Origin of the sequence: Polaribacter sp. Z014 (genome assembly GCF_023555435.1) — a bacterium.
Taxonomy (GTDB): domain Bacteria; phylum Bacteroidota; class Bacteroidia; order Flavobacteriales; family Flavobacteriaceae; genus Polaribacter.
Genome location: NZ_JALCZP010000002.1, coordinates 403700 through 497414, shown reverse-complemented (window position 1 = coordinate 497414; position 93715 = coordinate 403700). Strand labels below are relative to the sequence as shown.

The 93715-nt window shown below is 31.0% G+C and carries 83 protein-coding genes and 1 pseudogene (1 of these 84 only partly in view); 25 read left to right on the top strand and 59 right to left on the bottom strand.

Translation table 11 applies throughout. The features are described from left to right. Positions 1 to 300 precede the first annotated feature (300 nt). Positions 301 to 684, top strand: a complete 384-nt coding sequence (locus MPF19_RS05360) for a winged helix-turn-helix transcriptional regulator (RefSeq protein WP_203395081.1) — start codon at positions 301 to 303, stop codon at positions 682 to 684. 46 nt (positions 685 to 730) lie between these two features. Here MPF19_RS05360 and MPF19_RS05355 read toward each other — a convergent pair whose 3' ends face one another. From MPF19_RS05355 to MPF19_RS05325, 7 genes are all read right to left on the bottom strand, one after another. Beyond that, entirely contained in the window at positions 731 to 1525 is a 795-nt protein-coding gene (locus MPF19_RS05355; RefSeq protein ID WP_203395080.1) for a cation efflux transmembrane domain-containing protein, read from the bottom strand. A 12-nt stretch (positions 1526 to 1537) separates the two neighbouring features. Beyond that, positions 1538 to 2434 carry a flavin monoamine oxidase family protein gene (locus tag MPF19_RS05350; protein ID WP_349666063.1) on the bottom strand — a complete coding sequence of 299 codons (897 nt, stop codon included), beginning with the start codon at positions 2432 to 2434 and terminating at the stop codon, positions 1538 to 1540. A 138-nt stretch (positions 2435 to 2572) separates the two neighbouring features. Next, complete coding sequence (locus tag MPF19_RS05345) at positions 2573 to 3016, bottom strand: hypothetical protein (protein ID WP_203395079.1); 444 nt, start codon at positions 3014 to 3016, stop codon at positions 2573 to 2575. Between the two features lie 256 nt (positions 3017 to 3272). Further along, positions 3273 to 3989, bottom strand: a complete 717-nt coding sequence (locus MPF19_RS05340) for a DUF1349 domain-containing protein (protein WP_249987092.1) — start codon at positions 3987 to 3989, stop codon at positions 3273 to 3275. A 52-nt stretch (positions 3990 to 4041) separates the two neighbouring features. Further along, positions 4042 to 4653, bottom strand: a complete 612-nt coding sequence (locus MPF19_RS05335) for a short chain dehydrogenase (RefSeq protein ID WP_203395078.1) — start codon at positions 4651 to 4653, stop codon at positions 4042 to 4044. A gap of 67 nt (positions 4654 to 4720) precedes the next feature. Next, positions 4721 to 5284 (bottom strand): Crp/Fnr family transcriptional regulator, encoded by a 564-nt coding sequence (locus tag MPF19_RS05330; RefSeq protein ID WP_249987091.1) that lies wholly within the window; start codon positions 5282 to 5284, stop codon positions 4721 to 4723. Between the two features lie 170 nt (positions 5285 to 5454). Further along, positions 5455 to 6357: a LysR family transcriptional regulator gene (locus tag MPF19_RS05325; RefSeq protein ID WP_249987090.1), complete on the bottom strand. Its 903-nt coding sequence runs from the start codon at positions 6355 to 6357 to the stop codon at positions 5455 to 5457. A gap of 93 nt (positions 6358 to 6450) precedes the next feature. On the opposite strand from MPF19_RS05325, the gene MPF19_RS05320 reads away from it, so the two are divergent. Next, positions 6451 to 7047: an NAD(P)H-dependent oxidoreductase gene (locus tag MPF19_RS05320; RefSeq protein ID WP_249987089.1), complete on the top strand. Its 597-nt coding sequence runs from the start codon at positions 6451 to 6453 to the stop codon at positions 7045 to 7047. 460 nt (positions 7048 to 7507) lie between these two features. Here MPF19_RS05320 and MPF19_RS05315 read toward each other — a convergent pair whose 3' ends face one another. The 13 genes from MPF19_RS05315 to MPF19_RS05255 form a co-directional block, all read right to left on the bottom strand. Further along, a complete protein-coding gene (locus MPF19_RS05315; protein ID WP_249987088.1) occupies positions 7508 to 9631 on the bottom strand; it encodes an AAA family ATPase in 2124 nt (707 codons plus the stop codon). Between the two features lie 6 nt (positions 9632 to 9637). Continuing rightward, entirely contained in the window at positions 9638 to 10093 is a 456-nt protein-coding gene (locus tag MPF19_RS05310) for a hypothetical protein (protein WP_249987087.1), read from the bottom strand. Next, complete coding sequence (locus MPF19_RS05305; protein WP_249987086.1) at positions 10086 to 11183, bottom strand: trypsin-like serine protease; 1098 nt, start codon at positions 11181 to 11183, stop codon at positions 10086 to 10088. The genes MPF19_RS05310 and MPF19_RS05305 overlap by 8 nt, the downstream gene beginning before the upstream one ends. Continuing rightward, on the bottom strand, positions 11173 to 12243 hold the full coding sequence (locus MPF19_RS05300) for a ComEC/Rec2 family competence protein (protein WP_249987085.1): 1071 nt from the start codon (positions 12241 to 12243) through the stop codon (positions 11173 to 11175). Before MPF19_RS05300 ends, MPF19_RS05305 begins: the two co-directional genes overlap by 11 nt. A gap of 376 nt (positions 12244 to 12619) precedes the next feature. Further along, positions 12620 to 12910, bottom strand: a complete 291-nt coding sequence (locus tag MPF19_RS05295; protein ID WP_249987084.1) for a putative quinol monooxygenase — start codon at positions 12908 to 12910, stop codon at positions 12620 to 12622. Between the two features lie 120 nt (positions 12911 to 13030). Continuing rightward, positions 13031 to 13507, bottom strand: a complete 477-nt coding sequence (locus MPF19_RS05290) for a cupin domain-containing protein (RefSeq protein WP_249987083.1) — start codon at positions 13505 to 13507, stop codon at positions 13031 to 13033. Positions 13508 to 13537: 30 nt separating this feature from the next. Next, complete coding sequence (locus MPF19_RS05285) at positions 13538 to 14545, bottom strand: zinc-binding alcohol dehydrogenase family protein (RefSeq protein ID WP_249987082.1); 1008 nt, start codon at positions 14543 to 14545, stop codon at positions 13538 to 13540. A 20-nt stretch (positions 14546 to 14565) separates the two neighbouring features. Next, positions 14566 to 15231: an oxygen-insensitive NAD(P)H nitroreductase gene (gene nfsB / locus MPF19_RS05280; RefSeq protein ID WP_249987081.1), complete on the bottom strand. Its 666-nt coding sequence runs from the start codon at positions 15229 to 15231 to the stop codon at positions 14566 to 14568. 256 nt (positions 15232 to 15487) lie between these two features. Beyond that, positions 15488 to 16117: an alpha-ketoglutarate-dependent dioxygenase AlkB family protein gene (locus tag MPF19_RS05275; protein WP_249987080.1), complete on the bottom strand. Its 630-nt coding sequence runs from the start codon at positions 16115 to 16117 to the stop codon at positions 15488 to 15490. A gap of 13 nt (positions 16118 to 16130) precedes the next feature. Then, the gene (locus MPF19_RS05270) at positions 16131 to 17630 is read right to left on the bottom strand and encodes a BCCT family transporter (RefSeq protein WP_249987079.1); all 1500 of its coding nucleotides are present in this window, start codon (positions 17628 to 17630) and stop codon (positions 16131 to 16133) included. An 88-nt stretch (positions 17631 to 17718) separates the two neighbouring features. Next, a complete protein-coding gene (locus tag MPF19_RS05265; protein ID WP_249987078.1) occupies positions 17719 to 18663 on the bottom strand; it encodes an aldo/keto reductase in 945 nt (314 codons plus the stop codon). Positions 18664 to 18681: 18 nt separating this feature from the next. Continuing rightward, a complete protein-coding gene (locus MPF19_RS05260; RefSeq protein ID WP_249987077.1) occupies positions 18682 to 20049 on the bottom strand; it encodes an NAD-dependent succinate-semialdehyde dehydrogenase in 1368 nt (455 codons plus the stop codon). Between the two features lie 4 nt (positions 20050 to 20053). Further along, positions 20054 to 21712, bottom strand: a complete 1659-nt coding sequence (locus tag MPF19_RS05255) for an acetolactate synthase large subunit (RefSeq protein ID WP_249987076.1) — start codon at positions 21710 to 21712, stop codon at positions 20054 to 20056. Between the two features lie 233 nt (positions 21713 to 21945). Here MPF19_RS05255 and MPF19_RS05250 point away from each other — a divergent pair, with 233 nt between their 5' ends. Beyond that, entirely contained in the window at positions 21946 to 22842 is an 897-nt protein-coding gene (locus MPF19_RS05250; protein WP_249987075.1) for an AraC family transcriptional regulator, read from the top strand. Between the two features lie 119 nt (positions 22843 to 22961). Here MPF19_RS05250 and MPF19_RS19320 read toward each other — a convergent pair whose 3' ends face one another. From MPF19_RS19320 to MPF19_RS05225, 6 genes are all read right to left on the bottom strand, one after another. Then, positions 22962 to 23096, bottom strand: a complete 135-nt coding sequence (locus tag MPF19_RS19320; RefSeq protein ID WP_284041390.1) for a hypothetical protein — start codon at positions 23094 to 23096, stop codon at positions 22962 to 22964. Between the two features lie 210 nt (positions 23097 to 23306). Further along, a complete protein-coding gene (locus tag MPF19_RS05245) occupies positions 23307 to 23714 on the bottom strand; it encodes a hypothetical protein (protein ID WP_249987074.1) in 408 nt (135 codons plus the stop codon). A gap of 23 nt (positions 23715 to 23737) precedes the next feature. Next, complete coding sequence (locus MPF19_RS05240; protein ID WP_203395063.1) at positions 23738 to 24046, bottom strand: phage tail-like protein; 309 nt, start codon at positions 24044 to 24046, stop codon at positions 23738 to 23740. A gap of 69 nt (positions 24047 to 24115) precedes the next feature. Further along, positions 24116 to 25513, bottom strand: coding sequence for a TPM domain-containing protein (locus tag MPF19_RS05235; protein WP_249987073.1), 1398 nt, complete (start codon positions 25511 to 25513; stop codon positions 24116 to 24118). Positions 25514 to 25598: 85 nt separating this feature from the next. After that, on the bottom strand, positions 25599 to 28091 hold the full coding sequence (locus MPF19_RS05230) for an ABC transporter permease (RefSeq protein ID WP_249987096.1): 2493 nt from the start codon (positions 28089 to 28091) through the stop codon (positions 25599 to 25601). 44 nt (positions 28092 to 28135) lie between these two features. Further along, a complete protein-coding gene (locus MPF19_RS05225; RefSeq protein ID WP_203395061.1) occupies positions 28136 to 28825 on the bottom strand; it encodes an ABC transporter ATP-binding protein in 690 nt (229 codons plus the stop codon). Positions 28826 to 28858: 33 nt separating this feature from the next. On the opposite strand from MPF19_RS05225, the gene MPF19_RS05220 reads away from it, so the two are divergent. Genes MPF19_RS05220 through pepT form a run of 3 tightly spaced genes read left to right on the top strand, consistent with a single transcriptional unit; the run spans position 28859 to position 31439 of the window. Further along, positions 28859 to 29596 (top strand): arylesterase, encoded by a 738-nt coding sequence (locus MPF19_RS05220; protein WP_203395060.1) that lies wholly within the window; start codon positions 28859 to 28861, stop codon positions 29594 to 29596. Positions 29597 to 29638: 42 nt separating this feature from the next. Further along, positions 29639 to 30196 (top strand): hypothetical protein, encoded by a 558-nt coding sequence (locus tag MPF19_RS05215; RefSeq protein ID WP_249987072.1) that lies wholly within the window; start codon positions 29639 to 29641, stop codon positions 30194 to 30196. Position 30197: 1 nt separating this feature from the next. Further along, positions 30198 to 31439: a peptidase T gene (gene pepT, locus MPF19_RS05210; protein WP_249987071.1), complete on the top strand. Its 1242-nt coding sequence runs from the start codon at positions 30198 to 30200 to the stop codon at positions 31437 to 31439. 151 nt (positions 31440 to 31590) lie between these two features. Here the strand turns inward: pepT and MPF19_RS05205 are convergent, their stop codons facing one another. Beyond that, positions 31591 to 32130 (bottom strand): 1-acyl-sn-glycerol-3-phosphate acyltransferase, encoded by a 540-nt coding sequence (locus MPF19_RS05205; RefSeq protein WP_249987070.1) that lies wholly within the window; start codon positions 32128 to 32130, stop codon positions 31591 to 31593. 89 nt (positions 32131 to 32219) lie between these two features. Between MPF19_RS05205 and MPF19_RS05200 the strand changes: the two genes are divergently transcribed. The 3 genes from MPF19_RS05200 (at position 32220) to MPF19_RS05190 (ending at position 34164) form a co-directional block, all read left to right on the top strand. Further along, the gene (locus MPF19_RS05200; protein WP_249987069.1) at positions 32220 to 33566 is read left to right on the top strand and encodes a DNA recombination protein RmuC; all 1347 of its coding nucleotides are present in this window, start codon (positions 32220 to 32222) and stop codon (positions 33564 to 33566) included. Between the two features lie 92 nt (positions 33567 to 33658). Beyond that, complete coding sequence (locus tag MPF19_RS05195; RefSeq protein ID WP_249987068.1) at positions 33659 to 33865, top strand: hypothetical protein; 207 nt, start codon at positions 33659 to 33661, stop codon at positions 33863 to 33865. 113 nt (positions 33866 to 33978) lie between these two features. Further along, positions 33979 to 34164 carry a CsbD family protein gene (locus MPF19_RS05190; protein ID WP_249987067.1) on the top strand — a complete coding sequence of 62 codons (186 nt, stop codon included), beginning with the start codon at positions 33979 to 33981 and terminating at the stop codon, positions 34162 to 34164. Positions 34165 to 34271: 107 nt separating this feature from the next. Here MPF19_RS05190 and glyA read toward each other — a convergent pair whose 3' ends face one another. Continuing rightward, the gene (glyA, locus tag MPF19_RS05185) at positions 34272 to 35546 is read right to left on the bottom strand and encodes a serine hydroxymethyltransferase (RefSeq protein ID WP_249987066.1); all 1275 of its coding nucleotides are present in this window, start codon (positions 35544 to 35546) and stop codon (positions 34272 to 34274) included. Positions 35547 to 35745: 199 nt separating this feature from the next. On the opposite strand from glyA, the gene fahA reads away from it, so the two are divergent. The 3 genes from fahA (at position 35746) to MPF19_RS05170 (ending at position 39913) form a co-directional block, all read left to right on the top strand. After that, positions 35746 to 37023: a fumarylacetoacetase gene (fahA, locus tag MPF19_RS05180; RefSeq protein WP_249987065.1), complete on the top strand. Its 1278-nt coding sequence runs from the start codon at positions 35746 to 35748 to the stop codon at positions 37021 to 37023. A 187-nt stretch (positions 37024 to 37210) separates the two neighbouring features. Then, the gene (locus tag MPF19_RS05175; RefSeq protein WP_249987064.1) at positions 37211 to 38602 is read left to right on the top strand and encodes a glycoside hydrolase family protein; all 1392 of its coding nucleotides are present in this window, start codon (positions 37211 to 37213) and stop codon (positions 38600 to 38602) included. Positions 38603 to 38722: 120 nt separating this feature from the next. Continuing rightward, complete coding sequence (locus MPF19_RS05170; RefSeq protein ID WP_249987063.1) at positions 38723 to 39913, top strand: TlpA family protein disulfide reductase; 1191 nt, start codon at positions 38723 to 38725, stop codon at positions 39911 to 39913. A 46-nt stretch (positions 39914 to 39959) separates the two neighbouring features. On the opposite strand, the gene MPF19_RS05165 is transcribed toward MPF19_RS05170, so the two are convergent. The 3 genes from MPF19_RS05165 to MPF19_RS05155 are packed head-to-tail and all read right to left on the bottom strand — an operon-like array spanning position 39960 to position 42534. Further along, on the bottom strand, positions 39960 to 40286 hold the full coding sequence (locus MPF19_RS05165; RefSeq protein ID WP_203392912.1) for a hypothetical protein: 327 nt from the start codon (positions 40284 to 40286) through the stop codon (positions 39960 to 39962). Between the two features lie 11 nt (positions 40287 to 40297). Beyond that, on the bottom strand, positions 40298 to 41149 hold the full coding sequence (locus MPF19_RS05160) for a sulfurtransferase (RefSeq protein WP_249987062.1): 852 nt from the start codon (positions 41147 to 41149) through the stop codon (positions 40298 to 40300). 59 nt (positions 41150 to 41208) lie between these two features. Next, positions 41209 to 42534, bottom strand: coding sequence for a dicarboxylate/amino acid:cation symporter (locus tag MPF19_RS05155; protein ID WP_249987061.1), 1326 nt, complete (start codon positions 42532 to 42534; stop codon positions 41209 to 41211). 121 nt (positions 42535 to 42655) lie between these two features. Between MPF19_RS05155 and MPF19_RS05150 the strand changes: the two genes are divergently transcribed. Further along, positions 42656 to 43294 carry a DUF937 domain-containing protein gene (locus MPF19_RS05150; RefSeq protein WP_249987060.1) on the top strand — a complete coding sequence of 213 codons (639 nt, stop codon included), beginning with the start codon at positions 42656 to 42658 and terminating at the stop codon, positions 43292 to 43294. Between the two features lie 115 nt (positions 43295 to 43409). Here MPF19_RS05150 and bshA read toward each other — a convergent pair whose 3' ends face one another. The 6 genes from bshA to dnaB form a co-directional block, all read right to left on the bottom strand. Continuing rightward, positions 43410 to 44546: an N-acetyl-alpha-D-glucosaminyl L-malate synthase BshA gene (gene bshA / locus MPF19_RS05145; protein ID WP_203392915.1), complete on the bottom strand. Its 1137-nt coding sequence runs from the start codon at positions 44544 to 44546 to the stop codon at positions 43410 to 43412. Positions 44547 to 44727: 181 nt separating this feature from the next. Beyond that, positions 44728 to 45573: a transketolase gene (locus MPF19_RS05140; protein ID WP_203392916.1), complete on the bottom strand. Its 846-nt coding sequence runs from the start codon at positions 45571 to 45573 to the stop codon at positions 44728 to 44730. Positions 45574 to 45703: 130 nt separating this feature from the next. Next, on the bottom strand, positions 45704 to 46888 hold the full coding sequence (locus MPF19_RS05135) for an asparagine synthetase B (protein ID WP_203393149.1): 1185 nt from the start codon (positions 46886 to 46888) through the stop codon (positions 45704 to 45706). Positions 46889 to 46968: 80 nt separating this feature from the next. After that, a complete protein-coding gene (locus tag MPF19_RS05130) occupies positions 46969 to 47277 on the bottom strand; it encodes a type II toxin-antitoxin system RelE/ParE family toxin (protein ID WP_203392917.1) in 309 nt (102 codons plus the stop codon). A gap of 1 nt (position 47278) precedes the next feature. Continuing rightward, a complete protein-coding gene (locus MPF19_RS05125) occupies positions 47279 to 47506 on the bottom strand; it encodes a hypothetical protein (protein ID WP_203392918.1) in 228 nt (75 codons plus the stop codon). A 203-nt stretch (positions 47507 to 47709) separates the two neighbouring features. Next, entirely contained in the window at positions 47710 to 49224 is a 1515-nt protein-coding gene (dnaB, locus tag MPF19_RS05120) for a replicative DNA helicase (RefSeq protein WP_203392919.1), read from the bottom strand. A gap of 214 nt (positions 49225 to 49438) precedes the next feature. Here dnaB and MPF19_RS05115 point away from each other — a divergent pair, with 214 nt between their 5' ends. From MPF19_RS05115 to MPF19_RS05105, 3 genes are all read left to right on the top strand, one after another. Then, positions 49439 to 50515 carry a DUF3810 domain-containing protein gene (locus tag MPF19_RS05115; protein ID WP_249987059.1) on the top strand — a complete coding sequence of 359 codons (1077 nt, stop codon included), beginning with the start codon at positions 49439 to 49441 and terminating at the stop codon, positions 50513 to 50515. Between the two features lie 97 nt (positions 50516 to 50612). Continuing rightward, positions 50613 to 53564 (top strand): amidohydrolase family protein, encoded by a 2952-nt coding sequence (locus MPF19_RS05110; protein ID WP_249987058.1) that lies wholly within the window; start codon positions 50613 to 50615, stop codon positions 53562 to 53564. A 20-nt stretch (positions 53565 to 53584) separates the two neighbouring features. After that, entirely contained in the window at positions 53585 to 54886 is a 1302-nt protein-coding gene (locus MPF19_RS05105) for an amidohydrolase family protein (protein ID WP_249987057.1), read from the top strand. Between the two features lie 252 nt (positions 54887 to 55138). Here the strand turns inward: MPF19_RS05105 and MPF19_RS05100 are convergent, their stop codons facing one another. The 5 genes from MPF19_RS05100 to MPF19_RS05080 all read right to left on the bottom strand — a co-directional run bounded on the left by MPF19_RS05100 (position 55139) and on the right by MPF19_RS05080 (position 60327). Continuing rightward, on the bottom strand, positions 55139 to 55330 hold the full coding sequence (locus tag MPF19_RS05100) for a cold-shock protein (protein WP_087519757.1): 192 nt from the start codon (positions 55328 to 55330) through the stop codon (positions 55139 to 55141). Between the two features lie 157 nt (positions 55331 to 55487). Continuing rightward, positions 55488 to 55754 (bottom strand): hypothetical protein, encoded by a 267-nt coding sequence (locus MPF19_RS05095; RefSeq protein WP_203392923.1) that lies wholly within the window; start codon positions 55752 to 55754, stop codon positions 55488 to 55490. 189 nt (positions 55755 to 55943) lie between these two features. Beyond that, entirely contained in the window at positions 55944 to 57479 is a 1536-nt protein-coding gene (locus tag MPF19_RS05090) for an SDR family NAD(P)-dependent oxidoreductase (RefSeq protein ID WP_203392924.1), read from the bottom strand. A gap of 4 nt (positions 57480 to 57483) precedes the next feature. Next, on the bottom strand, positions 57484 to 58791 hold the full coding sequence (locus MPF19_RS05085; protein ID WP_249987056.1) for a DEAD/DEAH box helicase: 1308 nt from the start codon (positions 58789 to 58791) through the stop codon (positions 57484 to 57486). A 195-nt stretch (positions 58792 to 58986) separates the two neighbouring features. Next, a complete protein-coding gene (locus MPF19_RS05080; RefSeq protein ID WP_249987055.1) occupies positions 58987 to 60327 on the bottom strand; it encodes a DEAD/DEAH box helicase in 1341 nt (446 codons plus the stop codon). A gap of 172 nt (positions 60328 to 60499) precedes the next feature. Here MPF19_RS05080 and MPF19_RS05075 point away from each other — a divergent pair, with 172 nt between their 5' ends. From MPF19_RS05075 to MPF19_RS05060, 4 genes are all read left to right on the top strand, one after another. After that, on the top strand, positions 60500 to 61069 hold the full coding sequence (locus tag MPF19_RS05075) for a Crp/Fnr family transcriptional regulator (RefSeq protein WP_249987054.1): 570 nt from the start codon (positions 60500 to 60502) through the stop codon (positions 61067 to 61069). 127 nt (positions 61070 to 61196) lie between these two features. Beyond that, positions 61197 to 61937: an acyl-CoA desaturase gene (locus tag MPF19_RS05070; RefSeq protein WP_249987053.1), complete on the top strand. Its 741-nt coding sequence runs from the start codon at positions 61197 to 61199 to the stop codon at positions 61935 to 61937. Positions 61938 to 62136: 199 nt separating this feature from the next. Further along, positions 62137 to 63150: a methylmalonyl Co-A mutase-associated GTPase MeaB gene (meaB, locus tag MPF19_RS05065; RefSeq protein ID WP_203392929.1), complete on the top strand. Its 1014-nt coding sequence runs from the start codon at positions 62137 to 62139 to the stop codon at positions 63148 to 63150. Between the two features lie 28 nt (positions 63151 to 63178). Continuing rightward, positions 63179 to 63931, top strand: coding sequence for an acyl-[acyl-carrier-protein] thioesterase (locus MPF19_RS05060; RefSeq protein WP_249987052.1), 753 nt, complete (start codon positions 63179 to 63181; stop codon positions 63929 to 63931). 341 nt (positions 63932 to 64272) lie between these two features. Here the strand turns inward: MPF19_RS05060 and MPF19_RS05055 are convergent, their stop codons facing one another. Then, a complete protein-coding gene (locus tag MPF19_RS05055) occupies positions 64273 to 65841 on the bottom strand; it encodes a sulfatase family protein (RefSeq protein ID WP_249987051.1) in 1569 nt (522 codons plus the stop codon). A 282-nt stretch (positions 65842 to 66123) separates the two neighbouring features. Here MPF19_RS05055 and MPF19_RS05050 point away from each other — a divergent pair, with 282 nt between their 5' ends. Continuing rightward, the gene (locus MPF19_RS05050) at positions 66124 to 66969 is read left to right on the top strand and encodes a fibronectin type III-like domain-contianing protein (RefSeq protein WP_249987050.1); all 846 of its coding nucleotides are present in this window, start codon (positions 66124 to 66126) and stop codon (positions 66967 to 66969) included. Between the two features lie 183 nt (positions 66970 to 67152). Here the strand turns inward: MPF19_RS05050 and MPF19_RS05045 are convergent. The 13 genes and pseudogenes from MPF19_RS05045 to mce form a co-directional block, all read right to left on the bottom strand. Continuing rightward, positions 67153 to 67281: pseudogene (locus tag MPF19_RS05045) on the bottom strand (IS3 family transposase); the annotation flags it as partial. A 71-nt stretch (positions 67282 to 67352) separates the two neighbouring features. After that, a complete protein-coding gene (locus MPF19_RS05040) occupies positions 67353 to 68624 on the bottom strand; it encodes an OsmC family protein (protein ID WP_249987049.1) in 1272 nt (423 codons plus the stop codon). A 280-nt stretch (positions 68625 to 68904) separates the two neighbouring features. Beyond that, complete coding sequence (locus MPF19_RS05035) at positions 68905 to 70254, bottom strand: MATE family efflux transporter (RefSeq protein WP_249987048.1); 1350 nt, start codon at positions 70252 to 70254, stop codon at positions 68905 to 68907. A 36-nt stretch (positions 70255 to 70290) separates the two neighbouring features. Continuing rightward, positions 70291 to 70935, bottom strand: coding sequence for an NAD(P)H-binding protein (locus tag MPF19_RS05030; protein WP_249987047.1), 645 nt, complete (start codon positions 70933 to 70935; stop codon positions 70291 to 70293). Positions 70936 to 71028: 93 nt separating this feature from the next. Further along, positions 71029 to 71898 (bottom strand): AraC family transcriptional regulator, encoded by an 870-nt coding sequence (locus MPF19_RS05025; RefSeq protein ID WP_249987046.1) that lies wholly within the window; start codon positions 71896 to 71898, stop codon positions 71029 to 71031. Positions 71899 to 72015: 117 nt separating this feature from the next. Next, entirely contained in the window at positions 72016 to 74148 is a 2133-nt protein-coding gene (scpA, locus tag MPF19_RS05020) for a methylmalonyl-CoA mutase (RefSeq protein WP_203392952.1), read from the bottom strand. 5 nt (positions 74149 to 74153) lie between these two features. Continuing rightward, on the bottom strand, positions 74154 to 75944 hold the full coding sequence (locus tag MPF19_RS05015) for a methylmalonyl-CoA mutase family protein (RefSeq protein WP_249987045.1): 1791 nt from the start codon (positions 75942 to 75944) through the stop codon (positions 74154 to 74156). 75 nt (positions 75945 to 76019) lie between these two features. Continuing rightward, positions 76020 to 77309: an acetyl-CoA hydrolase/transferase family protein gene (locus MPF19_RS05010; RefSeq protein ID WP_249987044.1), complete on the bottom strand. Its 1290-nt coding sequence runs from the start codon at positions 77307 to 77309 to the stop codon at positions 76020 to 76022. Positions 77310 to 77368: 59 nt separating this feature from the next. Continuing rightward, positions 77369 to 78703: a sodium ion-translocating decarboxylase subunit beta gene (locus MPF19_RS05005; RefSeq protein WP_249987043.1), complete on the bottom strand. Its 1335-nt coding sequence runs from the start codon at positions 78701 to 78703 to the stop codon at positions 77369 to 77371. Positions 78704 to 78713: 10 nt separating this feature from the next. After that, on the bottom strand, positions 78714 to 79133 hold the full coding sequence (locus tag MPF19_RS05000; RefSeq protein WP_203392956.1) for a biotin/lipoyl-containing protein: 420 nt from the start codon (positions 79131 to 79133) through the stop codon (positions 78714 to 78716). A 3-nt stretch (positions 79134 to 79136) separates the two neighbouring features. Continuing rightward, positions 79137 to 79496, bottom strand: coding sequence for an OadG family protein (locus MPF19_RS04995; RefSeq protein ID WP_203392957.1), 360 nt, complete (start codon positions 79494 to 79496; stop codon positions 79137 to 79139). Beyond that, positions 79496 to 81055, bottom strand: a complete 1560-nt coding sequence (locus MPF19_RS04990) for an acyl-CoA carboxylase subunit beta (RefSeq protein WP_203392958.1) — start codon at positions 81053 to 81055, stop codon at positions 79496 to 79498. Before MPF19_RS04990 ends, MPF19_RS04995 begins: the two co-directional genes overlap by 1 nt. A gap of 26 nt (positions 81056 to 81081) precedes the next feature. Further along, positions 81082 to 81486, bottom strand: a complete 405-nt coding sequence (mce, locus tag MPF19_RS04985; protein WP_203392959.1) for a methylmalonyl-CoA epimerase — start codon at positions 81484 to 81486, stop codon at positions 81082 to 81084. A 750-nt stretch (positions 81487 to 82236) separates the two neighbouring features. Here mce and MPF19_RS04980 point away from each other — a divergent pair. Genes MPF19_RS04980 through MPF19_RS04970 form a run of 3 tightly spaced genes read left to right on the top strand, consistent with a single transcriptional unit; the run spans position 82237 to position 89104 of the window. Next, complete coding sequence (locus MPF19_RS04980; RefSeq protein ID WP_249987042.1) at positions 82237 to 85569, top strand: transglutaminase family protein; 3333 nt, start codon at positions 82237 to 82239, stop codon at positions 85567 to 85569. Positions 85570 to 85599: 30 nt separating this feature from the next. Continuing rightward, positions 85600 to 88170, top strand: coding sequence for a circularly permuted type 2 ATP-grasp protein (locus tag MPF19_RS04975; RefSeq protein ID WP_249987041.1), 2571 nt, complete (start codon positions 85600 to 85602; stop codon positions 88168 to 88170). 1 nt (position 88171) lies between these two features. Next, entirely contained in the window at positions 88172 to 89104 is a 933-nt protein-coding gene (locus tag MPF19_RS04970) for a transglutaminase family protein (protein WP_249987040.1), read from the top strand. 139 nt (positions 89105 to 89243) lie between these two features. On the opposite strand, the gene MPF19_RS04965 is transcribed toward MPF19_RS04970, so the two are convergent. Together MPF19_RS04965 and MPF19_RS04960 are read right to left on the bottom strand one after the other, a co-directional pair. Continuing rightward, complete coding sequence (locus MPF19_RS04965; protein WP_203392962.1) at positions 89244 to 90263, bottom strand: alpha-E domain-containing protein; 1020 nt, start codon at positions 90261 to 90263, stop codon at positions 89244 to 89246. Positions 90264 to 90269: 6 nt separating this feature from the next. Continuing rightward, the gene (locus tag MPF19_RS04960; protein WP_249987039.1) at positions 90270 to 91736 is read right to left on the bottom strand and encodes a circularly permuted type 2 ATP-grasp protein; all 1467 of its coding nucleotides are present in this window, start codon (positions 91734 to 91736) and stop codon (positions 90270 to 90272) included. Between the two features lie 472 nt (positions 91737 to 92208). On the opposite strand from MPF19_RS04960, the gene MPF19_RS04955 reads away from it, so the two are divergent. Beyond that, entirely contained in the window at positions 92209 to 93108 is a 900-nt protein-coding gene (locus MPF19_RS04955) for an EamA family transporter (protein ID WP_249987038.1), read from the top strand. Positions 93109 to 93172: 64 nt separating this feature from the next. Here the strand turns inward: MPF19_RS04955 and MPF19_RS04950 are convergent, their stop codons facing one another. Then, positions 93173 to 93715 carry the 3' portion of a carbohydrate kinase family protein gene (locus tag MPF19_RS04950; RefSeq protein WP_249987037.1) on the bottom strand. 348 nt of this gene lie beyond the right edge of the window, so only the last 543 of its 891 coding nucleotides appear in the window; its start codon lies off the right edge, out of view — the gene reads right to left on this strand; the stop codon is at positions 93173 to 93175.

Genomic DNA, 93715 nt, shown 5'->3' with positions numbered 1-93715 from the left:
CGGAATAGCGGTTGTTTAAAATTTCAGTTAAATTCATTTTTGTTATATTTATATGTTGATTCGTTATACTATCATTTTTATAGTGACAAAAGTATGTATAGTATTATTGTCTTGCAATAACGGTCAAGAAGTATAGTATAAAATAATTTTATAGTTAATTATAAATCAATATTTTAAGTATTATTTTTTTTACTATACAAAATATAGTTGCATACTAAATTAAAGTCCATTAAATTTGCAAAAGAATCTATTAAAAAGAGCGTACATATTCGTATGCTGCTTTCATAAATATATATCATTATGGACAGAAAAGAACTGTTTGAAAAAAAGCCAAAGATTAAGATCAACGATAAAATATCGTTTTGCCCAACCAGTGCAGCAATGGAACTTATAGGCGGAAAATGGAAAAGTGTAATTCTTACTCATTTAATTGGTGATAAAAAACGCTATAACGAATTGCGAAAGGAAATTCCGGGAATTACTGAGCGTACTTTAAGTTTACAATTGAAGCAATTAGAAGCGGATGGCATCGTAAGTAGAAAAGTGTTCACTAAAAAACCACCTTTAAAAGTAGAATACAAGCTTACCGAATTTGGTGAAACCCTTACCCCTATCTTAAACCTAATTGTAGAATGGGGTTTACACGCAGCAGAAACAAAAGGTGAGTTTATTTTTGAAGAATAAATGGTTGCAACCTAATTATTGATATAGCAAGTGTTATAAAATCCGTTTACTTGCTCAATTTCAAAATTCTAATGGCTCCTTGAACTACCAAAATAAAAACAATTGTACCAATAATTAAATCGGGTTTACTAGAGTGCAAGCAGTTAACGAGAACTCCAGCTATTATAACGCCCAAATTAATAATCACATCATTGGAGGTGAAAATCATACTCTCTTTCATATGGGCTTCTTCTTTACTTTTTGATTTTTGCAAAATATAAAGACAAATTCCGTTTGCGATAAGGGCAAAAATAGAAACAATAATCATAGTCGAAAAATTGGGTAGGTTCTCGTCTCCAAAAAACCTTCTTAAAACTTCTACAAAACCAATAACAGCAAGTGTAATTTGAAAATATCCTGCAAGTTTTGCAATCCGTTTTTTCTTAATTACAGTTCCGCCAACCGCAAACAAACTAATTCCGTAAACAAAACTGTCGGCAAGCATATCTAAACTATCCGCTACAAGTCCCATTGATTTTGAGAAAATTCCTGTTGTCATTTCGATAATAAAAAAGACGAAATTGATAATCAATACAGACCAAAGTCGCTTTTTCTGATTTGCATTTTCTTTAAATTCCGTTTGATTGGTTTGTTCAGTTGCTATTTTTTTTCCTCCTAAATTCAGTTCGCTAATAGACTTTTCGATTTGGTCCATTTCTCCGTTATGAAAAACGGTTAATTTTCGATTTGGAATATCAAAGTCTAAATTTGCAATGCTTGCAATTCCGTCTAATTTCATACGGATTAGATTTTCCTCTGAAGGACAATCCATTTTGGTTATTTCAAATATTGTTTTATTCATTCTGTTTATGACTTAATTAGATGATAACTTTTCTGCTATTTTTAAAGCAGAAATAACCGCACCTTCCATATATCCTCCAAATTCTGTAGCTGTTTCTGTTCCTGAAAACAATAATTTTCCATTCATATAACTATCTTGTAATGATGAATGTCCATTGTTTTGATGTGGTCTTTGTATCATTTGATTTTCACATAATACAAATTCCTTTCTTACTTCTTGAAGATAAGATACAGCTCCTCCATTTAAAAAGCCTGTAAAGCCAAATTTGTTTTGTTCAAAATTCGTATGATCGTACATTTCTGTAACAATTCCTGAGTGGCTATACAACATTCCAGAAAAGCCTTTATTTCTCCAAAAAGGTTCTTCATGTTCTAACACAAATTTTATAGCACCTGCCATCCAAGTTTGAACACTTGGCAATAGTTCAGAAATAGAATCAGGTAATTCTGGTGAAAACTTCATTTTTAAACCTACTAATTGTGGTGGTAAACAGAGTATAACTTTATCTGCATAAAGTTTTTCTCCATTGGAAGTTAGAACTATTAGATCACTATTAAATTCAGTAATACCAACAACTTTTGTATTCAGACGTATATTTTTAGAAGGTAATTTTTGAGCTAATGTATTGATAAGTTTTTGTGTTCCGCTTTTTAAACGATAGGAAGGGTTTTCAGATTCGGGAACAAAAAACTGTTGCGGTGGTTTAAATGATTTGGTTTGAAATAACGAAGTCCCTTTTGAATACTGTGGGTATTTTTCTAAGCCCAATTCATCTATAAGCGACAATAAATTCTGGTGCATATCCGAAAACCAAGTTGCTCCCAACTCTAAAGGTGTTTCTAATGCTCCTTTTATGGTTTTAATTCTTCCATCTACTCTTGAAGATGCTTCTAAAATTTTTGATTCTATTCCTCTTTTTTATAATAAATAAGCTAACGTTAATCCGCTTAACCCACCTCCTATAATTATAATTTTTTCTTTCATTAATACATTTTAAGCAAAAAAAGCTATCGTAAAAATACAATAGCTTTTATAATTAACGTTAAATTATTGTTGGCTGCTAGAAAATACCAACCTATTTACACAGGCTAGTATACACGTATTTGCAATTCCTAAATATACAATTGGCCAGCTAAAACCAAACCAATAAAGTATCGGTATCCAAAAGGTAAATATGCTCCATATAGAAGACATACAAATTGGACATTGTATAATTGGTTTTCGTAAGTATTTATTGACTTTGTAATGTGTGTATTCTTTATGAAACTGCACGCCAGAATTAGTTAGCGTTATAATAATTTTTGGGTCTATCCGTTTTATGCGCTCGTTTAACAGGTTTATAAAGGCTACAAAATCGCTGTCGTTTCTAGTTAATAAAATTTCATTATCTGAACTATTAATGTCGAACTCGGGAATTTGTACTCGTAATTTTTCAATAAGTGCTTTAAAATAATCCCCTTCAAAAACTACAATTTCTTGTCGTGATTTCATTACCATTTTTTTGAATGGAAATAATATCATTTCGCTGTCGTTGTTTGTATTAACCACAACGTGTTTTTATATGGTTGTTTTGTGTTTTAAACAACTAATTTAGTAAATAATAACTAAATAAAAAGTCCTCACAAACTTTCGAAAGTTTGTGAGGACTTAGCAATAAATTATATACGGCTTAAGTTTGTAATTCATTATAGATTCATAAGTCCAAATGCGTTTTTCAGTATCAACATTTATTTTATATATAGTTGTCTCAAATACCCATTCTAAAATCAGCAATACTACTTTGTAACAAAGAAGATTCTTCAAATATCACACTGGTTCCTTTACCAATAGGAGATTGAGCGCCGAATCCTGCCCACAATTCAGCCGGATAATCGTTTTTAAAGAGTCTAACAAGCTGCCATTTTTTGTTATCTAGTGAATAATAAAAACCAATTGTCTTTACGTCCGAAGAAATTTTCATATAAGCACTTGTAGTATCAATCACATCGTGATTATTATCGTCCGACGTTTCGATGGTTCTAACAGTTACAATACGAGCTTTTTTTCGTTCATCTAACTCAAAAGCAAATTTAAACCATAATTTAGGATTTAAATATATATACATAGTACCTGCATCATAGGTGTCTATAAATGTTGGAGTAACTTTAGAGGTGAATGTAAAAGGTTTCGTATTGTCTATTTTTGTTAGTAAAACTGGAGCTGAATTGTTAGACAGTTTTCCATCTGGATCATTAAAATTATCACATTTAGCATTACTTTTAAGTGTTAATTTATCTCCTTCAATAGAGGTTGTCGCTTTTGCATTGTTAATCGATTTGGTAAACTCAATTCCCGATACTTTTATATTACACTCTTCCCCTTTAGAAATTTCAGGGGTATTTTTATTACTTGTTGTTGGTTTGCTATTACAACTACTCAGTATTGCAATTACAAATAGCATGTTCATCCATATTTTTTTCATCATTTATTATTTATTTATCATTAATTATAAGGGGTACTATTGTTGATAGTGGTTTTTAATAAGCATCAACAAAAAGCACTTGACCAGTAATAAACCCATCAACCGAACGTTCAAAAGCTTTACCAACTAATCTACCAGGAACTGGTTCAAAACCAGGCATCATTTCACCATAAACATCCCAAGCCTCTTCTAAAACAGTTGGGTTTATTGAGTTTACTCGGATTCCTCTTGGCATTTCAAAAGCAACACATTTAACAAATGTATCAATAGCTCCACTAGTAGTAGCATCTGCAATTGCAAAAGGTATAGGCTTCGTATTTAAAATTCCTGTTATTAAAGTAAATGACCCCTTATCTGCAATATATTCTTGACCAATACGTACAATGTTTATTTGTCCCATCATTTTACTTAAAATGGTACTCATCCATTGTTCTTCGGTCATTTCAGTAAAATTTGCATATTCACAAACACCAACAGTGTTTACAACAGCATCAAAATGACCAACATCTTCGTATAATTTCCTTAATGATGCTTCGCTTGTAATATCTACTTGAAAGTCATAGCTATCAGCAGAACGTCCAGCGGTTATAATTTTATGTTTTCCAAGACCAGTTAAAGCTGCTTGTCCCATTTTTCCGTTTGCTCCAATTAAAATTATTGTTTTCATATAATATCTGTTTTTAAATTATATGCAAATTTATGAAGCACTAAAGGTTTATGAAGAGGACATTTGTCTAATACGTAATATTAGCCCTTATTCGACTTAGGTGACGTTGTGTAACGCCTAGGTAAGAAGCTATATAATGTAGTGGAATCTCTTTGATATATTCAGGTTGCGTTGTAATTAAATCTAAATAGCGTTGTTGAGCCTTATCTTTTTGATGATTAAATATCCATTTTTCTAATTCCACATATTCTTTTTCAGCAATAATTTTCAAAAAACGCAACCAATTACTATTTGATTTGGCTAAATTTTCTAAAGTAGCTTTTGGTATTGAAATTATTTCAGCATCTGTCAGAGCTTGAATATTTTCTTCAGATTTTTTTTGTGAAATAAATGAAGAATAAGCCATTAATAATTTATTTGGAAAAGTGAAACAATAGGTAATTTCATCGTCATTATTTGAAAAATAATAAGAACGAAAAATTCCACTTTTAACAAAAGCTATAGAGTCGCAAATTTCATTATTATTAATATATAAATCTCCTTTTTTTAATAAAATAGTTTGAGATAAATTCAAGAAATCATTAATCTCTATGTCGGTAAATAAATTAAATGATTTTAAATATTCTTTCATTTCTTTCTTTGATGTTTGGTATGCTCAAATTACCGCCAACTCGTTTATATGTATCACAAAACCATACAAAGCTAACCAATTATGGGGGCATATATATCACTACTATGATACTTTATTTAGTATGCTAATGTAAGATAAAACAATGAAAATCTTTAAATATATTATTGTGTTTACTTCATCTTTGCTGTAAATATATTTCGAAGCACCTCTAGTTCTTTCTTGTATTTCAAATCTGTTCTTGAGGCAAAATACAAGGTGTTTTCGGTTTTTACTTTTCCTTCCCAAACTAAATTGATCTCTTTATTCGAAATCTCCTTTTGACATAGAAAATCAGGCACTAATGCCAATCCGTTTTCATTAGATAAACATCGAATGATAGAAGTAATATTAGGCAAAATATAGTTGGGTTTAAAAGAAGGTTTTTTATTGAAATTCTCAAACCAAAAACGCCTAAAATGCTCCATTTCGTTGGAGGAACTATACCAACTATTTTTCAATAATTCCGCTTCTAAGGCATTCAAATTATTAGCTTCGATGTGCTTTTTTATCTCGGTTATATCCGTTTTATTTCCTGCAATGAGAATAATTCTTTCTTTCGAAAAAGGGACATACTCCACCAGCGATTTTTTATCATTTTGTTTTCTGGGCGTAATTACTAAATCTAAAATGCCATTATTCAAGTCTTTTATTAAATCGGTATGAGCACCAAATCGTGCCACTAAGTCAAAATCCAACTTCGGAATTTCGGGTTCAATAATGAGTTGGAACATCTCAGAACACATGCCAATATTTATAGAAGGATTTGTTTCTTGCGTTGTTCTTTTAAAATGCTGTTCGGCAATTTCCAACTTGTTCAGCGATTCTATAATGTATTCGTATAAAAATTTTCCATCCTCCGTAGGAATCATTTTTCTCGAAGTGCGTTCAAATAATTTTTTCCCAATATAGACTTCTAAGGCATTCAAGTGCACGCTAACACCAGGTTGAGATGAATATAAAGCAATTGACGCTTTAGTTAAAGTGCCGTTTTCATATACTTCTTTAAACGTTCTATACCATTCTAAATTGACCATAACTATTAATATTATAATACAGAGGTATGATTTGTATTATTTTTACAATACAAAAAATCAACTTAATTTTGTCCCATAATTAAACAAAGAAAGATGAAAAATATATTTATAATAAATGGAAGTCATCCATTTGCACATTCTGGAGGTCGATTTAACGAAACACTTTTCAATAATACAATGGGTTACTTTGATTCAAATGAGAATTTTGCTGTAAAATCTACTCAGGTTGGTGACAATTATGATGCAAAGGAAGAAGTAGAAAAATTTAAATGGGCAGATATCGTTATTTACTACACCCCTATTTGGTGGTTTCAGATTCCATTTGGTTTCAAAAAATATATTGATGAAGTTTTTACAGAAGGTCACCAAAACGGAATTTATAAAAGCGACGGAAGAAGCAGAACAAATCCAGATATCAACTACGGAACTGGTGGATTGATGCACGGAAAAAAATACATACTCACCACTAGTTGGAACGCACCCAAAACAGCTTTTACCTTAGAAAATGAGTTTTTCGATCAAAAAAGTGTTGATGAAGGGGTTATGTTTGGGTTTCACAGAATGAATGCTTTTACAGGTATGGAATTGATAGGTACACACCATTTTCACGATATGGAAAAAAATGCAGATGTACCGCTGGAGTTAGAAAATTATAGTGGCTTTTTAAACAAAATTACTTTGAAGATGTAATTACTTTGACTTTCTAAAAGTTGATTTTTAGATTTATAAAACAACTTTTAGTATGCAATCGAGCGAAGCCGAAATCTATTATTGATTATTTGCTTCGCTCGATTTTGCAATTGTACTATTTTATAAATCGGATGGATTTTAAATCTACCTAGTTTGTCATTCTGCAAGAATGGCACACACGCATACACAACGAGCATCCACAATCAAGGTCATTGCGAGGAACGTGGCAATCAAGTGCAATGAGTCACTTTTTTATTGAGTTTTGGATTTGATTTTAAACTATTATTACTGGTGCTTTGTATTATCTAATAACGGAATTAGTTTGCGGGCACAGAATGCAATTCTGCGCTAACGAAGCGTTGAAACTGCGGTAATATTCGATTGGACGGATGCCAAAACCCTTATATTTAGTAGTACTTCGCTTGTATTTTTATGTACAGTGTAATATGTAGCTTTTTTTCTAATTAAGAGACTTGATTACTTTATGTTTACCAAGTTTAATTAGGTGGTATGAATCTTTTTCTAAATCTTTAATTATTTCATCCAAATCTAGTTTTTCTTTTTCATCATTATTCAAAGGTTTATCAATAGAAGTAAAAATAATTGTTTGTTTATTTTTCTCTTTTGAAACTTTTTCAAACAGTGCTTTTAAACTACTTAACTTTGTTCTGTGTTGCCCTGGTTCATCAAATAAAATTAATCCAGGATGGTTTTTGCCATTATTGCGTAAGGCTAATGTGTAAGCCCAAATATTTCTTACAAAATCTGAGGCAGAAGAATTAATTCTTATTGATTGAGGTTGCTTATCATCAGCACTTCTTTTATAAACTGAAAAATATTTAAATGGTTCTTTTCTATTAATTGAAACTTGGTTTTTAAAATTACTATCATAACCAAATGAAAAAAGTAAATCTTTATAGTTTCTCTCAAAGTTTTTCAGTTTTTCTCCATCATCAGATTGTTCAAGACCATCTAATTTTATAAGAATATTATGATGCTTATTAGATAAACTAATTAGCTCTTCCTTAAGTTCATTTAATTGTAAATCAAATTGATTCAAATTTTCGACTTCTTGTTGTAATTGAATTTTTTGAACAACTTCAGATTCAGACAAAGCTCTATCATCTGCGATTAAATCTTTAGAAAGTGATTTTAACAAAATTTCTTTATTTCTTAAAGTATTTTTAAAATATAATAACAAACTATTTTTTTCTTCAATAGTATTAGTTAGACTTGTAAGAGTTGAATCTATTATTAATTTTTGACTGTTTAAAAAGCTTTTATTTTCCTCTAAAGATAATTGAGGAATTGTAATGTCATTGTTGGAAATAATGTCCTCGGTTATAATTTGTGTACAAGTTGGACACTTACTTTCTTTTTTATTATCAAATAGATTGTTATTGAATACTTTAATTAGGTTTGTATGTTCCTTAATTTCTTTTTTAATATCAATTAGTTGAAAATTAATATTCTTAATTTGTAATTTTTCAATATCTAGTTTGCTGTCAAACTCTTCAATATACCTATTTAAATCTATGTATTGAGTTTTAGCTACTTCGTATTTAATAAGTACTTCTTCCTTTTTACTTTCTATTGTAGCCAACGGTTTATTCTCTAAAATAAAAATTAAATCTTTTGTATTCTTTAAATATTCATTATATCCAATGATTTCATCCTCACCAATTAGAAAATTTGATGATATTCTTTGGATTTCTTTTTTTTCACTAGTAATAGTTTCAGGAAGTGAAGTTATTATAGCATTATTTTGTTTTTCTAAATAAGAAAATGCTTTAATGGTTTTATTCCAATTATCTACAATGCTATTTTTTTCTTTATTATAAGTATCTCTTTTAGTAGAAATATTAATTTCATCTAGATTTAGAAGAAATTCGATAACCTTTTCTTTAGGTTTAGTAACTCCAAAATAAGGCATTGTCGCGAAAAAATCTGACCATCCTTTAGTTTGTTCAATAAATATTGATGAAAATATCATTTGTAAGTATAAGGGGCTATAGTCTGACTTAGCATTACTATTACTTACTTCTGGGACAGTTAAATTTATAAAATCTTTAAACCATTCGTAAAACCCATTGGGATCATCATTATTCCCTCTACCATTAACGAAGAAAACTCCTTTTACAGTATCTTCATCAATATTGTCTAATTTTGATTTATAGATTGTTATATTAGATTGCTTATCGTTTTTTTTAGAGGCTATAATAGCGCGCTCTAAACATACAATTTCATTTTTTTCATTTTCTATTTCTAGAAAAACTTTAGAATTCTTAACCTTATAATTTACACCTGTTTCTTCTCCTTCTTTTTCTTCTCCAATTACATCTGTTTTTATAACAAATGTATCTTTTAAAGCTTTGTCAAGTGCTTTATTATTGTACCCACCCAATAACTCTTCCATTCCAAGAGCGTAAAATATACAAGAGTTTATAGTTGTTTTACCTCTTGAGTTTTCACCTGCAATTATATTTAAGCCTTGATTAAAAGAAAATTCAAAACCATATAAATCATCTATAGTTTCACTTTTGTAAGTTAAGATTTCAACTCTTAATTTATTTATTTTAAACATATTTATTTATATTAATTTCCAATTATTATTAGCTCTATTTAATTTTGCCTTAGGTATGCTACCTATCTTTTTTATTTTACCTATTTCCTCTTGAAATAATTCATAATCAGTAATCGATTTCAATAAATCTATGCCTTTTTCGGTGATTTCAATTTCTAGAGTATTACTCACTATTTTCTTTTGAATGTATTCCTCTATATAACCTAAAGCTAAAACCTTTTCAATACCAAATTCAAATGACCAAGGAGTTAACGTAGTTCTAGTTCCCTTTTTTAAATCATAGAGTACTTGATAGTTTTTATCATTTCGTAAACTCCAAAAGACTAAATGAATTAATTGTAAACTAGCTTTATTGCTTCTGCCACAATAGTTAATGATGGAGAGTAACATAACAAGCTTGTAATATGCATTGTATTTTATAGAAACTGAGGTTTTTTTTTCGTCTAATATTATGTTAATCATTTTTCGTAAAGTTTAAAGTGCACATACCTAACCATTCTATTATTTGAAAATCAGCAAAATCTATATCCATTTTTATTGGTAAAAAATCTAATTCATCTTTAAGTCTATTTTGTAAAGTTTGTTTTAAATCTAAAGCTTCATTATTTTTGTTAACCGATCTTGTATAATCTTCTTCTACTAAATTCACATACTTCGCTACAATTGATTTAAATTTTATATATAAATGCGGAGCTTCATTTTCTAATAATCTAATATTTTGAAGCATTGATAAATATCTTTTTATTTGTCTAGTAGTAATAGAATTTGCTTTTTCAATATCTGAGTATATAACTTTGTTTTTTCTATTTAGTTTTTCAAAAAAATCACTTTTACTATCCTTAAAAGCTATTATTTCTTTTTCTATATATGTTTTTTCTAAATTTTCTGTCCAACTTCTTAATTCATTCAAATCAGATAAATCGATATAAGATTTGAAATAGTTTTCTATGTGATGAACAGAACAACAATTTATATCATTATTCCATGCCTGCTCTTCAACTACAGAGTTTAAAATCCCTATCAAAAACGGTGTGTTATGTCTAATTGTAAATAATCCACTACCAGATAATCCACTTGCTATATGTCTACCAAATTCACCACCTTGGTGAAAAGTTTCTCCTTCAGTTAATTTTATTTTAAAGCAATTACTTGAATCACTTATTGTTATGATTTTACTTGGGAAAGGTCTGTATTCACCATTGTTTACTCCTTGATAACCACAGAATTTAACATCCGTTTGCGCAATGAATTGGTGAGCTAAATTATATTGATAAAACAGCCTATCTTCTCTTTGGAAATCAATTTCAATTAGTGCATAATCCTTATCGTAATCAAATTCTTTAACTGCAACAATCTTAATGTTTTCAAAGACTGATTTATAATCGTTTTGTTTTTCAATTAAAATATCTTCAATTTCTGGTTCTTTTTTTCCTAAACAATGAGCAGCAGTAAATACATAAAAGGTGGTTTCTCCAGCTATTAAAACACCACTTCCTATATTGCCATTACATTTTACACGTACACAATATTTTTCTGGGTCATTATATGTCATTTTTTGTAAAAGTATTTTTATGTTCAATATTCCAATTACCTTCTTCTAAATCATTCTCATTTACGAATTCGCCAATCCTAATTTTTATGTCTGTAATTTTATAATTTGTGTAAATATTTAATAGTTTCTCGTCTCTATTTGTTTTATGCACAATTCTCGCTATAGTTTCTCTTGCTGGATGTTTATGGCTTGCTGTTCCTCCATTAGTTGATATTAAATAATTACTTGATTTTATTAATGATAATAATTCTTGAGATGTATTATTTAAGCTTCCGTGATGTGAAATTTTCACATAATCTACTTCCAATGGAGATTCTATATTATGACCTAATTCTTTTAACCTTTTGGTAATTATTTCAGCTCTAGAATCTGCTAATAATAAAAGATTAACATCTGGACATTTTAATACGAAAGCAATAGACGAAGAGTTGTATATATCCTTATTAATTGAAGAGTCAGGTTTAAAATCTATTTTATTTAATTCTTTTAATGATTTTGAATACTCTGCTATACTTAAAGATATATTAACTTCTAAATTTTCTTGATTTAATGATACCTTTTCTTTTTCGTAGACCTCATAAAACTTATCTTTTATTTCAACAGTTGGAGAGAGTATGGTAAATTCAAGTCCTTTTATATTTATTACATTATCAGCAATAGTAATTTCACGTATCTTAGAATATGGTTTCTTTTCTATAATTAAAGCCTTTAAGTTTTCGGCTTGACGAACACTAATTAACGCTTTTTCATTTGCGTTTTTATTCAAATCACTATTAGGTTGGTTTATCCAAACTTCATCAATTTCAATTTTATTGATTAAGCTGTTTTTAAAAAATTTGATTAGTCCTCCAACGTGATCGGAATCTATATGAGTTAATACAAGAAGGTTAATTTTACTAATTCCATTTAGATTTTTTTTAAGAGAATAATCAAATGTAGACGGAGTTCCACCATCTACAAGAATTATAAAATCATCTTTATTTTCATCAAATGTCTTTATTAGAATTGAATCCCCATTATATGCAGCGAGAATAGTAAATTCAGTTTGAATTCTTGACATATTTTTAAAATTAGACATAACTTGTATAGATGTATCACAAAACCTTACAAAGCCACACGATTTTGGGTGTACATGTGTCACAAGTATGACACTTTATTCATTACGCTAATGTAAGATAAAACAATGAAAATTATTACGTATATCAGAGCAAAACAAACATATGTTAAAATAGTATTCCTACAACCCCAAAATCCCTAGCCCAGATAGAAGTGAAAATCCTTTTGAGAAGGCGTTTTTTAGCCTTGCCAAAAGATTGTAACGGATAGCTGGAAATAGCTCCAAAAACCAACTAACATTAACCAAAAAAAAAGAGCTTTTGGACCATGTATTCACATTGGTCGCAAAAGCTCCGTTTTCAAATTAAATTTTGTTTTAATTATGCAAGCATAGTCATTTTATTCACTGCAAATCCGGCAATAGCATCTTTGGTCGCAGTTTGGAACGCTACATAATGAGGCGTTGCAGCGTGTAAAGTAAGTGCCTCTGCATCTTTCCAGTTCTCATACATTGTAAATGTATTAGCGTCGTCATTGTCTTGAAGGCAGTTGTAGTTGATACAACCCGCTTCTTTAACACTACTGGCAACTAATTTTAGTAATTCGGTTTTAACCAATTCTCTATTTTCTTCTTTGGCTACAATTTTAGCAACAACAGTTATTTTACTCATGATTTGTCTATTTTTATGGTAACAAAATTACAGCATTTAGATGGCTTTACTGCCTAATTTAACGTTCTCTTCTCAGTTAATTTGGATTGAAAAGCCAACCAATCTGCTGAAATATGATCTCTATTTTTTAGTTTTCTTTAAATAGTCAGGAAGCTCTTTAGACAACCAATCTTGACGTACAGGAACGTGTACATCTAAATCTACAGTTTCTTCTAAAGCCCAAAATTCGTGTGGTACATTTTCAGGAAAAACAATTACTTCTCCTGCTCCAACTTCTACAAATATTTCTTTACCATCAATAATAGTTTTGATTTTTACTTTACCAGACATTATATAAGTAATCTGTTCATTTGGATGCTGATGCCAAGGAATATGCGCATCTTTCTCTAAATTGAAAATAGTCATTTGTCCTTTTTCTCCGTGAAACCACTTACGTTTGATTCCTTCTCCAATAGTTTTCGATACCATATCATCAAAATTGAAATGTTGCACTTTTGATGTTGCTACAGAATCTATGGTGTTTACTTGTGCATTTGCTGTGTTGCTTGCAAATAATGCAGTTACAGCTACTGCTGTTATAATTGATTTGAAATTCATTTTATGTATATATAATTTGACTCATTGAGTCTAAAATCCTTCTAAAACTATTTTACCTTTTGCTTTACCTGTTTCTAAGAAAGCGTGTGCTTTACGCAAATTTTCAGCATTAATAATTCCGAAGTTTTCACCTAAAGTGGTTCTAATTGTTCCGTTGTCTATTAATTGGGAAACTTTGTTTAAAATGTTGTGTTGTTCTATCATATCTTCCGTTTGAAACATAGAACGTGTAAACATTAACTCAATGTGAGTAGAAACTGCTTTCCCTTTAAAAGGCATCACATTCATCACTTTAGGATCATCAATAAAGCCGAATTTACCTTGTGGTTTAATCAGCTTTACAATTTCATCTACATGTTGTTCAGTCGCATTTAAACTTACCACATATTCTGGCGCAGGAAGGCTATACTTTTCAAACTCTTCGCTCAATTTATTTCTATGATTGATAACTGTATCTGCACCCAATTCTTTTAACCAATCGGTAGTTTCCTCACGAGAAGCAGTCGCAATAATGTTCAGTTTTGTTAGCTTTTTAGCTAATTGCACCATTATAGAACCAACGCCTCCAGCTGCTCCTATTATTAAAATAGATTTATTTGCATCATCTTTAGAAACCTCTAATCTATCAAACAACATTTCGTAAGCAGTAAGAGATGTTAATGGTAAGGCAGCAGCTTCAGCATACGATAAACTTGTTGGTTTTTTCCCAACAATGCGTTCATCTACGACCTGAAATTGCGCATAACTACCCTGACGTGTAAAATCGCCAGCATACCAAACTTCATCACCAACTTTAAATAAAGTGACATCTTCTCCAACTTCCTTTACAATACCTGTTGCATCCCAACCTATAATTTTCCAATCGTCACCCGGTACAGGCATATTTGCGCGTACTTTGTAATCTGCAGGATTTACCGAAATGGCTTTAATCTCTACTAAAATATCTCTTCCTGTTGCTTTTGGAGTCGCTATTTCTATGTCTTCTAGTGAATTTACATTGTCTATTGGTAAATTCTCTTTGTATCCTATTGCTTTCATCTGAATTAAAATTTTTGCAATTATATTACAGTGATAATTTCACTTTGTGGTAATCTAGATTTTGGAGTTTTGTCCGTCGAATTAAAATCTGATGCTGCTCTATATCCTAAAGAAACAACTACTAAAGACGTAAATCCTTTTTCTCTTAATCCGAATTCTTCATCTAAAGCTTTTACATCAATACCCTCCATTGGTGTTGCATCGATACCTAAACTAGCTACACCTAATAAAAAGTTACCAATGTTAAGATATACTTGCTTTTCCATCCAATGTTGATAGTCTTTTAAATCATATTTATGAATGTCTCCAAAAGCGTTCATTCCACCGTACATTCCGTTTTTTATATCTTCATTAGGGAATCTTCCGTCTTTATCCTGTACTTCTAAAAGGTGTTTAAAAAAAGTGTCATCTGCACCTTCGCTTGTTTTTGAACAAAACAATACTACAGCTGATGCGTTCGTTATTTTTGGTTCATTAAAATGAAAAAAGCCTTGTGTTCCTTTTGTCATACGTGCTTTACCTTCTGTAGTTTCAGCAACGATAAAATGCCAAGGTTGCAGGTTTATACTTGAAGGACTCATTCTTAATAAATTTTTAACTTGTGCCATATCTGCATCAGATATTTTCTTGGTTGTGTCGTATTCCTTCGTAGTGTATCTCCAGTTTAATGTGTCTTGTAAATTCATTTTTATATGTTTTTTTAATTAACTATCATTTTTATAGTGACAAAAGTAAGTATAGTATTAAAACCTCGCAATAACGGTCATAAATGATAGTACAAAAATAACCAGAAAATCAATCCAATTTAATGTATAAAAACAGGGAATAGCGGTATAATTAAAGGTAATTCCTAAAGTTTTCATAAAAAAGATAATAAGCAATTTCCAAACTGCACAACGTACATTTAACTTTAGTTAATCTTTTTTTAATACCATTTTAGTTTTATCCAACCCATCTAAAAGTTAGGTTTATTCGTTGTCTTATTTTTTTTGTTGTTTTCGGAATTTTATGCCTCCAATTATTTTGAGTAGCACCTTGCATTAGTAACAAACTACCGTGTTTTAAAGGAATGTCTAACCGTTTTAAATCTTTACGAGTTACGTGTTTTAGTTGAAAAGGTCTCGTTTCTCCAAAAGTAACTGAGCCGATAACCGTATTTTTGCGTTGGTTTGCATCATAATCCTGATGCCAATCTACGCTGTCTTTTCCATCTCTATAATAATTAAGTAAACAGCGTGTAAATTTGATGTCTACCTCCTGCTCTAAGCGTTGTTTGATTTTTAATAGCTCCGAAGTCCAAGGACGTAGTTTTGTTGTTTTTCCAACATAGGCCACTTCTAAATCCGTATCGCCATACCAAGCTGTAAGTCTGGGTAAGTCTATTTGTTTACCGTATATAGCCATTTGGTCTTGCTCCCAATTGGTGTTTTTTAAAAGGCTATTATACAATCTATCGCTTTCTTCTATTGAAAAGAAATTCTCAAATAAAGTTACAGCAGCACCAGGTAAATCAAATTCAGTTTTTAGAACTTCATTAGTCGAAAACAAATTTATTTGATTGAATGATTCCATAATAATCCATTTCTTAATTATTGACTTTTAGTCGGTTTTTTCTAAGATCTTTTACAAAAAAGCCAAACATAATAATGATGAAAAATGAAAACGGTAAAGACGTTATAATTAACAAGCGTTGCACAGCCTCCAATACATTGACATTTGCCTTAATATTCCCTAAAAGGATTAAAGCAATGGTTGCTAATAGGATAAAAACAGACCAGATTACACGATGCGTTTTATTTGGGTTTTTAGACCCTTTATCAGTAAACATACTTAGTACGAATACAGCAGAATCGACAGAAGTTATTAAAAAACTGATTAATAAAAATATAGAGGTTATATTTAAAAATGTTGCGAATGGATAGTGTTCAAAAAACACAAAAATAGATGAGAATACATTCCCGAATTGGTTATCGTAACTGCCCCAAGCTTCAATTAAATGAAAAGCTGACGTTCCAAAAACCGAAAACCAAAAGAAAGTTCCTAAACTTGGAATAATTAAAACGCCTAATAACAACTGTCTTATCGTCCTTCCTTTAGAAATACGCGCAATAAATATACCTGTAAAAGGTGCCCAAGCTAACCAAAACGCCCAATAATAGAAGGTCCATCCTGTTAAAAACTCTAATCCTGGATTATAGTTTCCAATGGCCAAACTAATTGGTATAAAGTCGATAATGTAATGATATAAAGCAGTAAAAAAAGAAACCACAATGCTTTGCATATCGCTGGTAAAAAAAACGAATAACAAAATAACCAAAGTGACAATAATGTTTAGTTTAGAAAATATTTTAATCCCTTTATTAACGCCTTGCCAAGCAGAATAACATGCTATTGTAGAAATAAAAACACACAAAATTATAGTTGTTATTAGTCCAAAATCTGCACTAAAAACGTGATTTAATCCACCATTAATTTGAGTCGTACCCAAACCAATAGCAGCAATTAATCCAAAAATAGTGGTGATAATAGTTATAATATCTACACTTGCTCTTATCGGTTTGCTTTTAATACGATCTTCAATAGTGGCACTAATTCTGACTTTCTTTTTTTTGACATGTAAGGCATAACCAACAATAACGGCAAATAATCCGTAAAATGCCCAAGCTGTAATTCCCCATTGGTAAAACGTGAATTCTAACGCAACAGTTTCATTGGATACACCAGATGCAAAAGGTGGGTTTTGTTGCATGAAAACCGGCTCTTGCACGGCTCTTAGCAAAATACCAGATCCCATTCCTGCGCTATACAACATAGCAATCCAAGACCATAATGAGTATTCTGGTTTAGAAGATGCTTTACCTAATTTTATGTTTCCGTATTTAGAAAATGCAACTAATAACAATGCTACAACACAACCAAAACCTAAGTACAAATAAAAGTATCCAAAATAATTCCGAACCCATAATGAGACACTTTCAATAGCATTATAACTTGCTTCGGTTGCAAAAAACACAACTAAAGTGCATAGAAAAATAATACCTACAGAAATAGATAAAATGGAATGTTTTTGAATGTATTTGAGCATTAAAGATTTTTAATAACAAAAGTAAGGATTAGCATATAAAATCTAATCCTTAGTATTTGTTCTCTGTAGATATTTAAAATTTAGAAACTTATTTACTAGCAGTTTCTAAAAGCTCTAAATCTTCTGAATCTAAATTTAGTTTTGGTGCATCAAACAACGTTTGTAGTTGATGCTCACTTGTAGCACTAACAATTGGAGCAGCAATGTTTGGTTTTGCTAGTAACCAAGCCAAAGATACCGTTGCAGGTTTACTATTGTGTTTTTCAGATATAGTGTCTAAAGCTTTAATTATACCTAAACCTTTTGCATTTAAATATTGTCTTACACCTTCACCTCGTACACTTTTCTTTAAATCATCTTCAGAACGGTATTTACCCGTTAAAAAACCACTTGCTAAAGAATAATAAGTCATTACACTTAAACCATATTCCTCAACAATATTAGCATATTGAGTTTCATAATTTTTGCGCTCCACTAAATTATAATGCGGTTGTAAAGCAACATATTTGGGTAAATTATTTTCTTCTGAAACTTTAAAAGACTCTAACAAGCGTTCTGGTGATAAATTAGAAGCAGCAATATGCCTAACTTTACCTGCTTTTATAACTTCGTCATAAGCAGATAACGTTTCTTCTACAGGTGTTACATGATCATCAAAATGGGTATAATATAAATCTATATAATCTGTTTTAAGACGTTTTAAAGATTCATCAACCGATTTTAAAATGTGTTTTCTACTAATATCATTCGGATGTTCCTTTGTTTCAGATCCTACTTTAGTAGCAATAACTATTTGGTCTCTGTTACCACGAGCTTTCATCCATTTACCAATAATTGTTTCAGATTGTCCTCCAACTCCATTTACCCACCAACTATAAGTATCGGCAGTATCTATAAAATTGAATCCAGCTCCTACAAAAGTATCTAGAATTTTAAAAGATTGTTTTTCATCTAATGTCCAACCAAAAACATTTCCACCAAAATTAATACGAGATACTTCTAAATCTGTATTTCCTATTTTTATTTTTTTCATATTTAAAATATTATAACTTTAATCAATCCAAATAGATTTTGTGTTTACAAATTCTCTAATTCCGTAGCCAGAAAGCTCTCTACCGTAACCACTATTTTTTATTCCTCCAAAAGGTAATCTAGGGTCAGATGCCACTAATTTATTTACAAAACTACTTCCAGCTTCTAGTTGTAAAGCAACTTTTTCTCCTCTTTCAGGATTACTCGTAATCACTCCTGAACCTAATCCGAATTGAGAATTATTAGCTAATGCTATTGCCTCTTGTTCATCTTTTGCTTTAATTACAGAAGCAACAGGTCCGAATAATTCGTTGTCAAAACCTTCCATTCCTGGTTTTAAATCTGCTAAAATAGTAGCAGGATAATAAGCACCTATTCTATCTGGAATAACACCTCCCAAAACTAATTTACCTCCTTGAGCTATTGTTTTTTGAACCTGCTCGTGCAATTCATCTCTAAGATCTTTTCTTGCCATTGGTCCGTAATAAGAAGTTTCGTCTGTAGGTTCTCCCATTTTTGCAGCTTTCATTTTCTTTATATAAGACGCTAAGAATTCATCATAAATAGCTTCCAACACCACAAAACGTTTTGCGGCAATACAAGTTTGACCGTTATTTTGTAAACGCCCTAAAGTTGCTAAATCTGTAGCCTTATCAATATCAGCATCATCTAAAATAACATAAGCATCACTTCCACCTAACTCCATAACACTTTTCTTTAAATTCTGACCAGCAATGGAAGCTACAGAACGACCAGCAGGATCACTTCCTGTTAGTGTAACAGCCACAATATTTTTATCTTCTATAACATCTTTTACATATTTAGCACTTAGGTTTAAATTTGTAAAAGCACCTTCTGGGAAACCTGCTTTTCTAAAAGCATCTTCAATTGCGAATGCACAACCCTGAACATTAGAAGCGTGTTTTAAAACACCTGTATTTCCAGCCATTAAAGCTGGTGCAGCAAAACGAATGACTTGATAAAATGGGAAGTTCCATGGCATAACAGCCAAAACAACCCCAATTGGTTGAAACGTAACGTAACTTTTTGAAGCCTCCGTTTTAACGGTTTCATTGGCTAATAAATCTTTGGTATTATCAGCATAGTAACGACAAATCCAAGCACATTTTTCAATTTCCTTTCTAGACTGACCAATGGTTTTACCCATTTCTCTCGTAGCTAATTGCGCGTACTCCTCTTTATTTTTATCTAAAACATCTGCTAATTTGTGCATTAATTTAGCACGGTTAACCATGGGTTCTTTTTTCCAAATTTGGAAAGCATTATTAGCAGTTGCAATTTTATCTTTTGCTGTTTCTACTGATATTCTATTGTACTCAGCAACTTTTTCATCTGTTGCAGGATTTATGATTATTGTAGTATCCATAATTTTATTTTTTAGTGTTTTCTGAATATTCTTTTAACAGAACATTTAATATTTTATGATTTAAAGAGTAATCTACAGGAAGTTCTATAACCTGAATTCCTTTAGCATTTAATGCTGTTTGTAATATGTTTTTAAAATCGTCTACAGAGGTTGGTCTATATCCTTTTGCGCCATAACTTTCGGCATATTTTACAAAATCTGGATTCCCATAATCTAGACCATATTTTGTAAATCCGTCGCCTTCTTGTTTCCATTCTATCATTCCATAAGCGTCATCTCTAAGGATAATAACTACCAAATCTAATTGTAAACGTGTTGCAGTTTCGAGTTCTTGCGAATTCATCATAAAACCACCATCACCATTTACAGAGATTACTTTTTTATTTGGAAACAATTCTTTCACCATTATTGCCGATGATAAACCAGCACCCATTGTAGCCAAAGCATTATCTAATAATAAACTATTTTGTTGATAAGCAGGATAATTTCTTGCAAACCATATTTTATAAACACCATTATCCAACGTAACAACTCCATCTTTTGGTAGAATATCTCGTGTTATTTTAACCATGCGTTGCGGTAAAATAGGAAAACGATCATCATTCTCATATTTAGCTAAATGCGACGATACATTTTCTTTAATACTCATAAAGCAATCTGTATCCCAACTATTTGCATTCGATTTTAATTGCTCTGTAAAAGCTTCAATGCTATACGCTATATCGCCAATAACGTTTAAATGCGGAAAGTAAACTTCATCAATTTCCGCAGGAAAAAAGTTAACATGAATTACTTTTCGTTTATCCGAAGGATGCATAAAAAATGGTGGTTTTTCTATGGTATCATGCCCTACGTTTATAATTAAATCTGCTTTATTAATAGCTTCATGTAAAAAATCGTTCGCTGATAAAGCGGCAGTACCAAGGTATAGCGGATTTTCTTCATTAATAATTCCTTTTCCCATTTGTGTATTAAAAAAAGGAATACCAATAGTATCAACAAATTTGGTTAATGCTACACTTGCTCGTTTTCTATTTGCTCCTGCTCCTATTAAAATTAAAGGTTGTTTTGCTTCCTTAATTAAAGAAACTGCCTGATTAACTACCCCTGAATTCACATTCGGAATTTTAGAATCTACAACATCAAAAATAGTAGGGTTGTCTACTTCTTCTTTGGCAATATCTTCTGGTAATTCTATATGTACCGCACCTGGTCTTTCTTCTTGAGCAAGCCTAAAAGCTTCGCGAACCATAGAGGGAATATGAGCGCCATGGGTTACTTGTTTTGTAAACTTGGTTAATGGTCGCATCATTTCTACAACATCAATAATTTGAAACTTCCCTTGCTTACTAGTTTTAATTGGTTTTTGACCAGTAATAACAACCATAGGCATTGCCCCCAATTGCGCATAAGCAGTTGGTGTCACTAAATTTGTAGCGCCAGGACCTAATGTAGATAAACAAACACCTGGTTTACCCGTAAGTCGTCCGTAAGTTGCCGCCATAAAACCTGCTCCTTGCTCGTGCCTTGTTAAAACAAATTTTATCTTTTTCGATTGTCTTAAAGACTCTAAAAAATCTAAATTTTCTTCACCCGGAAGTCCAAAAATGTACTCTACACCTTCATTTTCTAATGCTTTAATAAATAAGTCTGTTGTTTTCATTTTGTGGATTTATGTTTGGTTTTACAATCCCTTTAAAGTATTTAATTTGCTTTTTAAGCCTGTTTTATTTTTTGATATGTCTAACAATATTCAAAAATAATAGTACAGCTACACTTTGTTAAGGTACAAAAAACGGATAATCATGTACTTTTAAAGGTTTGAAAGACAAAATTAAAGTTTAGCAAGCCTTTTTTATCTAAATTCGCCTTAAAGTTTTATTAAAACATACCAAAATGCAAGTATTAGAAGCCTATAAACCATTTGAAATACAAGAAATAAAATTAACCGATTGGAAGCAACGACCGGTTAAAAATAACTTTTTTGAATTGGTTTTAATTAAAACTGGTGAAGGCACGCAATGCATAAATTACAATGACTATGCCTACGAAAAGAACAGTATGTTTTTATTACCACCTTTAAAATGTCATTCTTTTAATATTGAAAAACCTACAAAATTTGTCTTTTTAAAGTTTACAGATTCATTTTTTAAAAACGTAAATAGAATTACCATTGATAGAAATGAATGGTTTAAAGAAGCATCTTACATATTATCAAACTACAACCAATTACCGGGAGATATTATAAAAAATGATATTGATAGAAATCATTTAGAAAGCTTAATTAATATGATTTTACAAGAATCTAGAAATTATGGCAAAGAATCGATTAATCTTGTAACTAGCTTAATGACTAGTGTTTTAGAGCTTTTAATTCGGAATATTAAAAAAAGTAATTATTTTAAAATTCCTGAAAAGACATCGGACGATAGAATAACAAAAATGTTAACTTATATTAATGAAAACATTGATAAAACGGAGTTACTTAAAATTGGAAATTTAGCCGAAGTTTTTATGATGTCACCAACATATGTTAGTGAGTTTTTTAAAAAACAAGTCAATATGCCTTTGCGCGAATATATTATTAAAGCGAAACTGAAACTAGTAGAAATACGACTTTTAAATTCTGATTTTACGCTAACACAAATTGCTGACGAATTAGGTTTTACAGACGTAAGTCATTTATCTAAAACCTTTAAACGTTATGCTGGAACTTCTATAAGGGAGTTTAAAAATAATGGAGAGTATATGTTATTAAAACGTGCGAGTTGTTCTTCTAATATTCGTGCTTAATAGTTTGTAAACTACAAATTCCATTTTATCAGCTAACAAAATGTAATTTATAAAGTAATTTATTATTTTTTCCTTTTAGTTATTAAGTACAAGCAATAATACCTTAAAGAAAAACTAGCTTATTTCTTTTGTAACAACAAGGTTTTAATTTCATTTAATGCGGTTTCCATTTCTTGTTGTTTTATTTTTAATGCTTTATTTTCAGATTTTAATAGCTCAATTTCTGTAGATTGTTCTTGTATTGCTTTAACCATTGGCGCCACATTTGCTCCCACTGCAGTATTTTCATTTGCAGTCTTATTAGAATAAAGTGCATTAGTACCAATAGCAGTATTGTAATCACCACTAGTATTAAAAGTTAAAGATTCAGACCCACTAGCTGTGTTGTGAGTTCCTGTTGTGTTATCTAACAGTGCATAATAACCATTAGCAGTATTATTAGCTCCTGTTGTGTTTTTGGTAAGCTACTGTATACCTATTGCTGTATTATTTCCTCCTGTAGTATTGTGATTTAAGGTTAACGAACCAACTCCTGTATTATCTGAGCCAGAAGTATTATTAACTAAAGCACTAGAACCAATTGCTGTGTTAGAACCTGCAGTATTTGCAATAAGTGTATTAAAACCTACTGCTGTATTACTTGTTCCATCTAGATTATCCCTTAAAGCGTTTTGTCCTATAGCTATATTTTCTCTTCCGGTTACATTAGAAGACATAGCGTTTACACCAATAGTAACATTATCCGTACCTGTTGCACTAAGTGGTAAGCTATTAACACCAAATGAAGTATTATTAGAATTTAGCACACCTGCCTGTATATTGTTTTGTTTAAAAACCAAATCTTGGTTATCTGTTGTACCAATAAAATTCACGGTATCATCTGTTCCTGTATTACCTAAAATGCTCCAAGCATTATCAACTGTTTTTGACGTTGATAATTTTGACCATTCTGTTCCATTCCAATAATAGTAACCTGCGTTACGTCTGCCACAGTAGCGGTGTTAAAAATTAGCAAACTTGTTAATGGAGATGTAATTGTAGTAATATCTAATGTTGATGTTAAGTTGATTCTTGGTACTAATACTCCTTTATCAATACTTGTAACATCCAAAATAGCCGAAGGATCTAGTGTTGTTGTGTTAATTCCTACTTGAGAAAAAGAATTTAGGGTACAAAAAAATAATATAAAAGATAAGTGTTTCATAAATTTTATTTAAAACCATGCAAGATAAAAATAATCGAAATATTTGCACCCTTTTTATGATGTAAATGATTACCAGCTAACACCTGCTCCACCACCACCAGAACTACCTCCACCAAAGCTTGATGACGAACTTGAAGAAGAAGATCCTGAATATGATGATGATGATGATGACGATGATGAAGTGCTTCTCACTTTTTTAGCAAGAATTATTTTCTTTTCATCTTGATAATTACAATTTCTACATTCATAATAATCAATTCTTTCTCCTTCAGAGGCATAAGTGGCGGACTTTGTTAATTTCGATGATTTTTTTCCGAAGGTTTTATAACCACATTTTACACAATCACTGTATTTTCGGCTATTAACCCCTTCATATTCTAAAATTAAAATATCACTTTCGTCATCAGTTACCCAAACATCGTAGCGTATTGATTTGAGATTTTCTTCTAAAATTTGAGCAGCTTCCAAAAATTTATTTTCTCTCCATTCATCTTTAAGTGTTAACAGCTTACCATTTACTTTACTATATCGAGGAGCTGTTCGATATTCTTGCAGACGTTTTTTTACCTTTTTTGAAATAAAAAATAAAGGAAATGGTAACAAAACGATAAGACATCCTAATTTTAATTCGTCCAATCGATTATACTTGTCGTAAAAATCGTCTTTAGATATTTGAGTTTGATATAATACACCTTCATACCAAAACAGCATGAACACGCAAATAATAGTATACACCAATAATAAATAATGATACCATTTGTAACTATGGTCTTGTTTATGAACAATACTACTGCCATAAACCTCTTGAATAACTGCCGGATTATCTAAAATATCTTGTATTCTAACCACAGCATTAATAATGCCTTTACCATAATTTCCTTTTTTAAAATTAGGTACAATTTCGTTTACACCAATGCGGTAACAAAGAGCATCCGTTAAAATTGGTTCTAAACCATAACCAACTTCAAACTCTGTTCTACGTTGGTCCATTACTGTTAAAATTAGCAATCCGTTGTCTGCATCTGCTTTACCAATACCCCATAATTTAAAAAGATCTACTGCAAATTGTTTAGGAATTTCTTGGCCTATACCTGGAAGCATCAACACTGCAACTTCTACAGATGATTTTTGTTCTAAATCAAATAACAATTTATTTATTCGGTTTTCGGAAGAAGCATCTATCAAATCATTTGGATCGGATACATACCCTATAATTCCTTGACCTCTTGGGCTAGGAACTTCTTTAATAGAATAATTTTGCTGATTGCTATTATAAACTGGTGCTTTAAAAATTGGGTAAATAGTTTCAGGCTCTTCAACAGTTTCTTGGAATAAAACATCTATAGATGAAGCGTCTTCAACTTGTATTACATGAACTGTAGTTTCTAAAATATTTTGACTTACACTCCTTATTGATGTGAAAAAACAGCCTAAAAAAAGACTAAATAGTAATATTTTTTTAATCATTTTAAAAATGATTTTAGTCTATTTAAAAAACTCAATTTCATACTCATTATAATTTATTTTACTAGGGTAAATATACTAAAGATTCTTAATTTTCCTTCCTCAAAACCTCCAATGGTGGACTTCTTAAAACTGATTTTAAATTACTCAAACCAATCAATACTACTAAAAGTGTAATTCCTGGTAGAAAAACTAAAAACGGAATTGCAGATGGTATAAAAGGTTCTTTAAATATAAAAGTAGCCAATAATTGACTGCAAATTAAAGACAATAAAATACCCGTTAAACTTCCTAAAACTCCTAAATAAACATATTCTAAAGCGGTTATTTGTAAAATCTGTTTGCTTTTTGCTCCTAAAGTTCTTAACAATACACTTTCTTTAATTCGTTGATATTTGCTATTTCTAACCGAACCTATCAAAACAATAATACCCGTTAAAATACTAAAAAATGCCATAAAATTAATAATCCAAGATATTTTACCTAAAATATCTTCTACTAGCGTAAAAACCTGACGTAAATCTAAAATAGTAACATTCGGAAATTCTTTTACCAATGTTCTTTGTAATTCCGCAGAACCTTCTTTATTTGGGACATGTGTGGTCATTACGTTAAATTGAGGTGCGTTTTCTAGAACTCCCGTTGGAAATAAAATCATAAAATTGACTTTCATGCTACTCCAATCTACTTTTCTGATGCTTCCAATTACTGTTTCCATCAACACACCTTGAATATTAAAAGTTACAGCATCTCCAACTTTTAAGTTGGCATCTTTGGCAAGATTATCTGCAATAGAAATTAGAACAGGTGTTCCATTCGTTGTTTTTCCTGTCCACTCCCCTTCTACAATCTCTTCTGTTTCTGCCAGTGCTTCTCTGTATGTAACTCTAAATTCTCTATTTAAAATCCATTTTTTCATGGAAACTGTTGTGTCTTTACGAATCTCATTTACTGTTTTACCATGAATGCTTTGCATACGCATGGTAATAATTGGTATGTTATCAATTACTTCTAATCCTTTACTTTTAAAAGTTTCTAATATTGCTGTTTCTTGCTGATTTTGAACGTCCATTAAAATGATATTGGCATCACTTTTTTTGCTCTCAATAGACGTTTTTACTAGTAAAATATCTTTGGTGAAATACAACGTGCTTATTAAGAAAGTTCCCAATCCAATAGCTAAAACCAGCACCATTGTCTGGTTATTAGGTCTAAACAAATTCAATAAACTTTGACGCTTTGTATATCCCCAAGAACTTGGGAAGAATTTTTTAATCAATTTGATAAATAAATTGGCCACACCTGCCATAATTGCAAATGTTATGAAAATTCCTGCGGTAAAAATCAATCCGTTTACAGCATCTTTTAACATCCAAAAAGAGAATAAAAAGATAAATGTTATAATTGCCAATACCACTGCAATTCGTGCTTTTTTAGGCTTTTGTAAATTATCTTCAGAACCTCTTAAAACTTCTAAAGGAGATACATACCAAGTACCTAATAAGGGTAATAATGCAAATAAAACAGACATTAAAACGCCTAAGGTAACGCCCATAATTATGGGTTGTAAAGAAATAGTAATGGCTACATCAAAAGGTAAAAAATCTTGTAAAATATACGGAAAAGCATATTGTATACAAATCCCAATAGCTGCTCCAATGATACCTCCAATCAATCCAATAGCAATAATTTGTATCAAATAAATTAAAAATGTTTGTTTTCTAGAAGCGCCTAAACATTTTAAAACTGCTACATTTTTCAGTTTTTCTTTGATATAAATATGTACAGAACTAGTAATACCAATACAGCCCAATAAAAGTGCTATAAAAGCTACTAAATTTAAAAATCGGCTCACATTATCATACCGTTTCCCTAAGCGTTGGCTAGTACTTTTATGGGTGTCTAAATCTGCATTTTCTTTTTTAAGAATTGGATCTATTTTGTTCTCTAAAATAGACAAATCTATTGTTGGATCTTCAAAAAAGTACTGATACTCTTTTCTACTTCCTAATTGTAATAATTCAGTTTTTTCTAAAAAACGAAACGGAATTAATACGGTTGGTGCTATAGAAGAAGAAATTGCTGTACTACCCGGAATCGATTTTAAAGCACCAATAATAGGCAGTTTTATTTTTCCTAGTTTTATAGAATCTCCTGGATTTATATTGTATTGCAACAGTAGCGTTGCATCTACCAGAGCGCCTCCTAATTCTTGATATTTTGTACCAGCATCTGCAGGTTCGGTTGATAAATCTCCGTAAAACGGAAAATTGCCTTCCATAGCCCGAACTTTCACTAATTTGGTGCCGTCATTTTTAGGAAAAGCAGCCATAGAAACAAAGTTGACTTCAGACGCTTTTGCTCCTAAAGAATCTATTATGGCTTGTACTTTTTTAGAAGGTTTTTGTTTGCTATCAATAATAAAATCGGCACCCATTAAGGCTTTCGACTGTTGTTTTATATTTTGTTTTAAATTATCACTAAACAATTGAATAGAAACCACTGCCGCAATACCCAATATTATAGAAGCCATAAAAAGCATTAACCTAGAAAGACTTGCTTTTCCGTCTCTCCAAGCCATTTTTAATAGCCATTGAAAATTGATTTTAGGATGCATATTGCTCATTAAATTCTGTTCGTTTTTTCGTTAGAAATAATCTTACCTCCTTTTAATCGTAGAATTTGCTGTGTTCTATTGGCTAAATCTAAATCGTGTGTAATAATGACTAAAGTGGTGCCTGCTTCTTTGTTCAATTCAAACAATAATTGAATGACCTTTTCTCCAGTTTCTTCATCTAAATTTCCTGTTGGTTCATCCGCAAATAAAATAGAAGGTCTGTTAGAAAAAGCACGTGCCAATGCTACTCGTTGCTGTTCTCCTCCAGATAATTGCGATGGATAATGGTGTAAGCGATCTGCCAAACCTACTTTCTCTAATAATGCCGTTCCAAATTTTGCTGCATTTTTTTCGCCTTGTAATTCCAAAGGAACAATCACATTTTCTAAAGCAGTTAAAGTGGGTAATAATTGAAAATTCTGAAAGATAAATCCTACTTCTTTGTTACGTAATGCTGCACGTTCATCTTCATTTAAATCTTGTAAAGGGGTTCCGCACAATTCAATAGCACCAGCAGTCGGATAGTCTAAACCGGCACACAAACCTAATAAAGTTGTTTTTCCACTTCCAGAAGGACCTACAATAGAAAAAACACTTCCTTTTTCTACTTCAAAAGAGATATTACTAATTACTGTTAATTTTTTAGAACCACTCGTATAAGTTTTCTCTAAATCATTAATCTTTAATATATTTGACATTACTTTTATTTAATTTTTTACTAAAAAATTCTGATGTTGAAAAATACTCAATTGCTTAAACATAATAACAATATTACTCAAAAGGTTTTCTTAAAATTTTGTTGTATCTCTTTACTGATATTTTTTATTTCTTGTAAACAGGATATTTCTAAAAAGGCAACAAATACAGAAACAACCACTTCTAAAACTGAGGTTACTAAAACTAACAAAGAGGAAGTAAAAACAATTGTATTCTTTGGAGATAGTTTAACAGCTGGTTTTGGCTTAGAGGATGTTAACGATGCTTTTCCTGGAATTATTCAACATAAAATAGACTCTTTACATCTGGGTTATAACATTGTAAATTCTGGAGTAAGCGGAGAAACTACATCGGGCGGTAAAAATAGAATTGATTGGGTACTGAATCAAAAACCAACCATTTTTATTTTAGAATTGGGTGCAAATGATGGTTTAAGAGGTGTACCGTTAAAGCAGTCTAAAGAAAATCTACAAGATATTATAGATGCCGTTAAAACAAAATATCCGGATACCATTATTGTGTTAGTAGGAATGCAAATTCCACCGAATATGGGACAAGATTACACTACCGAGTTTAAAAATATGTTTCCTGATTTGGCAAAAAAGAACGATTTGCATTTAGTTCCTTTTTTATTAGAAAATGTTGGAGGAATTTCAGCTTTAAATCAAAAAGATGGTATTCACCCAACAAAAGAAGGACATCAAATATTGGCTAAAAATGTGTTGACCGTTTTAGCACCAATACTTAAATAAAGTGAACCTGAAAAAGATCACTTTAAAACCTCTATATATTTTATGAAGAATTTTCTTTTAATTATAATCGCTTTACACCTATTTATTTCTTGTTCGCATCCATCTGAAATACGTAAAAATTTTAATTGTAAACCTTACAGTTTTAAAAATTTAGAAGAAGTAAAAGACGTTAAAAACTTGTTTTCCATTGAAATACCAAAAACATGGAAAACAAATTTATATTATGATGATTTACAATCTTCTATTTATACTGCAGATACTATAAAACAATTAACAGAATCTTTGCTTTTAGATGTTACATTTATCAATAAAAGTATTAATTTTGATACGTCTTTTAAACTAGAACAAGAGCAAGAAAATTTATCGAAGCGTCTTATCAAAATAAAATCTGAAGAGACTACTTTTCTAGAAAAACCTTCTTACTATACTGTTTCAAAAGGAAAAAAAGGAAAATTTGAATACCAAGTTTGCCATTTATTTATCAAAATAAACGAACAGAATTTTATACTTGCAAAAGCAGAAGTTTACGGAGATTCTTTAGTAAATAACAGATTATGCAAGGCGTTTACACTTATCGAAAAAATTAAATACATTCAATAAAATGATTGAAAAACAACACATTATAGACCGATTTATAAAATATGTAACTATAGATACAGAATCAGACCCTAACAATCCTGCTTTTCCTAGTACAGAAAAACAATGGGATTTAGCCAATGTATTAGTAGACGAACTAAAACAAATTGGTATGAAAGAGGTAGATTTAGATGCCAATTGTTACATTATGGCAACGTTGCCAAGTAATCTAGATTATGAAGTACCAACCATTGGTTTTGTTGCACATATTGATACAAGTCCAGATTTTTCTGGTAAAAATGTAAAACCTCAAATTGTAGAAAATTATCAAGGAAACAATATTATTTTAAATGCTGAAGAAAACATAGTGTTATCTCCAGATTATTTTGATGATTTATTACAATATAAAGGTCAGACAATTATAACAACTGATGGTACTACCCTTTTAGGTGCAGATGATAAAGCTGGTGTTACAGAAATTGTAACTGCTATGGAATATCTAATTCAGCATCCAGAAATTAAACATGGTAAAATTAGAATTTGCTTTACTCCAGATGAAGAAGTTGGTAAAGGAGCTCACATGTTTGATGTTGATAAATTTGGGGCAGAATGGGCATATACTATGGATGGAAGTCAGATTGGAGAATTAGAATATGAGAATTTTAATGCAGCAGGTGCAATAGTAACCATTACTGGTAAAATTGTACATCCAGGATACGCTAAGGGTAAAATGATAAATTCTATGCTAATTGCTAATGAATATATTACAGCACTTCCAACTAATGAGGTTCCTCAAAGAACAGAAGGTTATGAAGGTTTTTTCCATTTACATGATATCAATGGAAATGTAGAAAAAACTGTTTTAGAATATATTGTAAGAGATCACGATTTAGACTTATTTGAAAAGAGAAAAAGTTTAATGCAAAAAATTGCATTAGATTTTAACACAAAATACAATCAAGATTTAATTGAAGTAACTCTTAAAGATCAATACTTTAATATGAAAGAAAAAATTACTCCGGTAATGCATATTGTAGATATTGCAGAAGAAGTAATGAAAGATTTGAAAATCACGCCTTTAATTAAAGCTATTCGTGGAGGAACAGACGGTAGTCAACTATCTTACAAAGGATTGCCTTGCCCAAATATTTTTGCTGGTGGTCATAATTTTCATGGAAGATATGAGTATGTACCTGTAGAATCTATGATAAAAGCTACTGAGGTGGTTGTAGGAATAGCAGAAAAAGTTTCTGTAAAGTTTGCCTAAAAAAAAAGGAGTCTTCAGTATCCTGAAGACTCCATATCATAGCATGATACTATTATTGTAAAATATTTCTTAATAATAAAGCCCCTAATCTCTATTAGAAATTATAAATTACAAGCAAATATAATCTTTTTTATATTATCAACCAAAATAATTAAAATAATTCAGGATTTTTCCCTTTTACTCCTTTAAAAAAGGAGTGAAACACTTTAAAATCAGCCTCTTTACTATCTGTTGTATAATAAGGTTGAGAAATTTTTATCTTCTTATTTTTAAAGTCTAAAGTAGCCATAACAATAGGAACGGCTGCTCCTTTTGCTATATAATAGAATCCTGTTTTCCATTTATCTACTTTTTTTCTAGTTCCTTCTGGAGATATCCCTAATCTAAACTCTTCTTTACTATTAAATACATCAATAACGGCATCCACCATATTTGTACTTTTGGTTCTGTCTACAGGTGTGCCTCCTAAAACTTTAAAGAAAAAACCAAACGGGCCTTTAAAAAGTGATGCTTTCCCAATAAAATGAATCATCGTTCCAGAAGACATTCTAGATAAAATTGCTATTGGAAAATCTAACCAACTAGTATGTGGCGCAGCAATGACAACGTATTTTTTAGGCGATTTAGGAAAATCGTTTTCTAGTTTCCACCCTAAAATGGTAAATAATATAAACCTTGCTATTGTTTTCATAAATATATAGTCGCTATTTTAAAAAATGCTTTCAATGTATTTTATTATTGTCATTTAAAACGATAAATTTATGAACTTAAATTGATATGATGAACGAATTGACAATATACTTCTTAATTGCACTTATTTTTAGCCTTATAGGTTTTTTTATAGGTAAGATTTTAACCAAATTAAATTCAGAAAAAGAGAAAAGTGACACTCAAAAAGAAAAATCGACTTTAGAGTTTGAAGTTTCTAAACTAAATGAGACACTTAGAAACACAGAAATTACTATTGATGATTTACAAGGTGAATTAAGATACATTCAAAAAGAAAAAGAAAACTTAATTTCTGATAAAACACGTTTAGAGACAGAGTTTAAAAACGTTACAGAAAAGCTAGAAAACAATAAAATTGAAGTTGAAAAACTACAAGAAAAATTTACCAATAATTTTGAAGTATTGGCGAATAAAATATTAGAAGAAAAATCGACAAAATTTACCCAACAGAATCAAGAAAACTTAAAAATAATTTTAAACCCACTGCAAGAAAAAATAAAAGTTTTTGAAGACAAAGTAGATAAAACTCACAAAGAAAGTATCGATTATCATGCCGCTTTACGTCAGCAAATTTTAGGTTTAAAAGAGCTTAATCAACAAATGAGTAAAGAAACTATTAACTTAACAAAAGCCTTAAAAGGCGATAATAAAACACAAGGAAATTGGGGGGAACTAGTATTAGAAAGAGTTTTAGAAAAGTCTGGATTAGAGAAAGATAGAGAGTATTACGTGCAGCAAAGCTTTACCAATGAAGAAGGTAAAAGAATACTACCAGATGTGGTGATTCATTTGCCAGATAATAAGAAAATGATTGTCGATTCTAAAGTTTCTTTAACGGCTTATGAGCAATTTGTAAATGAAGAAAATGAAACTTTAAAAGCTCAGTTTTTAAAAGAACATATAGCATCACTTCATAGACATGTAAATCAATTATCAGAAAAAAAATATGAAGATATTTATAAAATTGAATCTCCAGATTTTGTACTTCTTTTTATTCCTATAGAACCTGCTTTTGCAGTGGCCATTAATGCAGATAATCACTTATACAATAAAGCATTTGAAAAAAATATTGTTATTGTAACTCCTACTACTCTTTTGGCTACTTTAAGAACCATAGATTCTATGTGGAATAATGAAAAACAACAAAGAAATGCCTTAGAAATTGCAAGACAAGCAGGTGCTTTATATGATAAGTTTAATGGTTTATTAGGTGATTTAATAGGAATAGGAAAACGAATAGACGATAGTAAAAATGAATATTCAAATGCGATGAACAAGCTTTTTGAAGGAAGAGGAAACTTAATTACTTCAGTAGAAAAATTAAAAAAAATGGGTGCAAAAGCTAAAAAATCAATTCCAGAGAATATTATTAAACGCGCTAATGAGCTAGATGAATAGCAAATGCGTTATAATTTAACTGAATGTAGTTAAACTGAAATTATCTGTTTTTTTAATTTTGATGTAATTATTAATCTTAAAAACTAAAAAATATGTCAGTTATAAAGCATGAAAGAGATTTACATCCTTTAAAAGGAACCGTAAAAACAGATGAAAAAGATTCAGAAAGCAATAAAGATAGTATCGTTGCTAAGATTGATAAGAAAAAAGAGAACGATAAATTAAAAAACCAAATACAGAGTGCGACTGATGATGTAGATGAAATTGCTGGAAAAATTAAAAGTTCAGAAAAAAAATAACTTTTATCTAATGAGTCAAAATTTTTATAGATAGCATTCATAAGCAATTATAAATCTTTCTAAATTTACACTATTATTAACCAGTACTATTGAAGTACATAAATGAAATGAATATGAACTCGGATACAGCAAAAGGAAATTGGAAACAAATAAAAGGAGAATTTAAAGAAAAATTTGGTCGTATTACCAATGATGAGAGTACGGAAGCAGAAGGATCTTTTGATAAACTAATTGGAGAAATTCAAGAAAAATATGACGAAACTCGTGAGGCCATCGAAAAAGAAGTAAAAAGTTGGTAAACAACTTTCGTTATATATTTAAAACTAAAAAAGCATCAAGAATTAACTTGATGCTTTTTTAGTCTCATATTTATTCACAAGAGTGAATATTTAAAACCACTGTGTGGTTACATTACAAATAATCTTCTTGCACTCATCATGTGAGCAACACGTTCACCAATTTTATGTAAAGCATCTTCATTAGCAGCGTTTATAATTGCTTCATCAATAAAATTAACAACAGCTTTCATATCGTCTTCTTCTAAACCACGCGTAGTAATTGCAGCAGTTCCAATACGGATTCCTGAAGTTATAAACGGGCTTTTATCATCAAAAGGAACCATGTTTTTGTTTACCGTAATATCTGCTTTTCCTAATGCAATTTCTGCATCTTTACCAGAAATATTTTTATTACGTAAATCTATTAGCATACAGTGGTTATCTGTTCCGCCAGAGATAATATCATATCCTTTAGCAACAAATTCTTTTGCCATTTCTGCAGCATTTGCTTTTACTTGTAATTGGTATTCTAAAAACTCATCTGTTAAAGCCTCTCCAAAAGCTACCGCTTTAGCAGCAATAACATGCTCTAAAGGTCCACCTTGGTTTCCAGGGAAAACAGAAGAATTAATTAAAGTAGACATCTTTTTAAGATTTCCATTTTTTAAAGTTTCTCCAAAAGGATTGTCAAAATCTTTACCAATCATAATCATACCACCTCTTGGTCCACGTAACGTTTTATGCGTAGTAGTAGTAACAATATGACAATGAGGAATTGGATCATTTAAAATTCCTTTAGCAATTAAACCCGCAGGGTGAGAAATATCTGCCATTAAAACAGCACCTACACTGTCTGCAACTTCTCTAAATTTCTTAAAATCGATATCTCTAGAATAGGCAGAAGCACCAGCAATAATTAATTTAGGTTTATGTTCTTTAGCTTGTGCCGCTAAATGATCGTAATCTATAATTCCTGTTTCTTTTACAACTCCGTAAAAAACAGGATTGTATAATTTACCAGAAAAATTTACAGGAGAACCGTGTGTTAAATGTCCACCATGAGATAAATCGAAACCTAAAACAGTGTCTCCTGGTTTTAAACAGGCAGCATAAACAGCTGTATTTGCCTGAGAACCAGAGTGTGGTTGTACGTTTACATATTCTGCACCAAATAATTCTTTAGCTCTGTCTATAGCAATTTGCTCAATAACATCTACTACTTCACAACCTCCATAATATCTTTTACCAGGATATCCTTCAGCGTATTTATTGGTTAAAATAGAACCTTGAGCTCTCATAACATCATCACTTACAAAGTTTTCTGAAGCGATTAATTCTAATCCATTTAACTGTCTTTCTTTTTCTTCCTGAATAAGGTCAAAAATTTGGTTGTCTAATTGCATTGTTGTTGTTGTTTTAAAAGAAGCACCAAAAATAATAAAATCATATTTGTAAAAAACATGTTTTAACTATAATTTATCATTTTTTGCTATAATTATCTTATTAAGAAAAAAGTACTGTTAAAAATGTGTTTTTCATTGTTTTTTTATTCTTAAATGAAAAAAAAATATGTAGGTTTGGTGAAAAATAAATCTCATTATAATGATCATATCAGCAAATAATCCAAATAGAAAATCCTGGTTAAAGGTAGATAAAAATTCAGACTTTCCCATTCAGAACATCCCTTTTGGTGTTTTTATCACTAGAGATGATATTATAACGATTGGTAGTAGAATAGGTGATTTTGCGATAGATTTAGGAGCTTTTCATCAATTGGGTTACTTTAAAGGAATTCCGTTAACGGATGATATTTTTCTTCAAGATAACTTAAATGATTTTATTGCAGATGGTCGTAAAACATGGCGATTGGTTAGAAATAGAATTTCTGAAGTTTTTGATGTTACCAATGGTATTTTAAGAGATAATGCCAACCATAAAGATAAAATTATTTTTAGAATGGACGAAGTAGAAATGTTATTACCAGTTGCTGTTGGTGATTTTACAGATTTTTCTACAAGCAAAATGCATGCTACAAATATAGCTTCGTTATCAGATAATACAGACAATACTTTATATGCAAATTGGACTCAAATGCCTGTTGGTTATCATTCTAGAAGTTCTTCTATCGTTCCTTCTGGAACAAAAATAAGAAGGCCATATGGACAAACAAAACCAGATGAAGGAAGTACTATTCCTAATTTTGGACCAACGGAATTATTAGATTTCGAATTAGAAATGGCATTTATAACTACGGATGCAAATGTTTTAGGTGATCGTATTCCAATTAAAGAAACCGAAGAGTATATTTTTGGTTTGGTACAATTAAACGATTGGTCTGCAAAAGATATTCAAGCATGGGAAAAAGTACCTTTTGGGCCATTTTTAGGAAAAAACTTTGCTTCAACAATTTCTCCATGGATAGTAACTTTAGATGCATTAGAACCTTTTAGAGTAGAAAACACTAATAATACAGAAAAACCTTTAGCTTATTTAGAACAAGAAGGAAAAGGAAGTTATGATATTCATTTACAAGTGGGAATTAAACCAGAAAACGGTGAAGAAACGATTATTTCTAACTCTAATTTTAAGTATACCTATTGGACAATGGCACAACAATTAGCGCATCATACCGTTAATGGATGTCCGGTAGAATCTGGAGATTTAATGGGATCTGGTGCTATTTCTGGCCCAACAAAAGATAGTTATGGTTCTATGTTAGAATTAACTTGGAAAGGAGAAAATCCTATTACATTAAAAGATGGTACAGAACGTAAATTTATTAATGATAACGATACGGTAATTATGCGAGCTCATTGTAAAAATAATAAAGTTCGTATTGGTTTTGGAGAATGTGTTGGTAAAATATTACCTGCTAAATAATAAAGCATAATCAATTATTGATGTAAAAGCAATAATTAAATAATTTTATATAGAATATTGAAACCTCACATTTTGTGAGGTTTTTTTGTTTGGTTAAGGTAATTTTATATCAATGAAAGAATAATAACTGTTGCTAAAAATTATTTTGTAACACTAAATTTGAATGTAAACTTAAAAGATACATTTCATGAACAAACTATGCTCCTTTTTTATAATATCTCTATTTTTAATTTCTTGTGAAAAGACGGAAGCTATTGAACAAGTTCAAAAAGAAGATCCTATAGAAATTCCGGTAGAAGAAACACCAACTACGGTTATTAATACAGGCGATGTAACGGATATTTCTGTATATAACTCTAAACCTTATTTTCAGGATAATGCGGGTTATACAGGAAGTGATTTCATCAATTTACCGTCAGATCGTACTATAACTTTTGTTCATATTGATGGTAAAAGTGATACAGAAGCGTTAGAAAAAATAATTGATGAATTAACGAGTAAAGGCGGAGGAAATATTACTATTAAAACGGGTAAATATGCTTTTAGAGATGTCTTATTAAAATCGAATGTACACATTACTATAGAAAGCGGAACAGAAATTCGTTTGGAAAAACAAAACGAAGGTAAAAATGTTAAAAATGGTTGGAGATATTTCTTTTCTTTAAGCGGTAAAGAAGTTGGCAAACCTTTAGAAAATGTTAAGATTATAGGTTTAGGATCTCCTGCTACTCGTCCGAAATTAATTGTAGAAAAGTTTTATGAAACTTGGGGAAACACTTTTTGCAGAGCAATTTCTTTGGGCTACGTAAAAAATGCATTGATAGAAAATTTTTCTATCGTGGATGATTATACCTTAGGTGCTGCCATTGCTTTTAATCCAGTAGATATAAATGATGATGGAGAAACGGCTCAAATAGCAGAAAATGTTACTATTGCAAATGTCTCTTTAACAAAAGGTTCTATAGGTTACGGATTGGTGCAAACCAATGTTGGTAAGAATATATTACTAAAGAATTTATCGAGTCAAGGAGGAATGACTTGCAGAATAGAAGCACATACGGGTAGACAATATGATTTAGGTGTAGATAATATTGTTATTAAAAACGTAGCAAGTATTCACGGAAAAGCAGCTGTTTTATTGCAACCTCATTCAGTTCTTAACGGAAGGATTTTAGTGGATATGGCTAAATCTGAAGGAAGTAGCTGGACGCTCTTTATAAAAGAAGGTTTTGTAGGTAGTGATTCTAAAAGAAGAGCAAAAGGTAGCTTTGCTTCTACTTCAAAATTCACTAATATTAGTATGGTTTCTGCGGATGATACTGCCACCCTATCTTATAAAAATTATTCTTTTATTCCTTCTAATTTAAAACCACTATATAAAGAACCTAATTTTGTATATATCCCCGAGGATTCTAACCATAAAATTGATAATGGAACTCCAGGAAAAGAGAGCCCGATTGTGGGGCCTTCTGTTGCAGTAATATACATTGATGCCAGTTATTCTTTACTTTTACCTGAAGAAAAAGATTTAATAATCTCTGGACAAACAGAAAATAGACTAAAAATTTTTAAGCGATAAATTATGCATATATAGCAACTATAAAGGAAGTATAGATGTTAAAAACACTTTTACAATTTCTGATATAAATCAGTAATAAAAAGACAGTTCATTAGTAACTTTGATTTTAATTTAAAAAAAATGAAAGCTAGTCTTTTAAAAAAATATATTAGTTTTATCTTACTCATTTTAATTTTAATAGCGTGCCAATCACCAGCACCTATATCTGGTAAAATTGAAGGTATTCTAAAAAAAGATCTAAAGATATATCTTATTCAACCTGAGAATTTAAAAGAAGTAGCGGCATCTTATTTCGGAAAAGTCATAGATTCTGCTGTTGTAAATTCTGATGGTAGTTTTAAATTTTACCATTTTCCAAAAAGTAAAGAGCCTATTTTGTTAGAATTAGCCTTACAACTACCCGATAAATATCCTACTTATTTACAAACTGAAAATACGGCTAAATCTAATTATATGCCAATTCTATGGCAATCTGGAAACACGATTAGAATTACCGCAAAAATAGATGAATTTCAAAAAAGTTTTTCCATTGAAAATCCTTCTAAAATTAATAAGACTTTCTTAGAATTAAGAGATATCAACCAGAAAGCCTACCAAACCTATTTAAAAGATAAAAATTGGGATGTGCACAAAGGAGATCAGTTATTACAAAAAGAACATGCTATTTTACAATATCAGCAAGAATTAATAAACTTTGCAGATAGCACGGAACTTCTTATGCCTGCACTCTTAGCTTTACGATGGGTAAGTCCAGTCTATAATTACGAACGTGTTCCGGAGTTTTTAGTAAATCAATGTAATAAGTGGAAAGAAAAAGCACCAAATCACCCTTGGGTAAAACAACTATGCGAGCAAAGCGAGTCTTCTAAATTACCTGTTTTATTGGGAGATAAATTTCCAAACATAAAATTGCCAATGATAACGAAAGACACTCTTAATATAGAGAAAGTTTTAGGAAATAAACTTACTATTATAGATTTATGGGCTTCGTGGTGCGCTCCTTGCAGAAAAGAAAATCGAGAATTTTTACTTCCTATTTATAAGGAATATCATAAACAAGGTTTGCAAATTATTGCTTATGGTTTAGAGTCTGATGAAGCTACATGGAAAGCTGCTATAAACCGTGATGGGGCAAATATTTGGTTGCATACATCTGAATTGCAAGGTGACAATGCGCTATTTTTAAAACAAATAAGAATTAGCACTATACCCGCAAACTTTATTTTAAACAATAAAGGCATCGTGATTGCCAAAAACATTCATGGTAATGCCTTAAAAGATTGGGTTAAAAATTATATGAAAAATAATTAAGAAAAAAAGTAAGTACTAATGAATCTTATTAAATATCCGCTTTAGGCTATTCAATAATTTTTTTCAAAAAGATAAAAACATTTCGTTCTAAAATATCTACAGAACCATCAGCAAAAAAGACATTTTTTATATCTTTTAAAAGATTTTCTTTATCTTCAGTTGTGTACTTATTATCAGCTAAATAACTTTTAATTTTTTCCATAGCCTGATAATCATTATCGTGCACAATTTCTGTATGAATTCTATTAAATATAGCTTCATTTACTTTCGATAAAATATAGCTACTTTCAGATTCCGTTTCTATATAATTGCTCTGTGCGGCATACAATAATACGTAGGTCTGAAACTCTTCTTTTGTCCAATTGATGTTCATAATCTATTTTTTTAAATTTCTATTGGTAAATTTTCTGTACTTCCCCATTCTGTCCATGAGCCATCATAAACAGCGTAATTTTTAAACCCTGATATTTCTGCACCTAAAGCCAATACAGCAGCTGTTATACCTGTTCCACAAGAAAAAATAAAAGCTTTATCTTCTGGATTTATTTGATTAAAGATTACTTTTAATGCTGCTTCAGATTTGAATGATCCATTTTCTATGATCTCACTAAAAGGCAAACTTACCGAATTAGGAATATGTCCTCCTTTTACGTCGCTTCTTGGTTCTGGTTCTGAACTATTAAAACGACCTTTAGAACGTGCATCTGTAATTAAAATAGCTTCATTATTAAGTGCTTCTAAAACATTTACTGTAAATTTAATTTTTTTAGGTTGATAATTCACCTTAAAATCGCCATTTTTTAGAATATTTATTTGTTGTTTTTCTATGGAGTACTGTTGTTCTTTCCATTTAGGAAAACCGCCATCTAAAACAGCAACATTTGTAAAACCCATCAATTGAAACATCCACCAAACTCTAGGTGATGAATAAATACCTAAATCGTCATAACAAACAATAATACTCTCATTATTTACACCCAACTTTTGTGCTCTTTCTTCAAATAATTTGGAGTCAAGTATTGTATTCGGAAATGGTGCTGTTACCTCAGAAAAAGTATATTTAATATCAAAAAACAAAGCGCCTTTAATATGATATTTTTCATCAGGATTAGAGGTGCTAGATTTTTCTGTTACTTTTGGGATGGTACAATCTAAAATAATTAGATTTTTATGATCTAAATTAGCTTGTAACCAATCTACAGAAACTATGGGTTTTGTTATTTTTAATGACATCATTTAAAAGACTTCTAAAAGTTCAGTCTAACAGTTTGTTTGGTTAAAATAAAATAAGAAAACTACTTTACATCTTCATAATTATCATCCCATTCCTTTGGTTTAGGATCATGTAATTTATCTAAAGATTTTGCCACTAATACAGAAACCGCAGCATCACCTGTAACATTTACAACAGTTCTACACATATCTAAGGGTCTGTCTACAGCAAAAATTAGTGCTAATCCAATAGGTAATAATTCAGGAGGAAAACCAATAGATTCTAATACAATAACCAACATTACCATACCTGCACTTGGCACTGCCGCAGAACCAATGGAGGCTAATAAAGCAGTAGCTACAATTACCACCTGATTAGAAAAAGTGAGTCCTTCTGGCCAAATAACTTGCATAATAAATACGGCAGCAATGGCTTGATACAAACTTGTGCCATCCATATTTATAGTGGCACCAACAGGTAAAACAAAACCAGCTACTTCAGAATCTACCCCTAAATGCTCTTCTACTCTTTCCATGGTAACGGGTAAAGTTGCTGCACTAGAACTCGTTGAAAAAGCTAATATTTGCGCAGGACTTATTTGCTTTAAAAACCAAATTGGCGATTTTTTGGTGTAAACACTTATCATAATTAAGTAGAACCCAATCATTAATAATAAGCCAGCAACCACACAAAGGGCATATACTAAAAGTTTTAAAAGTATTTCTGTATCATCAAAAGCAATCATAACATTAGTTAATAACGCAAATACAGCATACGGTGCAAAAAGCATAATTAAATCTACCATTTTCATAACCACTTCATTTAATGAATCAAAGAAATCCATTAACGGTTTCGCTTTTTTCTCAGGAATTAATAACAAAGAGATACCCACAAATATTGCAAAAAAGATAATTTGAAGCATACTTGCATTTCCTAATGATGTAAAAATATTACTCGGAAAAATATCTACTAAAGATTGTAATGGCCCCGCATCATGTTGTGCTGTCGCTTTTGTTAATTTGTCTACAAGATCTGTAGAAGTCTCATATTTAATCTTAATTTTTTCTATGGTATCAGCAGACATTCCTGCTCCAGGTTTTACCACATTTACAATACCTAAACCAATAATAATAGCAACTAAGGTGGTTAACATATAAATAACCATGGTTCTAAAACCCATCTTTTTAATCTTAGAAATGTCTTTTAAATCAGAAATTCCTTTAATTAAAGAAGCCAAAATTAATGGTACCGCAATTAATTTTAATAAATTGATAAAAATGGTACCAAAAGGTTTTATCCAATCAGTTACAAAACCTTTACCTCCATCCACAGAATTCATTATAAAACCAAAGAGGATTCCAAGAACCATACCTATTAAAATTTTCCAGTGTAATGCTAGTTTTTTCATTAAATAGTTTAAAAATTAAGATTTTGAAAGATAAATAAAATATTAAAAAAATGCGTGACTTTATTCGTATATTGTGTCATAAAATTAGAAAACATTCATATTAATTATTAAAAACATAAAGATGGCAGGTATTTTAGACTTATTAAATAGTGATTTAGGGAAACAAATTATTTCTGGCGTTTCTGGTTCTACAGGAAATGACGCTAGCAAAACAGGTAGTGTATTAACAATGGCTTTGCCAGTTTTAATGAAAGCTATGGAAAGAAATGCTGCTACTCCAGAAGGAGCTGCAGGTTTAATGGGGGCTTTATCAGGTAAACATGATGGTAGTATTTTAGACAATTTGGGTGGTTTATTTAACGGTGGTGTAGATGAAAGCGTAAAACAAGATGGTGCCGGAATTTTAAGTCATGTTTTAGGAAGTAAACAACAAGGTGTAGAGCAAGTTATTGGTCAAAAAGCTGGTTTAGATGCAGGCTCTGTTGCTAATATTTTAAAAGTAGCGGCTCCATTATTAATGGGAGTTTTAGGTAAACAATCTAAACAAAATAACGTATCAGATTCTTCTGGATTAGGTAGTTTATTAGGCGGAATGTTAGGTGGAAATGACACTGCAAATGAGCAAAGCTTTTTAGAAAAAATATTAGATGCAGATGGTGATGGAAGTGTTGTAGATGATGTTGCTGGAATGTTTTTAGGAGGTGACAATAAAAGTTCTGGAGGAATTGGAAGTTTATTGGGTGGTCTTTTTGGAAAATAAGATCCTTCTAAATATTTAACATAAAAAAGGTTATCTAAAAAGAGTAAAATCTTGTTAAACTGAAATAAATTCAGATTGACAAAAAATTTCTTTTTTAGATAACCTCTTTTACATTTTATAAAATCTTGCTTTTATAACAAGACTTATATATTTCTTCATAAACAGGTAAAATATTTTCTAGTGAAAATCTTTTAGTATGTTCTCTGGCATTATTTTTAAAAGTTTCTAACGTTTTATCATCTTTTAATATAGAAATGGCATTTTTTGCCATGTCTTTTACATCTCCTAACTCACTTAAATACCCAGTTACTCCATGTATATTTACTTCTGGTAAACCTCCTGTATTTGTAGATATTACAGGTGTTTTTGCCGCCATTGCTTCCAATGCAGCTAAACCAAAACTCTCTGTTTGAGAGGGTAATAAGAAAATATCTGAGTAACATAAGATTTTAGTAACTTCAGAACTGTTTCCTAAAAACATAACATCATCAGAAATTTTTAATTTATTTACTAAATTTTCCGCATTTACTCTTTCTGGCCCTTCACCAACTAATAATAATTTAGACGGAATTTCTTTATGCACTTCATAAAAAACCTTGATAACATCTTCTACTCTTTTTACAGGTCTAAAATTACTAATATGCGTTAAAATACGTTCATGAGGTTTTGCTATCGCAATTCTATTACATTTTTGTTGATGTGATTTATCATACTTTTCTACATCAATAAAATTATAAATTACTTTAATGTCTTTTTTAATATTAAAAAGCCTGTTTGATGTTTTCTTTAAATCGTTAGAAACTGCAGTAACAACATCAGAATTATTAATACTAAATTCTACGGCTGTTTTATAAGTTGGATGACTACCTACTAAAGTAATATCTGTACCATGCAATGTGGTAACCACTTTTACAGGAATCCCTTTTTCTTTTAACATTTGTTTAGCCATGTATGCAGCATAGGCATGCGGAATTGCATAATGCACATGCAGTACTTCTAGCTCAAATTTTTCTACAACTTCTACCATTTTACTAGACAAAGCCAACTCATAAGGTTGGTATTGAAATAAAGGGTATTCTTCTAAAAGTACTTGATGAAAATGTAAATTATGCGAAATAAAATCTAATCGAACCGGCTGGTTATACGTAATAAAATGCACCTCATGACCTTTATCTGCCAAAGCCATTCCTAATTCTGTAGCTACTACTCCACTTCCTCCAAATGTTGGATAACAAACAATTCCTATTTTCATTATTTATTCAAATATTTTATGATTCATAAAATTAAAAGATCGATTTAACATCAACTTGTTAGTTGTAAAGATAAAGGTATTCTTACAGTCAAAATCTAAATAAAAGCATAAAAAAAGCTTTTCAATAAAATTGAAAAGCTTTTTTAAATATTTTAAAAATTGAAGTTAACAATTCAAGTTTCTAGTAATCTCCTAAAGTAGCTGGGTTTTGAGCCAAAGCATTTTCTAACTGCTCATCACTTGGTGCTTTACCATGCCATGCATGTGTGTGCATCATAAAATCTACTCCATTCCCCATTTCTGTATGCAATAAAATACAAACTGGTTTTCCTTTTCCTGTTAACGCTTTTGCTTCCGCTAAACCTGCTAAAATAGCCTCAATATCATTTCCTTTTTCAACATCTAAAACATCCCAACCAAAAGCTTCAAATTTTGCTCTGATGCTTCCCATTGGTAAAACTTCGTCTGTAGAACCGTCAATTTGTTTACCGTTTAAATCGATTGTTGCAATAATGTTATCCACTTTTTTTGCTGATGCATACATAATTGCTTCCCAGTTCTGCCCTTCTTGCAATTCACCATCACCATGTAGAGTATACACTATTTTATCGTCTCCGTTTAATTTTTTAGCTTGTGCAGCACCTAAACCATTAGACATTCCTTGACCTAAAGAACCAGAAGCAATTCTTACCCCAGGCAAACCTTCATGCGTAGTTGGGTGTCCTTGTAAACGAGAGTTTAACAATCTAAAAGTAGCTAATTCTTCTACAGGGAAAAATCCACTATGTGCCAAAACACTATAAAAAACTGGAGAAATATGTCCGTTTGATAGGAAAAATAAATCTTCATTCTTTCCGTCCATTGTAAAATCTGTAGAATAATCCATTACTTCTTGATATAGACAAGTAATAAATTCTGCACATCCTAAAGATCCTCCTGGGTGACCAGAATTTACTTTATGAACCATACGTAATATATCTCTACGAACTTGTTGCGTAAAATCTTGTAATTGTTGTGTTGTTGGCATTTTTTTATTTTAATTTGGACAAAAGTAATTTTTTTAATAGCAACTTACAAGATTATTTATAAGCAAAAAGCAGCTTTATGAACAATTAAAATAAAATTTCTACAAAAAGTGAATTCTAAATACCAAAAATTTATGTTTTTTGCTTCTTTTTCTTTGCCGCAGGAAACAATACATTATTCAAAATTAAACGATAACCTGGTGATGTTGGATGCAAATCTAATTCGGTTTTAGGATCACCAACTCTGTGGGTATAATCTTCTGGATCATGACCTCCATAAAAAGTAAACATTCCTTTTCCTTTGGTTCCATGAATATAACGTGCTTCTCTATTTACTTTGTTTTCACCTAAAACCAACACATTTGTTTTTATTGTATTTCTGTCGAATGAAGTTGTTTGCCCCATAAACCCTTTTACTAAAGTCGTATGATTTTGGGTTAACATGGTAGGCACAGGATCCCATTTTGCTGAAAATTCACCTAAAGAAAAATAATCTGATGTTTTTGGAATTTTACGCTTACTCGTCATATCTATGGTAGAAAACTCATAAGTTGTTGGGTTTTTAATTAACTGATAATCTTTAAAAGCAAAAGTTTTATTGTAGTTTATTTTCGATTGATAATTTAATTCAGATGCATCTCCATCAAACATAGCCTCAGCAATATCTACACCTTCTGCGGATAATGCAATATCAAAACTATCCGTTGCAGAGCACATGGCAAACATAAAACCGCCACCAATTACGTAATCCCTTATCTTTTTTGCAACCGCTAATTTTTCTTCCGAAACCTTAGAGAAACCTAGTTCTTTTGCCTGTTTTTCTGCTCTAAACTTTCCTTCTACGTACCAAGGTGCTGTTCTAAATGCTCCATAAAACTTCCCATATTGTCCCGTAAAGTCTTCGTGATGTAAATGCAACCATTCATATAATAGTAGTTTGTCTGCCAATACTTCTTTGTCATAAATAACATCAAACGGAATTTCAGCATACGTTAAAACCATGGTTACAGCATCATCCCAAGGCATTTTATCTTTTGGAGAATACACCGCTATTTTTGGCGCTTTTTCTAAAGTTACCGCATCTTGATTAGAAGATGGTGATGAAATTTCTTGCAATATCAATTGCGCTTTTGCATCCGAAATTATTTGATAAGAAACTCCACGTATTTTACATTCATTTTCTACAATCTTATTATTTTCTATTAAAAAAGCACCTCCATCATAATTTAATAACCATTTCGATTTTAAACTGGCTTCTAAAGAAAAATAAACAATTCCGTAGGCTTTTAAGTGGTTTTTCTGATTATCATGACTCATAGGCACATAAATGAATGATGCCCAAATTGAGTTTGAGATTAAGAGAAATATTAAGATTGTTAGGGATGTTTTCAAAAAAACTATCTATTTGCGTTATTAATTTTTTCAGGGTTTTGCCTTGTATCAAAAACATCAGTAATTAATATGCCTTCTTTTATAGGTCTATAAATAATTTTAAAATTTCCACTAATGAGATATTTATGGTTTTGATTTAAAACTTTTAAGGCGTTTTCTTCGGTTCCAGAATTAGGAAAATTTACTAACTGTTTTGTTGTAGAAAAAATATCTTTTTTTATATTATCAGCAATTATTTTATTCGCTTTCTTTTTGTAATAATAATGAATCTCTTTCAATATTATTTTAGCAAAATCAGACCAAATTATTTCCATTCTACCAATTTTTACTTTCCTTTTCTAAGTCTTCTTGAGTAGAATAGTTTCCTTTATTATAATCTAAATTAGCTTCTTCTGCTCTCAAAATTAGTTCTTCTTCAGTAAATATTGATAATTTAGAACCTTTCAATTCTAAAACAGATTCTTCTATCTTCTCAAACAGATTTTCATCTTTTAGAGAAACTAAATATTCTATTAAACTTAATTTTCTTGCTTGAATATTCATAAATAATTATTTGCTTTTCAAAGTTACGAAAATAAAAAGTAAATTTAAATCTAAAAATAAATATAAATAAATGATGTCTACTTTGAGTTAAAAAGAAGGAATAGAGTATGTTTAGTTAAGATTTGTTTCGTTTCTAAAAACTAAAATACACAATTGCTTTAAAGTAATTGTGTATTTTTATAATATTATAAATTCTTTATGTTTTAAAAAGGAACATCATCACTTCCAAAAGCATCTTTCGGGTCCACTCCTCCTTGTCCTGCAAAAGGATCTTCAGGGAAATCTGCATTCATAGATGATTGGAATTCACTACTAAATCCTTCTTCTAAATCTGAGAATTTTGCTAAATGTCCCGTAAATTTTAAACGGATATTTTCCAATCCACCATTTCTGTGTTTTGCAACAATAAATTCTCCTTGTCCCTCACATGGTGAATGATCATCATCATCCCACTCTGTCATTCCGTAGTATTCTGGACGGAAAATAAACGATACAATATCGGCATCTTGCTCAATTGCTCCAGATTCACGTAAATCAGACAATAAAGGTCTTTTAGATCCTCCACGCGTTTCTACCGCACGAGATAACTGAGAAAGTGCAATTACTGGTACTTCTAATTCTTTTGCTAAAGCCTTTAAGTTTCTAGAAATCATAGAGATTTCTTGTTCACGATTTCCATTAGATTTTCCACCGGCAGTCATCAATTGTAAATAATCAATTACAATAATTCTAACTCCGTGTTGAGATACCAATCTTCGTGCTTTTGCACGTAAATCAAATACAGAAAGAGACGGTGTATCATCAATAAAAATAGGCGCATCAGATAATTTCTTAACTTTTACGTTTAACTGTTCCCATTCGTGTGGTTCTAAGTTTCCTTTTCTTAATTTTTCTGATGTTAAGCCAGTTTCCGAAGAAATCATACGCGTAATCAACTGAACAGAAGACATCTCTAACGAGAATACGGCAACACCATGACCAAAATCAATAGCCATGTTTTTTGCCATAGAAATTACAAATGCCGTTTTTCCCATACCAGGACGTGCAGCAATAATCACTAAATCGGATGGTTGCCATCCAGAAGTTAAGGCGTCTAATTTGGTAAAACCAGTTGCCAAACCAGACATTCCTTCTTGGTTTCCAATTTCTTGAATTTTAGCCAAAGCTTGCTTTACTAAAGAACCTGCATCTTCAGAACTCTTTTTTAAATTCCCTTGGGTAACTTCAAAAAGTTTTGCCTCTGCATCATCTAATAAATCGAAAACATCCGTACTTTCATCGTAGGCATTTTCTATAATTTCACTAGAAATGGAAATTAATCTACGTTGAATAAATTTTTGAAGAATAATTCTAGCATGAAACTCAATGTGGGCAGAAGAAGCCACCTTTTGAGTTAAACGAATTAAAAAGAAATCACCACCAACAAATTCTAGTTTTCCATTCTTTTTTAACAAGTTAGATACTGTTAAAAGGTCAATTGGTTCAGAGTTTTGAAACAATTCGTAAATAGTTGCGTATATATCTTGGTGTTTCTGATCGTAAAAAGCATCGGCACTTAAAATGTCTATAACATCGTCAATACCTTTTTTATCAATCATCATTGCGCCAAGTACAGCTTCTTCTAACTCTACTGCCTGCGGCGGAATTTTCCCTTTCTCAAGTTGTACTAATCTTGATTTATCTATCTTTTTACCCGTAACAGGAGTCGTTTTTTCCATGGCTACAAATGTACTTTTTTAGGTTGAAATTGGTCTGTTAAACTTTGCTTTAATTTGTGAACATTTATTGTAAACAAAATTGTTATTATCTTGTTAATAACCAGTCAACTTCCAAAATGAAATGTTATTTTTACCAACAAGTTGAAAGTTTCAAAACAAGAATACCCTCTTTTTTGAATATATATAAACGCTTATTTAAGCCAAAATAGTATCCTTGAAAATTAATAAAAAACATTTAATACTTACAATTCTACTTCCAATTCAAATAATATCAATTCAATTGGCTGCAGAAAATGCTGCATTTATAGAAAAATACTATTCTAACGGAATCTACCCTCCTATTTCATCATTTTTTAGGATTATTTTAGGCTGGATTCCATTTTCTGTTGGTGATGTATTATTGGCTTTCGGACTCTTTATTTTTATTCGTTTTATAGTTAGATTGATAAAAGCCAGATTTAAAAACTTTATTTCCAAGATTATTCACTTTACAGCTGTTTTATCTGTCATCTATTTTTGTTTTTATCTCTTTTGGGGATTGAATTATTACCGAGAACCTTTGGCTAAAAACTTAAATTATCAACAAAACAAATACAGCACAGAACAACTTCAAAAAGTAACAGCACATGTTATTGAAAAGCTAAATGAATATCAATTAGAAATCACCAAAAACGATACCTTAAAGGTAGAAAATCCCTATTCTCAAAAAGAAATGTACACAATGGCCGTTTCTGGTTATGAAAATTTATCTAAAGATTTTTCGCAATTAAAATATCAACATAAATCTGTAAAAAGTTCTTTAATGAGTTTGTTACAATCCTATAATGGAACTGCAGGATATTTAAACCCGTTAACGGGAGAAGCACAAGTAAACGACAGACTTCCAAAAACTAGTTACCCAACTACAACCTGTCATGAAATGGCGCATCAAATTGGTTTTGCAGCCGAAAATGAGGCGAATTTTGTCGGTTTTTTAGCGGCAAATTATAATGATGATCTTTATTTTAAATATGCTAGTTATAGAATGGCTTTTGGGTATTGCATTTCCGAATTAAGAAAACGAGATAATTCTTTATCACAAGAAATTTGGAAAAGCGTTCACAAAGGAGTTTCTAAAGATTTTAATACGAGTTATGTCTTTTGGCAACAATATAAAAATCCGTTTGAACCACTAGTTAAAAAAGGATACAATGCCTATTTAAAAGCAAATAAACAAGACAAAGGTGTGCAGTCTTATAATTATGTGGTCGATTTATTTATCAGTTATTTTGATCGTAGTAATCAATTATAAAACTCTTAAAATTATGTTAAAATAACTTCTTTTAACATTTTACAAAATGGTTCTAATTATTTTAGAAACTTAATTCACTTTATACAACCTAACTTATATGAGAAAATTACTCTTATTTTTCTCCTTATTTGTAGCTTTTTCTATGCACTCGCAAGAATATTTCCCTACAAATACAGGTGTAAAATCAACATTTAACAAAACGGTCGCTTTTAAAAATGCTACTATTTATGTTACTCCTCAGAAAATTATAACAAAAGGAATTTTACTTATAAAAGAGGGTAAAGTTTTATCTGTAGGTAAATCTGTATCCATACCAAAAGGAACTGAAATTATCGATTTAGAAGGAAAAATAATCTATCCTTCATTTATAGATATGTATGCCAGTTTTGGAATTGAAAAGCCAAAAAAGAGTCCTTCTAGCAGAAGAAACGAAAAACCACAATATGATGCCACCAGAAAAGGTTTTTATTGGAACGATCATATTAGACCAGAAACCAAAGCTGAAAATTCTTTTAAATTCGATGACAAAAAAGCTACTGATTATTTAAAAGCTGGTTTTGGAGTTGTAAATACACATTTACAAGACGGAATTGTGCGAGGAAACGGAATGTTGGTTGCTTTAAACCCTAACTCCTCTGATGCGTATAGAATTTTAGAAAATTCGTCAGCTCAATATTTATCATTTAGTAAAAGTACTTTATCTAAACAAGCCTACCCTACTTCTAAAATGGGTGCTATGGCTTTATTGCGTCAAATGTATTTAGATGCAAAATGGTATGCAGATGGAAATGCTAAAAATAAAGACCAATCTTTAGAGGCTTTAAATGCAAATAAAAGTTTACTGCAAATTTTTGAAGCTGGCAGTTGGCTAGATATTTTAAGAGCAGATAAAATTGGTGACGAATTTAATATTCAATACACCATTTTAGGTGGCGGAGATGAATATGAAAGAATTGATGAAATTAAAAACACAAATGCTAGTTTAATTATTCCTATTAATTTTCAGGATGCCTATGATGTTAGCAATCCCTTAATTGCAAAACAAATTGCACTGGGTGATTTGCGTAGATGGAATCAGCAACCAACAAACTTAAGTGTATTAGCTAAAAACGGAATTAATTTTGCCCTAACTACACACAAATTAAAAAAGACAGACGACTTTCTAAAAAACTTACAGAAAGCTATTAAATATGGTTTAAACGAAGAAAAAGCATTAGAAGCTTTAACTACGATTCCTGCAAAATTATTAGGTAAAACAACTATTGGTAATTTAAATAAAGGAAGTTATGCTAACTTTATTATAACTTCTGGTGCTATTTTCGATAGCAAAACAACCATTTATGAAAACTGGGTTCAAGGTGATAAAAATGTTGTGAATGATATGGATATCAAAGATATTACAGGTGATTATACTATAAGCGTTAATGGCAAATATTATTCACTTATCATTACAGGTAAAGGAGCAAAACAAACAGGTGTTGTAAAAAAAGGAGATGAAAAATTAAAAGCTACCTTTTCTTTTAAAGACGGACGGATTCACCTAACAATTAACGATGAAGGTTACACAAGGTTGATTGGTCAAATTATTAATGCATCTAATGTAATGCAGGGAACTGCTTATGATGAGGCTGGGAATGAATCTGGTTGGTCGGCATCAAAAACATTTAAAAAAGAAGCTAAAAATAAAGAGCCTAAGAAAAAGAAAGAGGATTTAACTATTTTACCCATTAGTTATCCGAATATAGGTTTTGGTAATTTTAGCTTACCAAAACAAGAAACGATCTTAATCAAAAATGCCACCGTTTGGACTTCTGAAAACGATGGGATTTTAGAAAATACAGATATTTTAATTAAAGAAGGAAAGATTGCTGAAATTGGTAAAAACTTAAAGTCTAGAGCCGCAAAAACAATTGATGGAACCGGTAAATACGTAACCGCAGGTATTATAGATGAACATTCACACATTGCTACATCTGCTGTAAACGAAGCTGGTCATAATTCTACTGCAGAAGTTTCTATAGAAGATGTTGTAAATCCTAATGACATTAATATTTATAGAAATTTAGCAGGTGGCGTTACCTCTATTCAGATTTTACATGGTTCTGCAAATCCAATTGGTGGGCGCTCTGCAATTATCAAACTAAAATGGGGAGAAAATGTTGAAGGACTAATTTATAAAAATTCTCCTAAATTTATAAAATTTGCGTTAGGAGAAAATGTAAAACAATCTAATTGGGGAGAAAGTAATACTATCCGATTTCCGCAAACTAGAATGGGAACAGAACAAGTTTTTATAGATTATTTTCAAAGAGCAAAAGAATATGATGCTTTAAAGAAAAGCGGAAAACCGTATCGAAAAGATATAGAAATGGAAACTTTAGCCGAAATTCTTAATAAAGAACGTTTTATTTCTTGTCATTCTTATGTGCAATCAGAAATTAATATGTTGATGAAAGTTGCAGAGAAATTCAATTTTAATATAAATACTTTCACACATATTTTAGAGGGTTATAAAGTTGCCGATAAAATGAAGGAACACGGTGTTGGTGCTTCTACTTTTTCTGATTGGTGGGCGTATAAATATGAAGTTTTAGATGCCATACCTTATAATGCGGCTATTATGCACAACCAAGGAATTACCGTTGCAATTAATTCTGATGACAGAGAAATGTCTAGAAGATTGAATCAAGAAGCTGCAAAAACAATTAAATATGGTGGAATGTCTGAATTAGAAGCTTGGAAAATGGTAACCATTAATCCTGCAAAATTATTGCATTTAGACAACAGAACAGGATCTATTAAAATAGGTAAAGATGGAGATGTGGTTGTATGGAGTGCTAATCCTTTATCTATTTACGCGAAAGCGGAAAAAACAATTATAGACGGAGTAATTTATTTTGATATTGAAAAAGATGTAGAGAAAAGAAAATCTATAAAAGAAGAGAAAAGTAAATTATTAAAAATGATGCTTTCAGAAAAAATGAAAGGTGGAAAAACTGTGATGCCTAAGAAAAAAAGCAATCAGAACTTTCATTGCGATACCCTATAATCATTTAAAAAATAGACAAAATGAAAAAACAATATATATTTAGTTTGATGTGTTTCTTATGCTGTTTAGGAAACATTACCGCACAACAAACACCTGCACCAAAGCAAACCACTGCTTTTTCTATTGAAGGAGCAACCGCACATTTAGGAAATGGAAAAGTAATTGAAAATTCACTAATCATGTTCGAAAATGGAAAAATTGCTTTTGTAGGTTCTGCAATGATGCGAATTGCAAGAATGGGTACCATTATAAATGCAACCGGAAAACATATTTATCCGGGGTTTATTGCCGCTAATTCCTCTTTAGGTTTGGTAGAAATAGATGCTGTAAGAGCTACAGATGATGAAGACGAAGTAGGTTCTATGCTACCACATATTAGAAGTTTAATTGCCTATAATGCAGAGAGTAAGGTAACAGAATCTATGAGGCCAAATGGTGTTTTTATGGGACAAATAACTCCTCGAGGTGGCACCATTTCAGGAACTTCATCTATTGTGCAATTTGATGCCTGGAACTGGGAAGACGCTGTTCTTAAAAAAGATGATGCCGTTCATATTAATTGGCCTTCTAGTTTAACTCGGGGTCGTTATTGGATGGGCGAAGATCCTGCTTTAAAGGAAGATGATAAATATGCAGAAAAAATTGCTAAGATTTCTACTTTCTTTTTAGATGCTAAAAATTATTTAAATAGTAACTCTTCTATAGAAAACCTTCCTTTTAGAGCTACAAAAGGACTATTTAATGGTACTCAAAAGGTTTTTATACATGTAAATGGTGAAAAAGAAATTACAGATGCCATTCAATCTTTTAAAAAATTAGGAATTAAAAACATGGTATTAGTGCATGCAAAAGGTGCAGAAAATGTAGCCAATTTATTGCTTCAAAACAAGATTCCGGTTGTTATAGAAAGAGCTCATAGAGTTCCAGATGCTGAAGATGATGATTACGACTTGCCGTATAGAAATGCTAAGATTTTAATTGATAAAGGTATTACAGTAGGTTTAGGTATGGAAGGACAAATGGAACGTATGAATACTAGAAATTTACCTTTTTATGCAGGAACCTATGCTGCTTATGGGATTGATAAGGAAGAAGCCTTAAAAATGATTACTTCTAATAATGCTAAAATATTAGGAATTGATGATTTAGTAGGTACCTTAGAAGTTGGTAAAGATGCTACACTATTTGTTTCTAAAGGTGATGCTTTAGATATGAGAGGTAACATTCTAACGGATGCTTTTATACAAGGAAGAAAAATTAGCTTAGAAACACATCAAACAAAACTTTGGAAACGTTACACTAATAAATACAAAACGAAATAACGTTATAAAAAAGGTTGTCTAAAAAAGAAGAATTTTGTCAATCTGAATTTATTTCAGATTCTTATAAAGATAGATTTTCGGTAAGTTCAAATACTGAAACAAGAATGTGGCAAGATATAATTCTTTAAAGACAACCTTTTTTAATTCTTTTATAGTCTAAGGTAATCTTAGAATAGTTTTTTCTAAAGAATTGTAACAAAAAAAAGCCCATCAATTAATTGATGGGCTTTTATAAAACTTTAAGTATATTTCTTAGATAACTTTTACGTTAACTGCGTTTAAACCTTTGTTTCCTTCTTGTAAGTCGAATTCAACTTCGTCACCTTCTCTAATTTCATCAATTAAACCAGAAACGTGTACAAAATGATCTTTGCTTACTCCTTCTTCAGTAATAAAACCAAATCCTTTTGTTTCGTTGAAAAACTTTACTGTACCTTTACTCATAATAATGTTGTTAAATTTATAATACTAATTATATTGCAAAGATGGTTCCATTTTTCTGATATACAACCTTATAATTGAATTCTTTTTTATTTTTTATTTTATTTATCATTTTACTCAACAAAACCTATCTATAAAATACAGTCTTTAAAAGCAATACTTACACTATTATCTTCTCAAAATAAATTCCTAAGAAAGTATCTACCTTATCTTTTATAGTATTAATGGAATGTTTTTCTTTCCTGTAAATTGTTACATTTTCTTCTACTCTATTTCTACTGATACTTTCTTGAACTTCAACAATACGTACTCCGTTGATATTTTCTAACAAATTTTTTAATCCAACATCAAACGAAGTATCACTTAAATATATTTTTAAGGTTTGTTCTTTTGGTGAATTTCTAATTTCAGTTCTAAATGCTAACATAATTATAAGTTTTAAGTGGTTCATAAATAATGTTACAAGAAAGTAACTTTTCTAAGTTACTGATTTTGTTTCATATGAACAAAAAAAACGAACAAAATGAACTATAAAAAAAGGAATACTTATGATTTTAGACCATTAGTATTCCTTTTAAAATTTTATTCTTACCTTAAAATAAGGTACTTTAAAATGCTACCAATCTATTGGAAAATAATCTTTTAAGAATTTACCCGACCAATGTTTTCCTGTATTAATTCCGTCAATTAAAGGATCCATAACTCTTGCGGCACCATCTACAATATCTAATGGTGGCTGAAAATCGTGCGTTTCTACTTTATGCTTAGATAATTCTGCAGGATCTTCATCTGTAACCCAACCTGTATCAACTGCGTTCATATAAATACCTTTCTTGGCAAATGTAGATGCAGAAGTATGCGTTAACATATTTAAGGCCGCTTTTGCCATATTTGTATGCGGATGTCTGTCGACCTTTTTAAATCGATGGAACTTCCCTTCCATCGCAGTTACATTGATAATGTGTTTTTTACCCGTATTTTCTTTCATCATTAAATTAGACAAACGATTACACAATACAAACGGAGCCACAGCATTTACCAACTGTACTTCCACCATTTCTGTAGTTTCTATTTCTCCTAATTTTAAACGCCAACTGTTGGTTTTTCTTAAATCTACTTGTTGTAAATCTGCATCTAATTCGCCTTCCGGAAAAACTTCTGCCGTTTGTAATGAATTATCAAAACTATACGGAATTTGAGATAATTCAGCAGAGTTTCTTAAGCCTATTCCTGGTTCTGGTCCGTGCCAAGTAACTGGCAACACATTATTTTTATCGGTTTTAGCAGTAGATACACTTAAGCTAGACAATTCTTCTAAACAACCTTCATGATCCTGTAATAACCTTTGTGCTAACTTTGGTAATTGATCTATCGGTTTCTTTTCGTTTTCCATTAAATGGTGATAAAAACCAGACGGACGTCTTACAGTTTGCGCTGCATTATTAATTAAAATATCTAATCGATCGTATTTTTGTTCTATATAATTACAGAAAATCTCTACACTTGGTATGTGTCTTAAATCTAAGCCGTGAATATGCAAACGATGACTCCAATCTTTATAATCTTCTTCTTTAGCAAAACGAATCGCTGAATCTGCAGGAAAACGAGTTGTTGCCACAACGGTTGCTCCAGAACGTAAACACATTAACGTAATATGATATCCGATTTTTAATCGAGAACCTGTAATAACAGCTACTTGACCTTTTAAATCTGTTGTTTGAAAACGTTTTGCGTAATTTAAATCGCCACATTCTGTACACATCGTATCGTAAAAATGATGCAACTTGGTAAAAACCTTTTTACAGACATAACAATTTCTAGGCGATTCTAATTCTGGTGTATCTTCATTTAATTCTGCTGCTCCTAATAATTTTGGTGCAACAAATAATGCTGCTTCTCTTGCAGAACGTATTCCGGTAGATTTTCTAGCGTGTTTATCGCTTTCAATCATTTTACGTTTTGCTGCTTTTTTAGCGTCTTTACGTCTGCGCTGAAATTCATCACGATTAGGACGAGACAATTCGCCAGCAACTTTAAAAAGTGCGACTCTTTGCTCCTCTGGCAATTCAAAAAGTTGATTCGTGTCTTCCAATAACTTTTGAAGGGTATTGATACACGAACTTACCTCTGTATTTAATTCTTTATTACTCATATTCTTACACTTCGTAAATACGTACTTTTTTCTTTTTTAAACGAGAGTTGTTTAGTTTCTCTATCAATTCTTCTGTTAATGTTGATGGAACTGCCACAAAAGCACAATCTTGTTTCAACTCTATTGCACCTAATTGATCTTTGCTTAATTTTCCTTGTTTTATAAACAAACCAGCAATATCTCCTTTAGAAATTTTATCTTTTCTACCTCCAGATATAAATAAAGTTTCCCAAAAAATAGGACTTCTTTCTGCTTGTTTAGAAATATCTTGTACATCAGCATTTTTAATGAAATCTGGTAAACGCTCGTCTTTCCATTTTAAAACAAAGGCTGTTCCTTCTGCAGAAACTCTTGCTGTACGTCCATTTCTATGTGTAAATTCTTCTACGGCTTGTGGTAATTCATAATGAATGATGAAACTCATTTCTGGCACATCAATACCTCTTGCGGCTAAATCTGTAGCTATTAATAATTGATTGGTTCCGTTTCTAAATTTAATCAAAGAACGTTCTCTATCTTTTTGTTCCATTCCTCCACTAAAACAACCATGTTTTATGTTCTTGCTCTCTAAAAATGTACTTACATTATTTATAGAATCCTTTAAATTACAAAAAACAATTCCTTGTTTATTCCCTAAATGATTTAGTAAATGTAATAAGGTATTCAGTTTATTTTTAGCCGGAGAAACTACTGTTCTTACTTGTAATTTAGATGTTACCGCTTTTAAATAATTAATTGTATTTGGTTTACTTAAACCTACAAAGTCAGGAATATCAACTCCTTGTGTTGCAGAAGTTAATATGCGTTTATTTAAAGATAATTGATTGATAATATTACGCATTTCATATTCAAAACCGACCTCTAAAGACTTATCAAATTCATCTAAAATTAACGTTTTAATATGGTCTTTAGAAAAACGATCGTTTGCAAAATGATCGGATATTCTACCAGGTGTTCCTATTAAAATTGCAGGAATATGTTTTAATTCTATCTTATCTTTAGACATCGGTCTACCACCATACACCGCATTAACTTTAAAACCAGAACCCATAGAACGAATTACCTGTTCTATTTGAATAGCCAATTCCCTAGAAGGAACTAAAATTAATGCTTGTACTTCTTCTAAATTTGGATCTAAAAATTCTAATAAAGGTAAAGAAAAAGCTAATGTTTTCCCTGTTCCAGTTGGAGAAAGTAAGATTACATTATCATTTTTGTTAATGGTAGCAATCGCTTCTTTTTGCATTTGATTTAACTCTTCAATCTGCAATTTTGCTAATATATCTTGTTGACTTTTAATGTTATTTGCCATACTTATTTCTTTTTTTTGTAAATGGTATCATTTACTTTTTTAATGATGTCTGGTTGAATAAAATTAAGAACTAACTTAAATATTTATAACTACCATTGACAGTTTATATAATTTACTGTTTACAAAAATCACCAAATAGATACATAGCTCACATAGTCTATGTTTTCTATGTTCCTATGTGGTAAATAATATTGTTTATTTCTTTTTCTTCTTTTTAATTACCGCTGTTTTTATCTTTGCACTAGCTGTCTGCGCTAAATAATTGGATAAAACTTTATCAACCAATTCTTCTTTGGTTAAATGATGAAAAATTGTTTTAATCTCTGCTTTTAAATCTTCTGAAATAGCACGATTTGGTTTTGTCTTAAATACTTTTTTAGCCCACAGAATGGTATTATTGTCTTCTATACTTTGTGCATCTGCTTTTTTGTATTCTTTAAAAACTAAGCCTAAATCTTCTTCAAATTCAGGGATTTCATCTAATTCTTCTGGTTGTATCACACTTAAAGAAAGTCCGGTTGCTCCTGCCCTAGCAGTACGTCCGCTTCTATGCACATACGTATCATACCTGTCTGGTAAATGGTAATTTACTACGTAAGATATTTCTTTAACATCAATACCACGAGCAGCCAAATCTGTTGCCACTAAAATATCGATATTTCCTTCTCTAAATTGTCCCATTACACGATCACGAATCCCTTGGGTTAAACTCCCGTGTAAAGCACCTGATGAAAATTTATTGATTGCTAAATTTTTGGCTAATTTATTAACGGCAGCTTTCGTTTTACAGAAAATAATTCCGCGTTCTCCTTCTTTAGTCGATAAAAAATGCATTAAAACATTCAATTTTTCGATGGGTTCTACCACTACATATTGATGATCGATTCCTTTATGTCCAACAGAATCCATATCCGTTTCTATATGCTCTACGTGTTTAGACATATAGTTTTGTATCAATTGCTTGATGGTTCCTGGCATCGTTGCGGTAAACAACAATGTTCTTCTAACATTCGGAATTTCTTTTATAATAGCATCTACTTCTTCCTTTAAAGCGCTTACCATTTCATCCGCTTCATCTAAAACAAAATAGTTAATTTTTGTAATATCAATCGCTTCACGTTTCATTAAATCTACCAAACGTCCTGGAGTTGCAACTACAATACTAGGATTCTTTTTAATCGCTTCAATCTGTGGTTTTATTGGGATTCCACCGCAAATAGATATTATTTTTTCCTTTTGTTCATCCGAAGAAAAAGAAAGTAAATTGTCATATATCTGATGACCTAATTCTCTAGTAGGAGCTAAAATTAAAACTTGAATATGTGTTTCGTCAGCCTTAATTTTTTGTAATAAAGGCAAACCAAAAGCAGCTGTTTTTCCTGTTCCAGTTTTTGCCAAAACCACCATATCTTTCTTTTTATGTAAGATAAAAGGAATGGTTTTTTCTTGAACCGCAGTAGGAACTGTAATTTCTAATTTTGCTAAACGTGCTTCTAATTCTTTATGAATTCCTAAAGATGAAAAGGTTTTTGACATTAAATATATTTTTTGCAAAGGTAGCAATATCGTTTTTGTTAATTAAAGAAATTATGGCTCGTGAATTTAAAATATTTTCATTGAAAATAAAATGATTAGAATAGTCCAAAATAAGCTTAAAATCGGCTTTTTGAATCCGTATATTTGTATTCTAAATTTATAGGAAAACCTTTTGAAACAAATAAAAGCATACTTAGAACAAATAGCCACCATATCTCAAGAAGATTGGGACTTTTTTACGTCTAAATTGCAACCTCGTGTTATTAAAAAGAAAACTGTTTTCTTAAAATTAAATGAAATCGAGAATCATATTTCTTTTATAGAATCTGGTGTGGTGCGTTTATATATACCGAAAGAAAATCCTGAGAAAGAAATCACCTTTGGTTTTAGCTTTAAAAATCAATTTATAAGTGCGTACGATTCTTTTTTAACCAGAAAACCTTCTGCTTATGAATTACAAGCGCTTACAGAAACCACTATTTTAAGTGTATCGTACACAGATTTACAAGAAATTTATAGAAAAACACAAATTGGCAATCTAATTGGAAGGTTAACGGCAGAACGCCTTTTTTTAATCAAATCTAGCAGAGAACAAAACTTACTAAACCTTACAGCAGAAGAACGTTATCTTAAATTATTTAAAGAACGACCAGAGCTTTTAAAAGAAATTCCGTTAAAATATATTAGTTCGTATATTGGTGTAACCGCACAAGCTTTAAGCCGAATTAGAAAGCGTATTTAATAATATCCTTGTTATCAAAAAGATTGGATTTGTTTCTTTATTTTTAAACCGAAGCGGTCTTTATTTTATTGATTTAGGTTCATTGTTTCACTTGTAATTGCTCGCTATCTTTGTAAAAAATATAAGTATGGCAGTAGTTATTTTTATTATAGTGCTTTGGTATGGAGGTTTGTTTTTTCAATCTTTCTTTTTACATCGTTATGCAGCACATCAAGTTTTTACCATGTCTAAAACCATGGAAAAAATCACCTTTATTTTAACTTGGGTTTTTCAAGGTTCTAGTTATTTAAGTGCGTATGGATACGGAATTATGCACAGAATGCATCATGCATATACAGATACAGAAAAAGATCCACACTCTCCTTCTTACGATGCAAATATGTTTGCTATGATGTGGAAAACAAAAACTATTTATCAAGATATTAACGAGCAACGCATTGCTATTGATGACCGTTTTACTAAAAATGTACCACAATGGAAATCTTTTGATTCTTTTGCTGGCTCTCGTTTTTCTCGTCTACTTTGGATTGCTTTTTACATTTTATTCTTTGTCTTTTTTGTAACTGCTTGGTGGCAATGGTTGTTATTACCAATCGCTTTTTTAATGGCACCAATTCATGGTGTAATTATCAACTGGTTCGGACATATTTACGGTTATGTAAACTTCAAAATGAAAAATACAAGTAAGAATCTTTTTCTTTTCGATTTTTTAATGATGGGAGAAGGTTATCATAACAATCATCATAAACATGCTAGCAGCCCAAACTTTGGTGTAAAATGGCATGAAGTTGATATGACGTATCTAATTATAAAAGTTTTAAACTTTTTAGGACTTATTAAATTAAAAGCTATTAAGATTAAAAATTAATTGATTTGTAAAATATTATTTTACAGAAATTAAAAATATTTATCTTGTATTAAGATTAAAATTATTTTAGGTTTCTAGAATCCATTTAAATTAGAAAATACGATTTAAAAACACCCTTTCATTAGTGGTGTTTTTTTCATTATTAGTATCTTTGTTAGTAATAAAATCCCCAATATTAATTTAGTTTTCTATCTCTAAAATGAAAAATTACAAACCAAAAAAAAGATTACCTGCACAAGCCTACATAGACGGAGTTTTAAAAGGTGATAGAGTAATTCTATCTAGAGCAATTACTATAATTGAAAGTAATTTAGAAGGCGATAAAATATTAGCAAAAGAAATTGTACAACAAATATTACCAAATTCAGGTAAATCTATTCGTATTGGTATTACAGGAGTTCCGGGTGTTGGTAAAAGTACTTTTATAGAAGTTTTCGGATTGCATTTGGTAAAGCTTGGTCATAAAGTTGCCATATTATCTATAGACCCAAGTAGTCAGCGTTCTAGAGGAAGTATTTTGGGGGATAAAACTAGAATGGAAGATTTAGCCCATTTAGAAGAAGCCTACATAAGACCTTCCGCCTCTGGCGATACTCTAGGTGGTGTTTCTAATAAAACGGGTGAAACTATGTTGCTTTGTGAAGCCGCTGGTTACGATGTTATTTTAATTGAAACCGTTGGTGTTGGTCAGTCTGAAACTGCTGTACACGGCATGACTGATTTCTTTTTACTTTTAATGCTTGCTGGTGCCGGTGATGAGTTGCAAGGAATTAAAAAAGGAATCATGGAAATGGCAGATATGGTGGTCATTAATAAAGCAGATGGCGATAATATAACCATGAGTAGAATAGCAAAACGTCAATATCAAAATGCCTTACATATTTTTCCTCTAGCCGATTCTGGTTGGAGTCCTGTGGTAAGTACCGCTTCTGCGATAAAAGGGACTGGAATAGACAATGTTTGGGATGAAGTTTTAAACTTTAAAAAGTTAGTTGATGAGAATGGGTATTTCATAAAAAACAGAAACCATCAACAAATAAAATGGATGTATAACAATATTAATGAAGAATTGAAACATTTATTTTATGGTTCTAAAAATATTAAAAGTGAACTCTCTACATTAGAAAAAGATATTGTTACTGCTAAAATTTCTCCGGTAAAAGCAGCGCAACAAATTATAGAAGAATTTAAAAACTCTTTTAAAAATAGCTAAAAATTCATGAACCTTTAAAAATTGTAAAATGATATTTGATAATTATTTTGACAGACAATTTGAACTAAGGTATTTTGAAATGAATAAATTAGGGTCGGCAACACCAACAATAATGCTGGCTTTGTTAGAAGAAACTGCTGCAGATCATACTCATTCTATAGGATATAATTTATTTGATCTTTTAGATGAAAATATTGGTTGGATTTTAGTTTCCGGTAAATTACAAATGGATCGCTATCCTAGTTACAAAGAAAAAATCACCATTAGAACCTGGTTATCAAGCTACTCTTCTATTAAAGGCTATCGAGAAAATATTATTTTTGATGAACACCATAACATCATAGGTCGCGCTAAAGGTTTGTGGGTGTTTTTTGATATTGAAAAAAGAAGACCAATTCCTATTTTTAATGAAATTAAAGAAAAGTGGTCTTACTTTAATAAAGAAGCAATTTATACTGATATCAAGAAAAAAATTGAGCCCTTAGATTTTGCTGATTATACGAATCACTTTAGAGTGAATCGGTACGATACGGATATGAATAAACACGTAAATAATATCAGATATTTACAATGGGTTATTGAATCGATTCCGGAGGATATTACAGATAATTACTTTTTACATGAAATTGATGGTCGTTTTATTACTGAAGCCCAATATGGAGATACCGTTTTATCTTTAACAAAAGAACTGGAAACAAAGAATTCTTTTGCACATACTATAAAAATTGAAGGGAGTAATAGAGTTTGTGCCTCCGCCAAAACTATTTGGAAAGCGTATTAAATCTAATACATTTATAATTCTCGAAAACGCTCAGATTGACACAATTATTTTTTAGTTATTCTTTCTCTAATATCTGTCTTCCATATTAGTTATTGTTGATTCTTGAATAGGAGTTTCAATACTAAAATAACGGCTAAATTTCTTTTGAATTTATCCAAACTGATAATTAAAATTAGCGAACCTATTTCGAATTATACATACTTAACTTAAAAAGTAACATAAACTTAACTTAGCTATGTTTTAATAATATAAAGCTCCCTTGGGAGATACCTAAACTAAACCTATAACAATACTAAAATAGTTGTATTAATAAATAGATAGTCTTTTTTCTTTATTGTATTTTAATCATTCCAATGCTTATTCACAATAGCCTGAATCTCTGAGTAATCCTTATCGGTTTCATTTAATTCAATTCTTTGCTCTTTTAATTCTTCCTTAAGTTTAGCAATGATTTCTTTGTACTTAGGATCATTGTAGCGGTTGTGCAATTCTTCAGGATCATTTTTAAGGTCATAAAATTCCCAAGTATGTGGAGTTTCTTTATCAACGCCCACATAACTTTTTGCCCAATAGTGTTTCGAAAATTCAGATTCAGGTAAGTAGTGTTTTCCATAATAGAAAATAAGCTTATAATCATTAGATCTTACTCCAAAGTGAGCAGGAACATAGTGGTGAATAATATGCATCCAATATCTATAATAGGTTGTAGTTCTCCAATCTTCTTCCTCTTTTTCTTGAAGGGTATTAATGAAACTTTTCCCTTGCATGTAATCAGGTGTTTTCCCTCCTGCCAATTCAATCATAGTTGGCGCAAAATCTGTATTGTTTATTAAAAGGTCAGAAACACGTTTTGGTTTTATCATTTTTGGGTAGTGCATAATATATGGCATGCGCATAGATTCCTCATACATCCAACGTTTATCTTGTAAATCATGTTCCCCCAACATCATCCCTTGATCTCCAGTATAAATAATAACGGTATTTTCCCAAAGTCCTTCTGCTTTTAAGTAATCTACTAAACGGCCAATATTGTCGTCAACACCTTTTACACAACGCAAATACATTTTCATATAATTTTGATACGCCACATGAGCAGATTCTTGTCCTTGTAACGAGTCTTTATGAAATTCGTGATTGTAATTTCTGTTCTTATTTCTATCGGAAATAGAGGCGCCAATATAACTTCTAAGCGAATCGTTAGCTCCTCGTGTTCCTTCAGAGCCCCAGTTTGGTTGATAATATAAACTAGAAGGTTCAGGGATTTCAGTATTTGCCAAAAAGTCTTCGTATCGAGGTGCATATTCAAAATACGCATGCGGTGCTTTAAAGTGATGCATTATAAAAAATGGCTTTGTTGTATCGCGATCTTTTAGATAATCGATTACCAAACCTGTAATAACGTCACTAGAATGTCCTTCGCTTTTTACTTCATTATTTGGCCACTCCCCTTTCCCTTTTTCCAAAAATGAAGGGTTAAAATACTTTCCTTGGCTTGGTAATACTTTGTAATAATCAAAATTTACAGGCTCCGTTTTTAAGTGCCATTTACCAAAAACAGCAGTACTATAACCTATTTTTTTTAGTTCAATAGGAAGATATTGTTTGTCTGTATCTAATTTGTCATCTAAGTCGAGAACACCATTTGTCTGTGGATATTGACCTGTAATTATTGAGGCTCTACTTGGTGTACAAATAGAATTATTACAAAATGCATTATCAAATCGAATACCTTGATTTGCTAAATTATCGATATTTGGTGTTAAATCTAAACCTGAAAGCCTTCCGGCGTATGCCCCAATAGCATTGGTAGCATGATCATCAGACATGATGAAAATAATATTTGGTTGTTTTTTCTGAGCAAAAACACTAATACTGAAACATAGTACTACAATAACTTTTATAAACTTCATTTTACTTGTATTTTAATCGTTATTAAATTGTAATCGACAATCTAGAGTAGATTCATCAATATTTTTTTATTGAATTGCTATTTGAATTTTATTACTTAGAATTCCTTTTATAGAAGCTGTTATTGTTGCAGTTCCTATTTTATCGGTAGATCTTATAATTGCTAGAGCTGGGTAAAATCAGAAAATCAATTACCAAATTTTCACGATTACAACGTTTCAACTTGGAAAGATGATTACGGTCCAGAAGTTGCACGTACGTATATGTATTCAAATATTGAATATTTGTATCCATTCGGATATGGTTTAAGTTACACTCAATTTGAAATTCAGGATATTAAATTAGATAAAAATCGTTTGGAAGCAATGGGCGATGTACTTGTTACAGCTAAAGTTACCAATATTGGAGATAGAGACGGTGATGAAATTGTGCAAGTATATGTACGTGATAAAGAAGCTAGCCATATAGTTCCAAAGAAAGCATTAAAAGGCTTTAAGCGTATTCATATTCCGTCAGGAGAAAGTAAAACGGTTACAATTAAGCTGCCTTATGAAGCCTTTTCTCATTACGATACAAGCTTGAAAGCGTTTAAAGTAGAAGCGGGTGATTTCGAAATAATGATCGGACAGTCGAGCGAAAAAATTGTAGGTAGTAAAACCATTGCAGTTGCGGAAGGTGTAATTCCAAAAATTCGAGTGGGACAAAAGAGTGGTTATTTTAATGCTGAGGATGAAAATCGAACAAAAAAATGGGATTACTTATATGAAAAAGGTGCTTTAGAAGATGTGAAAACAAATCAGCTTGAAGATGCTTCATCTAAATATATAAGTTATGAAATTTTATTTATTGATCCAGGTGTATATGTTAACACTTGGGATGCTGAATTGTCATTTAAATCTACATCGAAGAATGCTGTATTGGAGGCTTCAATGCAGGGTGTTAAAATAAGCACCTACAAAGTGGGTAATAAAAAAACACAGTCAATTAAAATCCCTATTCCGCCAGAATACGGAAAACCAGTTAAACTGAAGCTAAAAACGTTAAAAGGAAAAATTGAACATGAGTCGATAAAAATTTTCCCTCCAGGAGGTAAAAACCCTTTTGTAATAACTAAGGTTATTGAAAATTAAAAATTAAAACAAAACCGAGCCATTAGCTCGGTTTTGTTTTTTAGTAACTCAAATTGCTTCATCTTCCTTTTAAAAATATTCCGAAGAACAGCTAACTCTTTTTTTTGTATTTCAAATCTGTTCTTGATGCGAAATATAATGTGTTTGGGCTTTCAATAAAAAGTAGGACAATTTTTCTAAGACCTATGCTACAAATTTTAAGTTATTAAATTCTTGTTCCATTTCAATTGGAATTTTATAATCCAAAGAAGAATGTAATCGTTTTCTATTGTACCAAATTTCTATATATTCAAATTTGGATGATTTGGACTGTAAAACCCCAATACTTTTACAGTATTGGGATTTTCAATATGAATAAATAAACAGCTTATTTTCGAAAACTGTTATTTTACAATTTTCCCATTCAAATAAATACCTGTTTCCATCTCTGTTTTTTGCACAATCCCCTCCCCTGCAAAGCAACAACGTAGTGCTTGCGCTGCAAACTGATTTGCCAAATTTTCATCAGCATCACTTTTAACCAAGATTCGAGTTACTACATCAGTCATCTCTCCGGACATAGTTGGTGTCATAAAATTGTTTTCTCGGTAATTAAACTGATGCTCAACAGCAAAATCATCAATTTTAACGCCTTTTTTCTGGAAGTACATCATATTCGGAGTCAATTGACTCATTAAACAAAATGAGGTTCCTAACGTAAAATACTCTCTTGAAGTAGGTGCTGCATTTACACCTTTGTAACCGCGGCTATCATCAGCATATAGTTCCCATGTTTCGTAGTGTGCAGTTAACGATTTTGCTCTTAATCTATGTAAATATGGGCGCTCTGCATCGTGTGCAGATTCTGCAATACCAACTTCAGAAAAACGCATTTCTTTTGGAAAATTATTCATATCCATATCAAGATCTTCTGTTACTTTTATTGTTTGTAATTGTAACGCTGGAGTTGTATTTGTAATAGTACGACCATTATCTACAGAAACTGGCGAAGAAATTTGTCCTGGCTTAGCTGCTTTTCCGTCCCAATCATCGCCATTAATAATAAAAGCTGCGTCAATAGCTGTCTTGTTAGCCAATGATTCTCCAATAGACCAGGCTCTAATAGACATTTTCTTTAGCTCTTTAATTTTTTCTATTGGTTCGTCACTTTTTATAATAATATTGGTGACTACTTTGTCAGTATATCCCGACCATTTATCAGTCATAATATCGCTCCATCTAAAAAAGAATTCTGTTTCTACTTTTACATCTTCTACGTCTAAGCCCATTATCTGTATACTTCTTTCAACTTGGGTTAATAAGTCTGAAGCTGCGCCAGCCGTAAAATATGTTAATGGATTTGGTGCACTCTGAGGATTACCACCTTCATCACTTGTCATTTGCCATGCGCTAAAATCTGCTTCACCTACAGTTGTTACTACACCCTTTTTTAAGAAGGGCTTTTCTTTATTCAAAACTCTTTTTGCCGAAGTCACAACATTCTCGCTAATAGCACCATTTACAGGTGTTGCTTTTGTAGGATAAAATGTTGTAGGTTGGTTAAAATTATCTACTCTTTTTACTACTGAATAATTTTCTTGTGCATAATTTGTTCCAACACCAGTTAAAAGAACAGTTAACATTACAATTGATTTTACATTTTTACTTGTTTTCATTTTTATGTTTTTTAAATTAAAATATTTATTTTTTAACTTTTGAAATATGATACTACAAAGGTGCAATGAAAACAAACCAATGGAAAGGTTAATAAAAGAGACGCTATGGTAAATGTATAACCTCGCTTAAATTTCATTATAAAAAGTTAGGGAGTATATCTTTTTATGAATTGATAAAAAAGGCTATCTAAAATGATGTTTTTAGATAGCCTTATTATGATGTTTTTATAAATAAAGACAACTATATTTAAAGAAAAAAAGTATAAATTTTCCAATTAAATTAACTTACACTTATCTTTTTAACTGTTAAATTTAAATGATAATACGAGATTATACCAACTATAATATTTGCAATAAATCCAGCCCAAAACACACCGTTAATTCCAAACATTTTTGCTCCTACCCAAGCTAATGGCGCATACAAAACGACCATTCTAATTAAAGAAAAAACCGCTGACGGATAGGGTTTATTAATGCCATTATAACTTGAAGTACTTAAGATAACCACACCCTGCAATCCATAACTTGCGCCAATTATATAAAAATATTTTTCAGTAATTTCAATAACTTCTACATTATCTGTAAAAACTGAAGCAATACTACTACCAAAAAGTACTAAAAGACCAAAAACGACACCTCCCCAAATTAAAGAAAATATCATGGCGTAATTGAGAGATGTAAAAATTCTTTGAAATTTATGTTTACTTATGTTTTGACCAACAAAAATAATTAATACAGAACCAAGTGACATAATAACCATAAGCGCAAACATTTCAACTCTAGAAGCAACACCAAATGCTGCAACTGCTTCTTTGCCATAACTTGAAATAATTTTTGTTATAAAGCCAATTGAAATTGGTGTAATAAGTAAACTTATAGATGCTGGAATTGCCACATAAATTAATGCTTTCCAAGTAGCTTTAATATCCTTAAATTCACCTAAATGAAAGGTTAACAAATTTTCTCTTTTAATTAAAACAATAAGTATAAATATCAAACTTATACTTCTAGAAATTACGGTTGCTAATGCTGCTCCTTCAATTCCCATTTTTGGAAATGGTCCGTAACCAAAAATAAGTAAAGGATCTAATATACCATTTACCACCCCTGAAGTAATCATTAACAACCCTGGTAAACGTGTATCTCCAGTAGCTCTCACAATATTATTACCAATCATAGGTATTGTAACAAACGGAACACCTAAAAACCAAATGGTCATATAATCAACAATGTAAGGCATAATTTCTGGTCCTGCCCCTAAAGCTTTAAATATGGGTTCAATGGTATTTAAACCAACTATTACGAAAAAAATAACAATAGTAATACCCAATAAAATTGCTCTACTGGCCATTACTTTTACTTTTTCTCGATCTGCTGTAATGATATTACGTGAAATTAATGAGCTTGTTCCAATTCCGACTCCCATAGAAAGTCCATTTAGAAACATTATTACAGGAAAAGCAAAACTTATTGCTGCCAATTGTTGCACTCCTAAAAGTCCTATAAAGTAAGTGTCTATTATTGTGAATATAACCATACCTAACATTCCAAGAGTCATTGGCCACGTTAAATTGAACAATTGCTTACCAATATTACCCTCTGTTAAGTTCTTATTTATTTTTTTTGACATTCTTTATTCGTTTATTTTGTCTTTTTTTAATAAGGCTTATTTTGTACCAACTACTGGAGCCTTTTTAATCCATTCTCTATTTGTAATTTCAGTTAACATAAACTCGGATAATTGATTTACATCAACATCCATCCCAATAAATTTAGTTTCATCGGCAACAAACTTACCTTCTACTTTTTCTTTAATCATAGGCGGGCGAATATTTGTCCAATCTAAATTGCTCTGCGAAAGCAATTCTAGTTCTCTATCTTTAATGCTGATGAGTGATTTAGATTTCGACTTTATCATTACCCGCAAAAGTTTGCGTGTTAGTGGTAAATTTTCGTTTGGGATTTTTACTCCTGCTCCAGAAATACTTATAAAACGAGTCTGTTTATTATCTTGCATTTGTTTGATAATGTACTTCAAAGAGTTTATGTAATTTTCTTCATCGTCAGTTGTAAGTTTACCATTTATAGGTGGTCCAATAGTTGAAAGTATAACATCAGATCCTTCCAAGACATTTTGTAGTTTATTTGTATCGAAATAATTCCCTTCAATGACTTCAATTGCATGATCAAAATCTTTTAGTTTTTCTTTGTTTCGGACTAACACCTTCACCTTAATCCCTTCATTAACCGCTTTTTTTAATAGGTTCTTTCCCAATATACCAGTTGCGCCTAAAATTGTTATTTGTTTCATTATTACTACATTTAAAATATTACACTGCAAAAGTGCAGTGAATACAAAATATAATAAAGGTTAATAAAAGAGAAGTAATGGTAAATAAATAACCTAAGTTAAAGTTTTCCGGAATTCCACAGGTGTTAATTTAATATGTTTTTTAAAATATTTAAGGAAGTTGGTTGGTTCATCAAAACCTAAAATAAAGGCTATTTCTTTTACGGATAGTGAAGTAGAAACTAACAATCTCTTCGCTTCCAGAATTACATAATTATCAATAAATGCCTTTGCTGTGGTATTTACAACACCTTTACAGACCTCATTTAAATGTTTATAGGAGATAGCTATATCTGAAGCATACACTTTGGCATCTCTTGTTTTAGAAAAGTTCTTTTCAACTAAAAGTCTAAAATTATTAAAGTAATCTAAATATTTATTATCTACAGAAATTGCAGCTAAACGGGTATTTTCTTCATTTAACTTAAGTAGGTAGACACTTAATATGGAAGCTATAATATTTGGCAATGAGGATGAATTACTTTTCAACTCATTTTGAAGTACTCTAAGTAAAATTTGATTTCGGTCTGGGTTATTAATTTTCTCTTGTGCTAAAAAATAATTATACAAATGGTTAATTTGAGCTATGGTTGACTGTGCCATATATTTATGCATAAAAGCTTCAGAAAAAACTACCAAATAACCTTTGTATACAGAAAATTCATCAAAAGCATGTGTCTGTCCTTTTGAAAGAACCATTACATCATCCTTTTTAAGAGAATGAACTTTAAAATCGACAATATGATTAACTTCACCATCGGTAATTATTAGAATGGCATAAAAATTTAATCGATGTGGCAAATAAGGACTATGATCTTTAGGTTTTAAATCATCCGTAATTAACTCTTCCAAATTAAAAAATTGAAATTCTTTAATTTGTAACACTTTGTTTTTCCAAAAGCTTATTTCCGGAATATTTTTCATGGAGATAGTTTATTCAATTGATGATTTATCAAACATTATAAATTTAAGATAAAAAAACTAAATAAAAAGCCCGAACATTAAAAATGTTCGGGCTTTTATATATTCATAATTTAAAACTTATTCTTGCTCTAAATATTTTTCCATTATTGTAATTGCAGATTCAGAAATTACAGTACCAGGACCAAAAATGGCTGCTACTTTTCTTTCTAATAAATAATCATAATCTTGCGCAGGGATAACTCCACCTGCAAAAACCATAATATCTGGTCTTCCTAATTTTTCTAATTCACCAATTAATTGAGGAATTAAAGTTTTATGACCAGCCGCTAAACTAGAGGCACCTACAAAATGCACATCGTTTTCAACAGCTTGTTTTGCAACTTCTTCTGGAGTTTGAAATAAACCTCCCATATCTACATCAAAACCTAAATCTGCAAAACTAGAAGCCACAACTTTTGCGCCTCTATCATGCCCATCTTGACCCATTTTTGCAATCATAACTCTTGGTCTACGACCTTCTATTTCTGCAAATTTATCAGTCATTTTTTGCGCTTTTGCAAACGTACTATCGTTATTTACTTCTTTACCGTACACACCACTTATTAATTTAGTATCCGCTTTATGTCTTCCAAAATGAACCTCTAAAGCATCAGAAATTTCACCCAATGTAGCAAAATTTTCCGCAGCAATAACTGCCAATTCTAATAAATTCCCTTTTCCTGTTCCTGCACAATCTTCTAACGCTTTTAAATTAGCAGCAACCAAATCAGAATTACGTTCGGCTTTCATTTTATTTAAACGAGCAATTTGAGAATCTCTAACTACTGTATTGTCAACATCTAAGATTTCAATGTTTGTTTTTTCTTTCGTTTTAAATTTGTTTACTCCTACTAAAATATCTTGACCAGAATCTAAACGTGCTTGTTTACGAGCAGAAGCTTCCTCAATACGTAATTTTGGAACTCCGGTTTCAATAGCTTTTGCCATTCCTCCAAGCTCTTCAACCTCTTCAATTAATTTCCAAGCTTTCTTCGCAATTTCTTGCGTTAAATACTCAACATAATAAGAACCTGCCCAAGGATCAACAGATTTTGTCATCTGTGTTTCATCTTGAATAAAAATTTGCGTGTTACGTGCAATTCTAGCAGAGAAATCAGTAGGTAAAGCAATCGCTTCATCTAATGCATTTGTGTGCAAAGATTGCGTTCCTCCTAACGTTGCCGCCATTGCCTCTATACAAGTACGAGATACGTTGTTAAAAGGATCTTGCTCACTTAAACTCCATCCAGAAGTTTGACTGTGCGTACGCAAAGCCATTGATTTTGGATTTGTTGGATTGAATGATTTTATAATTTTTGCCCATAACATACGAGCTGCACGCATCTTCGCAATTTCCATAAAGTGATTCATTCCTACTGCCCAGAAGAAAGATAAACGAGGCGCAAATTCATCAATTTTTAAACCAGATTTCAATCCGGTTCTAATGTATTCCATTCCATCGGCTAAAGTATACGCTAATTCAATATCTGCAGTTGCACCCGCTTCTTGCATGTGGTAACCAGAAATAGAAATTGAGTTAAACTTCGGCATATTCTTCGTGGTGTAATCAAAGATATCACCAATAATCTTCATAGAAGGTAATGGTGGATAAATGTATGTATTACGCACCATAAATTCTTTTAAAATATCATTCTGAATAGTTCCAGAAAGTTTATCTAAAGAAACACCTTGTTTTCTTGCGGCTGCAATATAAAAAGCCATAATTGGCAATACTGCACCATTCATTGTCATAGAAACAGACATTTTATCTAACGGAATTTGATCGAACAAAATCTCCATATCTAAAATAGAATCTATGGCAACACCTGCTTTACCAACATCTCCCGTTACACGAGGATGATCTGAATCGTAACCACGGTGTGTGGCTAAATCAAACGCAACTGAAAGTCCTTTTTGACCCGCAGCCAAATTTCTTCTGTAAAATGCGTTTGATTCTTCTGCTGTAGAAAAACCTGCATATTGACGAATCGTCCAAGGACGCATGGCATACATGGCACTATATGGACCTCTTAAAAAAGGAGGCACACCAGCAGCAAAGCCTAAATGTTCCGCCTCTGCAATATCTTCTTTTGTAAATTGTTTTTTTACTGGGATTCCTTCAGGAGTATTCCAAACATCTTGATTCTCTGAAGTTGCAACTGTTTGCTTAACAGCTGAATTTAATTTTATATCTGAAAAATCTGGTTTCATACTTCTTAAGATTTTAAGGTTTTTTGAACTTTTTTCTGAATTGCTGACAGTGAAACAAGAACATCTGTTCTCATATTAACAACACCATCTAAACCTAATTCAGTTAGTTCGTCCATATTTTTAGGTGCACCTGCTAATAGTAATACTTTATCAGTATTTATAGCTCTAAATGCTTTTATAAAGTCTATTGCTGTTTCATCATAATCTTGATCTGAACTACAAATAACAACTACATGTGCAGCTGATTTTGCACTTTCTTTAGCAGCAACTTCTGCATTTTCAAAACTTTCTTCTTGATGCACATCAAAACCACTAACACCAATAAAATCGTAAGCAAAAGCAGCTCTCGCTTTACGCATTGTTAAATTTCCATAACTAGCTAACTGTACAATTGGTCTTACATTAGTGCTTGCCACTAATTCTTCTGTAACTCTACGCATTGCCTCAATTTCTAAAGAAGCCCTTCTTGGAGTTAATACTTTAGGATTGTCTACAGCACTTTCAGATAGTAATTTCGCATCCACTTTTTCCATAAGGTTAGGGTATTTGTTAATACCTACCATTGGAGTTCTGCGCTGGCTAATCAGTTTTAATTTTTTAAGACGAATTTCGGCAATTTGTTGTTGAATCGTTTCGTTTTCAAAATTAGCATAGAAACCACCATCAGCTTCAATAGCCTTAAATAACTCTAATGCTTTTTCTGCAATTTTAGAACTTACTTCTTCAATATAATAAGAACCATCCACCGGATTTGAAACTTTACCAAAGTAAGATTCTTCTTTTAAAATTGTTGTTATGTTTCCGGCTATTCTGCTAGAAAAATCAGAAGCGCTTTTAAACTCTTTATCGTAAGCATCAATTAAAACACCATCTACATTCCCTAATATTGCAGCCATTGCTTCTGTAGTACAACGTAATAAATTAGTTTCTGCATCTGTAACAGATTTACTCCAAATAGATGTTTTTGCGGTAATCGTATTCGAAAAATCTGCAAGTTGATATTTAGCAGCAACTTCCGCTAATAAATTATTGAATGCTCTAAATTTACCAATCTCCACAAAATACTCTAATCCAATTGCTAAATTGAAATTTAGATTGTTGAAAACATCTTGAACAGCAATTCCTTTTTCTTTTAATTTTTCTGTTAAGAAAACCAAAGAACTTAAAGTATATGCAATTTCTTGCACTTGATTTGCACCAGAGTCTAAATATTCTGTTCCAGAAATAGTGATTGCTTTAAAGTTAGGAAATTCTTCCGTTAATTTTACTAACTCAGCAGTAACGTCCACAAGGTTTTCATTAAAAGCACCTGTTGTTACGTAACCAGAAATTAGGTTTGTATCAATATATCCTTTTAAGTTTTTACCTTTTGCAAAAGCAACTAAATCCTTTGTAAAAGAAATAACATTATTAAATAATTTAAACGAAACTGTAATTTTGTCTAAATCTATATCCTTTAAAAGTTCTTCTACAGGTACGGTTGTTATCATCTGAAAAAGGATACCATTAATACCTTCTTCAATAGCTTTTAAGGCTAAATCATTTCCAGATTTCCCACAACAAGCTGCTATACTTCTATAGTTTACTAAAGATTGTGAGTTTTCTCCTGTGTTTTTTAGCTGTGTAATTGAATTTTCAAGATTATAGCAAGGTTGAAAATTGATTCCTGTAAGATTTTTCCATACTAGTTTTCTATCAAAATCAGTCCCTTTTAAATCTACTGTAACTCTTTCCATCCACTGCTCGGTAGAAACCGAAGGGAATTCAGAAAAGAGTTTTTTATTTTTATCACTCATTATATATGAATTTATTTAATATAAGAATTTAAAGTTCTTAAAATTACAAAATTTAAGAACTCTAAACTCAAAAAATTATTTTATCATTAAACTACTTCCGAATCTTTCAAAAATAGCTTTATCTAATTCTTCTCTATGGTCTGGATGTGCAATATCTCTTAATGCTTGAGCACGTTGTTTTAAGTTTCTACCAAATAGTTCTGCAATACCAAACTCTGTTGCTACAAATCTAGCATGTGCACGAGTAGTTACTACACCTGCTCCCACTTTTAACGTTGGTGTTATTTTAGAAACACCTTTAGAAGTTGTAGAAGTAATTGCACAAATTGGTTTTCCGCCTTCTGATAATGCCGCTCCACGCATAAAGTCCATTTGACCACCAACACCAGAAAACATTCTTTGACCTATAGAATCTGCACAAATTTGACCAGTTAAATCTACTTCTATAGCAGAATTAATTGCTGTTACTTTTGGGTTTTGACGAATAACAGACGTGTCATTTACGTATGCAATATCATTCATTTCAATTTCTGGATTGTCATCCATAAAATCATATAAACGACGCGTACCCATTGCAAACCCTGAAACTATTTTATAAGGATTTGTTTTCTTTTTAGAACCATTTACAACCCCATTTTTTACTAAATCTACAATACCTTCAGAAAACATTTCTGTATGTATTCCTAAATTTTTATGGTTATGTAAAAATGTTAAAACAGCATTTGGAATACCACCAATTCCCATTTGAAGTGTGGCTCCATCATCTATAATTGCAGCAATATTTTTACCAATCGCTTTTTCAATATCGTTGGGTTCAACAAATTTCATTTCGTATATTTCTTCTGAAATTTCAACACAAGCATCAAAATGTTTCAAATGTATCTGTGCATCACCAAAAGTACGAGGCATACGAGGATTAATTTGAGCAATTACTTTTTTTCCATGTTCTAAACCAGAAATAACAATATCAACAGAAACTCCTAATGAGCAAAAACCGTGTTTATCTGGAGGTGATACGTTTACCATTACAACATCTAAATTCATATATCCTTCACGGAATAAACTTGGTATTTCACTTAAAAAAACAGGAATATAATCTACTGTATTTCCAACCATTTTTCTAACGTTCCCTCCAATAAAAAAAGCATTGGTATGAAAACTTTCTCTTAATTCTGGAGCAATATATCCACATGCTCCTTCTGTATGTAAATGTACAATTTCAACACTTCTTAATTCTGGAGCTCTAGCAACCATAGCATTTATTAATGCTTGTGGGGTTGCAGAACCTCCTTGTATTAAAACTCTATCTCCAGATTTTATTAGTTTAACAGCTTCTTGAGCTGACATTTTATTTGGTATTTTCATTTTATCAAAATTTAAAAATTGTTGTATTTGTTCATTTACATATTTATAAGAACCTCTATTTATCCTAAGAAACTTAAAATAATACCTGCAGCAATAGCAGACCCTATAACACCAGCTACATTTGGTGCCATGGCGTGCATTAACAAGTAGTTACTAGGATCAGATTTTAGACCTTCTGTATGCACAACACGTGCACTATCTGGAACAGCAGATACACCTGCCGCACCAATTAAAGGGTTTATTTTATTACCTTCTTTTAAGAATCTATTCATAAATTTAGCAAATAATAAACCTCCACAAGTTGCTATCACAAACGATATGGCTCCTAAACCAAATATTAATAAGGAATCTTTGGTGATAAAAATATCTGCCTGAGTTGAAGCCCCTACAGTAACCCCTAATAAAATAGTTACAATATCAATTAATTTAGTTCTTGCAGTATCTGCTAATCTTTCTGTTCTTCCAGATTCTTTTAACAAATTACCAAAAAATAACATTCCTAATAATGGTAATGCACTTGGAGATATAAACGTGGTTAAAATTAAAGCTACCACAGGAAAAATCATTTTTTCTTTTTGAGTTACCGCTCTTGGTGGTTTCATTTTAATTTTTCTATCCTCTTTAGAGATTAACATTCTCATTAAAGGAGGTTGAATTACAGGAACCAAAGCCATATAAGAATAGGCAGCAATAGCAATTGGACCAATTAGATTTTTCACTGTTGTACCATCTGCTAATACATTAACTCCATTTGCTAATTTTGATGAAAGGAAAATAGCTGTTGGTCCATCGGCTCCACCTATAATACCAATTGCACCTGCTTCTGGAAGGTTAAAACCTAAATACAAAGCTCCCATAAAGGTAGCAAAAACACCAATTTGTGCAGCTGCACCTAATAGCATTAGCTTTGGGTTTGCAATTAAAGAAGAGAAATCTGTCATTGCTCCAATTCCTAAGAATATTAACGGCGGGTAAATACCTTTTACCACCCCGAAATATAGAAAGTTTAATACAGATCCTGTTTCGTAAATACCCGTTTGATTTCCGGCTACAAAAGGAATATTTCCTATAATAACTCCTGCACCTATGGGTATCAGCAGTAAGGGCTCATAATCAAATTTAATACCTAAGTAGATAAATATAATTCCGATGATTATCATTATTATATTTCCAGACGTTGCATTTGCAAACCCTGTATAACCATAAAACTTTTTGATTCCTCTAAAAGCTCCATCAAAAACACCCTCATGTTGTGGTGCCGCATCTACTTGCGATGTAGTAACAGTGGAACTATTTAAGGTGTCGTTTGCACTTGAATTTGTGCTAAATCCTAATACTGGTCTAATAAAGATCAATAATGATAAAACACAAAATATTAAAATTACTTTTTTCATGTTTCGTGTTTTATTCTAGTTCTATCATTAATTCATCATGCAACACTTGTTGGCCAACGCTAATTTTTATAGCTGTAATGGTACCTGCTTTTTCACAGACAATACTATTTTCCATTTTCATAGCTTCTAAAACAAGCATTCTATCACCTACTTTAAGTGTATCACCCACTTTTACATCAATAGATAATACAACTCCCGGAATAGGAGCTACAATTCTTGTTTTAGCAGATTTTGGATTTACTTGTAAAGGTGCCGCTGGTTGTTTTGAGGCTGCACGAACCAACGTAGGAGTTTTTGTTTTTTTAATCTCCTGTTGCATTTTCACTTCGTATAAAGTACCATTAACTTCTAAGTTAATAATATTGTCTTCATGCGATTTTATATTAACGGTATAACCGTTTTCGTTTACTTTAAATTTATAGCTTTTCATTTGTTATAATCTATTTTGAATTCCGTAAATTTTAGAACTCCAAGGTGAATATGATTTTTTAACTTGTTTAATTGTTAAAATTGCGCTTTCATGGTCATGCTGTTCACTTGTGTACATGTGCACCGCTGCTCCTATCACCGCAGATATTTCTCCAGTAAAGTCTTTATCTCCTTTTACCTTAATTTCACTAACTTTTTTGTCCTTTCCTTTTGTAATTATTTTATATACATAAAGCATTACGGGTAAACCATAATTAAAAACCAACGCGAGCAAAACTAACGCACTAAAAACGATGAACAATCCAGTAAATAAGATAACGTATCCTTCACTTATAGTCTCTGTATTTAATAGTAAGTATGTCATTATAATGGAATGTTTGAGTGTTTTTTAGGAGGGTTTACATCTTTTTTATTTTGAAGCAATTCTAAAGCTCTAATAATTCTGAAACGAGTGTTTCTTGGCTCAATTACATCATCAATAAACCCGTATTTTGCGGCCATGTATGGATTTGCAAACTTTTCTGTGTATTCATCCTCTTTTTTCTGAATGTACTCTAGTTTTTCTTCGGCATCTTCAATTTTTCTAATATTAGAACCTTCTAAAACTTCTACAGCTCCCTTAGCTCCCATTACGGCAATTTCTGCAGTTGGCCATGCATAATTTACATCTCCTCGTAATTGTTTACAACTCATAACATCATGCGCACCACCATAAGATTTACGCAAAGTAATCGTTACTTTAGGCACAGTTGCTTCTCCGTAAGCGAATAATAATTTTGCTCCGTGTAAAATAATTCCTCCGTATTCTTGACCTGTTCCTGGTAAGAAACCTGGTACATCAACCAATGTTACAATTGCAATATTGAAAGCATCACAAAAACGAACAAAACGAGCCGCTTTTCTTGAAGCATCAATGTCTAAAACACCTGCATAAAATTTTGGTTGATTGGCTACAATACCAACAGGACGACCATTAAACCTAGCAAAACCTACACAAATATTTCTGGCATAATTTCTATGAACTTCTGTAAACTCTCCGTTATCTGCAAGTATTGAAATTACATCTACAATATCATAAGGTTGATTTGGGTTTTCTGGAATAATTTCATTTAAGGCATCTTCTAATCTATCAATAGGGTCATTACAAGCAAGTATTGGCGCTTCTTCTAAATTGTTTGAAGGCAGGTAACTTAGTAACTTACGAACTAATAATAAGTTTTCCTCATCATTTGCTGCTAAGAAGTGAGATACACCAGATCTAGTTGAGTGAATTTTTGCTCCACCTAATTCTTCTGCCGTTACTACCTCACCTGTTACAGTTTGTACTACTTTTGGTCCGGTAACAAACATATAACTTGTTTCTTCCGTCATAATTGTAAAATCTGTTAATGCCGGAGAGTACACAGCACCACCAGCACAAGGTCCTAAAATTGAAGAAATTTGAGGTATTACACCAGAAGCCATAATATTTCTTTGAAAAATCTCAGCATAACCCGCTAAAGATCTTACTCCTTCTTGAATACGTGCTCCACCGGAATCATTTAATCCAATTACAGGAACTCCAATTTTCATTGCCATATCCATCACCTTACATATCTTTAATGCATAAGTTTCTGATAACGAACCTCCAAATACGGTAAAATCTTGTGCGAACACATAAACAATTCTTCCGTCTATTGTACCATGACCTGTAACCACACCATCAGAAAGATAAATTTGTTTATCCAATCCAAAAGATTTTGTTCTGTGTGTTACAAACATATCAAACTCTTCAAAACTATCTTCGTCTAAAAGAATATCGATACGCTCACGTGCTGTTAATTTACCTTTGGCGTGTTGAGAATCGATACGTTTCTCTCCTCCACCTAATTTTGCTTTTGCTCTTTTCTCTATGAGCTCATTAATTTTATCTTGGTTTGCCATTTTAATGTGTATATTTTAGCTGTAAATTATTCTTTAGAACAAAGTTCTGTAAGTACTCCTAATGTAGATTTTGGATGAAGGAACCCTATATTTAGTCCTTCAGCACCTTTCCTAGAAACTTTATCAACAAGTCTTACACCACGTTCTTCTGCTGTTTTTAATGCCTCTGTAGCATTTGGTACTGCAAAAGCAATATGATGAATACCTTGTCCTTTTTTCTCAATAAACTTACCAATAGGTCCATCTGGAGAAGTACTTTCTAGTAGTTCTATTTTTGTACCACCTACCAAAAAAAAGGCTGTCTTCACTTTTTGATCGACAACCTCTTCAATAGAATAACACTTCAATCCTAAAACTTCTTCGTAATATTTTATTGATTCCTCTAAATTTTCTACAGCAATACCTAAATGCTCTATATGTGAAATATTCATAAATTCGATATTTAATTTGTACCAAATTTAGCATACATATCGTTTTTAATATATGATAGATGTCATGTTCATAGACTTTTACGAAATTCTAAACTTTTTTTTAAATAAATACTTGTAAATTCAATGATTTTGTTAAATAATTTATCTAAAAGAATTACTAAGAATAATAATATCAATCCTATAATTTTTTTTAAAAATTGAGAAAATAACATTAGTATTTTACTTAAATTATTTATAATAGGTAGAAAATTATTATTAGGTGATTAAAATGAAGAAAGAGTTTGATATTTATACTTTATAATCTTATTACATTAAAAGTAATTCTGAATTATGTACTTAAAATAGTGTACTATTTACATGCTATCATTAAAAGTTTTTAGTTTTAAAATAATGATTTTTAAAAAAACAACTGCTATTTATTTTAAATCTACTTTTTAGCTTTATTTAATCAAATTATCATTTTAATATTATTTATATGAAAGTATTATTATAATATCAATAAAATCCAATATTATATCTTAATTAATGAAGGTAATCTGTAGTTTTATTACTAAATTTATAAAAATTAAAAACTAAAGAAAACGAAATTTAAAATAAAATCATTATTTAAGAATGATGTTATTTTAATTCCTTTTTTTGTTATAAAATTTAAGTTATTTAGAATAATAAATACTTAAATTTGTCGGCGTTTTTTTTAGCTTTATTTAGATAGGTTAATCAGTAATTTGCACTCATAACATAAATGTATATATGGCATTAAAAATCGTAATTTCTCACAAGACAACTTATAAATATGATAGAAAAGTATCATTATCTCCTCATATTTTTAGGTTAAGACCTGCACCACACTCAAGAACTCCTATAGAATCTTATTCTATTAAAATTACGCCAGAAGAACAATTTTTTAATTGGCAACAAGATCCTTTTGGAAATTATGTAGCGCGTTTGGTTTTTCCTGAAAAAACGGATGAGATGTCTATTGATGTTGAAATTATAGCAGATCTTAAAACGATAAACCCTTTTGATTTCTTTATAGAAGAATATGCAGAAGAATATCCTTTTGTGTATACAGACACTGTAAAAAAAGAATTACAACCTTATTTAGAAATTACAGATAAAGGCAAGTTATTAGAAGAATTTATAAAAACCATAGATTATACGCCAAGAAAAACCATTTATTTTTTAATTGATATCAATCAGAAAATATATGAGTTTTTAAATTATAACATAAGAATGGATCCTGGTGTTCAAACTTGTGAAGAAACTTTGAATCAGAAAAACGGGTCTTGTAGAGATTATGCTTGGTTATTTGTACAAACATTGCGTCATTTAGGTTTTGGAGCTCGTTTTGTTTCTGGGTATTTAGTTCAATTAAAATCCGATGAAAAATCTTTAGACGGTCCTTCTGGTCCTGAAGAAGATTTTACAGATCTACATGCTTGGGCAGAAGTATATTTACCTGGTGCTGGGTGGATTGGTTTTGATGCCACTTCTGGTCTTTTAGCTAGTGAAGGTCATATTCCGTTAGCGTGTACACCTTCTTTTGAAAGTGCAGCACCCGTTTCTGGAATGACTGATAAATGTGAAACAGAATTCTTCTTTGAAAACAAAGTTACTAGAATTCTAGAATCGCCAAGAGTTACAAAACCGTACACAGAAGAACAATGGGACGCTGTTTACAAACTTGGTAATAAAGTAGAAAAACAACTCGAAAAAGGAGATGTTCGTTTAACAATGGGTGGAGAACCTACCTTTATTTCTATTGATGATTTAGAATCTCCGGAGTGGAATACTACGGCAGATGGACCAAATAAAAGAAAACTAGCAGGTAATTTAACCAAAGGTTTGTATGACAAATTTGGTAACGGAGCTGTTTTACATCATGCACAAGGAAAATGGTATCCTGGAGAACCTTTACCAAGATGGCAAATAGAAATTTGCTGGCGTAAAGATGGTAGACCTATTTGGTACAATAAAAAGTTTTTATCCAGCTATGCTGATAATCCTATTGTTCCAGAAAATTCTGATAAATTATTTTTAGAAACACTTTCTAAGTATTTACGTGTTTCTACAGAACATATTCTTCCTAGTTACGAAGACCCATTTTATCATTTATGGGAACAAGGTAATTTACCGATAGATATAGATCCTGCAAAGGATAAAGACGGTTCTTTAGCGCGTAAAAAATTACATGAAATTTATGAAAAAGGCGCATCAACACCTGTTGGTCATTTACTGCCTTTAAATAAAACAGAAGATAAATGGTTTACAAGTGCTTGGACTTTTAGAAGACAGCATATCTTTTTAACTCCAGGGAATTCTCCTATGGGATTAAGATTGCCTTTAGATTCATTAATGGAAAAACCAGAACATGAGGTTTTTCCTATTTATGAACCAGATTTGTTTTCTAAAAAGAAACGCTTACCTAGTTTTAAAAATATTGTAAAGAAAAGGTATCAAGAATTTTTAGATTATGGTTTAGAATTAAATCAACCTAACTATTTTGTACGTACTGCACTTTGTGCAGAAATTAGAGAAGGTAAATTATATTTATTTTTACCGCCTTTAGAAACGGCAGAAATGTTTTTAGATTTAATTGCTGCCATAGAACTTACCGCAAGAGAATTAAATGTACCTGTTATTATGGAAGGTTACGAACCGCCAAAAGATAACAGATTAGAATCTTTAAAAATAACACCAGATCCTGCTGTTATTGAAGTAAATGTGCATCCGGTTACCAACTGGCAAGACTTGTGTAAAAACACATTTACGTTCTATGACGAAGCTAAAAAAGCTAGATTAGGCACTGAAAAATTTATGTTAGATGGTAAACACACCGGAACTGGTGGAGGAAACCATGTTACTTTAGGAGGTACAAGTCCGGCAGATAGTCCTTTATTACGTAAACCAAGTTTGTTACGTAGTTTATTAACTTTCTGGCAACATCACCCAGGTTTAACGTACTTGTTTTCTGGTTCTTTTGTAGGACCTACAAGTCAGGCGCCAAGAATAGATGAAGCCCGTTTAGATAATTTATACGAATTAGAAATTGCCTTTAATCAAATTCCGAAGGATGGTGAAGTACCTTTTTGGTTAACAGATAGATTGTTTAGACATTTATTAACCGATTTAACAGGAAATACACACAGGGCAGAATTTTGTATTGATAAATTGTATTCTCCAGATTCTTCTACAGGAAGATTAGGTATTTTAGAATTACGAGGTTTTGATATGCCTCCTCACCCAAAAATGAGTTTGGTACAAATGTTATTAGTAAGAACTTTAGTAGCTTGGTTTTGGAAAAAACCTTACGAGCATAATTTAGTTCGTTGGGGAACAGAATTACATGACAAGTTTTTAATAGAGCATTATGTTAGAGAAGATATTAAAGACATCGTAGATCAGTTAAATAAAGCTGGTTACGATTTTAAAGAAGATTGGTTCGATCCATTTTTCGAGTTTAGATTCCCACTTCATGGGATGGTAGACATTAATAACATTCATTTAGAATTAAGAGCAGGTATTGAGCCTTGGAATGTTTTAGGTGAAGAAATGACTGGTGGAGGAACTGCTAGATATGTAGACTCTTCTTTAGAAAGGTTACAAGTTAAAGTTTCTCATTTTAATGAAGACCGTTTTGTATTAAGTTGTAACGGTGTTAAAGTACAATTAAATAGTACTGGTGTACATGGAGAATATGTAGCAGGTGTACGTTATAAAGCTTGGGATCCGTTTTCTGCTTTACACCCAACAATTCCCGTAGATACACCATTAGTTTTTGATATTGTAGATACTTGGAATAAGCGTTCTATTGGAGGTTGTACTTATTTTGTTGCGCATCCAGGAGGAAGATCTTATGATGAATATCCGGTAAATAGTTATGAAGCAGAATCGAGAAGAATTAACCGTTTCTGGGAATTTGGACATACACAAGGGGAAATAGATCCTATTGAAAGTATCAATCCTAATACAGAAACGATAGATAGAAGTGTAGAACCAAACAGTAGCTCTAAACGTTTTAAGTTTAAAGAGCTTCCTGTAAATTTTGAATTTCCTTATACTTTAGATTTAAGAAAAAAGTAAAGTAAGGAGTTTTTATATGTAGTGTGAATTATGATGATAGTTGAAAAAACAATTGAGAAGTCAATTTTAAATGATTATTTTTTAAATAAAAGTAAATATGATGAATTATTAATTTCTAAGATGGAAGACAAATCAGATTGGAAAGTTTTGTTAGCCAATTTACAAAAAATTGGACCCAAAAAATTAGCTTCTAAACAAGCTGATATAGATTGGCTATTAGCAGAAAATGGCGTTACCTACAATGTATACAATGATCCTAAAGGATTAAATAGACCTTGGAATTTAAACGTTGTCCCCTTTATTATTCATCAAAATGAATGGAGTGAAGTTGAGAAAGGAATTCAACAAAGATCTGAAATTTTAAATCTTATTTTAAAAGATTTATACGGAAAACGTGAATTGCTTAAAAACGGAATTATTCCGCCAGAAGTAATTTATGCACACCGAGGATTTTTACGTTCTTGTGATCAAATAGACTATAAAACTGCTAAACGACTGCATGTACATGCAGTTGATTTGGCTAGAGGAAAAGATGGTAGAATGTGGGTTGTAAATGACAGAACACAAGCGCCTTCTGGTATGGGATACGCTTTAGAAAATAGATTTTCTACAAGTAAAATTATCCCAGAAGTATTTGATAATATAAATGTAAGGCAACCCTCTACTTTTTTTAATGATTTTAATAAATTATTATTAAATGTAGCGCCCTCTAACAACGAAAACCCAATGGTGGTTATCTTAACGCCAGGGCCTCATAATGAAACTTATTTTGAGCATTCTTTTTTATCTTCATTTTTAGGTCATCCTTTAGTAAAAGGAAATGATTTAGTGGTAAGACATGGAAAAGTTTGGTTAAAATCTTTAAAAGGTTTAAAACAAGTAGATGTTATTCTAAGACGTGTAGATGACAGTTTTATGGATCCTCTAGAATTAAGAGAAGATTCTTATTTAGGGGTTGCTGGTTTATTAGAAGTGGTACGTTTACAAAATGTTGCTATTGTAAATCCTATTGGAAGTGGTGTTTTAGAAAACCCTGCACTTATCCCATTTATGGAAAATATTTGTAAGTTTTTCTTGAATGAAAAATTAATTCTACCTCAAATAGCTTCTTGGTGGTGCGGTCAAGAAAAAGAAAGAAAGCATGTTTTAGAAGATTTAGCTTCTTATGTGGTTAAAAGAATAGACAGATCTCATAGAGAACATATTTATTTCTGCGAATTTTTAAGTAAAGATGAACTCAAAGCGTTAAAAGAAGAAATTTTAGAAAACCCAAATAGATTTGTAGCGCAAGAAAAAATATCTTTTTCTACAGCGCCTAATTTTGTGGAAGACAAATTAGAACCTCGTAAAATTTTGTGTAGAACTTTTTCTATTGCAAAAGATGATGGTTACAGCGTAATGCCAGGTGGTTTGGTTAGAGTTGCAACTGAACGAGAAGAATTATTTGTTTCTAACCAACGAGGAGGAACTAGTAAAGATTTTTGGATTGTAAGTGATAAAAAACAAAATTACTTACAAAACTATTCCTGGAACAAAAGTTTTTCTAATCAGGCAGAAAGTATCAATGATGTACCAAGTAATACCGCCGAAAACCTATATTGGTCTGGTAGGTATTTAGGAAGAACCTTATTTACCGCGAGGTATTTACGTATGGTTCTAAACCAAATGACCCACGTACAATACCATGACGATAGAAAATCGGAGTCAGAAAGTTTAAAAATATTATTTCAATCAATCACAAATATAACTTCTACCTTTCCTGGTTTTACTGGAGAAAATGAAGAAGAAGCCCTAAAAAATCCTATAAAAGAAATTAAAGCGCTTACTATAGACAATCAAAGAATTGGAGGGTTTGCTCAGTCTATGCAAAGTTTTAACAATTCTTATTATTCTTTAAGAAATCTGTGGTCTAAAGATATGTGGCGTGTTTTTGATGGTATTCAAAAACAATTAACAAAACTAAAAGAAGAAGAGAATTATTCGGTTACTACATTATCAAAATTCTTTGATAAAATTATAACCAGATTAATAGCTTTTATGGCATTATCAGAAGAAAGTATTTTAGTAAGACAAGGACTACTACTCTACTTTATTGGTTTGCAAATAGAACAAGCATCTATGACTATAGAAAAATTTAGGTCTTTAATTATTGTTAATTATAATGAGGACTTAGAATATGAAATTTTAGAATCTCTTTTAAACAGTCATGAAAGTTTAAATATTTACAGATATAGCTACAAGTCTTATTTAAGTATAGAAAACGTATTAAAGTTATTACTTTTAGATAAAGAATATTCTAGGTCTTTAATGTATCAAATAAAAAGGATTAAAAAAGATATTGATAGATTACCCAAAGGAGATACAACTTTAGAAATGACTAATTGTCAAAAAAATATTGACACTGTATTTAATAAGATTCAAAGCCTATCACTAGAAAAAATATTAGAGATAGATAAAGCGTCTAATATGCGTAAGAATTTAGATACTTTATTATCAGATTTAAGCGATTTATTACACTTAACTTCTTTGTCCGTTTCAGACACTTACTTTAACCATTCTCAGCAACAGAAACAGTTGGTAGATAGAAAAATTTCTAATTAATATGATTTTTGATCTTTGGCATAAAACAAAATATAGTTATGAAAATGGAGCTTCTTTTTGTCATAATTTAACCACTTTAAAACCTAAAACGTTTAAAGGACAAACGGTTTTAGAATATTCATTAGAAATAACACCTACACCTACAGATATTTCAGAAAGACTCGATTTCTTTGGAAACACAGTTACTCGTTTTTCTATTCAGCAAAATCATGATGAATTAATTGTAATAGCGCGTAGTAAAGTTTCTAGAGACTATAACTTGCAAATAGAGGGTGAAAATTTAATTGAAGGAAAAAAAGTTACTATTGAGGAAGCTTTAAAATTATTAAAAGGAATACAGCCAGACATCATTGAAGCAAGACAATTTGTTTTAGGTTCTCCCTTAATTTTTGATATGAGTGCTGTAATTAAAGAATACGCTTTGGTTTCTTTTAAGCCAGAAAGATCTTTATATGAAGCTTCTTATGAATTAATGCAACGTATTTTTACAGATTTCGATTTTGTTTCTGGTTTTACAAACATTGCAACACCTTTAAAAGAGGTAATGAAAGAGAAAAAAGGGGTTTGTCAAGATTTTGCTCAAATTGCTATTGCTTGTGTAAGATCTATGGGATTACCTGCAAGATATGTAAGTGGATACATAGAAACTTTAGCCCCAGAAGGAAAAGAAAAGTTGATTGGTACAGATGCTTCACATGCTTGGTTTTCTGTGTTTATACCAACTTTAGGGTGGGTAGATTTTGACCCTACCAACAATCAAATACCAAAAAACCAACATATTGTGGTTGCTCATGGTAGAGATTACTACGATGTTCCTCCTTTAAAAGGAGTTATTTACAGTACTGGTAAAAATACAATGGATGTTTCTGTAGATTTAAGACCAGCTAAAACAAATTTAACTCAATCTCAGTCTCAGTCTCAAAATCAATCTTAATCCTTTCAAAGTTATTTTAATATTCAATTGATGTAAAAAACTTTGTTTACTCAGAAGAACATAATACCAAATAGAAAGACCTTAAAGAATTTAAATTCTTTAAGGTCTTTCTATTTGAAAAAAAAAATTATATCTAAATTTATTGTTTTTGCTTTTGTAATTTAGTTTTAGGTTTTTCCTTAACTACTTCCTCTATTGCTGCAATGCTATCTGAAATATCAAAATAATTATCTTCAAGTTTTTCTGCAATTAAAACTAATTTTTCTATTAAGTCTGCAATAAAGACTTCCATATCATCTTCAATGTCAGTAATTAATTTATACTCAAAATCAGATTTCATTTTTCCAATTAAAAATGCTGCAGAATCATTCTTGATTTCTCTATTTTTAGAAATTATACAAATGTATTTATAAATTTGAGTTAAACAATTTTTTATAGATCTTGGACATTCTTCATTTAAAATAATAAACTCTAAAGACGATTTTCTAGAAGGTGTTTTTTTATAAAAACGACGCATCATATCATAAGTAGATACACATTTTAAGAGCGTAGACCATTGGTAACTACCATCAGAATCATCACCATAAATTACTTTAGCCGCAGCTGCATCACTTAATTTAGAATTTATTATTCTAGACACCTGTATAGCTCTTTCTAAATTAACACCTAACATAATAATTGCGTAGACCTCGTCGTGCAAAAGTGTTCCTTTAATTTTACTCCTAACCTCTGCAGTAGATTGTGTAACCATGGTAGTAAACTCATACAAACCACTTTTTACAAATTTCTCTATTGGATAGTCTTTTAGGTTATGATTAATTCTATTGATCCCTTCAAATAATTCTGTAGAAATTAAATCTCTAGAACTTCTTGCATTTTCATGTGCATTAATAAACGTGTTAATAATAGAATAAGGTTGTTCTAAATTTAGACCAACATTAAACAAAACACCTTCTTCTTCTAACGTAATATCTGCATCTATAATTTCATTTGCAGACATATACATGGCAGATCTTAATACAAACTGTCTAGATTGCGATAATTCATCTGGTGCATCTAATGAAGAAAAATAATTGACACTTAAAAACCGTGCTAGGTGTTCTGAACGTTCAATATATCTTCCCATCCAAAAAAGGTTATTGGCTACTCTTGCTAACATATTTTTTTATTTTTTTAAAACCCAAGTGTCTTTTGATCCGCCACCTTGAGATGAATTTACAACTAAATTTCCTTTTTTAAGCGCAACCCTAGACAACCCTCCTTTTAAGACAAAATCTGTACCTTTTCCTAATAAAGTAAAAGTTCTTAAATCTACATGCCTAGATTCAAACGATTCATTTTCATCTATATATGTTGGATGTGTAGATAATGACATTATTGGTTGAGCAATGTATTTTCTAGGTTCTGCTAAAATTGTTTTCTTAACAGTTTCTATTTCTTCTTTGGTTAATTTACTACCAATAGAAATACCATATCCTCCAGATTCATCTACAGGTTTTACAACCAGTTTATCAATGTTTTCTAATACATACTTTAACTCATCTTTTCTACTACAATGATACGTGTGTACGTTGTTTAAAATAGGCTCTTCATCTAAATAGTATTTAATAATTTCTGGCATATACGTATATACCGCCTTATCATCTGCCACACCTGTTCCGGGTGCATTTACTAAAGTTACATTTCCTTTTAGATACACAGAAAACAAACCAGGTACCCCAAGCATAGAATCCTTTTTAAACACTAATGGATCTATAAATAAATCATCTATTCTTCTGTAAATTACATCTACTTTTTCGGGTCCGTATATGGTTCTCATATACACAAAACCATTTTCTACAAATAAATCTCTTCCTTCTACTAAACCGACTCCCATTTGTTTTGCTAAGAAAGAATGCTCGTAATAGGCAGAGTTATATACACCCGGAGTTATAATAACGCATACCGGAGCATCTACTCCTGGTGGCTTTACAGACTCCATAGTTTCTAATAATTTGGCGCCATAATCTACTACCGTATGCGCATTATATTGATTAAAAACACCAAACAACGAATGTTTTACAGCATTTCTATTACCAATAACATAACTTACACCAGAAGGGCATCTAATATTATCTTCTAAAACATAATAATCTCCATCAGAATGTTTAATTAAATCTGTACCAGAAATATGATTGTAAATTCCACCAGGTGGATCTAATCCTATCATTTGAGGTAAAAAGTTTACAGAAGATTCAATTAAATCTCTAGGAACTATACCTTGATTTATAATTTTTTGATCATGATAAACATCCCAAAGAAAAAGATTTAAAGCTTTACTTCGTTGCAATACTCCTTTTTCTATAGTAGTCCATTCTTTATTATTGATAATTCTTGGAAATAAATCAAAAGGAAAAATCTTTTCTTTCACCTCTTTTTCTCCATACACTTGAAATGTTATTCCAAGATTAAAAAACGAATCTTTAGCTTGTTTGTTTAAGCGATCGAATTCGGTTACAGAGTATGAACCAAATAAATTATATAAAGTTTTATAAACCTCCCTTATTTCATTATTACCCTTAAAGAGCTCATCATAAAATCTAGAATCTAATTCGTAAGTTGAAAATAGCGGCAATGTTGTAGTTTCCTTCAAATCTTATAATTTTTTTTAGTAAATATAAATTACTTTTATGAAAAAAGTAAACTTTTTTGAAATATGTTATGATTATTACAATAATAATTTTATTCCTTTTAATTAATTACAATAATCGCAAAAAAACATTATCATATTTTCAATTAAGTAATTGTTTAAATGTTTTTTTCCTGTTATTTTTTAATAAATATTAAAATCTGTATCCATATAATTTTAATAACGACATTCAATAGAACCGTTTATTTTTAGACTATTTACAGAAACACCTAGAAAAGGTATGGATATTTATCCTAAAAAAGTAATAAAAAGTGTATTTAAAAATGTAAACAAAAATTATGTCCAAACCAAAATAAAAATATAAAGCTGTTTATCAACCAAGTAACTCCTAAATAAACTAATAATTTTATTTTAAAAAAAATAGTAACTATTTACAATCTCCTATTTTTTGCTTTCTAGTATCTTCGCGCGCATTATGTGGATGTACTTAGGACTTTTAGCGGCGTTATTTTTAGGGTTACACAATTTATGTAAAAAACATGCCGTACAAGGCAATGAAGTATTTCCGGTATTACTAGGTACTATTTCGGCTGGGTTTTTATTGATACTTCCCTTCTACTTAGGTTCTCTGTGGAATCCTGAATACATGCAAAAAATAGGTTTCTACATTACAAGTATTTCTTGGAGTACCCATGGGTTCATTTTTATAAAATCGATGATTATGGCCGCTTCCTGGGTTTTAGCTTACCAAGCATTAAAGCATTTACCAATTACTATTGTTACCCCAATAAGATCTGCAGGACCTTTCTTTACCTTTATAGGTGCTATTTTTATTTATCAAGAAAAACCAAACTTCTTACAATGGATTGGTTTCTTCCTTATTATTCTATCTGTCTTATTATATTCTAAAATAGGAAAAAAAGAGGGTATCAATTTTAAAAGGAATAAATGGATTTTCGCCATTATCGCAGCCACCTTTTTAGGTGCTTCTAGTGGTTTGTATGATAAATTTCTAATTCAGACTTTAACTTTAAACCCGCAAACCTTACAATTTTGGTTTTGTTTTTACACCATTCTAATATTATTAATCATTTTATCTATTACGTGGTTTCCGTGTGCTGATAAAAGAAAAGCTTTTAAATTTAGATGGTCTATACCTGCCGTTGGAGTTTTATTACAAACAGCAGATTACTTTTATTTTAAGGCACTACAAGACCCTGATGCTTTAATTATGCTATTATCGGCCATAAAAAGAAGTCAGATTATAATTGCAGTTGTAGTTGGTGGATTGCTATTTAAGGAAAAAAATAAGCGTAAAAAGTTGGTTCCTTTATTTGGTATTCTATTGGGTGTATTTTTAATCTTATATTCTTAAACTAAAAAAAAAGCTTCGTAATAAATTACGAAACTTTTTCAATATATTAATGTATCATTAAATTTTACACAGTTTTTTGTTCCATAAAATCTAAAATATCGCTTTCTTTAATTTCCGGATTTGCTCCTTCACTACTGGCAACAATAGCACCTACAGCACTAGCAAAATCTAATGCATCTTGTGGCGCAACCTCTTTTAACAATTTATTTATTAAAGAAGCTAAAAAAGAATCTCCTGCCCCCACAGTATCTACAACTTCTACTTTATAACCCTCATTATAAAAGAATACATCATTATAATACAGTATTGCTCCTGCTCCACCTTTTGTAACACAAATAGATTTTGTATTGGTAATCTCTACTATAATTTTAATGGTTTCTTCTAACGATTCATTTTTGTAACCTAAGGTATCTGCTATTTCAAAAATTTCATCATCATTAAATTTAATAAAACTAGCTTCTTTCATTAAATAACTTAAACTTTCTATGTTATAATAAGGAGCTCTAAGATTTACATCAAAAATTTTATATTTTGCTGTTTTTAAAAGTTCATATAATGTATTTCTTGAAATTTTATCTCTAGCCACCAAACTACCAAAAACAAAAGC

What these genes read in the sequence shown, in the direction of transcription:
- MPF19_RS05360 (WP_203395081.1), top strand. Translation starts at nt 301, where the DNA reads ATGGACAGAAAAGAACTGTTTGAAAAAAAGCCAAAGATTAAGATCAAC.
- MPF19_RS05355 (WP_203395080.1), bottom strand. Translation starts at nt 1,525, where the DNA reads ATGAATAAAACAATATTTGAAATAACCAAAATGGATTGTCCTTCAGAG.
- MPF19_RS05345 (WP_203395079.1), bottom strand. Translation starts at nt 3,016, where the DNA reads ATGAAATCACGACAAGAAATTGTAGTTTTTGAAGGGGATTATTTTAAA.
- MPF19_RS05340 (WP_249987092.1), bottom strand. Translation starts at nt 3,989, where the DNA reads ATGATGAAAAAAATATGGATGAACATGCTATTTGTAATTGCAATACTG.
- MPF19_RS05335 (WP_203395078.1), bottom strand. Translation starts at nt 4,653, where the DNA reads ATGAAAACAATAATTTTAATTGGAGCAAACGGAAAAATGGGACAAGCA.
- MPF19_RS05330 (WP_249987091.1), bottom strand. Translation starts at nt 5,284, where the DNA reads ATGAAAGAATATTTAAAATCATTTAATTTATTTACCGACATAGAGATT.
- MPF19_RS05325 (WP_249987090.1), bottom strand. Translation starts at nt 6,357, where the DNA reads ATGGTCAATTTAGAATGGTATAGAACGTTTAAAGAAGTATATGAAAAC.
- MPF19_RS05320 (WP_249987089.1), top strand. Translation starts at nt 6,451, where the DNA reads ATGAAAAATATATTTATAATAAATGGAAGTCATCCATTTGCACATTCT.
- MPF19_RS05315 (WP_249987088.1), bottom strand. Translation starts at nt 9,631, where the DNA reads ATGTTTAAAATAAATAAATTAAGAGTTGAAATCTTAACTTACAAAAGT.
- MPF19_RS05310 (WP_249987087.1), bottom strand. Translation starts at nt 10,093, where the DNA reads ATGATTAACATAATATTAGACGAAAAAAAAACCTCAGTTTCTATAAAA.
- MPF19_RS05305 (WP_249987086.1), bottom strand. Translation starts at nt 11,183, where the DNA reads ATGACATATAATGACCCAGAAAAATATTGTGTACGTGTAAAATGTAAT.
- MPF19_RS05300 (WP_249987085.1), bottom strand. Translation starts at nt 12,243, where the DNA reads ATGTCAAGAATTCAAACTGAATTTACTATTCTCGCTGCATATAATGGG.
- MPF19_RS05295 (WP_249987084.1), bottom strand. Translation starts at nt 12,910, where the DNA reads ATGAGTAAAATAACTGTTGTTGCTAAAATTGTAGCCAAAGAAGAAAAT.
- MPF19_RS05290 (WP_249987083.1), bottom strand. Translation starts at nt 13,507, where the DNA reads ATGAATTTCAAATCAATTATAACAGCAGTAGCTGTAACTGCATTATTT.
- MPF19_RS05285 (WP_249987082.1), bottom strand. Translation starts at nt 14,545, where the DNA reads ATGAAAGCAATAGGATACAAAGAGAATTTACCAATAGACAATGTAAAT.
- nfsB (WP_249987081.1), bottom strand. Translation starts at nt 15,231, where the DNA reads ATGAATTTACAAGACACATTAAACTGGAGATACACTACGAAGGAATAC.
- MPF19_RS05275 (WP_249987080.1), bottom strand. Translation starts at nt 16,117, where the DNA reads ATGGAATCATTCAATCAAATAAATTTGTTTTCGACTAATGAAGTTCTA.
- MPF19_RS05270 (WP_249987079.1), bottom strand. Translation starts at nt 17,630, where the DNA reads ATGCTCAAATACATTCAAAAACATTCCATTTTATCTATTTCTGTAGGT.
- MPF19_RS05265 (WP_249987078.1), bottom strand. Translation starts at nt 18,663, where the DNA reads ATGAAAAAAATAAAAATAGGAAATACAGATTTAGAAGTATCTCGTATT.
- MPF19_RS05260 (WP_249987077.1), bottom strand. Translation starts at nt 20,049, where the DNA reads ATGGATACTACAATAATCATAAATCCTGCAACAGATGAAAAAGTTGCT.
- MPF19_RS05255 (WP_249987076.1), bottom strand. Translation starts at nt 21,712, where the DNA reads ATGAAAACAACAGACTTATTTATTAAAGCATTAGAAAATGAAGGTGTA.
- MPF19_RS05250 (WP_249987075.1), top strand. Translation starts at nt 21,946, where the DNA reads ATGCAAGTATTAGAAGCCTATAAACCATTTGAAATACAAGAAATAAAA.
- MPF19_RS19320 (WP_284041390.1), bottom strand. Translation starts at nt 23,096, where the DNA reads ATGGTTAAAGCAATACAAGAACAATCTACAGAAATTGAGCTATTAAAA.
- MPF19_RS05240 (WP_203395063.1), bottom strand. Translation starts at nt 24,046, where the DNA reads ATGAAACACTTATCTTTTATATTATTTTTTTGTACCCTAAATTCTTTT.
- MPF19_RS05235 (WP_249987073.1), bottom strand. Translation starts at nt 25,513, where the DNA reads ATGATTAAAAAAATATTACTATTTAGTCTTTTTTTAGGCTGTTTTTTC.
- MPF19_RS05230 (WP_249987096.1), bottom strand. Translation starts at nt 28,091, where the DNA reads ATGGCTTGGAGAGACGGAAAAGCAAGTCTTTCTAGGTTAATGCTTTTT.
- MPF19_RS05225 (WP_203395061.1), bottom strand. Translation starts at nt 28,825, where the DNA reads ATGTCAAATATATTAAAGATTAATGATTTAGAGAAAACTTATACGAGT.
- MPF19_RS05220 (WP_203395060.1), top strand. Translation starts at nt 28,859, where the DNA reads ATGTTGAAAAATACTCAATTGCTTAAACATAATAACAATATTACTCAA.
- MPF19_RS05215 (WP_249987072.1), top strand. Translation starts at nt 29,639, where the DNA reads ATGAAGAATTTTCTTTTAATTATAATCGCTTTACACCTATTTATTTCT.
- pepT (WP_249987071.1), top strand. Translation starts at nt 30,198, where the DNA reads ATGATTGAAAAACAACACATTATAGACCGATTTATAAAATATGTAACT.
- MPF19_RS05205 (WP_249987070.1), bottom strand. Translation starts at nt 32,130, where the DNA reads ATGAAAACAATAGCAAGGTTTATATTATTTACCATTTTAGGGTGGAAA.
- MPF19_RS05200 (WP_249987069.1), top strand. Translation starts at nt 32,220, where the DNA reads ATGAACGAATTGACAATATACTTCTTAATTGCACTTATTTTTAGCCTT.
- MPF19_RS05195 (WP_249987068.1), top strand. Translation starts at nt 33,659, where the DNA reads ATGTCAGTTATAAAGCATGAAAGAGATTTACATCCTTTAAAAGGAACC.
- MPF19_RS05190 (WP_249987067.1), top strand. Translation starts at nt 33,979, where the DNA reads ATGAACTCGGATACAGCAAAAGGAAATTGGAAACAAATAAAAGGAGAA.
- glyA (WP_249987066.1), bottom strand. Translation starts at nt 35,546, where the DNA reads ATGCAATTAGACAACCAAATTTTTGACCTTATTCAGGAAGAAAAAGAA.
- fahA (WP_249987065.1), top strand. Translation starts at nt 35,746, where the DNA reads ATGATCATATCAGCAAATAATCCAAATAGAAAATCCTGGTTAAAGGTA.
- MPF19_RS05175 (WP_249987064.1), top strand. Translation starts at nt 37,211, where the DNA reads ATGAACAAACTATGCTCCTTTTTTATAATATCTCTATTTTTAATTTCT.
- MPF19_RS05170 (WP_249987063.1), top strand. Translation starts at nt 38,723, where the DNA reads ATGAAAGCTAGTCTTTTAAAAAAATATATTAGTTTTATCTTACTCATT.
- MPF19_RS05165 (WP_203392912.1), bottom strand. Translation starts at nt 40,286, where the DNA reads ATGAACATCAATTGGACAAAAGAAGAGTTTCAGACCTACGTATTATTG.
- MPF19_RS05160 (WP_249987062.1), bottom strand. Translation starts at nt 41,149, where the DNA reads ATGATGTCATTAAAAATAACAAAACCCATAGTTTCTGTAGATTGGTTA.
- MPF19_RS05155 (WP_249987061.1), bottom strand. Translation starts at nt 42,534, where the DNA reads ATGAAAAAACTAGCATTACACTGGAAAATTTTAATAGGTATGGTTCTT.
- MPF19_RS05150 (WP_249987060.1), top strand. Translation starts at nt 42,656, where the DNA reads ATGGCAGGTATTTTAGACTTATTAAATAGTGATTTAGGGAAACAAATT.
- bshA (WP_203392915.1), bottom strand. Translation starts at nt 44,546, where the DNA reads ATGAAAATAGGAATTGTTTGTTATCCAACATTTGGAGGAAGTGGAGTA.
- MPF19_RS05140 (WP_203392916.1), bottom strand. Translation starts at nt 45,573, where the DNA reads ATGCCAACAACACAACAATTACAAGATTTTACGCAACAAGTTCGTAGA.
- MPF19_RS05135 (WP_203393149.1), bottom strand. Translation starts at nt 46,888, where the DNA reads ATGAGTCATGATAATCAGAAAAACCACTTAAAAGCCTACGGAATTGTT.
- MPF19_RS05130 (WP_203392917.1), bottom strand. Translation starts at nt 47,277, where the DNA reads ATGGAAATAATTTGGTCTGATTTTGCTAAAATAATATTGAAAGAGATT.
- MPF19_RS05125 (WP_203392918.1), bottom strand. Translation starts at nt 47,506, where the DNA reads ATGAATATTCAAGCAAGAAAATTAAGTTTAATAGAATATTTAGTTTCT.
- dnaB (WP_203392919.1), bottom strand. Translation starts at nt 49,224, where the DNA reads ATGGAAAAAACGACTCCTGTTACGGGTAAAAAGATAGATAAATCAAGA.
- MPF19_RS05110 (WP_249987058.1), top strand. Translation starts at nt 50,613, where the DNA reads ATGAGAAAATTACTCTTATTTTTCTCCTTATTTGTAGCTTTTTCTATG.
- MPF19_RS05105 (WP_249987057.1), top strand. Translation starts at nt 53,585, where the DNA reads ATGAAAAAACAATATATATTTAGTTTGATGTGTTTCTTATGCTGTTTA.
- MPF19_RS05100 (WP_087519757.1), bottom strand. Translation starts at nt 55,330, where the DNA reads ATGAGTAAAGGTACAGTAAAGTTTTTCAACGAAACAAAAGGATTTGGT.
- MPF19_RS05095 (WP_203392923.1), bottom strand. Translation starts at nt 55,754, where the DNA reads ATGTTAGCATTTAGAACTGAAATTAGAAATTCACCAAAAGAACAAACC.
- MPF19_RS05090 (WP_203392924.1), bottom strand. Translation starts at nt 57,479, where the DNA reads ATGAGTAATAAAGAATTAAATACAGAGGTAAGTTCGTGTATCAATACC.
- MPF19_RS05085 (WP_249987056.1), bottom strand. Translation starts at nt 58,791, where the DNA reads ATGGCAAATAACATTAAAAGTCAACAAGATATATTAGCAAAATTGCAG.
- MPF19_RS05080 (WP_249987055.1), bottom strand. Translation starts at nt 60,327, where the DNA reads ATGTCAAAAACCTTTTCATCTTTAGGAATTCATAAAGAATTAGAAGCA.
- MPF19_RS05070 (WP_249987053.1), top strand. Translation starts at nt 61,197, where the DNA reads ATGGCAGTAGTTATTTTTATTATAGTGCTTTGGTATGGAGGTTTGTTT.
- meaB (WP_203392929.1), top strand. Translation starts at nt 62,137, where the DNA reads ATGAAAAATTACAAACCAAAAAAAAGATTACCTGCACAAGCCTACATA.
- MPF19_RS05060 (WP_249987052.1), top strand. Translation starts at nt 63,179, where the DNA reads ATGATATTTGATAATTATTTTGACAGACAATTTGAACTAAGGTATTTT.
- MPF19_RS05055 (WP_249987051.1), bottom strand. Translation starts at nt 65,841, where the DNA reads ATGAAGTTTATAAAAGTTATTGTAGTACTATGTTTCAGTATTAGTGTT.
- MPF19_RS05040 (WP_249987049.1), bottom strand. Translation starts at nt 68,624, where the DNA reads ATGAAAACAAGTAAAAATGTAAAATCAATTGTAATGTTAACTGTTCTT.
- MPF19_RS05035 (WP_249987048.1), bottom strand. Translation starts at nt 70,254, where the DNA reads ATGTCAAAAAAAATAAATAAGAACTTAACAGAGGGTAATATTGGTAAG.
- MPF19_RS05030 (WP_249987047.1), bottom strand. Translation starts at nt 70,935, where the DNA reads ATGAAACAAATAACAATTTTAGGCGCAACTGGTATATTGGGAAAGAAC.
- MPF19_RS05025 (WP_249987046.1), bottom strand. Translation starts at nt 71,898, where the DNA reads ATGAAAAATATTCCGGAAATAAGCTTTTGGAAAAACAAAGTGTTACAA.
- scpA (WP_203392952.1), bottom strand. Translation starts at nt 74,148, where the DNA reads ATGAAACCAGATTTTTCAGATATAAAATTAAATTCAGCTGTTAAGCAA.
- MPF19_RS05015 (WP_249987045.1), bottom strand. Translation starts at nt 75,944, where the DNA reads ATGAGTGATAAAAATAAAAAACTCTTTTCTGAATTCCCTTCGGTTTCT.
- MPF19_RS05010 (WP_249987044.1), bottom strand. Translation starts at nt 77,309, where the DNA reads ATGAAAATACCAAATAAAATGTCAGCTCAAGAAGCTGTTAAACTAATA.
- MPF19_RS05005 (WP_249987043.1), bottom strand. Translation starts at nt 78,703, where the DNA reads ATGAAAAAAGTAATTTTAATATTTTGTGTTTTATCATTATTGATCTTT.
- MPF19_RS05000 (WP_203392956.1), bottom strand. Translation starts at nt 79,133, where the DNA reads ATGAAAAGCTATAAATTTAAAGTAAACGAAAACGGTTATACCGTTAAT.
- MPF19_RS04995 (WP_203392957.1), bottom strand. Translation starts at nt 79,496, where the DNA reads ATGACATACTTACTATTAAATACAGAGACTATAAGTGAAGGATACGTT.
- MPF19_RS04990 (WP_203392958.1), bottom strand. Translation starts at nt 81,055, where the DNA reads ATGGCAAACCAAGATAAAATTAATGAGCTCATAGAGAAAAGAGCAAAA.
- mce (WP_203392959.1), bottom strand. Translation starts at nt 81,486, where the DNA reads ATGAATATTTCACATATAGAGCATTTAGGTATTGCTGTAGAAAATTTA.
- MPF19_RS04980 (WP_249987042.1), top strand. Translation starts at nt 82,237, where the DNA reads ATGGCATTAAAAATCGTAATTTCTCACAAGACAACTTATAAATATGAT.
- MPF19_RS04975 (WP_249987041.1), top strand. Translation starts at nt 85,600, where the DNA reads ATGATGATAGTTGAAAAAACAATTGAGAAGTCAATTTTAAATGATTAT.
- MPF19_RS04970 (WP_249987040.1), top strand. Translation starts at nt 88,172, where the DNA reads ATGATTTTTGATCTTTGGCATAAAACAAAATATAGTTATGAAAATGGA.
- MPF19_RS04965 (WP_203392962.1), bottom strand. Translation starts at nt 90,263, where the DNA reads ATGTTAGCAAGAGTAGCCAATAACCTTTTTTGGATGGGAAGATATATT.
- MPF19_RS04955 (WP_249987038.1), top strand. Translation starts at nt 92,209, where the DNA reads ATGTGGATGTACTTAGGACTTTTAGCGGCGTTATTTTTAGGGTTACAC.